Annotated in this window: 111 protein-coding genes, 4 tRNA genes and 1 pseudogene (2 of these 116 running past the window's edge); 64 read left to right on the plus strand and 52 right to left on the minus strand. The window is 55.7% G+C overall.

Features of this window, described 5'->3' with window-relative positions; all coding sequences use genetic code 11:
* Together nac and cbl are read left to right on the plus strand one after the other, a co-directional pair.
* On the plus strand, positions 1-593 hold the 3' portion of the coding sequence (nac, locus tag C3451_RS10050; protein WP_022648585.1) for a nitrogen assimilation transcriptional regulator NAC. Its footprint begins 325 nt before the window's first position; only the last 593 of its 918 coding nucleotides appear in the window; its start codon lies off the left edge, out of view; it ends in the stop codon at positions 591-593.
* Positions 594-689: 96 nt separating this feature from the next.
* On the plus strand, positions 690-1640 hold the full coding sequence (gene cbl / locus C3451_RS10055) for an HTH-type transcriptional regulator Cbl (protein WP_003859532.1): 951 nt from the start codon (positions 690-692) through the stop codon (positions 1638-1640).
* Positions 1641-1739: 99 nt separating this feature from the next.
* On the opposite strand, the gene C3451_RS10060 is transcribed toward cbl, so the two are convergent.
* From C3451_RS10060 to C3451_RS10085, 6 genes are all read right to left on the minus strand, one after another.
* Positions 1740-1815 (minus strand) — tRNA-Asn (locus tag C3451_RS10060).
* 167 nt (positions 1816-1982) lie between these two features.
* Positions 1983-4172, minus strand: coding sequence for a TonB-dependent siderophore receptor (locus tag C3451_RS10065; protein ID WP_038416341.1), 2190 nt, complete (start codon positions 4170-4172; stop codon positions 1983-1985).
* A gap of 26 nt (positions 4173-4198) precedes the next feature.
* Positions 4199-5524: a SidA/IucD/PvdA family monooxygenase gene (locus C3451_RS10070; RefSeq protein ID WP_023306541.1), complete on the minus strand. Its 1326-nt coding sequence runs from the start codon at positions 5522-5524 to the stop codon at positions 4199-4201.
* Positions 5521-7263: an IucA/IucC family siderophore biosynthesis protein gene (gene iucC, locus C3451_RS10075; RefSeq protein WP_045623409.1), complete on the minus strand. Its 1743-nt coding sequence runs from the start codon at positions 7261-7263 to the stop codon at positions 5521-5523. Before iucC ends, C3451_RS10070 begins: the two co-directional genes overlap by 4 nt.
* On the minus strand, positions 7260-8207 hold the full coding sequence (locus tag C3451_RS10080; RefSeq protein WP_045623407.1) for a GNAT family N-acetyltransferase: 948 nt from the start codon (positions 8205-8207) through the stop codon (positions 7260-7262). The genes iucC and C3451_RS10080 overlap by 4 nt, the downstream gene beginning before the upstream one ends.
* The gene (locus C3451_RS10085) at positions 8207-9949 is read right to left on the minus strand and encodes an IucA/IucC family protein (protein WP_045623405.1); all 1743 of its coding nucleotides are present in this window, start codon (positions 9947-9949) and stop codon (positions 8207-8209) included. Before C3451_RS10085 ends, C3451_RS10080 begins: the two co-directional genes overlap by 1 nt.
* Before the next feature lie 138 nt (positions 9950-10087).
* Here C3451_RS10085 and C3451_RS10090 point away from each other — a divergent pair, with 138 nt between their 5' ends.
* A complete protein-coding gene (locus C3451_RS10090) occupies positions 10088-11296 on the plus strand; it encodes an MFS transporter (RefSeq protein WP_124304303.1) in 1209 nt (402 codons plus the stop codon).
* Here C3451_RS10090 and mtfA read toward each other — a convergent pair.
* Positions 11293-12090 (minus strand): DgsA anti-repressor MtfA, encoded by a 798-nt coding sequence (gene mtfA / locus C3451_RS10095; protein ID WP_045623402.1) that lies wholly within the window; start codon positions 12088-12090, stop codon positions 11293-11295. The two genes, C3451_RS10090 and mtfA, sit on opposite strands and share 4 nt — an antisense overlap.
* 266 nt (positions 12091-12356) lie before the next feature.
* On the opposite strand from mtfA, the gene C3451_RS10100 reads away from it, so the two are divergent.
* A complete protein-coding gene (locus tag C3451_RS10100; RefSeq protein ID WP_023300505.1) occupies positions 12357-13259 on the plus strand; it encodes a LysR family transcriptional regulator in 903 nt (300 codons plus the stop codon).
* Here the strand turns inward: C3451_RS10100 and C3451_RS10105 are convergent.
* The 3 genes from C3451_RS10105 to C3451_RS10115 all read right to left on the minus strand — a co-directional run bounded on the left by C3451_RS10105 (position 13231) and on the right by C3451_RS10115 (position 16883).
* Positions 13231-14019, minus strand: coding sequence for a substrate-binding domain-containing protein (locus C3451_RS10105; RefSeq protein WP_045623401.1), 789 nt, complete (start codon positions 14017-14019; stop codon positions 13231-13233). The genes C3451_RS10100 and C3451_RS10105 overlap by 29 nt on opposite strands.
* A gap of 6 nt (positions 14020-14025) precedes the next feature.
* Entirely contained in the window at positions 14026-15327 is a 1302-nt protein-coding gene (locus C3451_RS10110) for an MFS transporter (RefSeq protein WP_022648575.1), read from the minus strand.
* Between the two features lie 260 nt (positions 15328-15587).
* Positions 15588-16883, minus strand: coding sequence for a serine hydrolase (locus C3451_RS10115; protein WP_045623399.1), 1296 nt, complete (start codon positions 16881-16883; stop codon positions 15588-15590).
* Between the two features lie 95 nt (positions 16884-16978).
* Here C3451_RS10115 and C3451_RS10120 point away from each other — a divergent pair, with 95 nt between their 5' ends.
* On the plus strand, positions 16979-17884 hold the full coding sequence (locus C3451_RS10120; RefSeq protein ID WP_045623397.1) for a LysR family transcriptional regulator: 906 nt from the start codon (positions 16979-16981) through the stop codon (positions 17882-17884).
* Here C3451_RS10120 and fumA read toward each other — a convergent pair.
* Both fumA and C3451_RS10130 read right to left on the minus strand, forming a co-directional pair.
* Entirely contained in the window at positions 17873-19522 is a 1650-nt protein-coding gene (gene fumA / locus C3451_RS10125; protein WP_045623396.1) for a class I fumarate hydratase FumA, read from the minus strand. The two genes, C3451_RS10120 and fumA, sit on opposite strands and share 12 nt — an antisense overlap.
* Before the next feature lie 52 nt (positions 19523-19574).
* The gene (locus tag C3451_RS10130; RefSeq protein WP_072201094.1) at positions 19575-21083 is read right to left on the minus strand and encodes an anion permease; all 1509 of its coding nucleotides are present in this window, start codon (positions 21081-21083) and stop codon (positions 19575-19577) included.
* Positions 21084-21691: 608 nt separating this feature from the next.
* Between C3451_RS10130 and C3451_RS10135 the strand changes: the two genes are divergently transcribed.
* A complete protein-coding gene (locus C3451_RS10135; RefSeq protein ID WP_045308600.1) occupies positions 21692-24472 on the plus strand; it encodes a flavocytochrome c in 2781 nt (926 codons plus the stop codon).
* Positions 24473-24530: 58 nt separating this feature from the next.
* Positions 24531-25493 (plus strand): FAD:protein FMN transferase, encoded by a 963-nt coding sequence (locus C3451_RS10140; RefSeq protein ID WP_032624009.1) that lies wholly within the window; start codon positions 24531-24533, stop codon positions 25491-25493.
* On the opposite strand, the gene dcuR is transcribed toward C3451_RS10140, so the two are convergent.
* Entirely contained in the window at positions 25474-26193 is a 720-nt protein-coding gene (gene dcuR, locus C3451_RS10145) for a two-component system response regulator DcuR (RefSeq protein WP_023300497.1), read from the minus strand. The genes C3451_RS10140 and dcuR overlap by 20 nt on opposite strands.
* A complete protein-coding gene (locus C3451_RS10150) occupies positions 26190-27806 on the minus strand; it encodes a sensor histidine kinase (protein ID WP_045308599.1) in 1617 nt (538 codons plus the stop codon). The genes dcuR and C3451_RS10150 overlap by 4 nt, the downstream gene beginning before the upstream one ends.
* Before the next feature lie 153 nt (positions 27807-27959).
* Between C3451_RS10150 and C3451_RS10155 the strand changes: the two genes are divergently transcribed.
* Positions 27960-28823, plus strand: coding sequence for an N-acetylmuramic acid 6-phosphate etherase (locus tag C3451_RS10155; RefSeq protein WP_023300495.1), 864 nt, complete (start codon positions 27960-27962; stop codon positions 28821-28823).
* A gap of 55 nt (positions 28824-28878) precedes the next feature.
* Here the strand turns inward: C3451_RS10155 and ompC are convergent, their stop codons facing one another.
* Complete coding sequence (ompC, locus tag C3451_RS10160; RefSeq protein WP_022648565.1) at positions 28879-30045, minus strand: porin OmpC; 1167 nt, start codon at positions 30043-30045, stop codon at positions 28879-28881.
* A 284-nt stretch (positions 30046-30329) separates the two neighbouring features.
* On the opposite strand from ompC, the gene C3451_RS10165 reads away from it, so the two are divergent.
* From C3451_RS10165 to C3451_RS10175, 3 genes are read left to right on the plus strand one after another with little or no spacing between them, the layout of a single operon-like run.
* Positions 30330-31031 (plus strand): phosphohydrolase, encoded by a 702-nt coding sequence (locus tag C3451_RS10165; RefSeq protein WP_022648564.1) that lies wholly within the window; start codon positions 30330-30332, stop codon positions 31029-31031.
* A gap of 43 nt (positions 31032-31074) precedes the next feature.
* Positions 31075-32508 (plus strand): DNA cytosine methyltransferase, encoded by a 1434-nt coding sequence (locus tag C3451_RS10170; protein ID WP_114138773.1) that lies wholly within the window; start codon positions 31075-31077, stop codon positions 32506-32508.
* Positions 32489-32980, plus strand: coding sequence for a very short patch repair endonuclease (locus tag C3451_RS10175; RefSeq protein WP_022648562.1), 492 nt, complete (start codon positions 32489-32491; stop codon positions 32978-32980). Before C3451_RS10170 ends, C3451_RS10175 begins: the two co-directional genes overlap by 20 nt.
* On the opposite strand, the gene yedA is transcribed toward C3451_RS10175, so the two are convergent.
* A complete protein-coding gene (yedA, locus tag C3451_RS10180; RefSeq protein WP_023300492.1) occupies positions 32952-33866 on the minus strand; it encodes a drug/metabolite exporter YedA in 915 nt (304 codons plus the stop codon). The two genes, C3451_RS10175 and yedA, sit on opposite strands and share 29 nt — an antisense overlap.
* 175 nt (positions 33867-34041) lie before the next feature.
* On the opposite strand from yedA, the gene C3451_RS10185 reads away from it, so the two are divergent.
* The 3 genes from C3451_RS10185 (at position 34042) to dgcQ (ending at position 37001) form a co-directional block, all read left to right on the plus strand.
* The gene (locus tag C3451_RS10185) at positions 34042-34956 is read left to right on the plus strand and encodes a DUF808 family protein (RefSeq protein ID WP_169441341.1); all 915 of its coding nucleotides are present in this window, start codon (positions 34042-34044) and stop codon (positions 34954-34956) included.
* Between the two features lie 77 nt (positions 34957-35033).
* Positions 35034-35216, plus strand: a complete 183-nt coding sequence (locus C3451_RS10190; RefSeq protein WP_022648559.1) for a DUF2158 domain-containing protein — start codon at positions 35034-35036, stop codon at positions 35214-35216.
* Between the two features lie 84 nt (positions 35217-35300).
* Positions 35301-37001: a cellulose biosynthesis regulator diguanylate cyclase DgcQ gene (gene dgcQ, locus C3451_RS10195; RefSeq protein ID WP_124304304.1), complete on the plus strand. Its 1701-nt coding sequence runs from the start codon at positions 35301-35303 to the stop codon at positions 36999-37001.
* Here dgcQ and C3451_RS10200 read toward each other — a convergent pair.
* Positions 36986-37786 carry a mannosyl-3-phosphoglycerate phosphatase-related protein gene (locus C3451_RS10200; RefSeq protein WP_023300489.1) on the minus strand — a complete coding sequence of 267 codons (801 nt, stop codon included), beginning with the start codon at positions 37784-37786 and terminating at the stop codon, positions 36986-36988. The two genes, dgcQ and C3451_RS10200, sit on opposite strands and share 16 nt — an antisense overlap.
* A 296-nt stretch (positions 37787-38082) precedes the next feature.
* Entirely contained in the window at positions 38083-38310 is a 228-nt protein-coding gene (gene yodD, locus C3451_RS10205; RefSeq protein WP_017383339.1) for a YodD family peroxide/acid resistance protein, read from the minus strand.
* 128 nt (positions 38311-38438) lie between these two features.
* Here yodD and dsrB point away from each other — a divergent pair, with 128 nt between their 5' ends.
* Positions 38439-38627 carry a protein DsrB gene (gene dsrB / locus C3451_RS10210; protein ID WP_003859583.1) on the plus strand — a complete coding sequence of 63 codons (189 nt, stop codon included), beginning with the start codon at positions 38439-38441 and terminating at the stop codon, positions 38625-38627.
* Between the two features lie 98 nt (positions 38628-38725).
* On the opposite strand, the gene rcsA is transcribed toward dsrB, so the two are convergent.
* The 14 genes from rcsA to fliF form a co-directional block, all read right to left on the minus strand.
* Positions 38726-39349, minus strand: a complete 624-nt coding sequence (rcsA, locus tag C3451_RS10215; RefSeq protein ID WP_023306523.1) for a transcriptional regulator RcsA — start codon at positions 39347-39349, stop codon at positions 38726-38728.
* A gap of 297 nt (positions 39350-39646) precedes the next feature.
* Positions 39647-40432 (minus strand): flagellar biosynthetic protein FliR, encoded by a 786-nt coding sequence (gene fliR, locus C3451_RS10220; RefSeq protein WP_124304305.1) that lies wholly within the window; start codon positions 40430-40432, stop codon positions 39647-39649.
* 6 nt (positions 40433-40438) lie between these two features.
* Positions 40439-40708, minus strand: coding sequence for a flagellar biosynthesis protein FliQ (fliQ, locus tag C3451_RS10225; RefSeq protein WP_003859587.1), 270 nt, complete (start codon positions 40706-40708; stop codon positions 40439-40441).
* Between the two features lie 10 nt (positions 40709-40718).
* Positions 40719-41456, minus strand: coding sequence for a flagellar type III secretion system pore protein FliP (gene fliP, locus C3451_RS10230; protein WP_022648554.1), 738 nt, complete (start codon positions 41454-41456; stop codon positions 40719-40721).
* A complete protein-coding gene (gene fliO, locus C3451_RS10235) occupies positions 41456-41830 on the minus strand; it encodes a flagellar biosynthetic protein FliO (protein ID WP_022648553.1) in 375 nt (124 codons plus the stop codon). Before fliO ends, fliP begins: the two co-directional genes overlap by 1 nt.
* A gap of 2 nt (positions 41831-41832) precedes the next feature.
* Entirely contained in the window at positions 41833-42246 is a 414-nt protein-coding gene (gene fliN / locus C3451_RS10240) for a flagellar motor switch protein FliN (RefSeq protein WP_003859592.1), read from the minus strand.
* Positions 42243-43247 (minus strand): flagellar motor switch protein FliM, encoded by a 1005-nt coding sequence (fliM, locus tag C3451_RS10245; protein WP_006811158.1) that lies wholly within the window; start codon positions 43245-43247, stop codon positions 42243-42245. Before fliM ends, fliN begins: the two co-directional genes overlap by 4 nt.
* 4 nt (positions 43248-43251) lie before the next feature.
* Positions 43252-43722, minus strand: coding sequence for a flagellar basal body-associated protein FliL (gene fliL / locus C3451_RS10250; protein WP_003859598.1), 471 nt, complete (start codon positions 43720-43722; stop codon positions 43252-43254).
* 106 nt (positions 43723-43828) lie between these two features.
* Positions 43829-45043: a flagellar hook length control protein FliK gene (gene fliK, locus C3451_RS10255; protein ID WP_045623539.1), complete on the minus strand. Its 1215-nt coding sequence runs from the start codon at positions 45041-45043 to the stop codon at positions 43829-43831.
* Complete coding sequence (fliJ, locus tag C3451_RS10260; RefSeq protein WP_006811155.1) at positions 45040-45483, minus strand: flagellar export protein FliJ; 444 nt, start codon at positions 45481-45483, stop codon at positions 45040-45042. Before fliJ ends, fliK begins: the two co-directional genes overlap by 4 nt.
* A gap of 21 nt (positions 45484-45504) precedes the next feature.
* Complete coding sequence (fliI, locus tag C3451_RS10265) at positions 45505-46875, minus strand: flagellar protein export ATPase FliI (RefSeq protein ID WP_032624018.1); 1371 nt, start codon at positions 46873-46875, stop codon at positions 45505-45507.
* Entirely contained in the window at positions 46875-47582 is a 708-nt protein-coding gene (fliH, locus tag C3451_RS10270) for a flagellar assembly protein FliH (RefSeq protein ID WP_022648550.1), read from the minus strand. The genes fliI and fliH overlap by 1 nt, the downstream gene beginning before the upstream one ends.
* Positions 47575-48573: a flagellar motor switch protein FliG gene (gene fliG, locus C3451_RS10275; RefSeq protein ID WP_003859608.1), complete on the minus strand. Its 999-nt coding sequence runs from the start codon at positions 48571-48573 to the stop codon at positions 47575-47577. The genes fliH and fliG overlap by 8 nt, the downstream gene beginning before the upstream one ends.
* On the minus strand, positions 48566-50248 hold the full coding sequence (fliF, locus tag C3451_RS10280) for a flagellar basal-body MS-ring/collar protein FliF (protein ID WP_124304306.1): 1683 nt from the start codon (positions 50246-50248) through the stop codon (positions 48566-48568). The genes fliG and fliF overlap by 8 nt, the downstream gene beginning before the upstream one ends.
* A gap of 228 nt (positions 50249-50476) precedes the next feature.
* Between fliF and fliE the strand changes: the two genes are divergently transcribed.
* Both fliE and yedD read left to right on the plus strand, forming a co-directional pair.
* Complete coding sequence (gene fliE / locus C3451_RS10285; RefSeq protein WP_022648548.1) at positions 50477-50791, plus strand: flagellar hook-basal body complex protein FliE; 315 nt, start codon at positions 50477-50479, stop codon at positions 50789-50791.
* Between the two features lie 75 nt (positions 50792-50866).
* Complete coding sequence (gene yedD / locus C3451_RS10290) at positions 50867-51280, plus strand: lipoprotein YedD (protein WP_022648547.1); 414 nt, start codon at positions 50867-50869, stop codon at positions 51278-51280.
* A 506-nt stretch (positions 51281-51786) separates the two neighbouring features.
* Here the strand turns inward: yedD and amyA are convergent.
* The 4 genes from amyA to fliD form a co-directional block, all read right to left on the minus strand.
* Positions 51787-53274: an alpha-amylase gene (gene amyA / locus C3451_RS10295; protein ID WP_045622418.1), complete on the minus strand. Its 1488-nt coding sequence runs from the start codon at positions 53272-53274 to the stop codon at positions 51787-51789.
* Positions 53275-53372: 98 nt separating this feature from the next.
* A complete protein-coding gene (fliT, locus tag C3451_RS10300) occupies positions 53373-53744 on the minus strand; it encodes a flagella biosynthesis regulatory protein FliT (RefSeq protein ID WP_006811148.1) in 372 nt (123 codons plus the stop codon).
* Positions 53744-54154, minus strand: coding sequence for a flagellar export chaperone FliS (fliS, locus tag C3451_RS10305; protein ID WP_003859616.1), 411 nt, complete (start codon positions 54152-54154; stop codon positions 53744-53746). Before fliS ends, fliT begins: the two co-directional genes overlap by 1 nt.
* Positions 54155-54184: 30 nt before the next feature.
* Complete coding sequence (gene fliD / locus C3451_RS10310) at positions 54185-55597, minus strand: flagellar filament capping protein FliD (protein ID WP_045622420.1); 1413 nt, start codon at positions 55595-55597, stop codon at positions 54185-54187.
* A 269-nt stretch (positions 55598-55866) separates the two neighbouring features.
* On the opposite strand from fliD, the gene C3451_RS10315 reads away from it, so the two are divergent.
* The 8 genes from C3451_RS10315 to sdiA all read left to right on the plus strand — a co-directional run bounded on the left by C3451_RS10315 (position 55867) and on the right by sdiA (position 62926).
* Positions 55867-57075, plus strand: a complete 1209-nt coding sequence (locus tag C3451_RS10315; protein ID WP_045622421.1) for a FliC/FljB family flagellin — start codon at positions 55867-55869, stop codon at positions 57073-57075.
* A 163-nt stretch (positions 57076-57238) separates the two neighbouring features.
* On the plus strand, positions 57239-57958 hold the full coding sequence (locus C3451_RS10320; RefSeq protein WP_003859623.1) for an RNA polymerase sigma factor FliA: 720 nt from the start codon (positions 57239-57241) through the stop codon (positions 57956-57958).
* Positions 57959-58012: 54 nt separating this feature from the next.
* Positions 58013-58564 (plus strand): flagella biosynthesis regulatory protein FliZ, encoded by a 552-nt coding sequence (gene fliZ / locus C3451_RS10325; RefSeq protein ID WP_015570235.1) that lies wholly within the window; start codon positions 58013-58015, stop codon positions 58562-58564.
* 86 nt (positions 58565-58650) lie between these two features.
* Entirely contained in the window at positions 58651-59451 is an 801-nt protein-coding gene (gene tcyJ, locus C3451_RS10330; protein ID WP_045622422.1) for a cystine ABC transporter substrate-binding protein, read from the plus strand.
* Between the two features lie 103 nt (positions 59452-59554).
* A complete protein-coding gene (gene dcyD, locus C3451_RS10335; protein WP_045622423.1) occupies positions 59555-60541 on the plus strand; it encodes a D-cysteine desulfhydrase in 987 nt (328 codons plus the stop codon).
* A 21-nt stretch (positions 60542-60562) separates the two neighbouring features.
* Entirely contained in the window at positions 60563-61231 is a 669-nt protein-coding gene (tcyL, locus tag C3451_RS10340) for a cystine ABC transporter permease (protein WP_022648540.1), read from the plus strand.
* Positions 61228-61980 carry an L-cystine ABC transporter ATP-binding protein TcyN gene (tcyN, locus tag C3451_RS10345; RefSeq protein ID WP_023306513.1) on the plus strand — a complete coding sequence of 251 codons (753 nt, stop codon included), beginning with the start codon at positions 61228-61230 and terminating at the stop codon, positions 61978-61980. Before tcyL ends, tcyN begins: the two co-directional genes overlap by 4 nt.
* Positions 61981-62203: 223 nt before the next feature.
* Positions 62204-62926: a transcriptional regulator SdiA gene (sdiA, locus tag C3451_RS10350; RefSeq protein ID WP_032622448.1), complete on the plus strand. Its 723-nt coding sequence runs from the start codon at positions 62204-62206 to the stop codon at positions 62924-62926.
* 64 nt (positions 62927-62990) lie between these two features.
* Here sdiA and C3451_RS10355 read toward each other — a convergent pair whose 3' ends face one another.
* Both C3451_RS10355 and C3451_RS24750 read right to left on the minus strand, forming a co-directional pair.
* Positions 62991-63215 carry a DUF2594 family protein gene (locus tag C3451_RS10355; protein ID WP_003859644.1) on the minus strand — a complete coding sequence of 75 codons (225 nt, stop codon included), beginning with the start codon at positions 63213-63215 and terminating at the stop codon, positions 62991-62993.
* Positions 63212-63313: pseudogene (locus C3451_RS24750) on the minus strand (hypothetical protein); the annotation flags it as partial. The gene C3451_RS10355 and the pseudogene C3451_RS24750, both read right to left, overlap by 4 nt.
* A gap of 367 nt (positions 63314-63680) precedes the next feature.
* Here C3451_RS24750 and uvrY point away from each other — a divergent pair.
* The 7 genes from uvrY (at position 63681) to C3451_RS10390 (ending at position 68410) form a co-directional block, all read left to right on the plus strand.
* A complete protein-coding gene (gene uvrY / locus C3451_RS10360; protein ID WP_017384478.1) occupies positions 63681-64337 on the plus strand; it encodes a UvrY/SirA/GacA family response regulator transcription factor in 657 nt (218 codons plus the stop codon).
* Entirely contained in the window at positions 64334-66166 is a 1833-nt protein-coding gene (gene uvrC, locus C3451_RS10365; RefSeq protein ID WP_022648536.1) for an excinuclease ABC subunit UvrC, read from the plus strand. The genes uvrY and uvrC overlap by 4 nt, the downstream gene beginning before the upstream one ends.
* Positions 66167-66222: 56 nt before the next feature.
* Positions 66223-66771, plus strand: a complete 549-nt coding sequence (pgsA, locus tag C3451_RS10370) for a CDP-diacylglycerol--glycerol-3-phosphate 3-phosphatidyltransferase (protein ID WP_003859652.1) — start codon at positions 66223-66225, stop codon at positions 66769-66771.
* A gap of 163 nt (positions 66772-66934) precedes the next feature.
* Positions 66935-67010 (plus strand) — tRNA-Gly (locus tag C3451_RS10375).
* A gap of 51 nt (positions 67011-67061) precedes the next feature.
* A tRNA-Cys gene (locus C3451_RS10380) sits at positions 67062-67135 on the plus strand.
* A gap of 11 nt (positions 67136-67146) precedes the next feature.
* Positions 67147-67233: transfer RNA gene (locus C3451_RS10385), tRNA-Leu, on the plus strand.
* A gap of 250 nt (positions 67234-67483) precedes the next feature.
* Entirely contained in the window at positions 67484-68410 is a 927-nt protein-coding gene (locus tag C3451_RS10390) for a LysR substrate-binding domain-containing protein (RefSeq protein ID WP_032624025.1), read from the plus strand.
* A gap of 5 nt (positions 68411-68415) precedes the next feature.
* Here C3451_RS10390 and C3451_RS10395 read toward each other — a convergent pair whose 3' ends face one another.
* The 6 genes from C3451_RS10395 to C3451_RS10420 form a co-directional block, all read right to left on the minus strand.
* Entirely contained in the window at positions 68416-68886 is a 471-nt protein-coding gene (locus C3451_RS10395) for a hypothetical protein (RefSeq protein ID WP_045622426.1), read from the minus strand.
* Between the two features lie 163 nt (positions 68887-69049).
* A complete protein-coding gene (locus C3451_RS10400; protein ID WP_045622427.1) occupies positions 69050-69766 on the minus strand; it encodes an ABC transporter ATP-binding protein in 717 nt (238 codons plus the stop codon).
* The gene (locus C3451_RS10405) at positions 69763-70638 is read right to left on the minus strand and encodes an ATP-binding cassette domain-containing protein (RefSeq protein ID WP_023306508.1); all 876 of its coding nucleotides are present in this window, start codon (positions 70636-70638) and stop codon (positions 69763-69765) included. The genes C3451_RS10400 and C3451_RS10405 overlap by 4 nt, the downstream gene beginning before the upstream one ends.
* Complete coding sequence (gene livM / locus C3451_RS10410; protein ID WP_063139414.1) at positions 70635-71909, minus strand: high-affinity branched-chain amino acid ABC transporter permease LivM; 1275 nt, start codon at positions 71907-71909, stop codon at positions 70635-70637. The genes C3451_RS10405 and livM overlap by 4 nt, the downstream gene beginning before the upstream one ends.
* A gap of 11 nt (positions 71910-71920) precedes the next feature.
* Entirely contained in the window at positions 71921-72835 is a 915-nt protein-coding gene (locus tag C3451_RS10415; RefSeq protein ID WP_003859667.1) for a branched-chain amino acid ABC transporter permease, read from the minus strand.
* A 68-nt stretch (positions 72836-72903) separates the two neighbouring features.
* A complete protein-coding gene (locus tag C3451_RS10420; RefSeq protein ID WP_023300472.1) occupies positions 72904-74025 on the minus strand; it encodes a branched-chain amino acid ABC transporter substrate-binding protein in 1122 nt (373 codons plus the stop codon).
* A 411-nt stretch (positions 74026-74436) separates the two neighbouring features.
* Here C3451_RS10420 and C3451_RS10425 point away from each other — a divergent pair, with 411 nt between their 5' ends.
* Entirely contained in the window at positions 74437-75105 is a 669-nt protein-coding gene (locus tag C3451_RS10425) for a YecA family protein (protein ID WP_038416285.1), read from the plus strand.
* A 28-nt stretch (positions 75106-75133) separates the two neighbouring features.
* Here C3451_RS10425 and tyrP read toward each other — a convergent pair whose 3' ends face one another.
* Positions 75134-76285 carry a tyrosine transporter TyrP gene (gene tyrP / locus C3451_RS10430; protein ID WP_233161231.1) on the minus strand — a complete coding sequence of 384 codons (1152 nt, stop codon included), beginning with the start codon at positions 76283-76285 and terminating at the stop codon, positions 75134-75136.
* 248 nt (positions 76286-76533) lie between these two features.
* Here tyrP and C3451_RS10435 point away from each other — a divergent pair, with 248 nt between their 5' ends.
* On the plus strand, positions 76534-76773 hold the full coding sequence (locus C3451_RS10435; RefSeq protein ID WP_032622412.1) for a YecH family metal-binding protein: 240 nt from the start codon (positions 76534-76536) through the stop codon (positions 76771-76773).
* A gap of 36 nt (positions 76774-76809) precedes the next feature.
* Here the strand turns inward: C3451_RS10435 and ftnA are convergent, their stop codons facing one another.
* A complete protein-coding gene (gene ftnA, locus C3451_RS10440; protein WP_022648525.1) occupies positions 76810-77307 on the minus strand; it encodes a non-heme ferritin in 498 nt (165 codons plus the stop codon).
* A gap of 200 nt (positions 77308-77507) precedes the next feature.
* Positions 77508-77846: a YecR family lipoprotein gene (gene yecR, locus C3451_RS10445; RefSeq protein WP_045622428.1), complete on the minus strand. Its 339-nt coding sequence runs from the start codon at positions 77844-77846 to the stop codon at positions 77508-77510.
* Between the two features lie 245 nt (positions 77847-78091).
* Between yecR and C3451_RS10450 the strand changes: the two genes are divergently transcribed.
* Complete coding sequence (locus tag C3451_RS10450) at positions 78092-78730, plus strand: RpiB/LacA/LacB family sugar-phosphate isomerase (RefSeq protein ID WP_045622430.1); 639 nt, start codon at positions 78092-78094, stop codon at positions 78728-78730.
* 42 nt (positions 78731-78772) lie between these two features.
* On the opposite strand, the gene C3451_RS10455 is transcribed toward C3451_RS10450, so the two are convergent.
* Positions 78773-80191: an MFS transporter gene (locus C3451_RS10455; RefSeq protein ID WP_045622432.1), complete on the minus strand. Its 1419-nt coding sequence runs from the start codon at positions 80189-80191 to the stop codon at positions 78773-78775.
* A gap of 214 nt (positions 80192-80405) precedes the next feature.
* Between C3451_RS10455 and azuC the strand changes: the two genes are divergently transcribed.
* Together azuC and C3451_RS10465 are read left to right on the plus strand one after the other, a co-directional pair.
* Complete coding sequence (gene azuC, locus C3451_RS10460; RefSeq protein WP_003859682.1) at positions 80406-80489, plus strand: stress response protein AzuC; 84 nt, start codon at positions 80406-80408, stop codon at positions 80487-80489.
* Between the two features lie 106 nt (positions 80490-80595).
* Complete coding sequence (locus C3451_RS10465) at positions 80596-80847, plus strand: DUF2766 family protein (protein WP_003859683.1); 252 nt, start codon at positions 80596-80598, stop codon at positions 80845-80847.
* Between the two features lie 80 nt (positions 80848-80927).
* On the opposite strand, the gene C3451_RS10470 is transcribed toward C3451_RS10465, so the two are convergent.
* Positions 80928-82271 (minus strand): anaerobic C4-dicarboxylate transporter, encoded by a 1344-nt coding sequence (locus C3451_RS10470; RefSeq protein ID WP_022648521.1) that lies wholly within the window; start codon positions 82269-82271, stop codon positions 80928-80930.
* A gap of 577 nt (positions 82272-82848) precedes the next feature.
* On the minus strand, positions 82849-83352 hold the full coding sequence (locus C3451_RS10475; protein WP_022648520.1) for a non-heme ferritin-like protein: 504 nt from the start codon (positions 83350-83352) through the stop codon (positions 82849-82851).
* A 504-nt stretch (positions 83353-83856) separates the two neighbouring features.
* On the opposite strand from C3451_RS10475, the gene C3451_RS10480 reads away from it, so the two are divergent.
* The 6 genes from C3451_RS10480 to otsA all read left to right on the plus strand — a co-directional run bounded on the left by C3451_RS10480 (position 83857) and on the right by otsA (position 90657).
* Positions 83857-84414 carry a DJ-1/PfpI family protein gene (locus C3451_RS10480; RefSeq protein ID WP_045308667.1) on the plus strand — a complete coding sequence of 186 codons (558 nt, stop codon included), beginning with the start codon at positions 83857-83859 and terminating at the stop codon, positions 84412-84414.
* A gap of 316 nt (positions 84415-84730) precedes the next feature.
* Positions 84731-85720, plus strand: a complete 990-nt coding sequence (gene araF, locus C3451_RS10485; protein ID WP_023300466.1) for an arabinose ABC transporter substrate-binding protein AraF — start codon at positions 84731-84733, stop codon at positions 85718-85720.
* A gap of 71 nt (positions 85721-85791) precedes the next feature.
* Positions 85792-87306: an L-arabinose ABC transporter ATP-binding protein AraG gene (araG, locus tag C3451_RS10490; protein ID WP_045623499.1), complete on the plus strand. Its 1515-nt coding sequence runs from the start codon at positions 85792-85794 to the stop codon at positions 87304-87306.
* Positions 87307-87320: 14 nt separating this feature from the next.
* Positions 87321-88301: an L-arabinose ABC transporter permease AraH gene (gene araH / locus C3451_RS10495; protein WP_045623500.1), complete on the plus strand. Its 981-nt coding sequence runs from the start codon at positions 87321-87323 to the stop codon at positions 88299-88301.
* Positions 88302-88454: 153 nt separating this feature from the next.
* Positions 88455-89258, plus strand: a complete 804-nt coding sequence (otsB, locus tag C3451_RS10500) for a trehalose-phosphatase (protein WP_022648515.1) — start codon at positions 88455-88457, stop codon at positions 89256-89258.
* Complete coding sequence (gene otsA, locus C3451_RS10505; RefSeq protein WP_022648514.1) at positions 89233-90657, plus strand: alpha,alpha-trehalose-phosphate synthase; 1425 nt, start codon at positions 89233-89235, stop codon at positions 90655-90657. The genes otsB and otsA overlap by 26 nt, the downstream gene beginning before the upstream one ends.
* 15 nt (positions 90658-90672) lie before the next feature.
* Here otsA and uspC read toward each other — a convergent pair whose 3' ends face one another.
* Positions 90673-91101 carry a universal stress protein UspC gene (gene uspC / locus C3451_RS10510; protein WP_022648513.1) on the minus strand — a complete coding sequence of 143 codons (429 nt, stop codon included), beginning with the start codon at positions 91099-91101 and terminating at the stop codon, positions 90673-90675.
* A 796-nt stretch (positions 91102-91897) separates the two neighbouring features.
* Between uspC and flhD the strand changes: the two genes are divergently transcribed.
* The 6 genes from flhD (at position 91898) to cheW (ending at position 97302) form a co-directional block, all read left to right on the plus strand.
* Entirely contained in the window at positions 91898-92248 is a 351-nt protein-coding gene (gene flhD, locus C3451_RS10515; protein WP_003859693.1) for a flagellar transcriptional regulator FlhD, read from the plus strand.
* A gap of 49 nt (positions 92249-92297) precedes the next feature.
* The gene (gene flhC / locus C3451_RS10520) at positions 92298-92828 is read left to right on the plus strand and encodes a flagellar transcriptional regulator FlhC (protein ID WP_124304307.1); all 531 of its coding nucleotides are present in this window, start codon (positions 92298-92300) and stop codon (positions 92826-92828) included.
* Positions 92829-92951: 123 nt separating this feature from the next.
* Positions 92952-93839 (plus strand): flagellar motor stator protein MotA, encoded by an 888-nt coding sequence (gene motA, locus C3451_RS10525; protein ID WP_003859696.1) that lies wholly within the window; start codon positions 92952-92954, stop codon positions 93837-93839.
* Positions 93836-94765: a flagellar motor protein MotB gene (gene motB / locus C3451_RS10530; protein ID WP_022648511.1), complete on the plus strand. Its 930-nt coding sequence runs from the start codon at positions 93836-93838 to the stop codon at positions 94763-94765. Before motA ends, motB begins: the two co-directional genes overlap by 4 nt.
* A gap of 4 nt (positions 94766-94769) precedes the next feature.
* On the plus strand, positions 94770-96779 hold the full coding sequence (cheA, locus tag C3451_RS10535) for a chemotaxis protein CheA (protein ID WP_022648510.1): 2010 nt from the start codon (positions 94770-94772) through the stop codon (positions 96777-96779).
* Positions 96780-96798: 19 nt separating this feature from the next.
* Positions 96799-97302 carry a chemotaxis protein CheW gene (gene cheW / locus C3451_RS10540; RefSeq protein WP_003859699.1) on the plus strand — a complete coding sequence of 168 codons (504 nt, stop codon included), beginning with the start codon at positions 96799-96801 and terminating at the stop codon, positions 97300-97302.
* A 96-nt stretch (positions 97303-97398) separates the two neighbouring features.
* On the opposite strand, the gene C3451_RS10545 is transcribed toward cheW, so the two are convergent.
* The gene (locus tag C3451_RS10545; RefSeq protein ID WP_023300461.1) at positions 97399-98658 is read right to left on the minus strand and encodes a dicarboxylate/amino acid:cation symporter; all 1260 of its coding nucleotides are present in this window, start codon (positions 98656-98658) and stop codon (positions 97399-97401) included.
* Positions 98659-99085: 427 nt separating this feature from the next.
* On the opposite strand from C3451_RS10545, the gene C3451_RS10550 reads away from it, so the two are divergent.
* From C3451_RS10550 to C3451_RS10620, 15 genes are all read left to right on the plus strand, one after another.
* The gene (locus C3451_RS10550; protein ID WP_022648508.1) at positions 99086-99658 is read left to right on the plus strand and encodes a spore coat protein U domain-containing protein; all 573 of its coding nucleotides are present in this window, start codon (positions 99086-99088) and stop codon (positions 99656-99658) included.
* Between the two features lie 7 nt (positions 99659-99665).
* Positions 99666-100211 carry a spore coat U domain-containing protein gene (locus C3451_RS10555; RefSeq protein WP_045623502.1) on the plus strand — a complete coding sequence of 182 codons (546 nt, stop codon included), beginning with the start codon at positions 99666-99668 and terminating at the stop codon, positions 100209-100211.
* A 16-nt stretch (positions 100212-100227) separates the two neighbouring features.
* Positions 100228-100989 carry a molecular chaperone gene (locus C3451_RS10560; RefSeq protein ID WP_023306493.1) on the plus strand — a complete coding sequence of 254 codons (762 nt, stop codon included), beginning with the start codon at positions 100228-100230 and terminating at the stop codon, positions 100987-100989.
* Complete coding sequence (locus C3451_RS10565; protein ID WP_240034213.1) at positions 100949-103300, plus strand: fimbria/pilus outer membrane usher protein; 2352 nt, start codon at positions 100949-100951, stop codon at positions 103298-103300. The genes C3451_RS10560 and C3451_RS10565 overlap by 41 nt, the downstream gene beginning before the upstream one ends.
* Complete coding sequence (locus C3451_RS10570) at positions 103297-104259, plus strand: spore coat U domain-containing protein (RefSeq protein WP_023300457.1); 963 nt, start codon at positions 103297-103299, stop codon at positions 104257-104259. The genes C3451_RS10565 and C3451_RS10570 overlap by 4 nt, the downstream gene beginning before the upstream one ends.
* An 86-nt stretch (positions 104260-104345) precedes the next feature.
* Positions 104346-106013: a methyl-accepting chemotaxis protein II gene (tar, locus tag C3451_RS10575; RefSeq protein ID WP_045623505.1), complete on the plus strand. Its 1668-nt coding sequence runs from the start codon at positions 104346-104348 to the stop codon at positions 106011-106013.
* Positions 106014-106057: 44 nt separating this feature from the next.
* The gene (gene tap / locus C3451_RS10580) at positions 106058-107659 is read left to right on the plus strand and encodes a methyl-accepting chemotaxis protein IV (protein WP_063139324.1); all 1602 of its coding nucleotides are present in this window, start codon (positions 106058-106060) and stop codon (positions 107657-107659) included.
* A gap of 19 nt (positions 107660-107678) precedes the next feature.
* Positions 107679-108545, plus strand: a complete 867-nt coding sequence (cheR, locus tag C3451_RS10585; RefSeq protein ID WP_017384409.1) for a protein-glutamate O-methyltransferase CheR — start codon at positions 107679-107681, stop codon at positions 108543-108545.
* Positions 108542-109591 (plus strand): chemotaxis response regulator protein-glutamate methylesterase, encoded by a 1050-nt coding sequence (locus C3451_RS10590; RefSeq protein ID WP_014884341.1) that lies wholly within the window; start codon positions 108542-108544, stop codon positions 109589-109591. Before cheR ends, C3451_RS10590 begins: the two co-directional genes overlap by 4 nt.
* A 17-nt stretch (positions 109592-109608) precedes the next feature.
* On the plus strand, positions 109609-109998 hold the full coding sequence (gene cheY, locus C3451_RS10595) for a chemotaxis response regulator CheY (RefSeq protein ID WP_000763862.1): 390 nt from the start codon (positions 109609-109611) through the stop codon (positions 109996-109998).
* A gap of 10 nt (positions 109999-110008) precedes the next feature.
* On the plus strand, positions 110009-110653 hold the full coding sequence (cheZ, locus tag C3451_RS10600) for a protein phosphatase CheZ (protein WP_022648501.1): 645 nt from the start codon (positions 110009-110011) through the stop codon (positions 110651-110653).
* Between the two features lie 149 nt (positions 110654-110802).
* Positions 110803-111951, plus strand: coding sequence for a flagellar biosynthesis protein FlhB (gene flhB / locus C3451_RS10605; protein ID WP_022648500.1), 1149 nt, complete (start codon positions 110803-110805; stop codon positions 111949-111951).
* Positions 111944-114022: a flagellar biosynthesis protein FlhA gene (gene flhA / locus C3451_RS10610; RefSeq protein WP_003859723.1), complete on the plus strand. Its 2079-nt coding sequence runs from the start codon at positions 111944-111946 to the stop codon at positions 114020-114022. The genes flhB and flhA overlap by 8 nt, the downstream gene beginning before the upstream one ends.
* A complete protein-coding gene (locus tag C3451_RS10615) occupies positions 114022-114414 on the plus strand; it encodes a flagellar protein FlhE (RefSeq protein ID WP_045308578.1) in 393 nt (130 codons plus the stop codon). The genes flhA and C3451_RS10615 overlap by 1 nt, the downstream gene beginning before the upstream one ends.
* A gap of 261 nt (positions 114415-114675) precedes the next feature.
* Positions 114676-115107, plus strand: the beginning of a protein-coding gene (locus C3451_RS10620; protein ID WP_045621062.1) for an MFS transporter. It continues 1152 nt past the right edge of the window; 432 of the gene's 1584 nt are visible here — the first part of the coding sequence; it begins with the start codon at positions 114676-114678; the stop codon falls past the right edge of the window.

Consider the following 115107-nt stretch of genomic DNA (forward strand, 5'->3'; position numbering starts at 1 on the left):
CGCTGCTTCAGGCGGTGCGCGCGGAGCTACCAGAAGTGCTGGTTTATCTGCATGAGAACAGTGGTTCCGTGCTCAATGACAAACTGCTCAACGGTCAGCTGGATATGGCGGTGCTGTACGATCGCTCACCGGTTGCCGGGATCACCAGCCAGCCGCTGCTGAAGGAAGATCTTTATCTGGTCGGGACCCGTGATTGCCCCGGCCAGAGCATTGATTTAACCGCCGTGGCAGAGATGAACCTGTTCCTGCCGCGCGACTACAGCGCCGTGCGCGTTCGCGTTGACGAAGCGTTCTCGCTGCGCCGTCTGACGGCGAAGATTATCGGGGAGATTGATTCCATCTCCACGCTGACTGCCGCCATTGCCAGCGGCATGGGGGTAACGGTACTGCCCGAGTCTGCCGCACGTTCACTGTGCAGCGCGGCGAATGGCTGGATGGCCCGCATCACCACGCCATCCATGAGCTTACCGCTGTCGTTGAATATGTCCGCGCGCGGCTCCCTGTCACCGCAGGCGCAGGCGGTGAAAGAGATCCTGATGTCTCTGGTCAGTAAGCCGTCGCTGGAAAATCGCGAGCTGCAACTGGTCAGCTGATATTCCAAATAAGCATAAGATGCTGGTTTTTATTATTTGTTCTCCAGCCCGGCTGACTCTAACAATAGCCTTATGTCAGATGCGCCGGAGTGAATCGTGAATTTCCAGCAACTTAAAATTATTCGTGAGGCGGCCAGGCGGGATTACAACCTGACCGAGGTCGCTAACATGCTTTACACCTCTCAGTCGGGTGTCAGCCGACATATCCGCGAGCTTGAGGAGGAGTTAGGCATTGAGATTTTTATCCGTCGCGGCAAGCGCCTGCTGGGCATGACGGAGCCAGGCAAGGCATTGCTGACCATCGCTGAGCGCATTCTCAACGAGGCCAGCAACGTTCGTCGGCTGGCAGATCTCTTTACCAACGACGCGTCAGGTGTGCTGACAATCGCCACCACCCATACGCAGGCGCGCTACAGTCTTCCGACCGTTATCAAAGCATTTCGTGAGATCTTCCCGGACGTACGTCTGGAACTGATCCAGGGCACGCCGCAGGAAATCGAAGTGCTGCTGCATAACGGTGGGGCAGATATTGGTATCGCCAGTGAACGGCTGAGCAACGACCCGCTGCTGGTGGCGTTCCCGTGGTTCCGCTGGCATCACAGCCTGCTGTTACCCGCCGATCACCCCCTGAATCAGGTTTCGCCCTTGACGCTGGAAGAGATCGTCAAATGGCCGCTGATTACCTACCGGCAGGGCATTACCGGACGCTCGCGCATTGATGAAGCGTTCAAGCGTAAAGGGCTCACACCGGACGTGGTGCTGAGCGCACAGGATTCCGACGTGATCAAAACCTACGTCGAGTTAGGGCTGGGGATTGGCCTGGTGGCCGAGCAGTCTGGCGGAGAATATGAAGCCGGAAATCTGGTGCGCCTGGATACGCGTCATCTTTTCGACGCGAATACCGTCTGGCTTGGGCTAAAGCGCGGGCAGCTTCAGCGTAACTACGTGTGGCGATTTATCGAGCTGTGCAATGCAGGGCTGTCCGTGGATGAGATCAAACGCCAGGTGATGGAGCCGGAAGAGGTGGCGATTGATTATCAGATTTAGTCGCTAATCAGTAGGCCGGGTAAGGCGCAGCCGCCACCCGGCAAATTTACCGAACCCACAAAAGCAAAAAGCCTGCTTTAAAAGCAGGCTTTTTAAATTTGGCTCCTCTGACTGGACTCGAACCAGTGACATACGGATTAACAGTCCGCCGTTCTACCGACTGAACTACAGAGGAATCGTGTGAACGAGGCGCATATTATCGACCTGCGTGCGCCTTGTCAAAGGGGAAAACACCGTTTTTGTTCGTTTGCCGACAATTTCAGCAAACCGATGATTTAATAGCAAATTTGCTTTCAAATTGCACAGCAAATCGCGCCGCCCGCAGACAGGCGGCGCGCAGGATCAGAACAGAACGGAGTAGTTCAGACCAAACGTACGTCCACGGCCTTTATAAGTATAAAGACCCGGTGCACCGTAGGTTGGACTATACAGCCCCGGTGCGCGCTGGCCCCAGGCGGTGGTGTAGTCTTTGTCCAGCAGGTTCTCCACGCTGAAGCTGACTTTGCCCACCGGCAGGGCGTAGCTACCCAGGAAATCAACGGTGTTATAGCCATCAATCTTCTTACCGTCGGCGTCAGACACGTCGAAGGTTTGTGTGCTCTGCACGCGCAGGGCCCAGTCGCCCGGCGCCCAGTTCACCCATGCGCTGGCTTTCGACGGGCTGGCGCTGTCGACCGTCAGCTTCTCCCATTTCCCGTTTTCACGCGTTTCGGACTTGATGGCGTTAAAGTTCGCCCCGGTGCTCCAGTCGCTGTCGGTGAAGAAATAATCCACCTGGCCTTCAATCCCATAGATACGACGTTTGTCGTCTTCCAGGTTGATGGTCATGTCGCTCTTGTTGATGGTGATGGTTTTATCCGAGAGCGAGTAGTAGGCCGCCACCTGGGTACGCAGGTTATCGCCGGTGAAGCGCCAGCCCAGCTCGTAAGCATTGACCTTAATACCGTCCAGCGTTGAGTCGTTCACGTTCACGCTGTTTTGCAGGCGATAGTGACCATCGACCAGCTGATAGGTGCCGGAGCCGTAGTACTTCGCCAGGTCCGGAATTTCGAAGCCCTGGGAGAAGTTAAACCACAGCTGTTGCTGTTCGGTCAGACGTCCAAGGATCCCGGCGTTAAACAGGAAGTTGTTGTAGTCGGTTTTCCCGCCCGGCACCGCGTCAGCGGAGGTGGCTTTGCCCGTGGCGATTGCCTGCTGCTGGGCGTAACCGACAAAATCGTCCACCTTGTTTTCGGTGTACTGGTAGCGCACGCCGCCGCTCAGGGTGATAGCGTCAATGTCATAGCTGGCTTGCAGGAACGGCGCGAGGTTGGTAATGCTGTATCCCGGGTAACGGCCCACGTTGTAGGCGTTGTCCAGCTCCATGCCGCCGCTCGCCGCCGCTTTGCTTAAGTCGAAGAACTGCTGGTTGGCGTCGAACGTTTCGTGATCGGCATCCACACCCCAGGTGAGGGTCAGGTCATCCATCGGCTTGCTGTTCAGCGTCAGCTTGCCGCCGTAAAAATCGGTTTTCTGCTGGGACGCGCCAATGCTGGTCACCGCGCCTTTGCTCAGCGTCGGGAACGGGTAGTAGGTCAGGCTCTCATCACGGTAGTAAATCTGCGCAACCAGATCCTGCCCCCAGAAGTCGGTGTTCGAGTACTGCAGGTTGATCAGGTGACGCTCTGTGCCCGGGATACGGTCAGAGTTCAGGTTGTCTTTGTTATAGGCTTTGGCATCGCCCGTGACCGCAGCGAAATTCTCTCCGAGGAACAGGCCGTGCTTGCCGTCGGATTCGCTCTTGTAGTACTGGGTGGTTAACTGGAGCTGCTGATGATCGTCGATGTTAATGGTGCCCGTTCCCATCACGTCGATACGGTCGGAATACTGTAAGCCGGTCTGGGTGTTATCGATAATCACCTCGTCGCCGTTGCCGTCATACCAGCCGCCGTAGCGCTGATAGGAGACCGACAGACGTCCAGAGGCGTTGTCGTTGCCGCCGCTCACGGCTGCTGAGACGTTCTCATCATGGTCGTTATGGCTGTTAAACCCGCTTTTTGCCCCGGTCTGGAACTCCACTTCGGTCTCCGGCTGGCCTTTTTTGGTGACGATGTTCACCAGACCGCCGGTACTGCCGCCGCCGTACAGCGAGGTGGCGCCGGAAATGACTTCGATACGGTCAATGTTGAACGGATCGATAGAGTCGAGCTGGCGGCTGTCGCTGCGGGACGAGTTCAGGCGCACGCCGTCCACCATCACCATCATGGAGCGACCGCGCAGGTTCATGCCGTAGTTGGTACGTCCCTGGCTGCTGACGTCCATGCCGGGGATCAGCTGGGCCAGCACCTCTTTAATCTCTTTCCCGCCCTGAACCTGCTGCTCAATTTCCGCCCGCTCTATAACCCAGGTGGTTTGCGCCATCTCTGCCACGCTGCGATGTGCCCGGCTGGCAGAAACCACAATATCTTCTTCCTTTTGTTCTTCCGCCCACGCAGAGGTAGAAAGCATGGCAAGCAAGCACGGATTTAAAACCCAAAGATGAGAACGTTTCATTGTTATGTTGATCCTGAATGTGTGTGTCAGTACTCGGTGGTCTTCATTAATGATTTAAAAACCTGGCTGCTCTCCGGGCTGGTGGTGCTCCGCCAGTGGATCACGCCGGGGGTGGTTGCCAGTTCAAACGGCTCGTCATCGTGAGCGCGATTCAGAATTCGCGCCGCGCGCCAGGCCATCAGGCTGAGCTGGGGTTCGGCAATACCGAGACGGTGCATCCCGGCATTGACGGCAAACAGGCGGTTGCTCTGCGGGCCGTCCCATTCAAGGGTAAAATCGTTGTTGATGCAGAAGGCTTCATCCTCATCCAGACGCAGTCGGGATGAGAGCGGGGCGAGAAACGCGGGCTGCACGGCGCGGTAGCCGGTGGCGAAAATCACCACGTCGCTCTCCAGCTGTTCGCGCCCGCCATCCAGGTGATGCTGGATGCTCAGGCGCTGCCCGTTCTCCTGGCGCGTCAGCGCCGTCACCGAGCGGGACGGCATAAGGTGCGCCCAGGGTTTTTCCCGCAGCACTTCGAAGCGGTGATACATGGCACGATAGATGGCCAGCAGCGACTCCGTGGTGATCCCGTCGGAGGTCATCTTCTGCTCCTGCAACATCTGGCGACGGGCGTCGTCACCGAGGGTGGAGAAGCTGTCCACATACTCCGGCGTGAAATACTCGTTAGCAAACGCGGCTTCATCCAGCGCGTTGTAGTTGTTGCGACGCGAGATCCAGTTGAGGCTCAGCGGCTGGCCCCATTCCCCACGGAAGATATTCAAAAACAGATCCGCACCGCTCTGGCCGCCGCCGACGACGGTGACGCGCTTGCCTGCTAAATCCGGCGTGCGCAGCATCATTTCGCTGGCATGGAAGCAGGTGTCGTCCTGCGCGGTAACGCAGTCAGGCAGATTGATCTGCTTCCCAATCCCCACGCAGACATGGCGCGCCAGGAAGCGATCCCGCTGGGTCACGACCTCAAACAGACCGTTTTGCTCATCAAAGCTGACCTGCTGCACCTGCTGGCTGAAGGCCAGATTAGTCAGGTTATCCGCCGCCCAGCACAGGTAGTCGGCAAACTCCTCGCGCGAGACGGTGCGCTGCTCGGTAGTGAGGAAACGGTAGAACTTTTTGCGCTGTACCAGGTAGTTCAGGAAGCTGTGGCGGTTGGTTGGCTCCACGGCGCTGACCAGATCCTTCAGGAAGCTGGTCTGCATATGGCAGTCCGGTACCATCATTCCCGGGTGCCAGGAGAAGTGCGGCTTGCGTTCAAGAAACAGCGAGCTAAAACCGTCCAGCCCCTCTGCCAGCGCGGCAATACTGAGGTTGAACGGACCGATACCAATGCCGATGAAATCATAGGTTTTCATTGCGCTGACTCCTGGGAGACCAGAAAAAGAGGGTTATCAAGATCGCAGACGTAGTTCGGCAGCATGCGGTTGCCGCCATCGTGTTCAGAGAAGGTCAGTTTGACCGGGTTGAGGATCACGCGAATAATCTGCGGCTTAAACAGGTCGAACTTCGCGAAGCGCGCCGCAAGATCCGGATGGGCGGCCATATAGCGACGTAACACCTGCGCCAGGATCTGATAGAAGCGGGTTTCGCTCACGCCGCATTGCAGGGTGAGACGGGAAATAAAGCGCAGCACCGTGACAAAGTTGCCGGTTTGCAGGTCGTGGATGATGTAATCCGCACTGAGGCGTGCGGTGACGGCTTTTACCTGCTCCGGCAGGCTCTGCGCCTGCGGGAAATCCTCGTCCACCAGGCGCATGTCGCCCTGGAAATCCTTCAGCAGAATGCGCTGTGGGACGTAATCTTTCATCACCAGCGTGACGTTCTGGCCGTGGGCGATGAGCGCCACCCCGTAGCGGCAGAGCAGGTGATAGAAGGGGATCACCGTCGCCTCAAACAGCTTTTCCAGCCATGCGTCTGCGGTTAACCCCGAGCGTTTGATCCATGCGTCAATCAGCGGGCGCCCGTCGTTATCGGTTTCCATCAGCGCGGCCATCAGCACCGCCTGTTCGCCATCCTGTAAATAGCAGGATGGGTTCTCGCGCCAGATCACCCCCAGCATCTCCTGATAGCGGTACGGCGCCTCAGGCAATGCGGCATAACCCGGATGCGACAGATATCCGGCTGCGGGTTCGCCAAGCACCTGCGCCCCGGAGTGAATCAGCGTGGCATCGCTGGCGAACTGCTGCTGTAGCCAGCGCGAGGCCAGCGGACCGGCGGCAATATACTTGCCCGGAATACCGCGGTAGCAGGAAGTGTTGTAGATGGTCAGCGGCAGCTTGATGTCATACGGCGCGCGACGGCTGGCGTTGGTCAGCGTGCGCAGGGACTGCTGCGCCAGATACTCATCGCCGAACTCTCCCAGCTCCACCATCTCACCGCGCGCGAGCTGTGCCAGGAAATGAATGGCAATTTTTTGCTGCCACTGCCACGGATGCAGCGGCACCGGCAGCCAGCTGTCGTCCAGATCCAGTTCCTGCCAGCGGGCGTCGAATCGGTTGCGCTCGGCATCGTCCATGGCGCTGGCGAGCAGGGTGTTGATATCGCAATCGGCGTCACTGCTCCAGACCAGACGATCGCGTTGCACGGCGACCCAGTGCAGACGAAAACGCCCGCGATATTCCGGCGCGTAAAGGCGCAGGGCATCCAGCCCCCAGCCGCGGCGTCCCTTGTTGAAAATAAACTTCGGGTGACCGCGCATCAGGCACTGTAGTTCGTCCGGGTCGAGGTGGATCAGCGCATCGGCATCCAGCGTGTCACGCGCCTGCAACAGCTGCATGTCGCCCCGCAGCGTGGCGTAGAGATCTTCCATGTGCTCCGCCGTTTGCGCGTCGCTCATCTCCAGCACGGTGGCCAGTTGCAGCAGCGCGTTTTCCGCTTCGACCGCCGCGCCGCTGGCGGTGGTCAGGGTATCAGGGTCAATATGCAGCCAGCCCCAGATCCCACGCGTGGCGCTAAACTGCCAGGTCGCGTTGCCCATACTGATGCGCCAGTAGTCCGCCGAAACCGGCTCGGCGCGCAGGGTGCGTTCATATTCCAGTTCAGCGAGGATCTTCGCCACCATCTCGCGGTTCACTTTCTGCCAGAGCGCGTTCACAGTTCCACCTCATGGAAGAAGCGGTGCCGCTCGCTCATGATGAGACGGGAGCGTTTGTGCGGGAAGTCGAACTCTTTCAACGTGTCAAAACCGGCGGATGCCAGATGGCGGAACAGACGCTGGTTGTCGAAGCGCGGTTCCGCCACAATGCGCGCCGTACGCGGTTCATCGAGATACAGATAGTGGCTGAGGCCGCGTAGCCAGCTGCGGATATACTGCGCCCCGCGCCAGTTCTCTTCACCCACCAGCATGTGCAGTCCGCGATCATAGGGCTGCCAGCGATAGTGGCGGCCAATGCGGTCTTCCGCCGCCCAGTAAAGTTCAAAATAGCCGAACGGCTGGTCGTCAAAGCAGCCGATCACCGGGTAGCAATAGGTCGAGTCGAGCTGACGGCGCAGGTAGTTCTCCTGCTCGGCCTGCGGGCCCGCCATCTCCCAGAAGGCGTTCACGCGTGGGGTGTTCATCCAGCGGGTAAAACGCTCGCCGTCCAGCGCCACGTCCGCCACGCGGAAGCTCAGGGTGCGCTTAATCTGCGGATCGTAACGGCGATACACTTCGCCCTGCGGACGATGAGGGCGCAGCGGGAAGTACAGCTGACGGCTTTCATCAAACTGCATTCCGCCGCTCGCCTGCGGACGTTCGCCTTTCAGCCACAGCGGCAGCTGCCAGAATATTTCGCGCGCCAGATAATCCCCGTTTGCGAGGCTAAACAGCGCCTGCGCCTGAGGTTCATCCTGCCAGGCGGCCCACGGCAGGGTAATGCCGGTCAGGGCGGGTGCGGCAACAAACAGCTGGTCGAGGGCGTCCACCAGCCAGCCGTCCGGGAGCCCGGCCAGACGCGCAAGGACCGCGCTGCCGTCAAGACCCAGCGTCAGCGGCAGGTTTTGTTCCGTGGCCGTACAGCGAAAGCCGTAGCCGGAATGGACGATGTTCGCGTTTGCCATCACGCCTTCTCCTTATAAAACGGGTTGCTAAAGTCGAAATAGATCACCGCCGGATCGACGATGGTGTTTTCGTTGCGATCGTGCAGGTAGCAGAAGAAGTTGCCTTTGCAGTTCCAGGTCGGGCTGTCGAGCACATAATCAAGGCAGCGGGTCTGCTTCGCCGTCATGCGCAGTTTGGCCAGCGCGTCACGCACGCGGGGCATCAGGTTCTCTTCGCTGTCGAAGCCGGCAGCGGCGAGCGCGGCGGTGACGGCAAGGGTAGAGTTCAGCAGCAGGTAATAAGGGAAGTAGCGCAGCAGCTGGCTCTCACCGAAGCGGTTTTCCACCTCGGTTTCACCTGCCTCTTTCAGCCACGCGTCGGCCCCTTCGGTCCAGGCGCTGCCCTGACAATCGCGGTAGATCAGCCCAACGGGGAAATCCTGCTGCATCTCAACGAGGATGTTTTGCTGGTGCGCCAGCAGGACCAGACCGTAGTCCGCCTCGGCGCTGAACAGCGGAAGCAATACGTGGTCGCAGTAGGCGTCCAGCCAGCAGCGTGCGGCCTGGGCGAGCGGGAGATCCAGACGCTGGCTCAGACGGCGCACCGCTGCCGCCAGCAGGCTGTCGCCGCCGTCCGGTGCCGCCTGGGTCAGGCTCACCAGCACGTTGGTTTGGGTATCTGGCGTATCAAACAGCAGGTTGACGCGCAGGGCCATCAGGCTCTCTTCCTGAATGACGCCGCTTTCATCGCGCAGCCCGGCCCAGCCGTCTTCCTGCATCACGCGCATGGTCGGGTAGCGCGCCTGGAGCTCCTGCCAGCGTGCCGTTTTCGCCAGCCGCGCCAGGCGCATGCCGCGCTTAACTTCTTTGACCGACAGCGTGCGCACGGAGTTGGTCAGCCGCACGCTGAGGGAAAACTTAATCATGTCGCTATTGGTTTCGCTGTACAGCGAGCGGGAAGAGCTGGTAGGCAGCCACTGTGCGCCCGCCTCGCCAAGATCCCGCAGGGCGCCTTTTTCAACCAGACGCTGGCACCACGGCTGCTCCAGCAAATAGGCAGCCTGCCACGGATGCATCGGCAGCAGCCAGCGGGTGTCGGTGAAGTGGCCGAGAAGATCCGGCGCACTCTGGGCCGCGAAGCGCAGCAGACGTTCACGCAGGGAGACGTTCAGGCTGTCCCCGGCAATCAGTCCATGCTCAACCGCAAACCAGCGCAGCGGGAAGCGCGAGGCGAAATCCGGCAGATAGCGGCGCGCCTCGGCCTCGTTAAACGGCTCGTGCGACTTTGGGGCAGGATGAAAAGCATGGCCGACCAGCAGCGCCTGTTCCGCTTCGGCAAAGGTCAGCGGCTTATCGCGCAGGTTTGCCCAGTTGTGGCGTAAATCAATGGCCTGCCAGGTGTGCGTATGGCTCTCCAGGACGCGCTGCTTAAAGCGGGCCAGCGTATCGCCATCCAGAGCGCCTTTTACTGTCTCTTTTTCAATAATGAAATCAATCAGTTGATGGAATGTGACCGTGTCACCGCCGTCGCTGTCGGCCTGAATCAGCGTGGCCGGGAAACAATACTGGTGATGCTGCGTGGGGGAGAAATAGCGTACCGGAACCCGGATGGCCTGGGTTGGGGAGAGCGGGATATGTATCTGCGATAACTCATCCGCACGGGTTGCGGGAAGATAGTGCCAGTCCTTCGTTTCGCGCAGCAGCGCGTTCAAAAAACACTGGGCCGCAACATCTGTACCGGCGGAGCGGGGCAGAGCACGCATAGATGTACCTCATTCCATGACTGATAATAATTCTCGTTATGATATTCATTCTGTTTACAGCCGCAACTATTTTTGCAATATTTGTTTTCATAAACTTCATAATTTCCACACATTTATTGACATTATCTTCACAATTCTATGCGCACCTGTACTGAGAACATCACTGACAATATGGCCCCGAAGGCAAACTGGCCCCTTGCACTGGGCGCCGGTTTATTGGGTATCGGACAAAACGGTTTGCTGGTCATGCTGCCGCAGCTGGTCTCCCTGACCGGACTGTCGCTCTCCGTCTGGGCCGGGCTGCTGATGTTCGGCTCGATGCTCTTTTTACCCGCATCGCCCTGGTGGGGACGCCAGAGCGAGCGGCACGGCTGTAAGGTCGTGATGCTGGCCTCGTTAGGCGGCTATCTGGCGAGCTTCGTCGTGATGGCGCTGGTGGTCTGGGCGATGGCCAACGGCGCGCTGAATGCCCTCTGGGGAATGGCGGGCCTGGTTCTGTCGCGCATGCTGTACGGCCTGACGGTATCGGGGCTGGTGCCTGCGGCCCAGACGTGGGCCATTCAACGCGCGGGGCTGGATAAAAGAATGGCGGCGCTGGCAACGATAAGCTCTGGCCTTAGCTGCGGGCGTCTGCTGGGACCGCCTCTGGCCGCGCTGATGCTCAGCGTCAGCCCGGTCGCACCGCTCTGGCTGATGGTGCTGGCGCCGTTTATCGCGCTGCTTCTGGTGCTGCGCGAAGCCGCCGATCCCCCGCTGCCGCCGGTGGCGCACCAGTCGACGCGGTTACAGGCCTCTATGCTGCCTTTCCTGCTGCTGGCGCTGCTGCTGGCGGCGTTGGTCAGCCTGATGCAGCTTGGTTTATCGCCGCATCTTCATCCGTTATTTAATGGCGATGCCGTGCAAATCAGCCATCATGTCGCCCTGCTGCTGAGCCTGGCCGCGCTGGCGACCCTGGCGGCGCAGTTTCTGGTGGTACGCCCGCAGCATTTTAGCCCGAGGGTTTTACTCTTAATTGCCGCGGTCTTGATGGTGGCGGGGCTTGGGCTGATGTGTCTCGCCAGTTTAGCCCTGTTCTACGTGGGCATTGTCATCACCTCGCTGGGTGCTGCCATGGCCACGCCGGGATACCAGCTTTTGCTCAACGATCGGCTGACGACGGGCAAAGGGGCAGGGGTGATCGCCACCAGCCATACGCTGGGGTACGGGGCCAGTGCGCTGCTGGTACCCGTGGTGACGCGCTTTTACGGTGAGCAGTTTTTGATTACTGCCGCATGGGGAATGGCGCTGCTGTTTCTTGCGGTGAGCGTATGGGTACGATCGACCGATCGTACCCCTGCTGAACATTAGTGGAACGGATGAGAGGAGGTGCTGGCTGCGTCCTCACTTTGCCGCAGACGCTGGAGCGGATCCTGCTGGTAAAACTGGCAGAAACGCTGCCACAGCGCCGGGAAGCGTGGGGCAAAAAGCTCAGGTGCGCTAAAGAAATACTCGGACAGCACCGCAAAGCACTCGGCGGGATCGGTCGCGGCATAGGCATCAATGCTGGCCGCGCTTTCACCCACCAGGTCTATCTCATCCTGAATGTTTTCCATCGCCGCGTGCAGGTCGTGCTCCCATCCCGCGACTTCACGCAGCGGGATCAGCGGCACGCCGCTGGCGCGATCGCCGTTGCGGGTATCCAGCTTATGCGCTACTTCGTGAATGATCAGGTTGAAGCCCGAGGCATCGAACGAGTCCTGAATATCCAGCCAGTTGAGGATGATCGGCCCTTGCTGCCAGCTCTGCCCGGACTGCACCATACGCTGGTTGTGCACCAGCCCGATGTCATCCTCCCACTCATCATCGACGATAAACGGCGCCGGGTAGATCAGCACTTCATGGAAGCCATCCAGCCATTCGATACCCAGCTCCAGTACCGGTAAGCAGAAGAGCAGGGCGATGCGCGAATTTTTAAGCGGATCCAGTTCGAAGCCCTGTAGCGGCACAAGCCGTTTGTGCTGTAAAAAACGCTCGGCCAGCTGAATCAGCTTTGATTGCTCTTCAGGCAAGAGATTCGCCAGCACGGGGATCGCCAGAGCCTCATCCCAGGGCAGCGCCATATTTCGACCAGCTTCGTTCGTTTTCCAGGGCCACTTAATCATCGCTTTGCTCGTTACTCGCACGTGAACAAAATGGAAAGGTCAGGGGCTGTTAGCATGCCAACATACTCTGTTAAGCAGTATGACACTCCTCTTCGGCGGCATGCAGACTGGCAGCCTGTTTAAGAGGAATCCAGCCCGCATAAACTATCACTATGTGCCGTAAGGTTGATAGCGCTTTAGGGGTATCCCCTTCATTTTGTGAAGTATGTCGTACGCGGCTATGATAAATCTCTTCTTACCCTACCGTGCTTAAGGATCCCGTCAGTATGCCCGTCAATTTTGACCTCAACGATCTCTATGCCTTCCGCGCTTTACTGGAATACGGCAATTTCCGTCTTGCGGCGGAGTCTATCTGCCTTTCCCAGTCGGCGTTGAGTCGCAGAATTGAAAAGCTGGAGGCGGCACTGGGGACAAAACTGTTCGACAGAACTACCCGGCGCGTCACGCTGACTCTGTATGGACAGACCTTTGCCGACCGGTGCGGGCAACTGCTTGTCGACGTGGAGTCCATGCTTTCGGATATCGATAAGGCCAGCGAGGAGCGCACGGGATTAATCACCGTGGCGACGGTGCCGTCTGCCGCCTGTTACTTTATGCCGGATGTGATCCGCCGCTTTCAGTCCCGTTACCCCCGCGTGCGCATTAAACTTATCGACAGCAGCGCCGGAAATGTTATCGAGGCCGTCACCCGCGGACAGGCGGATTTTGGTATCTGCTTTGCCCGAAGTTTACAGCCCGACATCGAGTTTGTCCCGCTGGTGGAGGACGTCTACGTGGCCGCCTGCCGACGAGACAGCCCGCTTGCAAAAAGAAAAAGCCTGACGTGGCAGGCTTTTTATCAGCAGGATTATATCGGTCTGGATAAGACCTCCGGCAACCGCAATCTTCTCGACCAGCGGGTCGGACATATTCGGCCTGAGCGCCCCAGCATCTGCGAAACGCGGCACGTGACGACTATGCTCGGGATGGTTGAAGCCGGGATCGGCATTGCGGCCGTTCCCGCCATGTCAATGCCCCGCGCAGAGCATTCGCTGCTGACGTCGGTGCCTTTAACCGAGCCAGAGGTCAGGCGAACCGTGGGGTTGATTCGCCGCCGCGGGCGGATCCAGTCCTACATTGCTGCCGAACTCGAAACGCTGATCACCGAGCAGTATCGCGAGGTGCACTGACGGGCGTTAAGCCCGTTGCCGTAATGACGCTGGCCGCCTGTGGCGAGGAGAGAAAGGCCAGCAGCGCTTTTCCCTGCTCAGGATGGTCGGCCTTCTGCGTTACGGCTCCGGCGAAACGGGTAATGTACTGTATGTCGTCAGGCAACTTACCCACAAACGTCACGCCCGGGACCGGCAGAAGCTCGCTCACTTGCTGAAAGCCGAGATCGTATTTCCCTTTTGCCACTTCAGACGCCACCGGGATGCGCTCAACCCGGTGCGCTTTATTTTGGACCTGGCCGTCGATGCCCAGCTTACGGAACAACTGGCTCTCAACATACCGGCCGCTGGCGCTGTCGGAATAAGCCATGGAATGCGCCTTCAGCAGCGTTTGCCGCAGGGCGGGTACCGTACTGATATCCGGCACCGGCGCGCCCGCTTTGACGACCATCCCGACGGGCGAATCCGCCAGCTCCACGCGGGAGCCCGCCGCCGTCCTGCGATCCTGTTCCAGTTTCGCCAGCGCATCGCCCACCATAATCACCACGTCCGCTTTTTCGCCCCGGGCGAGCCGGGCCGGAATGGCCTGCGTTGTTTTGCCCATCGACGGGCCGGAGACCACAATGAGCCTGTCGCCGCTTTGCGCTTCGTACTGCGGCGCCAGCTTCTCCAGCGCCGCTTTGAAGCCGCCAGAAATCATCACCGTTACATCCTGCGCAAGCGCGCCCGCGCTGAGGGTGGCGAAGGTCAGGGCGGCAATCACCGTTCTGAATGTAAGCATGAGGGATCACTCCTTAACGGTGGTTTGCAGAATTAACGTGCGACGACGATAGAGATAAAGCGTTGCCAGCAGGGCGCAAACGGCGGCAAAGCTCATCCAGTACCCCGGTGAGGCTTTATCGCCGGTGTACTCAATTAAGGCGGTAGAAATCACCGGCGTGAAACCGCCAAAGACCGCCGTTGCCAGGCTATAAGCCAGCGAGAAGCCCGCCACGCGCACCTCTGCTGGCATGATCTCCGTCAGGGCCGGGATCATCGCGCCGTTATACAGGCCGTAGAGGAAAGAGAGCCACAGCAGCACGGTCAGCATCATTGAGAAACTCGGGGCTGCCGCCAGCATCGTCAGTGCCGGATAGCTGGTCGCCAGCGCCAGCAGCGTCATGGCGATCAGCACCGGTTTGCGTCCGAAGCGGTCCGACAACGCACCGCCTATCGGTAGCCAGATGAAGTTAGAAATGGCTACCAGCAGCGTGACCAAAAGACTGTCCGAGGCGCTGAGCATCAGGACTTTTTTACCGAAGGTCGGTGCGTAAACGGTGATCAGGTAAAACGCGGTGGTGGTCATCGCCACCATCAGCATGCCCGCGATGACTACTGGCCAGTTGGCGAGCAGCGTTGTGAAGACCTGACGCATCGCCAGATGGTGGCGACGGGCGCTGAATTCCTCGGTCTCCTCCAGCTTGCGGCGCAGGAAAAAGATGAACGGCACAATCAGACAGCCAAACAGGAACGGAATACGCCACCCCCATTCGCGAATGGCACTCTCTTCCAGCACCATATTCAGCGCAAAGCCCATCGCCGCCGCGATCATAATGGCGACCTGCTGGCTACCCGACTGCCAGCTGGTGTAGAAACCCTTGCGGCCCGGCGTGGCGATCTCCGCCAGATAAACCGAAACCCCGCCCAGCTCAGCGCCTGCCGAAAAGCCCTGCAACAGGCGGCCGGTCAGCACCAGTAGCGGCGCCCACAGGCCAATGCTCTGATAAGAAGGGATCAGCACAATCAGAAAGGTTCCGGCGGCCATAATCGACAGGGTGACGATCAGCCCTTTACGGCGACCCACTTTATCAATGTAAGCCCCCAGCACAATGGCCCCGATCGGACGCATCAGAAAGCCCGCGCCAAAGACGGCGAAGGTCATCATCAGCGACGCAAATTCACTGCTTGCCGGGAAGAACGTGTGGGCGATGTAGGTGGCATAAAAGCCGAACAGAAAGAAGTCGAATTGCTCAAGAAAGTTGCCCGATGTGACGCGGAAAATCGCGCCCGCTTTCGAACGAACCGTTGCAGGTGAGGTTGAGGAAACCATGATTATCTCCAGTTTTATAGTGACGTTATGCTCGTCTGTTTCTGAAAACTGGATCAGGAAGTGGAAATTGATAAGCGCAAATCGCGCATGGACTGATGCGTGTGGTGCATTAATGACAAAGCGTTGACCAGTATTTACATATTCAACAATAACTTAACATTTCAGTAATCTGTTATTTACCACATATCGCTAAGTTGCTGATATATCAGTTTTGTGACACCGCGCAGGTGAGAAGCCAGGCGGGGCCTGGCTTGGGATTATCAGCGCAGCGCGTTCGCAATCGCGCTAAACATCAGCGACGCTTCCAGCGGCTGGGCGCTGAATGACGGTTCTGCCTGCGGCCAGGTGGACCACTGGACGATAACCAGTTTTTCTTTCTGATTAACCATGATCATCTGACCAAAAATACCCAGCGCCCACAGGGAATCCTTCAGCGAATTTTCGACTTTCGGCTCCACGTTTGTGGCGGTGGCCGGCACTTCGTTGTTCCACCACTGGTAGCCGTACAAGCCTTTCGGATGCGCGGCGGACACCGATCCTTTGGCCTGTGTCCAGGCTGAGGACTGCTTCACCCAGCCCTCGGGGAGGATCTGCTTTCCGTCCGGCAATGTACCGTTATGCAGGATAAACTCCCCGAAACGCCCCCAGTCTTCCAGCGTGGCGTTAAATCCATGCGCACCCACGTCGTGCTGGCCTTTGCTGTAGGCATGCCACACGCCGTCGCTCGCCATGCCGTACGGCTGCCAGATGCTTTTCTCCAGATACGCCGCGAGCGTCATGCCGGTGGCGCGCTCAAGCACATCGCCTAACAGCCAGGCGCCACCCGAGGAATAGGACCAGTTTTCACCCGCCGGGTGTTCACGGTGTAATCCTTTCACCAGGGTGCGCACGCAGTCGTAGGTGCCCGGTTTCGCTTCGCATTCGGTAAGCCGGGCGAAGTCTGACTGCGGGTTAGTGTAATCTTCGTTCCACGCCACGCCCGAGGTGTGGGTGATGAGCTGTTTTAGCGTTACGCCCTCCCAGGCGGTGCCTTTTAAATCCGGTTCGTACTGGGTGATGAGGTCGTCCAGGGAGTGGATTTTACCCTCTTTTATCGCAACGCCCACCAGCGCGGAAACCACCGATTTGCCCACGGAACGCGACGTCCAGAGCGTTGTGTTGGTATTGCCTTCTCCCAGGTATTTATAGGCCACTTTGCCATTTTTCAGCACCAGCATGCCGCTGACGTTCTGGCGTTTCAGGTAATCCTGAAGATTGTAAATCTTACCCTTCACCTGATAGCGGGCATCAGTGAGCGGTTTTTCTGCGGGCAGCAGCGGCGTTGCGTTGCCGTGGCGGAACACATCGCCCGCGTAGTTGCGGTAGTCATTGCGAAAGCCCACCACGCGATCGGCCTGGCTCCAGGTGAGCATGGTATGTGCGTCCGGGAGTCTGGCATCGAAAGGCGCCGGACAGGTCGTGAGGTCGGTACCGTTGCAGGCCGCCATGACGGCGGGCGAGAGCAGGCTGCTGACAACCAGCGCCGCGAGCAGCGTGCGGTTTGTTTTGATTTTCATATTTATCTCGTTTGGCTCAGGAAGGACTTCAGTTTAAGAACCTGCGGCCTATAATAAAAAACGCGTTATGGGGGAAAATCCCCCGGAAAAATCGCGTGGAGAATGACGTGGCATCACTGATCTATTCCTTTGCCCAACTTGAGGCGTTCACCGCCGTCGCTGAGCACGGCAGCCTGATGAAGGCGGCCAGTAAACTCGGCAAAGATCGTACAACCTTGCGGGATCTGATCGATTTTCTTGAGGATGGGCTGGGCTACGCTCTGTTCCTGCGGGAGGGGCGCAGCCTGCGCCTGACGCCGGAGGGGGAGCAGCTTCAGCGGCAGGCGCACCTGCTGATGCGGCAGGTCAAAGCATTTGAGGCGTTTGCCCGATCGGTGCCGGACAGCGCCACGCAGGACATTGCCCTCGTTTACGATCCGTTCACCCCCAGAGCTTTTTTACAGGCGCTGATTGCCACACTGGCGGCGAAAAAGATCCGCCTGAGCCTGACCAGCGCATCGCGCGATGAGGCGGAAGCTATGCTGGCGAACGGTCAGGCCGATCTGGGGATCTGCCAGGCGCGCAACCGCAGCGTGGGCAATGAGATGGAGTGGCGGGCGTTAGGGGCGATCGAAATGGATTTTTACGCCGCAACGACGCTTTTTGCGGAGGTTGCGTCGCCGGTGGCGCTGCTCGATCTCTCTCTGGTTCCGCAGGTGATTATGCATGCCGCGTCAGATGAGCCGGTTGCCCGTCGCCTGCAAATTTCAGGGCACACGCTTTTCACTAACGAACTGGAGATGCTGCGCGGCCTGCTGGAGAAAGGGTGCGGCTGGGGATTTTTGCCGACGCATCTTCAAGCGGCGCGATGGCAAAACGTAAAAAGGCTGCACACCGAAGTGGGCAGCCAGGGGATCGGTCAAACGATGGTGACGATCTGGAAACCGGGCAGCGACAAGCGCGGGTTAATTAATGAAACGCTGTCGCTGCTGCCGTCATTGTGGAAAGACTCAGCGCTGTGAACAGCCTTTGCACAGCTTGTTCTGGATCTGCTGGAAGAAATCGTTACCTTTGTCATCCACCAGGATAAACGCCGGGAAGTTCTCCACTTCAATTTTCCAGATCGCTTCCATTCCCAGTTCCGGATACGCCACGCACTCCAGACTCTTGATGCTGTTTTGCGCCAGCACCGCCGCCGGGCCGCCAATGCTGCCGAGGTAGAAGCCGCCGTGCTTTTGGCAGGCGTCCGTCACCTGCTGGCTGCGGTTACCTTTCGCCAGCATGATCATGCTCGCACCGTGGGATTGCAATAAGTCCACGTAGGAGTCCATACGTCCCGCAGTGGTCGGGCCGAGTGAGCCAGACGCGTAACCTTCTGGCGTTTTGGCCGGGCCTGCATAGTAAATCGGGTGATCTTTGACGTACTGCGGCAGTTCTTCCCCGTTGTCGAGCAGCTCTTTCAGCTTCGCATGGGCGATGTCGCGCGCCACAATAATGGTGCCATTCAGCGACAGGCGGGTGGAGACCGGGTGCGCGGAAAGCTGCGCCAGAATATCGGGCATCGGCTTGTTCAGATCAATGCTTACTACGTCGCCTTCCCCCTGCTGGCGCAGGGATTCAGGAATATACTGGCCCGGATTGTGCTCCAGCTTCTCAATCCAGATCCCCTCGCGGTTAATCTTCGCCTTGATGTTGCGGTCGGCGGAGCACGAAACACCCATGCCGATTGGACAGGAGGCACCGTGGCGCGGCAGACGGATCACGCGAATATCGTGCGCGAAGTATTTCCCGCCAAACTGCGCGCCAAGGCCGAGGTTTTGCGCTTCCTGAAGCAGTTCCTGCTCGAGCTGGACGTCGCGGAACGCCTGGCCGTGCGCATTGCCTTCGGTTGGCAGGCCATCATAGTAGCGCGCAGAGGCGAGCTTGACGGTTTTCAGCGTGGCTTCCGCTGAGGTGCCGCCGATAACGAAGGCGATATGGTAAGGCGGGCAGGCCGCGGTGCCGAGGGTCCGCATCTTCTCAACCAGATAATTTTTTAGCTTCGCCGGGGTGATCAGCGCTTTGGTTTCCTGATACAGATAAGTTTTGTTGGCGGAACCGCCGCCTTTCGCCATGCAGAGGAATTTGTACTCGTCACCATCCACGCTGTAGAGGTCGATCTGCGCGGGCAGGTTGGTGCCAGTATTCACCTCTTTATACATATCCAGCGCCGCATTCTGCGAGTAGCGCAGGTTGTCTTCAATATAGGTGTTATACACGCCCTGGCTCAGCGCTGCTTCGTCACCGCCGCCGGTCCAGACGCGCTGGCCTTTCTTACCCATAATAATCGCGGTGCCGGTATCCTGGCAGGTCGGCAGCACGCCTTTCGCCGCAATCTCGGAATTGCGCAGGAATTGCAGGGCGACGTACTTATCGTTCTCGCTGGCTTCCGGGTCGCTCAGTATAGCCGCAACCTGCTTCTGATGAGAGGTGCGCAGCATAAACGCCGCGTCGTGGAAGGCCTGCTGGGCCAGCAGGGTCAACGCCTCTGGCTCGACTTTCAGCACTTCCTGACCGTCGAACTCGGCAACGGAAACGTGCTCTTTGGTCAGCAGATAATATTCGGTGTCGTCATGCGCGAGTGGGAAGGGGTTCTGGTAGATAAAGGGTTTGTTTGACATAGCTTGCTCCACAAAAATTTAACCGCCGGAGGAAATGTCCGGCGGTCAGAAATCAGAACATCATGGACATCCACGGGTAACCAATCAGCAGCAGAGCTGCCAGGAAGATGGCACCGAAGATGGTGCCGAGGCGCCAGTAGTCTTTGGTTGGCAGGTAGCCGCTACCGTAGTAAATCGGGCTTGGGCCAGTACCGTACGGGGTGATGATCCCCATCACGCCCAGCGAGGTCACCATCAGCAGAACGAACACTTCCATATTCATGCCCGGAATGGTGGAGGCGATGGTCAGCATCGCAGGCAGCAGCGCCGTGGTGTGCGCGGTGGTGCTGGCGAACAGGTAGTGCAGCAGGTAGAACGCCAGCAGCAGGACGATGGTGGCGACACCCGGCGAGATACCGCTCATCAGCATGCCGCCTTCTTTACCCAGCCAGCTGATAAAGCCAGTGGAGGAGAGACCATCCGCCAGTGCCACCAGGGTGGCGAACCAGACGAAGGTATTCCACGCGGCTTTGTTGCCGGTGATGTCGTTCCACTCCAGCACGCCGGTCCACAGCATCAGGCCAACGATCAGCAGGGCAGCCATGGCCGGTTCAATCCACGCCGCGGCGAAGATCCACATCAGCAGCGCGCAACACACGAATACCAGCAGCAGGATCTCATTGCGCGACAGTTTGCCCAGTTTTTCCAGTTCGCGGGTCGCCCACAGTGGTACTTCATTGTTTACCTTCACTTCTGGCGGGTAGAACCAGTAGGCCAGTAGCGGCATGGTCAGGATCAGCAGGATACCCAGCGGCAGGAAGGCGAGGAACCAGGTCCCCCAGGAGATATCAATTCCAACGGTGCTTTTCACCAGCGCCAGTGCCAGCAGGTTAGGTGCCAGAGCGGAAAGGAACATCGAGCTGGTGATACAAGCCGCGGTGATTGCCACCCACATCAGATAGGAACCGATTTTGCGCGCGCTTGGGTCGTTGGGTTTTGAACCGTACAACGGCGGCAGGTTAGCGATAATCGGGTAGATGGTCCCACCGCTGCGCGCGGTATTGGACGGGGTGAACGGGGCCAGCAGCAGGTCCGCGAAGGTAATGGCGTAACCGAGCGTCAGGCTGCGACGGCCCAGGTACTTCACCAGAATCAGCGCCAGGCGGCGGCCGAAGCGGGTTTTGTCGTAGCCTGCGGCAAACATAAAGGCACCGAAGATCAGCCAGACGGTGGAGTTACCAAACCCGCTCACCGCCCATTTAAAGGAGGCGCCCGCCAGCTTGAATTTCGGGTCAGCCAGCTGTTCGGGGCTAAAGAGCACCCACTGGCTGCACAGCGCAATCGCCACCACGCCGGTGAGGCCGATTACGGCGCCCGGCAGAGGTTCGAAAATCAACCCGACGATGACGCCAACAAAGATGGCGAAGTAGTGCCACGCATAAGGCGGCAGACCTTCCGGAACGGGGACAAACAACAGCAGGACGGCGACAATGACGGGCAGGGCCATCATCAGCAGGCGTTTTGCTGTTCCATTTGATGCCAGATTCGCCGCAGGAGGCGTTACAGCAGTTTTTGTTTTCATAGTTTCACGTCTTAAGTTGTCAAAAATTCGTCGTACAGCGAAAACACAAATTCGATTGCTTTATTCGTTTTGCTTTCTTTAGTTATTTAAGGTGCGTTTTTGTGTTTTCAGTAATAGCGATTTAACGCATTATTGTTTGCGCTAAATAAAAAATGATGATGTTTTTATATTGCGCCTTTGGATGCCATTACTATTGATCGCGATCAAAAAAACAGAATTGAGGACGTAATTTTATACTTTTTATAATAACCACTCTGAGTAGTGTGGTTATTCGCTATTTTTAAGCATTTTATTTATCAATTCTATAACATTATTAATTTGGACTGTGTTTTAAGTTTTGATTTTAAAGAGTTTTTGATGTGATTGGTGTATTGGCTTTACCATTGTTGATTTAACTTTTTTTAAATTAATGTGAACGTATAAAACACTCGAGCTAACACCAATGTGTTATTAATGTTATCTCAGGGATTAAATAGTTTATTAACTAACGTAATGACTTTAGAAACTAAAAAAAGCTTTATATTAATGTCATGACATCGGCAAAAACACGAAATAAAAAATCCATACCGATAACGAATTCTTAATTTTTAAAGTTTGGAGTTTCTATTATGAGCACTAACGAACGTATTTTAAGCCCCTTCACATTACCGAATGGTACTGAACTGAAAAACCGTTTGTTAATGGCCCCGATGACAACCTGTACGGGGTATTACGATGGCACCGTGACCAGCGAGCTGGTGGAGTACTACCGTGCCCGCGCTGGTAGCATCGGCACCATTATCGTTGAATGCTGTTTTGTTGACGATCTCGGCCTTGCGTTCCCGGGCGCAATTGGTATTGATAACGACGAAAAAATCGCCGGACTGGCAAAAATCGCTGACGCCATTAAGTCCAAAGGTTCCAAAGCCCTTCTGCAAATTTACCACGGCGGCCGTATGGTCGACCCAAAACTGATCGGCGGCCGCACGCCGGTTGGCCCAAGCGCGGTTGCCGCGCCGCGTGACGGTGCCGCGACGCCGGTTGCTCTGACTTCAGAAGAAGTGGAAGGCATGATCGGCAAGTTCGGCGAAGCCGTACGCCGCGCAATTCAGGCCGGCTTCGATGGCGTCGAAATCCACGGGGCGAATACCTATCTGATCCAGCAGTTCTACTCCCCGAACTCTAATCAGCGCGACGACGAGTGGGGTGGCAGCCGCGATAACCGTGCGAAATTCCCGCTGGCGGTGCTGGACATTACCCATAAGATGGTGCGCCAGTACGCGGACGACGCGTTTATCATTGGCTACCGTTTCTCACCGGAAGAGCTGGAAGTCCCCGGCATTCGCTTCGAAGACACCCTGTATCTGCTGGAAAAACTGGCCGCTCGTGGGGTGGATTATCTGCACTTCTCCCTTGGCGCCGCCCTGCGTCCTTCTATCGTCGATACTCAGGACCCGACGCCACTTATCGAAAAATACTGCGCCATGCGCTCTGACACGCTGGCGCAGGTACCGGTGATGGGCGTTGGCGGCGTGGTGAATGCCACGGATGTGAATGAAGCGCTGGATCACGGTTACGACCTGATAGCCGTTGGCCGCGCCACCATCGCCTATCCGGACTGGACCGATCGCATCGCGGCGGGCGAAAGCCTGGAGCTGTTTATGGACAGTACCCGACGCGAAGAACTGAGCATCCCGGAACCGCTGTGGCGCTTCTCGCTGGTGGAAGCGATGATCCGCGACATGAGCATGGGCGAATCTAAATTCAAACCGGGCACCTTTATTGAAAAAGTGCAGGACGATGCTAACGAACTGGTGATTAACGTCAGCCTCGAAACCGATCGTATTGCCGATATCGAACTGGCCTCCGGCCCGAGTGAAGACGTGGCGTTTGTCACCAGCTTCGAAGAGATCCGCACCCGAATTCTGGATGCCAATACCCCGCACGTGGATGCTATCACCGGCGCGACCAGCCAGAGCGAGGCGGTGAAAAAAGCGGTCTCGAAGGCGATGCTGAAATCCAGCAAAGCGCTGGCGGCAGAAGAGGGCGCTGACCCGAATGAGACTAAAAGCGTGGACGTGGTGGTGGTCGGCAGCGGCGGCGCCGGTCTGGCGGCGGCGATTCAGGCGCACGACGAAGGCGCGAGCGTGCTGATCGTTGAGAAAATGCCGACTATTGGCGGGAACACCATTAAAGCCTCTGCCGGGATGAACGCGGCGGAGACCCGCTTCCAGCGCGTGAAGGGCATTCAGGACAGCAAAGAGCTGTTCTACCAGGAAAGCCTGAAAGGCGGTGGCAATAAGAACAACCCTGAACTGCTGCGTCGCTTTGTCGAGAACGCGCCGCAGGCCATCGAATGGCTGGCAACGCGCGGCATTATGCTCAACGACATCACCACCACCGGCGGGATGAGCATCGACCGTACGCACCGTCCGAAAGATGGTTCCGCGGTGGGCGGATATCTGATTAGCGGCCTGGTGCGCAATGTCAACAAACGCAACATCGAGGTGATGCTGGATACCTCCGTGAGCGACATCATCTTCGAAAACGGCGAAGTGACCGGCGTGCGTCTGACCACCGAAGAGAACGAAACCCTCACCGTGGCAACTAAAAGCGTAATTGTCGCGACGGGCGGCTTCAGCGCCAACAGCCAGATGGTGGTGAAATACCGTCCGGACCTGGAAGGGTTCGTGACGACTAACCACAAAGGCGCAACCGGCGGCGGTATCGCACTGCTGGAGCGTATTGGCGCAGGCACCGTCGATATGGGCGAAATCCAGATCCACCCAACCGTTGAGCAGAAAACGTCGTACCTGATTTCCGAATCCATCCGCGGCGGCGGGGCGATTCTGGTAAACCAGCAGGGCAACCGCTTCTATAACGAAATGTCGACCCGCGACAAAGTCTCGGCGCAAATCATCGCGCTGCCGGAGAAATACGCTTACATCGTCTTTGACGAGCATGTTCGCGCCAAAAACAAAGCCGCGGATGAGTACATCGCGAAAGGGTTTGTCACCAGCGCCAGCTCACCAAAAGCCCTGGCGGAAGCGCTGGGGATGGATCACCACCAGTTCCTGGCAACGCTGGAACGCTACAACGGCTTTGTGGAAAAACAGCATGACGATGATTTTGGCCGCACCACCGCGCTGCGTGCGCCTATCAACGAAGGGCCGTTCTATGCCATTCAGATTGCGCCGGGCGTGCACCACACCATGGGCGGTGTGACCATCAATACAGAAACCTGCGTGCTGGACAGCAACCACAACGTATTGCCGGGAGCCTTTGCTGCGGGTGAGGTTGTCGGGGGTATCCACGGCGGTAACCGCATCGGTGGTAATGCGGTGGCAGATATCATTATTTTTGGTACGCTTGCCGGACATCAGGCGGCTATGCGTTCGAAAACACGGTAAGGCTCCTGTTTCCCCGGCGGCGCGGTGCTTGCCGGGGCTACATCTGAGGACTTATGCAATGCCTGATAGCCATCGCGTTTACAGCTACAACGCCGTTCTGATGGGCTCGCCCATCCTCCTGAAACTCTTCTCCCATGACGAAGCCCTCGCGTCCCGCGTGTTTCGCCTGATCAAACAGTACGAAGATCTCCTCACCGTCAACCGTGCGGATTCGCAGGTGATGGATGTCAACCATGCTGCCGGTCAGCATCCGGTTGTCGTCAGTCGCCCGGTGTTTGACCTGATCCGCTGCGCGAAAGCGGCCAGCCTGCCTACAGACAGTGCGTTCAACCTGGCGATAGGTCCGCTGGTCAAACGCTGGAAAATTGGCTTTAAGGGGGACGCTGTACCGCCCGCGGACGAGATCGCCGCCTTGCTGAGTATCACGGATCCTGCGAACGTGGTACTGGATGACGCCAACAGCAGCGTGTTTCTTACACGCCAGGGAATGGAGATCGATCTGGGGGCTATCGCCAAAGGTTATATCGCCGACAGGGTGCGGGATTACTTGCATAAAGAGGGCGCCGAACTCGGGTTGATCAACCTTGGCGGCAACGTCCAGACGTTAGGCTCGCCGGAGGACGGCTGGCACGTCGGCCTGAAAAAACCGTTCGCCGGTGATGCGCTGATTGGCGCCATAACGGTAGAAAACCGGTCGGTTGTGACGTCAGGCACCTATGAGCGCTACTTCGAGCAGAACGGCAAACGTTATCATCACATACTTGACCCGCGTACCGGCTACCCGCTGGATAACGAACTGGACAGCGTGACGATTATTTCGCAAGACTCCCTCGACGGCGATATCTGGACCACGCTGATCTACGGCATGGGCGTGGAGCAGGGCTGCGCCGCGCTGCGTTCGCGCCCCGATATTGAAGCCATTTTTGTCACCAAAACAAAAGAAGTGGTGATCTCCTCGATGCACCACTTCCGTTTTACCCTTCTGGACGACAGCTACCGAATTACTGGCAGTACTGTTTGAGCAGGCCGACCTGTTCCGGCTGCAAACGATAGCGATATACCGGTCGACCGGTGGCACCGTAGTGAATGCTGGTGAACAGGATATTGATTTGCGCCAGCCAGATCAGGTATTTGCGGCAGGAGACGCGGGAAATGTTGACCGCATTCGCCAGATCGTCGGTGGAAAATTCTATCTCCGGATGGCTGTCGATCCACTGGCAAATGGTGCGCAGCGTCTGCGGCGTTAAGCCTTTCGGTAATTTTTTGCTGTCGGCCAGCTCCGGCGCGCCGCCGTGGATCAGCCTGTCGACGTCGGCCTGTTCATAATACTGATGCGAGCCCATCAGACTGCGCTTTGCCTTCCAGCCGTTCAGCGCCTCTTCAAAACGCGGGAACTGGAACGGTTTAATCAGGTAATCCACCACGCCATAGTGCATCGACGTCTGGATCGTTGCGGCGTCGGAGGCTGACGAAATCATGATAACGTCAATCGGGCGGCCCGATGCCCGGATGATGGGCAATAGATCCAGCCCGTTATCCTGCTGCATATAGACATCCAGCAGCACCAGATCGATCGGCTGGCCTGGGTTTGCGATCAATGCTTCGGCCTGGTTGAGCGTGGAAGCGACGCCGCAGCAGTTAAAACCCTCAACGCGGTTAACATACAGACGGTTGAGGTCGGCTACCATGGCGTCATCATCGACAATTAATACATTTATCACGCGATATTCCTCTCGCTATCCCAGGGGATCTGAACAAAAAATTGGGTAAATACGCCAGGCTCCGACTCGACGGTAATATCTCCGCCCAGGTTCTGGATCTGCTGACGTGCAAGGAACAGCCCAACGCCACGGTTTTCACCTTTTGTTGAGTAGCCCTTTGTAAAAATAGCCTCCAGCCGCTCGGGATCAATGCCGGGACCGTCATCGCTGACCTCACCGCTCAGCCAGCCGTTCTGATAATGCAGCAGCAGGCCGATCTCGCCTTCCGGCTGACCTTCCATCGCATCCAGGGCATTTTCGATTAAATTGCCCAGCACGGTGATCAGAACCGCAACCTGCTCTTCATTGCTGGTGTCAGGAAGCTGACTCTCCTCGGCCAGCGTCAGGGTCACTCCCGCCTCTTTGGCGCGGTTGATTTTACCCAGCAGGAAACCCGCAATGACCGGCGATTTAACCTTGCGCTGTATCGCGCCGATATCCGTCTGATAATTCTGTGCGGTCTGGATGATGTACTCTTCCAGCTTATCGTAGCGCTTCATGTGCAGCAGGCCGAGGATCACGTGCAGCTTGTTCATAAACTCATGCGTATGTGAGCGCAGGGCATCAACATAGTTGACCATACCATCGATACGCTGCATTAACTGGCTGATTTCGGTCTTATCGCGGAAGGTGCTGATTGCCCCGATGACCTGATTCTGGCTTTTCACGGGGACCATGTTGCACAGCAGTAGCCGTCCGTTACAGCCGATCTCTTGATCCTGACGAGCAATGCCGGTTTTCGCCACTTCCCGCAGGCTGGCCAGCAGTGGTTCGCCGCTGCTCTCGGAGTGCTCACCCGAGCTCAGAAGCAAAATTTCTCTGGCGGTGTGGTTAATCATCGTCACGCGCCCGTGCATATCAACAGCCATCACGCCTTCGCGCAGGGACTGCAACATGGCCTGGCGCTGCTCAAAGAGGGCGGAGATCTCGTAAGGCTCAAGCCCGAAGAGAATACGTTTCAGAACCCGGACCAGACCCCATATCGCCACTGAGCTCATCAGAACGCTGAATAAGATGGTCCACACGGCATTGAGCCGACCGCGGGCAATCTGATCTTCAACTTTATTCAGCGAAATACCCACCACGACCACGCCGATCTGGTCGTGCCGATCGTCATAAACGGGCGTAAAGACGCGCAGTGCTTCCGCGAGCGCGCCGCGGTTCACGGAGACATTCTCTTTCCCTTCGAGGGCGGGCGTCAGATCGTCGCCAATAAAATGCAAACCTAACAGCGCTTCGTTTGGATGGGAATAGCGGATCCCACGCAGGTCGGTAACCACGGTAAACAGCAGGTCGTTGCGCTTCGTCACCGCCTGGGCAATCGGCTGGATGATGCCAGCCTGCGGCGATTCCATCAGGCCACGCTTGATCTCCGGGCTGTCGGCCAGCGTTCGGGCGATACCCAGCGCAGTATCTTTCACGTCATCGCGCGTGGCACGGGTGATCTGCACAGAGTACAGCGCGAAGACCACCAGCAGCACAGAGCCGATAATGGCGCACACCATCAGCGTAACCAGCGTATTCAGCTTCATAGGGCGCTTGCGCGTCGGGGGGAAGGGCTGCAAATCGCTCATTAACACTCCGCGATGAAAAAGAAAGGGCTAATTATCGCTGATGACGGGCATTTCATAAAGCCATGTAAAGAGAGGCGTTTCGTGAGCCTTCTCTCATGTGACCTGTATAAAACACTTTATAGTGTGGGGGTACTCATAATAAGGAGGCAGTTTATGAGCATTATGCTTACCGGTACGGCCAGGGAAAGACGGCACGCCAGCACGATGAACATCGACAGATTATCTACGCTGGATATGCTTAATGTCATACACCAGGATGACGCACAAATCTCTTCTGCACTTACCCCTCACTTAAGTATGCTGGCTCGCGTGGTGGATAACGCGGCGGCGACGCTTAGTCACGGCGGACGTCTGGTGCTGATCGGCGCAGGCGCGTCCGGAGGCGTGGCGAAGCAGGCGGCAGAAGCGTTCGCGCCGGGAAAACATCCGGTCATTGCGATGACAGCAGGCGATAACGCCGGAAGCTACGCGCGCGGCGTTGCCGACCTTCAGACGATAAAATTCGGCGAGCATGACATGATGCTGGCGCTGTCCGTCAGCGGCAAAACGCCATGGGTTTGGGGCGCGATGCGTCATGCGTGGTCTCTGGGCTCAACGGTCGCGCTCATTACGGAGGATGCGCAAAGTGAAGCGGCGCAGCTGGCGAGCATGGTTATTGCCCCCGATCTGGGCGCGGATGTGGTTGCCGGGTATACCAACGCCAAAGCGGGCATTGCGCAAAGCATGATAATGCATATGGTCACCACCGGTCTGGCGATACGGACAGGACGGGTGTACAGCAACCTGCGTGTTGATCTGGAGGCAAGCAATACCAGATGGGCCGAGCGACAAATTGCCATTGTAATGGAAGCGGGGGGATGCTCCCGGGCGCAGGCGAAGGCGGCGCTGGAAAGCTGTAACCATCAGTGTAAAACGGCGGTGCTTATGGTGCTGACGGGTATGGATGCCTGGAAAGCGCATGAATTACTGGCACAGAATAACGGGTTTGTTCGCCTGGCCTTGCAGGAAGCGCCGTAATATTTCAGCGTCAAATAAAAAAAGCCCGCGTTGCGGGCTTTGCTATTTATGGGGATCAGAACTGGTAGATCATACCGATGCCAACGATGTCATCGGTTGCAATACCGTTGTCATTGTAGAAGGCATCATCTTCGTCCAGCAGGTTGATTTTATAATCAACGTAGGTGGAGAAGTTCTTGTTGAAGCTGTAGGTCATGCCCACGTCGATGTAGTTAACCAGATCCTGGTCTACATAGTCATAACCATTGCCTGGATGATAATCGTTACCACCCAAATCGATGCCTTTTGAATAGACCCACGCCAGGGATGGACGCAGACCGAAGTCAAACTGGTACTGTGCTACGGCTTCAAAGTTCTGAGTTTTGTTGGCGATGCCATCGTTGCCGTACGGAGTCATGTTGCGGGTTTCCGCATACATCATTGCCAGGTAGACATCATTCGCATCGTATTTTGCACCGATTGTCCACGCTTCCGCACGTTCACCGCCGGCATATTTGCTGAAGCGATTATAGGTACCTGCGCCGTAAGCAACCTGGTCGTTGGTACGGTCAGACGATGAATAAGCGGCACCCAGCGACAGACCGAAATCGAAGTCATAGGTAGTTGACATACCGAAGCCGTCGCCGTTCTGGAAACGAACATCATCATGGCCGTTTTTGGTGCCTTCCTGATTTTCGTTTGCGTTAGCACCTTCATTAGCACCCTGATATTGCAGTGCAAAGTTCAGGCCGTTAACCAGACCGAAGAAGTCATTATTACGGTAGGTCGCCACACCGTTAGTACGGCCAACCATATAGTTGTCGGTCCAGGTATAGGAGTCGCCACCAAATACTGGCAGCATATCGGTCCAGGCTTCAACGTCATACACGACGCCGTAATTACGGCCATAATCGAATGAGCCATATTCGCCGTATTTCAGGCCAGCAAAGGCCAGACGGTTAAAAGAGGTGTCGCCTGCGCCTTCGGTATCGTTAGCGTAGGTTTTATATTCCCACTGGCCGTAACCAATAAGATCGTTATTAATTTGTGTTTCGCCTTTGAAACCAATCTGGACATAGGTTTCATCGCCGTCGTCGCCTGGGTTGTCGGAGAAGGTATGACGTGCATCAACTTTACCGTACAGGTCAACTTTGTTGCCGTCTTTGTTATACATTTCCGCCGCATTTGCTGCGCCAGCCATTAATAACGCGGGTACGAGAATTGCCAGAACTTTTCTTTTCATTATATATTCCCTTTAAATATAAATTGTCTGAATATATGTAATTACCCTCCGTAACTACATGGCTGATACTATTCTATGGATTATTATTTAGGTTCAAAAATAAATGTAATTAAACTGGTAAAAATATTACAAAATATTTCTTTTTGTCTCTTTATTTTTCGCGTGAATTAATTCATTGAAAATATAGCGGGTAATTATTATTAAGTATTTCTAAATTCTATTTATTTAGGATTTTGATTCGGGTGTATTATAATTCATTCTCTTTTGAGCAACAGGATGGGATGATGGAACTTGCGCAGTGGCAGCACCGTTTTGAGCGCTGGCTCGACGAAAATCATTTTACTGATGATGCGGCGCACGATATCGCCCATTTTCGCCGCGTCTGGATGACGGCGCAGGCCATTATGGCTGACGGGGATTGCGATCCGCTGGTTGTGCTGACCGCATGCTACTTCCATGACATTGTCAGCCTGCCGAAAAATCACCCGCAGCGTAGTCACTCCTCGCGGCTGGCAGCGCGAGAAACGCGCCAGATCCTGAGCCGCGATTTTCCTGATTTTCCGCCCGATCGGTATGCGGCCGTTGAGCATGCCATTGAAGCGCACAGCTTCAGTGCCGGTATCGCGCCGCAAAGCCCGGAGGCCAAAACGGTCCAGGATGCCGACCGGCTGGAGGCGTTAGGCGCCATCGGCCTTGCGCGCGTCTTTGCCGTGTCCGGTGCGCTGGGCACCGCGTTGTTTGATGCCGACGACCCGTTTGCCGGGGCGCGTGCGCTGGATGATAAAGCTTTCGCGCTCGATCACTTTCAGACCAAACTCCTGCGCCTGCCGGACACCATGCAAACCGCACGGGGACGCGAACTTGCGCGTCACAATGCCGATTTTCTGATCCAGTTTATGGCGAAGCTGAGTGCCGAATTACAGGGCGATTACCTCGGAACCGACAGCCAGATATTGACCCATTTCCGTCGCAGTGTGCGATCCTGAACTGTGGTACTCTGTTTTCTGTCTTTATTGTCCGGTTAAGAGAATGCAGGAAAATCGATCAGTGACTGTGCCCGCGCCTGAGCGGGTTGAGAAATCAACGGCAGCCGTGCAGGCACTCCTGCGTCAGCTGCTGGAAATGTATGATGCTAAAACGCTGGCAAACCAGCTGGTGGCACATGGCGAGAGCCACTGGAGCCCGGCAATACTCAAGCGGCTGCTGATAAGCGACAGGGCAGGGCACCGCCTGAGCGACGGCGAGTTCTGTTATCTGCGTAACCTGCTGCCGCACCCGCCTGCTGCGCATCCGAATTATGCCTTTCGCTTTATCGATCTCTTTGCCGGTATTGGCGGCATTCGCCATGGATTTGAAGCTATTGGCGGGCAGTGCGTGTTCACCAGTGAATGGAACAAACATGCCGTCCGCACCTATAAGGCGAACTGGTACTGCGACCCCGACGAGCACCAGTTTAATGCCGACATCCGCGACGTCACCCTGAGCCACAAAACCGGCGTCAGCGACGAAGAAGCCGCTGAGCACATTCGCAACACCATTCCGGCGCACGATGTGCTGCTGGCAGGCTTCCCGTGTCAGCCGTTCTCACTGGCTGGCGTGTCGAAAAAGAACGCGCTGGGACGTGCGCACGGCTTTGCCTGTGATACGCAGGGCACACTGTTCTTTGATGTTGCCCGGATTATTGATGCCCGCCGCCCGGCAATTTTTGTGCTGGAGAACGTCAAGAATTTAAAGAGTCATGACGGCGGCAAAACCTTCCGCATTATCATGCAAACGCTGGATGAACTGGGTTACGACGTGGCGGATGCAGAGGACATGGGGCCGGACGATCCGAAAATTATCGACGGCAAACACTTCCTGCCACAGCACCGCGAACGCATCGTGCTGGTGGGATTCCGCCGCGATCTCAATCTGAAAGGCGATTTTACGCTGCGCGATTTGCCCTCGCTGTATCCGGCGCGCCGTCCGACAGTGGCCGATCTGCTGGAGCCCGCCGTCGATGCGAAATTCATTCTGACGCCAGTGCTGTGGAAATACCTCTATCGCTATGCCAAAAAGCATCAGGCCAAAGGCAATGGCTTTGGGTTTGGCATGGTCAATCCGCTTAATCCTGACAGCGTGACGCGTACGCTGTCGGCGCGCTATTACAAAGATGGCGCGGAAATTCTTATCGATCGGGGCTGGGATAAGGCGCTGGGCGAAAAAGATTTCGACGACCCTCAGAATCAACAGCACCGACCGCGGCGCTTAACGCCGCGCGAGTGCGCCCGCTTAATGGGCTTTGAGGCGCCGCAGGGCTACAGTTTTCGCATTCCGGTGTCGGATACACAAGCCTATCGTCAGTTTGGCAACTCGGTGGTGGTGCCAGCCTTTGCCGCCGTCGCAAAACTGCTGGCCTCACGCATCAGCAAGGCCGTTCAGCTGCGTCAGAGTGAGGCCGTCAATGGCGGACGTTCACAATAAGGCCACGCGGAGTAAAAACATGCGTGCCATCGGCACGCGTGATACCGCGATCGAAAAACGGATCGCTGGCCTCCTTACCTCCATCGGGTTTGAATTCAGGGTTCAGGATGCCACGCTTGCCGGGCGTCCTGATTTCGTGATCGATGCGTATCAATGCATCATCTTTACCCACGGCTGTTTCTGGCATCATCACGACTGCTATCTGTTTAAAGTCCCGGCGACACGCACCGACTTCTGGCTGGAGAAGATTGGCAGGAACGTCGAGCGTGATAAACGCGATGTTTCGCAGCTTTACGCCCAAGGCTGGCGGGTGCTGATTGTCTGGGAGTGCGCACTGCGCGGAAGAATGAAGCTGAATGACGTGGAACTGACGGAGCGGCTGGAAGAGTGGATCTGCGGCGGCGGTCAGGCCGCGCAGATCGATACCCAGGGCATTCACCCGATCACGGTTTCTCCACCTCACACGCCGTGACAATCGGTTTCGCGGGCAGTAAATATTTACCCAGCGTGACCAGCACCACGGCAAAGACAATCACGCCCAGCGCCAGCCATTCAATCGTCGACAGCACTTCGCCCGCAAAACCGGTACCCAGCAGCACGGCAACCACCGGGTTAACGTAGGCGTAGCTGGTGGCAACCGCCGGTGAGACGTTGCGGATCAGGTACATATAGGCGTTGATGGCAATAATCGAGCCAAACAGGGCCAGATACCCGACGGCCAGGAAACCTGAGAGATCTGGCATTGCCGTCAGTTTTTCACCCGTCAACGCCGAGGCAATCAGCAGCACGATGCCTGCCGCGAGCATTTCAATGGCACCCGCCATCATCCCGGAGGGCAGCTCAATGCGGGAGCCGTAGACCGAGCCGAACGCCCAGCTCATCGAGCCGATCATGATCATAACGGCAGCCCAGGGGTTTCCGCTCAGGTTACCGCCGCTGTTCAGCATGATAATACCCACAAGCCCAATCGCGATGCCCAGCCATTCGAGCTTACGGGTGCGGATCCCGAACAGACGACTAAAGCAGAGCGTAAACAGCGGCACGGTCGCGACGACCACGGCGGCGATGCCCGACGGCACGTTCTGGTGTTCGGCGACGGTTACCGCGCCATTGCCCACCGCCAGCAGCAGCAGGCCAATCAGGGCGGCGTTAAGCAAGGGACGCAGCGGCGGTAGCCTGTGGCCGCGCAGCAATAAAAACGCCATCAGCAGCACGCCAGCCGTAAGGAAACGAATACCGGCCATCATCAGCGGGGGCCAGCTTTCCACGCCAATACGAATGACAAAGTAGGTGGATCCCCAGATGATATACAGGGAAAAAAGTGCTCCAATGAGCGGTAATAAATGCCGAAAACGCATAGTCCCTCACGACGAAATAAAAAGTTCGCTCATAGTTAACGCCAAAACTATCGGGCTGGCGAGTGCTTTAATTGTGTTGTTAATGTGAAATTTTTGTTGACGTGAGGTGCCTGTTTCCGGGCGCTGAGTTTTGTTCCATACTATTCACTTAATTAGCAAAAAAAGAAGGATAGAGATTTTGGCAGGAAGTAGCTTATTAACATTACTGGACGATATCGCCACCTTGCTGGATGACATTTCAGTCATGGGGAAACTGGCAGCGAAAAAAACCGCCGGGGTACTGGGGGATGACTTGTCACTTAACGCGCAGCAGGTCAGCGGCGTGCGGGCGAACCGTGAGCTGCCGGTGGTGTGGGGCGTAGCGAAAGGGTCCTTTATTAACAAGGTGATCCTTGTTCCGCTGGCGCTTCTCATTAGCGCCTTTATACCCTGGGCCATTACGCCATTGCTGATGATTGGCGGGGCGTTCCTGTGCTTCGAGGGTGCCGAAAAAGTGTTGCATATGTTTGCCGCACGCAAAGAGAAAGACACCCCGGAAATGCGTCAGCAGCGTCTGGAAGCGCTGGCCGCGCAGGATCCAAAAACGTTCGAGCGCGATAAGGTCAAAGGTGCGATCCGTACTGACTTTATCCTTTCGGCCGAGATTGTGGCGATTACGCTTGGGATCGTATCCGAAGCACCGCTGATGAATCAGGTCATGGTGCTTTCGTTGATTGCCATTCTTGTAACGGTTGGGGTGTATGGGCTGGTCGGTCTGATCGTCAAGCTGGATGATATCGGCTTCTGGCTGGAAAAAAAATCCAGCGCCATTGCCCGCGTTATCGGCAAAAGCCTGCTGGTGCTGGCACCGTGGCTGATGAAAAGTTTGTCGATAGTGGGAACTCTGGCGATGTTCCTGGTCGGCGGCGGTATTATCGTGCACGGCGTTGCTTCGCTGCATCATGCAATTGAACATCTGGCGTCGGGACATGGTTCGGTGATCGCCGCCATTCTGCCGACGCTGCTTAACCTTGTGTTGGGCTTTATCGTAGGTGTCATTGTGGTGGCAGTGGTCAAGCTGGTAGAAAAAGTACGCGGAAAATCGCATTAATTTTTGCTGACCCCGGATGCAAAAAGACCATTCCTCGTCTAAATTGAAAACGTTTCACCCTGATACAGGAGGCAGGTATGGTCTTTTTGGTCAGTGATGAAGTTAAGCCAAAGAATGGTGGTCCATGCATGATTGTCACCGGTTATTCCAGTGGAATGGTGGAGTGTCGGTGGCATGACGGATACGGCATTAAGCGGGAGGCTTTTCGTGAAGATGAGCTTCAGCCTGGTGATAAAAGGCAAAAACGCGATAAGGCTTAATCACACAACGCCCGGCCTTGCCGGGCGTTTTTACTGGCAGAAGACTTATCATATCGGATGGTGAGCGACACTCAGGGAGTGCGTGTGCAGCACAATACCTTTGTTGTAAAACAATCTTTTTTGCAGTGGCTGCATAAGCGTAGCAATCCCCGTTTGGTTGTTAACCTCTGTTTTATCGTTGTCCTGATCTTTTCCACCCTCCTGACCTGGCGCGAAGTTGTGGTACTGGAAGATGCCTATATCTCCAGTCAGCGTAACCATCTGGAAACGGTTGCCAGTGCGCTGGACAGACAACTCCAGTTCAGCGTCGATAAAATGCTGTTTTTTCGCCACAGCATGCGTGATGCGCTGGAAACGCCGCTGGCGTTTGGCGTGCTACATGATGCGGTAAAGCGTTTTGCCCGTTTGCGCGCATCCCCCACCTGGCAAATTGAGGTTGATAAACAGCGCACATTGCCGATCAACGGTGTGTCTGATGCCTTCGTTGAAAAGACCACCCTTCTGAATCGCGATGATGAGTTTCTTGATAATGAACTGTCCGCCGCGCTTAAAGTGGGGTATTTATTGCGTCTGGCATCCAGTTCTTCCGGCAACGAAGAGCGCGTGATTTATGTCTCTCGCGCCGGATTCTTTCTGGAAACGGATACGCCGGAAAATGCCAGCGATATCGTGCAGCGTTACTACCATCTGGTCACTCAGCCCTGGTTTACCCAACAGTCCGAGCGTGAGAACCGTGCGCGTGCCGTGCGCTGGTTTATCTCGCCTCCTTCCTCCTTTGTGGGCAAGAAGCCGCTGATCACCGCCAGTGTGCCTGTTTATTACAATCACGTCTGGTATGGCGTGGTGGCGATGGATTTCACCTTTGCCACCCTGCGTCGTCTGCTGGTGGAGGCCGTAGGCGATAACCCGGAAGGGGAATACCAGCTGTATGACAGTCGTCTCACCCTGCTCGCGACGTCTGGATCATCTGCTGCGGACGTTAATCATTTTGACGCGCCCGAACTAGCGCAGATAGCGCACGCAATAGAATCGGATTCCGAAGGCGGCATTCGCCTGGGGAGTCGTTTTGTCAGCTGGGAGCGTCTCGACCACTTTGATGGCATCGTCCTGCGCGTGCACACCCTGGAAGAAGGGGTGCGCGGCGATTTCGGCAGCATCAGTATTGTGCTGGCATTGCTTTGGGCGCTGTTCACCGCGATGCTGCTCATCTCGTGGCTGGTGATCCGGCGCATGGTCAGTAATATGTATTCGTTGCAGAATTCGCTGCAATGGCAGGCCTGGCACGACCCTCTGACCCGGTTGAATAATCGTGGGGCGCTGTTTGAGCGGGCGAAAATACTGGCGAAGCAGTGTGAACAGCAGGCGCTGCCTTTCTCTGTCATCCAGATCGATCTTGACTGCTTTAAGAGCATTAATGACCGGTTCGGGCACCAGGCGGGTGATAAGGTGTTGTCCCATGCTGCGGGGCTGATTGCCAGTACCCTGCGCACTAAAGATATTGCCGGGCGCGTCGGCGGCGAAGAGTTCTGTGTGGTACTGCCCGGCATGACGCTTGAAGAGGCGGCGGAAGTTGCAGAGCAGATCCGTGAGCGTATCGACAGCAAAGAGATCCTGATTAAGAAAAGTACTACCCTGCGCGTGAGCGCGTCGTTTGGCGTCTCTGGCGCGCAGGAGAAGGGCAATTATCACTTCGAAAATCTGCAATCCACCGCCGATGCGCGTCTGTATGAGGCGAAACAGCGCGGGCGTAACCGGGTCATCTGGCAGGATCACGTTAAAAAGTAATCAAGCCCCTCGCGCCAGCCGGCCGGTCCGGTGTGCTGAGTGCGATAAACCCGTGTGGGATCGTTGTTCTTAAGGCTGACCCCCTCCCGGTTGAAGCCTTTCACCACCACGGCGAAGGCTACGCTGTCCAGCAGAGGGGCATCATTGGGGCCGTCGCCCAGGCCCAGCGTTGTCGGGTCAAATCCGTCGTGCAGGCGATACTGTTCCACAAGCCAGTGCACCGCCACGTCTTTGCCACAGCTCGTGTCCAGAATATGCCAGAAGCGAGCACCCGGGACGATCTTCAGTCCCTGCCGGGCCAGTTCGGCTGCGAAGCGTTTCATTTGTTCATCACTGTCACGCCAGATCAGCGTCACGGAAGCCTCGTGTTTACGTGCAAGCGCCGCTCGGGGACGGCTTAGCCCGGTCCATTCGGCGACCACGCGCTCATCCACATCGTCGAAGGTGGTGAATTTCAGATGCATCTCCTGGCGTACCCGGGCAATAAACTGCCGGATATCGTCATGCTTCTTTTCTGAGATGAACCGTGCGGCGTTTTCCCACCGTACGTCAGGCTGGATCACCGCGCCGTTTTCCGCAATGTAGGGCAGCCCGCCAAGGCCAAGTTCCTGCTGGATGTCACGCATTTCGGACGCGGTTTTGCTGCTGCACAGAATGACTGGTACCTGTTCATCCTGTAATCTCTTCAGCCACGAAGCGGCAGGCTGCCAGTCGAGAGTGTGAAAATCCAGCAGCGTACCGTCGAGATCGGTAAAGACGAGCAGAGTCTCCTTTAGCGAAGGCATAACGTCTCCTGAATAATGATGTTCATCTAAGAAAAGTCTTAAAAAAACTCAGCATTGATGTCCCGTTGAAGTGGAAACGATCCCGATAAACCCACACGCAGCGCATGTTTATACTCATAACCAAAATTCACATGTATAAAATATAATATTCGCTAAGAGAATATATGCTTGTAAGACAAATCTGTTGGGGATAATGTCTTACCTGCATCAGATTTCCTGGTGTAACGAATTTACAAGTGCTTCTTGCATAAGCAAGTTTGATCCCGGTCATCCCCATGACCGGGATTTTTTTCGCCTTAGCGGTTCGTTTCCGAGACACTAAAGTCATGGATATCCAGCTCGAATGCTTCAGCCAGTTCACGGTAGGTATGGTAATCACGACCATTGACCACGACACGGTCTGAATTATCCTCCGCGCGATGAACTTCGGACTCACTGATTTCATTAATGGCGGCAAGCAGGGCATCGACATCCACTTCCACCTCACGCTTAATGGTGTCGCTGTACTCTTTGTCAGTCTTCATGGCGGGCTCCTCATTTAACCGTCTCAACAGCTAAGTATAGACCGCACACAAAAACGCCATTCGCGTCAGGCGGCGATGCCAGCCAGGATAATTTGTTCTACACTGGCTCAAAACCACAGGAGGAATGTATGAAGGTCAACGATCGGGTAACCGTCAAAACGGACGGTGGGCCGCGCCGCCCGGGCGTGGTGCTGGCAATAGAAGAGTTTAATGAAGGCACAATGTATCTGGTGTCGCTGGAAGATTACCCGCTCGGCATCTGGTTCTTCAACGAACTGGGGCACCCGGATGGGATCTTTGTGGAAACGGCGGAATAGGGCGGCGTCGGGGGCGTCTTCTCCCCGGCCCGGCTGCTGAAAAGCAAAATCTCTGGCCAGGCCAGAGATCAAGGTAGGGTACAACATGGCCGTGCAAATTAGCGCATATTAACGAAAATCCCATTCGTCACATTATCTGTCAGGCGTACGACATGGTATATCACTTGCTTATTATGCGTTTTAATTTTCCTTTTAATATTTCCTTTGTGTGACGATACTGTTTTTGCCTTGATATTCATCTGGTCTGAGATCTGAATTGTCCCTTGTCCAGCCATCCACATTCTTAGCATACTTGATTCAGTTCTGCTTAATGATAGGGTGGGTAAGTTAACCGCCCCTACATTCTTAACTTCTTTATTCAAATAATCGCCCAGAATGTCATCAAGCGACTCTGGTTTAATCGATTTCGAACTGATTAATAAGTTTTTACGCACCAACAAATACTCATCGAAATGAATATTGGCGATCGCCATAAAAACAATAAACAGGGTTCTGGGATGCTGATTAATGATCTGCTTAATGTGCTGACTGTTAGCGGGGTCGTGAATGAAACAGTCCTCATTAATAAACACCACGCCGGGCTTGTGAGACTCACAAGCGGCTGCGAGTTCTTCAACGGTGTGTGCATCGTTGATGTCTCTCTTTCTTACCCCTCTGCTTGCTAAGTACCCGGTTAACCCTAGCCGGGTGTAGCTGCATAAATCCATAATGATCGTTGACATGGCATACCCTCACTCAATGCGTAACGATAATTCACCACCTGCCTGAGAGCTCATAAACAGCCATACGGGATGGAAAAAATCTAATAAAACCTGTGAGCATGACAAAGACTTTCAGGCGAACTCACTATCCCGTAAAGTTACGTATAATTTGCCAGGAATCATCTTAAAGTAAAGTAAATATTAAGTATTGTGAGGTGGTTAGAAACATTTAAACCGCGTCAGATATATCCTGGTAGATGTTTTTCAAGATTATTTTTAGGAATATCCTCAGAAAGACATTGCAAACACTACGGGTTATTATTTGCGTGGAAGTTCGCTGACAATATCCGCTAAGAGATTGAATATCTCGCTGAATAAATGCTCGCAGAAGGGGGCGATAAGTGGCATCAATAATGACATTAATAAAAGACCAACCGTCAACGTCACCGGAAAGCCGATGACGAATACCGACAGCTGCGGGGCCATTCGGTTGAGTAAACCCAATGCGAGGTTAACGGTGAGCAACAGGGTTATGACAGGCAGCGCCAGCATCAGCCCGTTGAGGAAGATCAGCCCGGCAGCCCGCACCAGCGCCAGAAAAGCGTTACTGTTCACCGGGTTGTCGCCAATCGGCAGCGTGTGGAAGGTGTCCACCAGCATAGAGATGAGCCACAGGTGGCCGTTGAACGAGAGAAACAACAGCATCGCCAGCAGGTCGATAATACGCGCCAGCACGGGCATATTCAGATGGCTGCCCGGGTCAACGAACGTCGCGAAAGACAGACCCATCTGCAAACCGATCAGTTCGCCCGCCGTTCGTACCGCGGCGAAGGCGAGCTGCATCGTAAACCCGACCGCCACGCCAATCATCACCTGTTGCAGGGCAATCCAGATCGCATTCGGGGAAAAAATCGGAATATCCACCGCCGGCAGGGAAGGGGCAACGATAATGGTGATAACTATGCCCAACCCAATTTTGATGCGTTTAGGCACCGACTTTTCACTGAGTATGGGGGCGGTGGAGATCAGCGCCATGATGCGCAGCATCGGCCAGAAATAGATCCCGAGCCACTGAACAAACTGATCGCTGGTGAATTGCAGCATCGTCCGTCAGCCGATGATGTAAGGCAGATTGGTGAACAGGTTGCGCATGTAGTCCAGCAGCAAATTGAGCATCCAGGGCCCGGCAACGATAATCGCCACGAAGACGGCGATGATCTTCGGGATGAACGACAGGGTCATTTCGTTAATCTGCGTGGCGGCCTGAAGAATACTGATAATCAGACCGGTTACCAGCGCAACCAGAAGCAGGGGCGCGGCGACGGCAATCGCGACTTTCATCGCTTCCGTGCCCATCATCATGACCGACTCAGGCGTCATTGCGCGCTCCTCAACTGTAGAAACTCTGCGCCAGCGAGCTGACCAGCAGCTGCCAGCCGTCGACCAGCACGAACAGCATGATCTTAAAGGGCAGGGCAATGGTTGCGGGCGGGACCATCATCATCCCGAGCGCCATCAGGACGCTGGCGATCACCAGGTCAATAATCAGGAACGGAATGAAAATGGTGAAGCCAATCTGGAACGCCGTTTTCAGCTCACTGGTCACATACGCTGGCAGCAGAATGCGCATCGGCACCGCTTCCGGTCCCTGTAACTCGCCCGTGTTAGCGAGACGGGCAAACAGGGCCAAATCCGCTTCGCGCGTCTGGCGAAGCATAAATTCACGTAATGGCTGAGCCCCCTTTTCCAGGGCAACTTGCATGGAAATTTTATCTTCGCTGAACGGCTGGTACGCCTCGGTGTAAATCTTGTCGATCACCGGCGACATAATGAAAAAGGTCAGGAACAGGGCTAAACCCAGCAGCACCTGATTGGGCGGCGCGGACGGCGTGCCGAGCGCATTTCGCAGCAGACCAAACACAATGATGATGCGGGTGAAACTGGTCATCATCAGCAGGATCGCCGGGATAAAGGTCAGCGAGGTGATGAACACCAGCGTCTGCACGGAGAGGGACCAGCTTTGTCCCCCGTTCGCCAGCGGCGTGGAAACCAGCCCCGGCAGCTGCGCATACACAGAAGGCGCGAACAGGCCCAGACCTGCCAGCGTAAGCAATAACAAACGGCGCATCAGGATCTCCCGGAACGCTTGAGCAAACTCTTCATAACGGACTGAAAATCCGCAGGGGCCTGGGCGTTAGCCTCCACCGTGACAGGCGCAGGGGGCAGCGTGTGAAGAACGTTAATGCTGGAGGCAGTCACGCCCAGCACCAGTCGCGCATCTTCCACTTCCACAATGACCACGCGCTCGCGTGGCCCGAGTGTGGTGCTGGCGCTGACCTTCAGTCCGCGCGTGCCGGCCGTTTTCCCCGCCAGCCCGAAACGCTTTGCCAGCCAGGCGGCGATAAGGATAAAGGCAATAATACCGAACAGCGCGCCGCTCACCTGAAGCAGCGGGGAGCCGGGTACGGCGGAGGGCGCGGACAGTGTTGCCTGGGTTTTCATACTTAACGGCTCAGGCGACGCATACGTTCGGAAGGGGTAATGATGTCGGTGATACGTACGCCGTATTTATCGGCCACCACCACTACTTCGCCCTGTGCAATCAGGTAGCCGTTGATCAGAATATCCAGTGGCTCACCCGCTAAACCGTCCAGGGCTACAACGGAACCCTGCGTCAGGCGCAGCAGCTCTTTAATAGTCATGCGGGTGCGGCCCAGCTCAACGGTCAGCTTGACCGGAATGTCCATAATCAGGTCGATGTCCTGTAACGTCCCGCTGACGTCGCCGCCGCCTAACTGCTGGAAGACCGCGTCTGCCGCGCTTTTCGTCGGCGTCGTTTTTTGCTCGTTTAACGCGTCAGCCCACAGATCGTCCAGTGCTCCGCTGTTTTCATCGGACGGATTGTTCATGTCACTCATTTGGGCTGTTCCTCATTCAGCGAATTCAAAATCGGGTTGATCAAGTGCTCAACGCGTAACGCATACTGGCCGTTAATTGTGCCGTACTGGCTTGTCAGCACGGGTACGCCATCCACATGGGCAATAATGCGGTCGGGTTTATCTATCGGCAAAACGTCGCCGGGTTGTAATTTCAGGATCTGCGATAACCGCATGGAGATGTCGGCAAAGTTAGCCACCAGCTCCAGCTGCGAGTGCTGAACCTGGCGCACCAGGTTCTCACGCCAGTTCTGATCTTCATGGCGTGAGTTCTCCAGCGGCGGGTTCACCAGCAGTTCGCGCAGCGGTTCAATCATGCTGAACGGCAGGCAGATGTTGAACTCGCCCGTCAGGTTGCCGATTTCGACGTGGAACGGGGTGTTCACCACGATGTCATTCGGTGAAGTGGTGATGTTGGTAAACTTCACCTGCATCTCGGAACGGACGTACTCCACTTCCAGCGGGTTAATCGCTTTCCACGCGTCGCTGTAGGATTCCAGCGCCAGCTTCAGCATGCGGTTGATAACGCGCTGTTCGGTATGGGTAAACTCGCGGCCTTCCACTTTGGTCGGGAAACGGCCATCGCCACCGAACAGGTTATCCACCGCGATGAACACCAGGCTTGGCGAGAACACCACCAGGCCGGTACCACGCAGCGGTTTCAGATGGATCAGGTTAAGGTTGGTTGGCACCGGCAGGTTGCGGGCAAACTCATGATACGGCTGAATGCGGATCGCACCGACGGTGATATCCGGGCTACGACGCAGCAGGTTAAACAGCCCCATTCGGAACTGACGTGCGAAACGTTCGTTGATGATCTCCAGCGCCTGTAAACGCTCGCGCACCACGCGACGCTGGGTATTGGGATCGTAGGGACGAATATTATCGTCGCCGGTCAGACCCGGCTTCGGATCGTCACTCTTATCGCTGTCGCCATTGAGCAGCGCATCGATTTCTGCCTGAGAAAGAATACTGTCGCCCATGTCGTTACCGCAGAATGAAGGCTGTATACAGAACGTCAGTGACTTCCTGCTTAGGTTGGCCGTTGACCAGCGGGGTCGCCAGCGTCTGTTTGATCGCATCGACCAGCTTTTGCTTGCCCACATCGGTGGCGAGCGCGGAGGCATCCTGACGAGAAAACAGCAGCAGCAGACGGCTACGCACTTCTGGCAGGTAGTCGTTCAGACGTGCACGGGTCGCTTCATCTTTCAGACGCAGCGTAATGCCCACGTAAAGCACGCGATCCGCATCGCCGAGGTTCACGGTGAACGTATCCAACGGGTAGAAGACCGGCGCCGGTGGAGGCGGCGCTTCAGCTTTGGCGGCTGCGCTTGAGGGTTCCTGCTGCATACGCCAGTAACTGTAGCCTGCGGTGGCGCAGGCCGCGAGGGTAATCAACACCAGCAGCGGGATCCAGATGGAACGCTTGCTTTTTTTGGTGATAGCGGAGTCTGTCATCTGATACGAGCTTCCTGTTTCGGTACAGCTTAATACGGTGATTATCCCGTGTCCGGCTTAGGTCAAAGCGTGGAAAAGACGGGGATAATCACGTTACCTCTGGCGTTTAGGCAAAGATGTCTACGGCACGGCTGCCGCGCGCGGCGGATTGCAGGGCGGCAGGGGTTGGCAATAACTCTTCGTTCTCCTCGTTAAACCCGTCATGCTGGCCTGAACGCGAAGCATGCTGTTGTTGCCCGGATGAAGATTGCTGCTGCCCGGCAAAGCCTTCGCTGCTGACGCTGCTTTGGGAAAGCTGAATGCCGTTTTCCGCAAGCTGCGTGCGCAGGATCGGCAGGGCCGCTTCCAGCGCCGCACGAACGTGGCTGTGGGGCGAAACCATCTGCAACTGCGCCTGGTTGTCATCCAGCTTAAGCGAAATTTGCACCTGACCCAGATCTTCCGGGTGCAGGCGTAGCTCTGCGGTCTGTTGGCCCTGTCTGGTGAACAGGGTGATGTGCTGGCTTAGATTCTGCTGCCATTCGTGCGTGCCCAGCGGCTGGCTTAACACCGGCGCGGTCGCAACGGTAGCGGCAGGCTGGGGGGGTGCCAGGTGACTAACGATCGGGGCCAGCGTCGCGGTTGGGCTGGCGGCAGACGACGCCGTGCTCACTACGTCCTGCTTCTCCGCGAGGGCGGCAACAGCTGGCGTAACGGCTGCCGTGGCGGGCAGCGACGTGTCGCTGTCCTGAACCGACGTTTTTTCCTGACCCGTTAACGCATGGCTAAGCGGCTGATGCTGGCCGTTGTCCGTCTGGGCTAGCGCAGAGGGGAGAGCGGCACGGGGGGCGACCTCCCCGGTGCTTGCTGGCTGCGTCGCCATTGGGGTGGTAGTCTGCTGGTGCGGTAACATCGCCATCAGCGCGCTTAACCCGGCCAGCTCCTCTTCTTCAGTCGTGGTCTCGCTGTTTGCTTTCGCGTCCGTCCGGGTCAGCGCCTTCAGCGCATCCGTATTCGCTGCGGGTTTCAGGCCGGAGACGAGGCTTTGCAGGGAGACGGCGGTATCTTCATCAGTCAGGGTCTCCTGGCGGGAGAGCAGCTCGGCGATTTTGGCCTGGAGCGTGGTATCACCGTTTTTTTCCTGTGCCGCTGTCGACAGCTTGCTGCCCGCCGCTTTCAGATCGGCCAGCGTCAGCGGAGCATCTTTGCCTTTGCCGGTGGTCTCGGTCAGCGCGCCCGCCAGCAGAGAGAGAAAATCTTGCGCGCCCTCAGCGCCTTTTCCGGTCAGCGTGCCGCCGGACGGGTCGCTGTCGGTCATCAGCAGTTGTTGCAGTGTGATCATTCTGGTTTCCTCATTGATGCGCGCTGGGCAAACTCATCCATTTTTTTCTGATCCAGACGGTTTTCCGCCAGGGTCGAGGCTGCAATCTGCCGGTCCTGTAAGGTTTGCCAGGCCTGCAACCGCTGTTTTTTCTCGCGCCAGAAATTCAGCGCGGTATCGACTTTTTGCGTCCACTGGTTAAGCTGCTGGCGATGCTGCTCAATCGCCTTTTCCAGCGTCTGGATAAACTGCTGATAGTTAATCCAGCGCTGGCTACCAATGCCCTGCGTCATGTCGGTGTTAAGGTTGGTGCGATATTCATGCTGATAGTCGATTAACATCTTCAACTGTTCTTCAGCCTGCTGGCACCCGCGTCGCATTGCGCCAAGTTGCAATGCGGCATCATCAACTTCTTTTTCAGCCAGATCTTTCAGCGTTGATAACGCGCTGTTCTGCGCCATGACCTTCGCCCTCCACCTGTGTTACACCTGCGGGAAAATCAGCTCCAGTGCCTGGAGGGAATCTTCCCAGTCGGCGCGTTCAAAAATACCCTGTTGCAGAAATGCCTCCAGCTGCGGCCACAGGGCAATCGCTTTATCGAGCATCGGATCGCTGCCTTTGGCGTACGCCCCGACGCTTACCAGATCGCGGTTGCGCTGGAAGCTGGAGAGCAGTTGTTTGAAGTTACGCACGCGGGCGTAGTGTTGCTCAGTGATCAGGGCCGTCATCGCACGGCTGATCGAGGCTTCAATATCAATCGCCGGGTAGTGCCCGGCTTCGGCCAGACGGCGCGACAGCACGATATGGCCGTCGAGGATCGCGCGCGCAGAATCGGCAATCGGGTCCTGCTGGTCATCGCCTTCGGTCAGTACCGTATAGAACGCGGTGATGGAGCCTCCGCCGCTGATGCCGTTCCCCGCACGCTCAACCAACGCCGGGAGCTTGGCGAAGACCGACGGCGGGTAACCTTTGGTCGCGGGCGGCTCGCCGATGGCCAGCGCAATCTCACGCTGCGCCATCGCGTAGCGGGTCAGGGAGTCCATAATCAGCAGCACGTGCTGGCCCCGGTCGCGGAAATCTTCCGCGATACGCGTGGCGTAGGCGGCACCCTGCATACGCAGCAGCGGTGACACGTCCGCCGGGGCGGCGATCACCACCGAGCGGGCGCGACCCTCCGCACCAAGAATGTTTTCGATGAAATCTTTGACTTCGCGACCACGCTCACCAATCAGGCCGACGACGATAACGTCCGCCTGGGTATAACGCGCCATCATGCCGAGCAGGACCGATTTACCCACGCCGGAGCCGGCAAACAGCCCCATACGCTGGCCGCGTCCCACGGTGAGCAGGGCGTTAATTGGCCGCACGCCGGTATCCAGTACGTGCTCGATTGGCGTGCGTTGCAGCGGGTTAAAGGGTTGGGTGATCAGCGCGCCGGTTTCGGTGGTATCAGGGGAGGGCAGGCCATCGAGCGGTTTGCCGCTCCCGTCCAGCACGCGGCCCAGCAGCGCCGGACCGAGCGGGAGCTGTTTGCCGCTTTGCAGGCCGTCACCGCTGATGTTTTTTGCGTAGACGCGGGCGCCGGGCAAAATCCCTTCCACTTCCTCAAGGGGCATCAGAAACAGTCGCTGGCCGTTAAACCCGACCACTTCACTTTCCACTTCACGCGTCTCACTCCCGTCCTGACGCTCAATCACGCAGGTGGCGCCGAGCGGAAGTTGCAGACCCGTGGCTTCCAGGACCAGACCGGTGGCACGCGTCAGGCGTCCATAACGACGAACGGATGGCAGCTGCGCCATCTTCGTTTCAAAATTATCGAGCGTGTTAAGCCAGCGCGTAAGGCGAGCGGTCATCAGACGACTCCCGGTGCCGCCAGGCGGCACAGTTCCTGCCAGCGGGTCGCGACGCTGGCATCCAGATCGCCCTCATCCGCCGAGACCTTACAGCCTCCGTGATGGAGCGACGGATCGCCGCGCAGCCGCCAGCCGTGCAGGCTCAGCGTCGCGCCGAGGCTCTCTTCCACGCGCTGCAAATCATCAGGATGCACGCGCAGCTGCGGTTTGCCGCTGAACAGCGGCTCCTGCTGGAGCAGCCCCTGGATTTGCTTAATCAGCGCGGCGTTATCCACGACCGGCGTCTGGCCGATCACCTGACGGGCCGCCTCCAGCGCCATCTGCATCAGGCGCGAAGCAATCACGCTGTCCAGCGCATCCAGCGTGTGCTGAAACTCGCTCACCAGCTGCTGCATGCGGGCATGCAGCGGCGCCTGCTGCTGGCGCGCCTGCTCAATGCCCTGCTCTAAACCTTTCGCCAGCCCTTCCTGATAACCCTGTGCGTGCCCGGTCTGACGGCCTTCGTTCATCCCGGCGTTGAAGCCCTGCTCGTGCGCCTGCATTTGCATCTGGGCCAGCATCTGGGCGCGCTGTTCCTCTTCACTCAGCTCGGGCACGCCCGCCCCGGCGTCGCCCTCATCGGACGACACTATGGCAGGGGTGAACTCTGCGGTGGGAGGGGAGAGGTCGTCAGGCGTCCAGCGCTTCCACGACAGTTCATCAGACATAGGTGTCGTCTCCGCTGCCAATCACCATCTCGCCGGTTTCTGCCAGACGACGAACAATAAGCAGGATCGCTTTCTGTTCGTTCTCCACCTGAGACAAACGCACCGGGCCACGGTTGGCCAGGTCGTCGCGCAGGATATCGGCCGCACGCTGAGACATGTTGCGCAGGAACTTCTCGCGCAGCGGCTGCTCGGCGCCTTTGAGGGCGATAAGCAGGGACTCCGAATCCACTTCCTGAAGCAGGCGCTGGATGCTGCGATCGTCCACTTCGACCAGGTTTTCGAACAGGAACATCTCGTCGATAATTTTCTGTGCCAGTTCGCCGTCGAACTCGCGCACCGCCGTAATAACCGCCTCTTCCTGCTGCGTTTTCATCAGGTTGATGATTTCCGCTGCCGTTCTCACGCCGCCCATTTTGCTGCGCTTGAGGTTCTGGCCGTCGAGCAGGTTGTTCAGCACTTCGGTCAGCTCCGCCAGCGCGGCTGGCTGGACGCCGCCGAAGGTGGCGATACGCAGCATCACGTCGTGGCGCAGGCGCTCGTCGAACAGCGCCAGAATATCGGCCGCCTGCCCCCGTTTGAGGTGGACCAGAATGGTGGCGATAATCTGCGGGTGCTCGTCGCGAATAAGATCGGCGGCGCTTTGCGGCTCCATAAAGTTGAGCGTTTCGATCCCGCTGGCGGTGTCGCGCGTTTCGAGAATATCTTCCAGCAGGCTGGCGGCGCGCTCTTCGCCCAGCGCCTTAACCAGCACGGAGCGCAGGTATTCGTTGGCGTTGACGTTGAGCGCAGCAAACTGCTCGGCTTCCTGCTCAAACTCCGCCAGCACTTCGGTCAGTTGCTTGTTGGAGATCTGGCGCACGTTGGCCATCGCCGCGCTGAGGATCTGCACTTCTCGCTGAGAGAGGTGTTTAAACACCTCCGCCGCGCGATCTTCGCCAATGGTCATCAGCAGGATGACGCTCTTATCGGTGCCTGTAAGCGTATTACTCATGTTCGTTACCCATCCAACCGCGGATGACCAGCGCGACGACGCGCGGATCGTTATCTGACATTTCGCGAATGCGCTGGCTCATCACCTCTGCGCCCATACGCTGGTTAGCACGGCGCTGCTGCATCTGTTCATCTTTGCTGAGACGAACTTCAACCGCTTCTTCCTCGTCCGGACGCGCGTTCTTCTGTTCCAGCGCAGCTTTTTCGGCTTCAGCGCGACGCTGAAGCTGAGGACGGACACCCTTACGCCACAGCAGCCACGCGACAATCAGCACCAGCAGCCAGCGGCCTGCGGACATCAGCTGATCGAAGAACGCCTGCTGTTGCCAGAACGGCAGTTCGCCACCGGTCTCATCCACCGGGTTGAACGGTGAGTTCACAACGTGGAGGGTATCGCCACGTTTTTCAGAGAAGCCCATCGCTTCGCGGGTCAAATCTTCGATCTGCTTCATCTGCTCTGCCGTGAGCGGCAGCGGTTTACCGTCCGGCAGCGTTTTGTAGTTCACCACCACGGCAACAGAGAGACGCTGAATATCTCCCGTGTTCAGTTTGGTATGGCGGATAGTCCGGTCGACTTCATAGTTGGTCGTTTCGTTACGGCTGCTGTTACGCGGGCCGGCACTGTTCGCGGTCGAGGTCGTCTGCTGATTCGTTTGCTGACCGTTCTGCGGGTTGGCCGGCGGCGTGGAGATTGGCGCGGCGTTGGCAGGCGCAGGCTGGTTAGAGAGCGCACCCGGCACACCGCCAGGATACTGGCCACCGACCTGTTCCGTCTCATTGATCTGACGCGAGCGTAACACGGCGCGAGAAGCATCCCCGTTCGGGGCGTACTGCTCTTCGGTCTGTTCTTTATTCGAGAAATCAATCTGCGCGGTGACCTGCGCATGCACGTTGCTGTTACCCACCACCGGGCCCAGAATCGCTTCGATGCGACGCTGGAGACGGCCTTCCACGTCGGCAGCGTATTTCAGCTGGGCGTCGTTGAGATCGCGCCCGGCGGTGTTGGACTGCGTCAGCAGGTGACCGCTCTGATCCACCAGCGTAACGTTACCCGGCGGCAGACCGGCTACCGCACTGGAGACCAGGTGCGTGACGGCGCTGATCTGCCCTTCATCCAGCGCACGACCGGGTTCGAGGTTAACCGTCACAGAGGCAGAAGGGGACTTTTGTTCGCGGACAAACAGGGACGGCTTAGGCATCGCCAGGTGCACGCGGGCACTTTTCACCGGGCCTAAGGTTTCAATCGTACGGGCCAGCTCACCTTCCAGCGCGCGCTGGTAGTTAACCTGCTCGCTGAACTGGCTGATGCCGAATTTTTCCTGATCCAGCAGTTCAAACCCAACCGCGCCGCCTTTCGGCAGCCCCTGCTGGGCGAGACGCAGGCGAAGCTCGTGCACTTTATCTGCCGGCACTTCAAGCGCACCGCCGTTATCGGCAAAGCGATACGGGATGTTCATCTGGGTCAACTGGGTGACGATGGCACCGCCATCCTGGTCGGAAAGGTTGCTGTAGAGCGTGCGGTAATCCGGGCTTTTTGCCCATAAGACCATCGCGACAACGATCGCAATGGCGGCAGCGCCTGCCACAATCAACGGGATCTTAGGGTTGGCGCGAAGGCGGTTCATCCACTCGAGTGATTTATTCTGCGGCGCTGTCGATGCTGCTGTCGCACTCATTGCGCACCTCTTAAATCCTGGTGGTTTACGTTATTCGTGTAGAGAAACAAAACTGACTCCCGGGTCGGCAAACACGACAAAAGTTCCATACTGATGGCCCTGCCATTATTTGATGATTCGTGATTTTCTATGCGTCAAATAACCTGGTTTTTTAACGCTATTTACCGCCATTATCTTATTGACAAGCTGTTAGTCTTGACCTCGTAAAAAACCATCCAGGGGAGAGTCATGGCTATACAGGGCATTGAAGGGGTACTCAGTCAGTTACAGGCAACGGCGATGACCGCCCGTAATCAGAGCGTAACTGACCAGCCGCAGGGCATTAGCTTCGCCGGTCAACTGCATGCGGCGCTGGACCGGATCAGCGATAAGCAAAACGCGGCCCGTACCCAGGCTGAGAGATTTACCCTCGGTGAACCCGGCGTGGCGCTCAACGATGTGATGGCCGATCTGCAAAAAGCGTCGGTGTCATTGCAGATGGGGTTGCAGGTGCGTAACAAGCTGGTGTCGGCGTATCAGGACGTGATGTCGATGCAGGTGTGAAACCTTCCAATCTTACGCTGGCAGCCTGATGGCTTTAATGCCACAATATTTTTTTCTTCGCATGCAGGAAAGATGATGAAAAAAGTAGCAATTGTGGCTGCAATGCTGACGTTAGCGGGATGCGTTCAGGTCGAAAACTATCAGGAAGTGGTTAAGCATCCGGCACCTTCGCATCTGGCAGGTTACTGGCAGTCGAAAGGGCCGCAGAGCGCGATGGTGAGCCCGGAGGCGATTGCCACGCTGGTGGTGACGCCAGAGGGTGATACCCTGGACTGCCGTCAGTGGCAGCGCGTTATCGCGGTGCCGGGTAAGATCATGCTGCGTTCAGATGATTATTATAACGTGACCGAAAAACGAGACGTCTATCCGCTCGATCGTGATGGGGCGGCGCTGGAGTATGACGGCATGGAACTGTACAAGGTTGACCGCCCAACGGTGGAATGCGCAGATTACCTGAGCAAGAATCCGCTGGAGAGTAAGCTTCCGTAACCGTTTTGGAGTTTGCGCCCTCTACCCGTGGTCTGAGGGATCTCCACAAAATAATGCCTTCACCGTCGGCCCCCTCTCCCTGGAGGGAGAGGGCTGGGGTGAGGGGGAACATACGGCTCTGGTGGTCATTCCGTTCACTTTGTGTTCCTTGCTACTCTGTAGCGACATGAGCGGTGAACGTGCCAGAGTGGCTCAGTCGCCACCACCCTGGCGACCCGGGCTCCCGGCGGAAAATCGCCGCTTCGCGGTACCCTCAGCTTTTTCCTTCAGGCTATCGGGACGGGCATGAGCCTGCATCCATGCATGCCACGCCCTCCCGGCGCTTCCCTGCGCCTCGCCCCGGCCTTACGGAAACGCTTCGGCGATTTACAGCCGGACCAGGGCATTGCTGAAAGTCCTCAGTTATTATGAAGGCAACGTTATTGCTTCTGCTTTCAAATTACTGGGGATATCTCTCCCTGTGGGAGAGGGTCGGGGTGAGGGCATCAGGCCACACCTATCCCGTACTACAGCGCGTCCTCAATCACCCAGACGCTGACGCTTCCCCCGTTACAGAAGAACGTCCCTTCGCCATCCGCCGCCGTGGTCACGGTTTCCTCGCGGTTGCCTAAAAAATCCCGCCAGGTCTTATTGCCGTAATTCTCGCCGAGGCAGATCGTCTTCTCACCGTTATCACCATTCGACAGCACCACCACACAGCCCGGGTGCTCCTCTGTCCCGCTGCGGCTAAACGCAATGCAGTTTGGATGATCGAAAAAGAGGGTTTGCACGCCGTGGGCAAAACGCTGCCGGGCGAGGATCAGCTCGTGGAGCTGTTCAATCACCGGCATATCAATGTGATACGTCTCACCATCCCCGCCAGTGTCGTCATAGCTGGCGCCAAAAAGATCCGGGTAGAACACGCTCGGCACGCCGTTTTCACGCAGCAGGATGAGCGCGTAGGCCAGCGGTTTGAACCAGGCTTCAACCGGGGCTTCCAGCGCCTGCAAGGGCTGGGTGTCATGGTTGGCCACCAGCGTTACGGCATGGAACGGATCGGCTTCCACCAGCGTACCGGTGAAAATCTGGCTCATATCGTAGTCGCGTCCCTGGCGTGACGCTTCGTGAAATTTCATTTGCAGCGGCGCGTCAAACAACATGGTTTTGCCGTCCACCTGATTGATGTATTGCTGCAATTTATCCACTTCGTGAGACCAGTATTCCGCCACAATAAATAGCGGCTGCGGGGCCACCTCCTGGACATGTTCAATCCACTCTTTATAGAACCAGGCTGGAATGTGTTTTACCGCGTCCAGGCGGAAGCCGTCGCAGTGGGTTTGCTCCATCACCCAGCGCGCCCAGTATTTGATCTCCTCCGTCACCGCGTGGTTGCGAAAATCAATATTTTCACCCATCAGGTAATCGAAATTGCCCATCTCGTCGTCGACCTGATCGTTCCAGCCTTCGCCGGTGTAGTCGTTAACGATTTTGAAGATACCGTCCTCACTGGGATTTTCAATGTGGTCGATACCGCTAAAGCATTTGTAATCCCAGATGAACTGCGAATACTGGCCGGCCCGAACGGGAAAGGTGTAGCGCGTCCAGGCTTCACATTCGATGATCTCATCGCTGATTTGGGTGCGATCCTGAGCATCCACGCGCTGCACGCGGACGGGTTCCTTTTCATCGGCCCCCATTTTATGGTTGACCACCACGTCCAGAAGCACCGCAATCTGGTTGCTTTTTAAGGCGTTGATGGCCTCCAGCAGTTGGGCTTTATCGCCGTATTTGGTGGCGACACTGCCTTTCTGGTCAAACTCACCGAGGTCGAAAAGGTCATAAGAGTCATACCCGACGGAATAGCCGCCGGATGCGCCTTTGTAGGCCGGGGGTAACCAGACCATATTAATGCCGATTTCGTTCAGGTTGGGGGCTAATGCCGTGACTTCTCGCCACAATTCACCGCCGGTGGGGTAGTACCAGTGAAAACATTGTAAAAGTGTTGGGTTGCGCATGCACCATCTCCATGAGGTCGCGAAACTCAAGTATGGAGCAGGTTTGGCAGAAATGCCTGGCGAACGAAACGGTTAACGCTTGCCCGCCAGTTAAATGGCTAATTAATATCGCTATTACTTTGCGGAACAAGGACATGACCGCCCTGGTTACCGTAGGTGGAGAGAACGGTTTTCTGGATGGAGGATTGCCCAACCAGCTTCGCCAGCTCATCCATTCTGGCTTGCAGCAATGTTTTTACCTGGCCTTCGTTGTCCAGGATCACCCGCAGCGTCGGGCGAAGCTGCTCCTGAATCTGCATCGAAGGTTCACTTTCCTGAGTGAGACGAGCCAGTGAGTGCACCGCATTAACATAGTCGGTTTCACAGATGATCAGATCATCCCATAGTCCCTGCCGCGCCAGTCGCAACATCAACTGGCTCTGCTCAAGGAGTTGCTGATAAAGGGCATAAAGTTGCGGTGCGTTACTCATTAGACGGCGTCCTGCATCAGTTGTGGCGTACCGGCAACCTCCTTCCACCCGTCAGCGATATTGCGCAGCAGGTTTTCCACCTCTTCGATGGCGCTGGCGTCGTTATTCACGTTGGCGTGCAGGAGGCGACGTACCATATAGGCATAAAGGGCAATCAGGTTTTGCGTAAGCTCATCACCGTTATTTTCCACCAGGCCAACCTTCAGCCCGTTTTCGATAATGTTGATGGCTTTTGAGAGCGCCAGCCCTTTTGCCGGGATATTACCGTCTGCCAGGAACAGACGCGCGCGTACCAGCGCGCTGAGGGCTCCATCAAATAGCATGATTACCAGCTGCTGCTGGCTGGCGCTCATCACCGCGCTTTCAACTTCTATCTTTGCGTAGGCCTGCGTGCCTTTTGCGCCGTACATGTTATCCCCCTCGGGTCTGATTAGCGTTTACTACTTGTTGCTGGACGTATTTTCGAACTGCTGCGTCAGGTAGCTGCTGGTGTTGTTCAGCGAGGTCATCAGTACGTCCAGCTGGGTAAACTGGGCTTTGTACTGCGCCACTCTTGCATCAATACGTTCGCTCACGGCGTTATATTGATCCGTTAACTTGTTCAGCGTTTTGCTGACGCCATCTTTGGCCGCCTGGATAATGCCTTTACTGGAAAGCCAGTCAGTCAGATGGGTGGCCATGGTGGTAGTGATCCCGGTGGTTTTACCGTCACCCACAACCAAATCTTTCACGGCAGACGGGTTATCCGTCAGCGCTTTTTTCAGCTTGTCGCTGTCCAGCTCCAGCTTACCCGTACTTGGATCTGAAGTAATGCCGACCTGAGACAGCGTTTTATAGGCGGTTCCGCCGACGGTATTGCCCAGCATGGTTTTCAGCTGCGTCTGGATAGTACGCAGCGTAGTGTCTCCGAGCAGGGCGCCGTTGCTGGTATCTTGCTCATCTTTACCCGGATCTACCGCCGTGTATTTTGTCAGTGAGGCGAAGCTATCTTGCAGGGTGTTGTAGGCATCCACCCAGGCTTTCATCGCCGTTTCCGCTTTCGACGTATCTTTAGCGATCGTCAGCGTCTGGTTACCGGTGGTGACATCGTTCAGGTTCAGGGTGATATCTTCCAGCGCATCGCTGATGGTGTTGCTGCTGTTTTCGATATCAACGTTATTCACCTTCAGCTTCGCGTTCTGCGCGGTGACGCTTTCCGTCATGCCGTTGCTGGCGTCGGTGCTGGTGCCGTTGTAACCCATAAAGGATTGCAGGGCGCTGTCGCCGCTCACGCTGATGCTGACCGCGTTGTCCGCCCCGGTTTCGGTGGAGGTGATGGACAGACGATACTGACCATTACCGACGTTAATAATACTGGCGGTCACGCCGGCGTCAGCTTTGTTAATCGCATCGCGAATGCCGGTCAGCGAGGAGTTTGCCGCGCTGATATCGACGGTCACCGGATCTTTACCGTTACCGGCGGTAAAGGTGATCTTGCTGTCAGCCGTGGCAATGGCCGTTTTGCTGTCCGGCTGCGCATTTTTGGTCGTCAGGGTTTGCGCCTGCGCCAGCTGCGACACGCTGATGGTGTATTTACCGGCAATCGCGCTGCCGGTGGTGGTGGCGCTGAATGCCGTGGTGCTGCTCGACGTGCTGGTCGCCGTAAACAGATCGGCTTTATTCAGCGCGGTGTTGGCAGTCTGAAAGGCTTCCAGTGAACTCTTCAACGTGCCGTAAGCGCTCAGCTTGGCGGTATAAGATGACTGTTGTTTGGAAATCGGCGTCAGCTGCGCTTTTTCGGCCGTAGTCAGACTATCCAGAATGTCTGCTAACTTAAGACCCGATCCAATCCCCAATGATGAAATACTTGCCATATTTATTCCTTAATCTATCGACACGTAGAACGAATAGTGGGGTTATCGGCCTTTATGGGGGAAAGTTTACGGTTAATTTCTTTTTTTTAATGGCGGGAATAACGCTAATAGAGAAGAGCTTTTCCGTGGCTAAAAAAATTAACGCGATCCTGAAAAAAAATCTAAAGGTTGTTTTGGACCAGACGATAACACCTTTGACGGCGATGAAGCCGAAGGGTGGAAACCCAAATCTAACCAAACAGATTTGATGAACAACAGGAATCGAAATCATGGCACAGTACATTAATACCAACAGCCTCTCGCTGATCACTCAGAACAACATCAACAAGAACCAGTCCGCTCTGTCTTCTTCTATCGAGCGTCTGTCTTCTGGTCTGCGTATCAACAGCGCGAAAGATGACGCTGCGGGCCAGGCGATTGCTAACCGCTTCACCTCTAACATCAAAGGCCTGACTCAGGCTGCACGTAACGCTAACGACGGTATCTCTGTTGCTCAGACCACTGAAGGCGCACTGTCTGAAATCAACAACAACTTGCAGCGTATCCGTGAACTGACCGTTCAGTCTCAAACTGGCACCAACTCTGATTCTGACCTGTCTTCAATCCAGGACGAAATCAAATCCCGTCTGTCTGAAATTGACCGTGTATCTGGCCAGACTCAGTTCAACGGCGTGAACGTCCTGGCAAAAGACGGCAAAATGAATATTCAGGTTGGTGCTAACGATGGCGAAACCATCACCATTGATCTGAAGAAAATTGACTCCAAAACTCTGGGTCTGGACAGCTTCAACGTTAACGGTCCTAAAGATGAAAAAGGAACTTTAGGTACAGTAGCTAACGCCGATTTCACAGCGTATTATGGCGCTACCACTAGCGTTGACAAAGCAACCGTAGTTGAAAAAACTCCAAAAGATTTAGCGACTCGTCTTGGTGTTGCAGATACAAGTGTCGTTTTAAAAGGTGATGCAGTTTACAAAGATGATAATGGTAATCTGTTTGCGAAAGTAACCATTACTCCAACTGATGCAGCTGAAGTCAACAACCTGAAAGCAAATGGTTTTGAAAGCGAAGCAGGAAAAGGTAAAGATTATTTCATTGCTCTTGATCCACAAGCTGCTGTAACCACCGCTGGTGGTGATACTGCAGCCTTCACTATCGATACTTCAAGCCTGAGCCTGAAAAACCTGACTACAGGTTCTTCATCTAACCCACTGGCTAAACTGGACGAAGCGATCGCTTCTGTTGACCAGTTCCGTTCTTCACTGGGTGCGGTTCAGAACCGTCTGAGCTCTGCCGTAACCAACCTGAACAACACCACCACCAACCTGTCTGAAGCGCAGTCCCGTATTCAGGACGCCGACTATGCGACCGAAGTGTCCAACATGTCTAAAGCGCAGATCGTTCAGCAGGCCGGTAACTCCGTGCTGTCCAAAGCTAACCAGGTTCCTCAGCAGGTTCTGTCTCTGCTGCAAGGCTAATCGCCTGATTACGCTTAAACCCCGCTTCGGCGGGGTTTTTTCTATCCATGCACAAGCGTAACCCCCCAAATAACCCCTCATTTCACCCACTATTCACCCGATTAAAACCCCTCCAGAATCGGATAATCATGCCGATAACTCAACTAACGCAGGGCTGTTTATCGTGAATTCACTCTATACCGCTGAAGGTGTAATGGATAAACACTCGCTGTGGCAGCGTTATGTTCCGCTGGTGCGTCACGAAGCATTGCGCCTCCAGGTGCGTTTGCCGGCGAGCGTGGAACTGGACGATCTGCTACAGGCGGGCGGTATCGGGTTATTGAATGCAGTTGACCGGTACGACGCTCTGCAAGGAACGGCATTTACGACTTACGCAGTGCAGCGTATTCGTGGTGCGATGCTGGACGAGCTGCGCAGCCGCGACTGGGTGCCGCGCAGCGTTCGCCGCAACGCGCGCGAAGTGGCGCATGCGATGGGGCAGCTGGAACAGGAACTGGGGCGCAACGCGACGGAAACCGAAGTGGCGGAGCGTCTGGGTATTCCTGTTGAAGAGTATCGTCAGATGTTGCTCGATACCAATAACAGCCAACTCTTCTCTTATGATGAGTGGCGCGAAGAGCATGGCGATAGCATCGAGCTGGTGACGGATGAGCATCAGCAAGAAAACCCGTTACACCACTTACTGGAAGGGAATTTACGCCAGCGCGTGATGGAAGCGATTGAAGCTTTACCTGAACGTGAGCAACTGGTGTTAACCCTCTATTACCAGGAAGAGCTCAATCTCAAAGAGATTGGCGCCGTGCTGGAGGTGGGCGAGTCACGGGTGAGCCAGCTGCACAGCCAGGCCATTAAACGCCTGCGCACAAAACTGGGTAAGTTATAGGTGAGTCATTCGCCTTGGAAATGCCGCACAACGTATTGACAACCAGGAGTTATCATGACGGTGCAGCAATCTAAAAGACGGCCTTTAAGCCGCTACCTGAAAGACTTTAAACACAGCCAGACGCATTGCGCCCACTGTAAAAAATTACTCGACCGCATCACGCTGGTTCGTCGCGGTGAAATCGTGAATAAGATTGCGATTTCCCGCCTCGACACGCTGATGGATGAAGCCGCCTGGCTTGAAGAGCAAAAAGAGTGGGTAGCGCTTTGCCGTTTCTGTGGCGATCTCCACTGCAAAGAGCAAAGCGACTTCTTCGATATTATCGGCTTCAAGCAATTCCTGTTTGAACAAACGGAGATGAGTCACGGCACCGTGCGTGAATACGTGGTTCGCCTGCGCCGCCTGGGTCAGCATTTGACCATGCAAAATATCTCCCGCGATCTGCTGACGACCGGATACCTGGATGAAAATCTGGAGCCCTGGCTGCCCGCCACCAGTACCAACAATTACCGTATCGCGCTGCGAAAGTACGCGCAATATAAAGTCCAGATGCCGGGCGTCATAAAGCAGAAAGTCCGCGCCGGAACAACTTCTGATATATATTAAAAAAGAATAAGATGTAGCGCAGCCGCCTTTGACGTTGCAGGCGATTTCTCTACACTACTCAAAAATTCCACTGTATCGGGGTACTTATGAAATTAGCACTTCTGGGTCGTCAGGCGCTGATGGGGATGATGGCCGTTGCGCTGGTCGCGGGGATGAGCGTGAAAACGTTCGCGGCAGATAATCTGCTCAACAAAGTCAAAGAGCGCGGCACGCTGCTGGTTGGGCTGGAAGGAACCTATCCTCCGTTCAGCTTCCAGGGCGACGACGGTAAGCTGACCGGTTTTGAAGTGGAGTTTGCGCAGGAGCTGGCCAAGCATCTCGGCGTCAAAGCCTCCCTGAAACCGACCAAATGGGATGGTATGCTGGCGTCACTGGATTCCAAACGTATCGACGTGGTGATTAACCAGGTGACCATTTCTGACGAGCGTAAGAAGAAGTATGACTTCTCTACGCCGTACACCGTGTCCGGTATCCAGGCGCTGGTGAAGAAAGGTAACGAAGGCAGCATCAAATCCGCCGCGGATCTGAAAGGTAAGAAAGTCGGCGTCGGTCTGGGCACCAACTACGAAGAGTGGCTGCGCCAGAACGTGCAGGGCGTGGACATCCGCACCTATGATGATGACCCGACGAAATACCAGGATCTGCGCGTAGGCCGTATCGACGCCATTCTGGTTGACCGCCTGGCAGCGCTGGATCTGGTGAAGAAAACCAACAATACCCTGGCCGTCGCGGGCGATGCGTTCTCCCGTCAGGAGTCCGGCGTGGCGGTGCGTAAAGGTAACGAAGATCTGCTGAAAGCCATTGATGCTGCCATTGCTGAAATGCAGAAAGACGGCAGCCTGAAGGCGCTTTCTGAGAAGTGGTTCGGCGCAGACGTGACGAAATAAGTCTCTGACCGACAAAAAAAGGCGCTTTTAAAAGCGCCTTTTTTATTTCTCGCGCGTCTGCGTGCATAATGAAATAACAATTGTTTGCGTGACCGGAGGAACCATGTCACTACAGAATTTAACGCGCTTTCCCCGTCTGGAATTTATCGGCGCACCCACGCCGCTGGAGTATCTGCCGCGATTTTCTGACTATCTGGGGCGCGATATTTTCATTAAGCGTGACGATGTGACGCCCATGGCGATGGGCGGGAATAAGCTGCGCAAGCTGGAATTTCTCGCCGCCGATGCCCTGCGCGAGGGCGCGGATACGCTGATCACCGCCGGGGCAATTCAGTCTAACCACGTTCGCCAGACGGCGGCAGTGGCGGCGAAGCTGGGCCTTCACAGCGTAGCCCTGCTGGAGAACCCGATTGGCACGCAGGCAGAGAATTACCTGACTAACGGTAACCGCCTGCTGCTGGATCTGTTCAACGTGCAGGTTGAAATGGTTGACGCGTTGACCGACCCGGCTGCACAGCTTGATGAACTGGCGACGCGCCTGGAAGCGCAGGGCTTTCGTCCGTACGTCATCCCGGTTGGCGGCTCGAATGCGCTGGGTGCCCTCGGCTATGTTGAGAGCGCGCTGGAAATCGCCCAGCAGTGCGAAGGCGCGGTGAGTTTGTCCTCGGTGGTAGTGGCGTCCGGCAGCGCGGGTACCCATGCCGGTTTAGCGGTCGGGCTTGAGCAACTGATGCCGGACGTAGAGTTGATTGGCGTGACGGTTTCCAGAAGCGTTGCGGATCAAAAGCCGAAAGTCGTCACCCTGCAACAGGCGGTGGCAGAACAGCTTGCGCTTCAGGCGAAGGCGGAAATATTGCTGTGGGATGACTACTTCGCGCCGGGTTATGGCACCCCCAATGATGAAGGGATGGAGGCCGTTCAGCTGCTGGCCCGCCTCGAAGGTATTCTGCTTGACCCTGTCTATACCGGTAAGGCGATGGCGGGCCTTATCGACGGTATCGCCCGCAAGCGCTTTAAGGATGAAGGACCTATTTTGTTTGTTCATACTGGCGGGGCGCCTGCGCTGTTTGCCTATCATCCCCATGTCTAAAAATCAGGTAGAAAAATAATAATGCAAGAAAGTATTCAACTGGTTATTGATTCGCTGCCGTTCTTGCTTAAGGGCGCGGTGTTTACTTTACAGCTCAGTATCGGCGGGATGTTCTTCGGGCTGGTGCTCGGGTTTGTGCTGGCACTGATGCGCATGTCGAACGTCTGGCCGGTGCGGTGGCTGGCGCGGTTTTACATCTCCGTGTTTCGCGGAACGCCGCTTATCGCCCAGCTGTTTATGATTTACTACGGGCTGCCCCAGTTCGGTATCGAGCTGGATCCGATCCCGGCGGCGATGATTGGCCTGTCGCTGAATACGGCGGCGTACACCTCTGAAACGCTGCGTGCGGCGATCTCGTCCATCGATAAAGGACAGTGGGAAGCGGCGGCCAGTATCGGGATGACCCCGTGGCAGACGCTGCGCCGGGCGATCCTGCCCCAGGCGGCGCGCGTGGCGCTACCTCCGCTGAGCAACAGCTTTATCAGCCTGGTGAAAGACACCTCGCTTGCGGCGACCATTCAGGTGCCGGAGCTGTTCCGTCAGGCGCAGCTGATCACCTCGCGCACGCTGGAAGTGTTTACCATGTATCTGGCGGCCTCGCTGATTTACTGGGTGATGGCGACGGTGCTGTCCGCCCTGCAAAACTATTTTGAAAACCAGCTTAACCGCCAGGAGCGAGATCCAAAATGAGTGCAATTGACGTCAAAAACCTGGTGAAAAAATTCCACGGGCAAACGGTGCTGCACGGCATCGACCTTGAGGTTGAGCAGGGCGAAGTGGTGGCAATTATCGGCCCGAGTGGGTCAGGGAAAACCACGCTGTTGCGCAGCATTAATTTGCTTGAGCAGCCTGAAGGCGGGACGATCCGCGTGGGCGATATCACCATTGATACCGGGAAACCCATCAGCCAGCAAAAAGGGCTGATTCGCCGCCTGCGTCAGCATGTTGGCTTCGTATTCCAGAGCTTTAATCTCTTTCCGCACCGTACGGTGCTGGAAAATATTATCGAAGGTCCGGTCATCGTAAAGGGTGAACCAAAGGAAGACGCGACGGCCCGCGCCCGCGAGCTGCTGGCGAAGGTTGGCCTGGCCGGGAAGGAGACGAGCTATCCGCGTCGGTTATCTGGCGGACAGCAGCAGCGTGTCGCCATTGCGCGCGCGCTGGCGATGCGCCCGGATGTGATCCTGTTCGACGAACCCACATCCGCACTCGATCCTGAGCTGGTCGGGGAAGTGCTTAACACTATCCGACAGCTGGCGCAGGAAAAACGCACGATGGTGATTGTGACGCATGAAATGAGCTTCGCTCGCGACGTTGCCGATCGGGCAATTTTCATGGATCAGGGGCGAATAGTAGAGCAGGGGCCAGCTAAGGCGCTGTTTGCCAATCCTCAGCAGCCTCGAACCCGCCAGTTCCTTGAAAAATTCTTAATGCAGTAGCATTTTCATGCTCAATTTGCTCCAGATGTCGCTTCTGGAGCAAATTATCCTCCCATAACTTCAGTTTTGTTGATTTTTTATTCCGCCCGATGTGGATAAGCCATCGCCAAATTAAAGATAATCCGTCTGTGGTCGATATTTTATATAAATGATCCTGCTTTATGTGTTAGGTTATATTCACCATAATAATGATTATCTTTATCAGAGGCTTCATTCGGCAAGTATGAGGGATATAGACTTTTTCACCTGGCGACGGGAATGCGTCCTCCGGTTTCAGGAAATGACCTGTGCTGACGAGGTATATCAGGAACTTCAGCGACAAACGCAGGCGCTTGAATTCGATTATTATGCGCTTTGTGTTCGACACCCTGTGCCATTTACCCGCCCGCGAACATCCGTCCATTCCAGTTATCCGCAACAATGGATGGCGCAATATCAATCCGAGAATTATTTCGCCATTGACCCGGTACTGAAGCCGGAGAATTTCATTCAGGGTCATTTGCCCTGGACGGATGAATTATTCACGGATGCCCAGCAATTATGGGACGGCGCTCGGGACCACGGTTTACGTAAGGGAATAACCCAGTGTCTGATGCTGCCAAATCATGCGCTCGGCTTCCTCTCCGTGTCATGTACTAGCTTACAGGCACACTCGATATCCAGTGAAGAGATTGAGCTGCGTTTACAAATGCTGGTTCAGATGGCGCTCACTACACTGTTGCGCTTTGAACATGAGACGGTGATGCCGCCGGAAATGAAATTCAGCAAGCGTGAACGGGAAATTCTGAAGTGGACCGCAGAAGGGAAGACGTCGGCAGAAATCGCCATCATTCTTTCCATCTCGGAAAATACCGTCAACTTCCATCAGAAGAATATGCAGAAGAAATTCAACGCGCCGAATAAGATCCAGATAGCGTGTTATGCCGCGGCGACTGGGCTTATTTGACTGATATCACGTTCTGCGTGTCAGACGAGGAAAAGGCTGAATGCACTGCATCCAGCCTTTTTTGTTACTGGCGGTAGGCTTGTTTAATTTGCTTAACTGTATTGGCAAAAACAGCGGATTCCGCCTGATCTTCCATCTGCGCGATCTGTTTTTCCATTTTAATGATCACACGTCCAGCATCAGCCTGGCCCATCGCCTGTAGCATAAGCGTCAGCAGCGACTTCAGGCAGTTTACTTCCTGTGCCAGTTCCTGGTTATTCTCGGCAGTGGCAAATTCAGGTGTGCTCATTTATTTTCCTCATTATAAAACAGCGCATGAGCGCGACGATGAAAGTTAAGGCGGCGGAGTATACCACAAGCTGCGGCAAAAAATGCAGTGGTTGTTTTTTATACTTTTACGCGTATTGATTATTGGCCCGTGCGGATTATGAAGGTAATCTGCCCAATATGTTAGCGACAATTAAATGTTTATCGCCGGTACGCCATCCGTTAATTGTTGTTACAAAAAAATGAGAGCATTTTTTAGTTTACGTTAACAAATGTTTTGGTGGCTTTTTGAATGCTGGTGCTAAAAAAATAGCGGTAAAGCCCAGTACACATGGGTTTTCTTTCCACTTACTGTACAGCCTAATTTCCAAAAACGAGACCCGAATCGGATAGCCGATTTTTTAGCGTTTTAATCTTGCATGGAAAACCGTTAATATAAACCCAATTAGCAGTCAGTAGCGTTATCCCTATTCTGGAGACATTTCCTTTGATCAACGTCCTTCTTGTTGATGACCACGAACTGGTGCGCGCAGGGATACGACGCATTCTTGAAGATATAAAGGGTATTAAAGTTGCCGGCGAGGCGTGCTGTGGCGAAGATGCCGTCAAATGGTGTCGCGCGAACTCCGCAGACGTGGTGCTGATGGATATGAACATGCCCGGTATTGGCGGGCTTGAAGCCACGCGCAAAATCGCGCGCATGTTCGTTGATACCAAAGTCATCATGCTGACCGTCCATACCGAAAATCCGCTGCCCGCCAGGGTCATGCAGGCGGGGGCTGCGGGGTATCTCAGTAAAGGTGCTGCACCGCAGGAAGTCGTCAATGCGATCCGCACCGTTCACGCAGGGCAGCGCTATATCGCTTCTGATATTGCTCAACAGATGGCGTTGAGTCAGATTGAACCGGAAAAAACGGAATCTCCGTTTGCCAGTTTGTCTGAGCGCGAATTGCAGATTATGCTGATGATCACTAAAGGTCAGAAGGTGAATGAGATTTCTGAGCAGTTGAATCTCAGCCCGAAAACGGTCAACAGCTATCGCTATCGGATGTTCAGTAAACTGAACATTCACGGTGATGTCGAACTGACTCACCTGGCCATTCGCCATGGTTTGTGCAATGCGGAGTCGTTAATAAGTCAGTGAGTGAAGCGTTCGATTCAAAAGCATTTCTGAAAACCGTCACCAGCCAGCCAGGCGTCTACCGGATGTACGATGCTGGCGGTACGGTTATCTATGTCGGTAAGGCGAAAGATCTGAAGAAACGCCTTTCAAGTTATTTCCGCAGCAACCTTGCCTCCCGTAAAACCGAAGCGCTGGTCGCACTTATACACAACATTGATGTCACCGTAACGCACACGGAAACGGAAGCGCTGCTCCTTGAGCACAACTACATTAAGTTGTATCAGCCGCGCTACAACGTTCTGCTGCGTGATGACAAGTCCTATCCGTTTATCTTCCTGAGCGGCGACACGCACCCGCGGCTGGCGATGCATCGTGGCGCTAAGCATGCGAAAGGTGAATATTTCGGCCCCTTCCCGAATGGTTATGCCGTGCGGGAAACGCTGGCGCTTTTGCAAAAAATCTTCCCTGTTCGCCAGTGCGAAAACAGCGTTTATCGCAACCGCTCCCGGCCATGCCTGCAATATCAGATTGGCCGCTGCCTGGGACCATGCGTTGAAGGGCTGGTGAGCGAAGAAGAGTACGCGCAGCAGGTGGAATATGTCCGCCTGTTTTTAGCCGGGAAAGACGATCAGGTGCTGACGCAACTGATTACCCGCATGGAAAAAGCCAGCGCGGCGCTGGAATTTGAGGAGGCCGCACGCATCCGCGACCAGATCCAGGCGGTGCGCAGGGTGACCGAGAAGCAGTTTGTTTCCAATACGGGCGACGACCTCGATGTCATCGGCGTTGCCTTTGACGCCGGCCTGGCCTGCGTTCACGTGCTGTTTATTCGTCAGGGCAAAGTGCTCGGCAGCCGCAGTTACTTCCCGAAAGTGCCGGGCGGGACTGAGATGGGTGAAGTGGTGGAGACCTTTGTCGGCCAGTTTTATTTGCAGGGCAGCCAGATGCGTACGCTGCCCTCGGAGATCCTGCTTGACTTCACGCTGGACGATAAAACCCTGCTGGCGGACTCACTTTCAGAGCTGGCAGGTCGCCGGGTGAATGTCCAGACGAAACCGCGCGGCGATCGTGCGCGTTATCTGAAGCTGGCGCGAACCAATGCCGCCACGGCGCTGACCACCAAACTTTCCCAGCAATCGACCGTCAGCCAACGTTTAACCGCGCTTGCTGCGCTGCTCAAGCTGCCGGAAGTGAAACGCATGGAATGCTTCGACATCAGCCATACGATGGGTGAGCAGACCGTGGCGTCGTGTGTGGTCTTTGATGCCAATGGACCACTGCGGGCAGAGTATCGTCGCTATAACATCACCGGCATTACGCCCGGTGACGATTATGCCGCCATGAACCAGGTGCTGCGCCGTCGCTATGGTAAAGCGATTGAAGAGAGCAAAATCCCGGACGTTATCCTTATCGACGGCGGGAAAGGGCAGTTGGGGCAGGCGAAGGCGGTATTCGAATCGCTCGACGTGGAGTGGGATAAGAACCATCCGCTGCTGCTAGGGGTAGCGAAAGGGGCAGATCGTAAGGCTGGCCTGGAAACGCTGTTCTTTGAGCCGGAAGGCGAGGGCTTTAGCCTGCCGCCAGATTCCCCTGCACTGCACGTGATCCAGCACATCCGAGATGAGTCGCACGATCATGCCATTAGCGGACACCGCAAAAAACGGGCGAAAGTGAAAAATACCAGTACCCTTGAGACGATTGAAGGCGTCGGGCCAAAACGTCGCCAGATGCTGTTGAAGTATATGGGCGGATTGCAAGGATTACTCAACGCCAGTATGGAAGAAATTGCAAAAGTGCCGGGTATTTCGCAAGGGCTGGCAGAAAAGATCTACTACTCGTTGAAACATTGAGGGCTCTGTAGCAACATAGAGCTAAATTTTACTGACAACAGACAGTTACCGTCATCATGCGATTTAATATCCCTACGTTGCTTACTCTCTTTCGCGTTGTGCTCATTCCGTTCTTCGTCCTGGCATTTTACCTGCCGGTCGTCTGGGCGCCTTTTGCCTGTGCGCTTATTTTCCTGATTGCCGCCGTGACGGACTGGTTTGACGGTTATCTGGCGCGTCGCTGGAACCAGAGTACCCGCTTTGGCGCGTTCCTCGATCCGGTTGCGGATAAGGTGATGGTGGCAATCGCGATGGTGCTGGTGGCGGAACATTATCATACCTGGTGGGTGACGCTGCCTGCCGCGACCATGATTGGCCGTGAGATTATTATCTCTGCCCTGCGCGAGTGGATGGCGGAGCTGGGTAAACGCAGCAGCGTGGCGGTGTCCTGGATCGGTAAAGTTAAAACCACTGCGCAGATGGCGGCGCTGGTGTGGATGCTGTGGCGTCCGAATGCCTGGGTAGAGTGGGCCGGCATTGGTCTGCTATGGGTTGCGGCGGTGCTGACATTGTGGTCAATGCTGCAATATTTGAACGCTGCGCGCGGTGATTTGCTTGAACAGTGATCGTTTCGGCTTAATTTTCAGCAAACGATCCTGAGATGCAAAAAATAACGTTGACTCATAACGTCATATCAGTAGAATGCAACGCATCGAACGGCGGCACAGTAAGCCGGACGATAATGAAATCAAGTGCTTAGCAAGTCGTTAAATAGTTACTTGATAACATGCGGGAATAGCTCAGTTGGTAGAGCACGACCTTGCCAAGGTCGGGGTCGCGAGTTCGAGTCTCGTTTCCCGCTCCAGATTAATGCATCGGCAGTTTGCGGGTGCAGGTCGAAAGACAAAAGATTTAAGGCGCGTTAGCAAAGCGGTTATGTAGCGGATTGCAAATCCGTCTAGTCCGGTTCGACTCCGGAACGCGCCTCCACTTTCTTCCCTGGCCGGATGGTGGAATCGGTAGACACAAGGGATTTAAAATCCCTCGGCGTTCGCGCTGTGTGGGTTCAAGTCCCACTCCGGCTACCATGGGAAAAAGCAGAATAATCAAAGCAATAAGCAGTGTCGTGAAACCACCGAAAGGTGGTTTTTTTGTGCCTGCCATTCTGCTAATCAACAACCTTCATTTCTGACCCTCACGTAATAAAACAACGATCCTTTTCAACGAAATTAAACAGATACCCATTATGCTATCGTGTAGCGGGCGCGATTTGCAGTGTGAAGATTTGCAGGTTTGCGATCCTGATTCCCCATGCCATCACCTCATTTAAGGGACGCTATGTCTTTACCGCCATTGTATGCACTGCGTGCGTTTGAAGTTGCTGCGCGGTTGAACTCATTCAGTAAAGCCGCTGAAACGCTCAATATTACGCCGGGCGCGGTCAGCAGACATGTTCGTACCCTTGAACTGTGGTTCGACTGCGAGCTTTTCAAAAGGCAAGGTCCTCGCGTTGAGGTCACTGAAGCCGGGCGAGTGCTTGCCGGGCAACTGAACGAAAGCTTCACGAGCATTGAATGGGCCTGCCGGGCATTTCGCAGTGAAAACCATCTGCTGCGGTTAAAAACACCCAGCACCCTGACCATGAGATGGCTTCTCGACGTGCTGCGATCTTTTCGCAACAACCATCCAAAACCGCAGGTGGAGATTGCCAGCGTCTGGATGGACATTGACACCGTTGATTTCAATCTTGAGCCATACGACTGCGCCATCCTTCTCGGTAATGGCCGTTTTGGTGAGACAACGGAAAGCCAGCTGCTTTTTCATGAATGGCTTATCCCGGTTTGCACCCCATCGCTTATCGAACCGGCCCGGCAGCAGCTTTCGCAATGCGATTTGATTCATCCTTCACCGGACAGACGTGACTGGCGGCGCTGGCTGCGAAGAACAGGATTGTTTCCGGGGCTCGATATGAGCAGCGGCATGGTGTTTGATACCCTTGAACAGGGAAGTATCGCCGCGATGAACGGGCACGGCATCGCTATCGCCGACCTGCATCTCACGCTTGATGCCCTGAAAAGCGGCCTGCTGGGCCTGCCGTTCAGGGAAGCTATCGCGACGGGAGATGGTTACTACCTCGTCTGGCCAAAAAATTCGCTCAAAAGAGAGAGCATCCAGCACCTTCTGGGCTGGCTGCAAAACCATACCCCGGTCGTTCCGGCTCTGGATATCGATTACCTGGAATACGATGAAAGCCGGGTTTATTAATACCGTTATGAGTAAGAGATGTTTGCCATCTTTTTATAGCGTTCTGGCAAAGCGCTGTTCAGGCTGAGTACCTTATCCAGAATATAAAATGCTGGCGTGTTTTTCTGCTGCTCAGCGTCAATAATTGCACCGCGTAATATCGTGGCGGCAGACGAAATCCTGTGAAAATATTCTTCAGTCTCAGGCGTCTGTAATTCACCCGACGTGGCGTAGCGCACGTGCGGCCAGCCGGAGAAGTCGAGCAGCGGAAGGGGCTTTCCTGCTTCAGGATGACAGGCTGAAATCAGCGCAGCCGCTTGCTTAGGGTCGCGATGGGCAACGGACAGCATGTATACGCGCTGCGAAAACGGTGACAGAGCCTCTGAGTGATGTTTCGTCGCCATAAGCATGGCCATAAAATCCTGTAAATCATCGGCTGAATTGGTGTCAGGTGGTAATACAGTTTTCATTAACTGATATAACGCATCAAGTGTCATATTTGCCCCGGATCCTCTTATCATTATTATTCAGTTTGCGGCTGAACGTTTTATCGACCCGCGCAAAGGCGGGTCGTAAAGATGATATTTGAATGCGGTCGCATCAGAAAAACGATTAATAATGGCAATCACTGTGAGTTTTTCTCACTATAGCCTCCAGGCTTCACACGCCGCCCAGGTACGCCTTCCTCACCTCCGGATCCTTCAGCAACGCCTCGCCGCTGCCGCTTAACCGAATCTGCCCGTTAACCATCACATAGCCGCGGTCGGACAACTTCAGCGCGTGGTGGGCATTCTGCTCGACCAGAAAAATCGTCATTCCGTTACGGGCCAGTTCGCGCAGCGTCTGGAAGATCTGTTTAACCATGATTGGTGCGAGGCCGAGGCTGGGTTCATCCAGCAGCAGAAGTTTAGGACGGCTCATCAGCGCCCGGGCAATAGCCAGCATCTGCTGTTCACCGCCGGAGAGCGTCATCGCCCGCTGGTTACGCCGCTCCTTGAGGCGAGGGAAGAGGTCGAACATGCTTTGCATATCTTCAGCTGCATGCTGATTGCCGACGGGGATTGTCCCCATCAGCAGGTTCTCTTCTACAGACATATCCGGGAAAATGCGTCGTCCCTCAGGTGCCTGCGCGATGCCGCCGGTGGCAACATAGTGGGTGGATTTGTGGCTGATATCCTCGCCGCAGAAGAGGATCTGGCCGTTGCGGATCCGGGGCTGACCAAAGACAGACATCAGTAATGTTGACTTCCCCGCGCCGTTAGCGCCAATCAGGGCCACGGTTTCCCCTTTGTTTACCTCAAGTGAAACCTGCTTCAACGCCTGGATCACCCCGTAAAAAACGTCCACATTATGAAATTGAAGCATCGGTGCGCTCACAGATTTACCTCGCTTTCGTCGGTGCCCAGATACGCGGCAATCACTTTTTCATTGTGCTGGATCTCAGCCGGTTTACCTCTGGCAATCACATCGCCGTGATCGAGCACAATGATGTCATCTGAAATGCCCATCACCATCCCCATATCATGCTCGATCAGCAAAACCGTGATGTCGTGGTGGTCGCGCAGGAACCGGATGATCTCGCTCAGCTTGTGCGTCTCCACCGGGTTCAGGCCGGCAGCAGGTTCATCGAGACAAATCATCTCCGGGCCGGTGCACATGGCGCGGGCGATTTCGAGGCGTCGTTGCTGGCCATAGGACATTTCCCCGGCCAGACGGTTCGCGCAATCTACCAGATCCACCACCTCCAGCCAGTAAAACGCCCGGTCCAGCGCCTCGTTCTCTGCCCGACGATACGCAGGGGTGTTCAGCACCCCCGCCAGCAGATTGCGGTTGACGCGCATGTGCTGTGCCACCAGCAGGTTTTCCACAACGGACATCTCGCGGAACAGGCGGATGTTCTGAAACGTGCGCGCAAGACCCGCGCGGTTCACCAAATGCGTGCCGCCAAACATCTTATAGAACAGGCGTTGACCAAGCTGCGCCGGGCTGAGCCAGTCGCCCGGCTGGAGTTTCTGGCCGAGCACCTGAATGACATTGGTAGTTTTATTTCGTGCATTGAACAGAATGTTGCCGCCGGAGGCCCGGTAGAAACCGGTCAGGCAGTTAAAGACGGTTGTTTTTCCCGCGCCGTTAGGCCCAATGAGTGCAGTAATAGAGCCGCGCTGCACCTCAAGATTGACGTCGTTTAAGGCCTTGATCCCGCCGAAGTGCATCATCAGATGTTCTACACGCAAAATCGTTGCGTTCATGGCGCCACTCCTTTACGCACGGCAAATCCGCTGCGGTTGATGCGGATCAGACCGCGAGGACGCCAGATCATCATCACCACCATCATCATGCCAAACAGCAGCACTCGGTATTCCGCAAAGCTGCGCAGCAGTTCCGGCGTGACGGTCAGCACAAAGGCGGCCAGTACGACGCCGACGGTGGAGCCCATCCCGCCCAGGACCACAATCGCGAGGATGAGGGCCGATTCAAAAAAGGTGAAAGAGGTGGGGTTAACAAACCCCTGCCAGGTGGCAAAAAACACCCCGGCGATACCTGCCGTCGATGCGCCCAGGGTGAAGGCCGAGAGTTTGACCAGAACGTGATTCAGCCCCATGGAACGGCAGGCAATCTCATCCTCACGGAGCGCTTCCCACGCCCGTCCAATGGGCATTCGGGTCAGCCGGTGTTTAATGTACAGCACCAGCATGACTACCAGGAAAAGTACCGCATAGATGAAAATAAACTTCATGTTGGGGTTATAGGTCAGGCCGAAGAACTCGTGGAAAGGGACGCCGCCTTCTTTGGCGCGTCGGCCAAACTCCAGGCCAAAAAAGGTCGGGGCAGGGGCTGAAACGCCGTTAGGCCCGCCGGTGAAGGTAAGCCAGTTGTTCAGCACCAGACGGATGATCTCGCCAAACCCGAGCGTGACGATGGCGAGATAATCCCCGTGCATGCGCAACACCGGAAAGCCGAGCAGGGCGCCCGCGCCCGCAGCCATTAGCGCCGCCAGCGGTAGCATGCTCCAGAACCCAAGCCCCAGATACTGATACCCGAGCGCCAGCCCGTAAGCGCCGATGGCATAGAAGGCGACATAACCCAGATCCAGCAGCCCTGCCAGGCCAACGACAATGTTCAGCCCAAGACCGAGCAGGACGTAGATCAGTCCGAGTATAGCGACCGTCAGAACGTATTTTGTGGCCACAAACGGGAAGCAGATCGCCAGCGTGACAATCAGCGGAATGATCCAGCGCATGCGGCTTTTATACGCCGGTGGCCGGACATACACCCCCGCATTGTCGGATTCAAACCGCGCCTGTAAACGTCTTCCGGCCGCCGTAGCTGAAAAGGCGCTCAGCAAAAAGCGTCCCACCATCACCGTGCCTACAATCCACGCCAGCCGCTGGCCGTCAAAGGTAAAGCTGTAACCATCCAGTATCACGCCCGCAATCGGGCCGAAAATAATCAGGGCGATCATTCCGGAAAAAATCGCGTCCAGAATGCAGCGCTTCAGGGAAAAGCCGTCAGAGGTCATCGCGTTGTTCCTTACACTTTAGCCACGACAGGGCGGCCCAGCAGCCCCTGAGGACGGAAGATCAGGATTAATACCAGCAATCCAAACGAGAACACGTCTTTATAATCCGAGTTCACCATCCCGGAGAATTGCGCTTCTGCGACGCCCAGAATCAGCCCGCCAAGCATCGCACCGGGCAGAGAGCCGATGCCGCCCAGCACCGCCGCCGTAAAGGCCTTGATGCCGATAACGAACCCGACGTAAAAATCAAAGGTGCCGTAATTCATGGTGATCAGCACGCCCGCCAGCCCAGCCATGGCTGCGCCGATAACAAACACCAGCGAAATAATTCTGTCGGTGTTGATACCCAAAATGGAGGCCATCTTACGATCCTGCTGCACCGCACGGCACATGCGCCCTAAGCGGGTACGGTTGATAATCCAGGTCAGCACCAGCATGCCCGCGAACGAGGCGATGAGAATAAAGACTTTGGTATAGGTTATCTGGACAAACCCTTCGCCGAGGTGAAAACGCAGCACGCCATCCAGCATGGTCGGTACGCCCTGCTGCCGTGGGCCCTGGCTGAGCTGGACGTAGTTTTGCAGTATCAACGACATCCCGATGGCCGAAATCAGCGGCGCCAGACGCGTCGAATTGCGTAGCGGCTTATAGGCGATGCGCTCAATCGTCCAGCCATAAACGCCGGTGACCACGATGGTGAAAACCAGGGTTCCCAGGATCAGCAGCGGAAAGGAGTGGAGTCCAAAAAACGCCAGCAGGGCCAGGCCAATGGCCGAGAGATAGGCGGAGATCATATACACTTCGCCGTGGGCGAAATTGATCATACCGATGATGCCGTACACCATGGTGTAGCCGATGGCGATAAGACCATAGACCGAACCCAGCGTTAAGCCATTAATTAATTGTTGCAGGAAGAATGTACTCATGGTCGCGCACCTGAATAAAGGGTTACGCCGACAGTCAGACCTGCCGGCGTTGAGCAGATTCCGTCCCGTTATGGCACTTCTTTATATTTGCCTTTGTCGTCCCACTGGTAGACCACGTAGTCAGACACTTTGAGGTCACCTTTGCTGTCCCAGGCTTTTTTACCCATCACCGTGTCGACAGGGTTGGCCTTCAGCCACTCGCTGGCTTTTGCGGAATCCGTCCCTTTCGTGGCCTTGAATGCCGCTGCGATAGCCTGCACAGACGCATAGGCGTAGAGGGTGTATCCTTCTGGTTCAAATTTACCGGCGCGGAATTTCTCGATGACGGCTTTTCCGTCCGGGATCAGGCGCGGGTCTTTACCGAAGGTCATGTAAATACCGTTGGTGTACTGCGCCCCACCGGCGGCGGTGACCATCTCTTCATTGACGATACAGTCTCCCGAGAAGAACTTCGCCTGCACGCCCTGTTCACGCATCTGGCGAACCAGCGGGCCCGCTTCCGGGTGACAGCCCCCGAAGAACACCACGTCTGGTTTTTGTGCGCCAATTTTGGTCACCAGCGCGTTAAAGTCTTTCTCCCCGCGGGACAACCCTTCGTACATCACTTCCTTAACGCCGCGTTTCGCCAGCGCCGCTTTAGTGGCGTCCGCCAGCCCCTGACCGTAGGTGTCTTTATCGTGGATGATGACGACCCGTTTGGCTTTAAGCTTATCAAGAATAAAATCGCTGGCGACCTGGCCCTGCTGGTCGTCACGTCCGCACATGCGGAACATATCGCTCATGCCCCGCTCGGTAATAAGCGGGTTCGTTGAGCCGGGGGTGATGGAGAGGATCCCGGCATCGCTATAGACCTCGGAGGCGGGCATGGTCGACGAGGAGCAGAAGTGGCCGACGACCGCTTTCACTTTATCCTGATCGACTAAGCGGTTGGCGACGGCAACGGCCTGTTTGGGTTCGCAGGCGTCATCGCCCTGAACCAGTTTGATTTTCTCACCGTTGATCCCGCCAGCGGCGTTAATGTCTTCCGCCGCCTGCGTAGCGCCATGCCAGTATTGATCGCCATAGGTTGCGTTCGGGCCTGTGAACGGCCCGGCCACGCCGATCACGATATCGGCCTGTGCAGAAAAGGCCGTCACCAGACAACCGGCCAGCAACAGGGAGAGGGGAGTTTTGGTAAATTTCAGCGACATTATTATGTTCCTTAGCAAAGAGGTTTTTGCACCAGGTATAAACCCGAACGCCTGATGGCATCGTAAATCCAAAAACAAGAGCGAGAACAAAATGCACTTTAGAAGCAATCTCGTGCTTAATACGGCGAGGATCCCACGCACCGCGAAGCGCGCAGAACATTAAGCAAAAAGGTTGCCAGAATGGTTAATCCCTTGACCGGGTCACAACACGTTGAGTATAGAGCGCCGTTTTATGCGCCTTTGCGGGATGAGATGAATTTACAGCGGAGATCACATCTCCTTAACAACAAAGCCCATAAGTTGTGCAACGGTCACGATTTGCACGTTTTTGCAGCAATAAAGACCTAAACTTCAGATAGGCATGCGCGGCGATATATGTCAGGATCGTTTTTTTTATCAGGAGTATCAGCAATGGCTGAAGGCCCATTAAATGAAAGCGAGATGGCGTGGCTGGAAGAGACATTAATCTCTTACGGACACGACGATGCATCCGTGATTGACGTGTCCGAACTGGACGGCATGCTTACCGCAGTACTTTCCGGTCCCGTTGTGGTGGAGCCCGACACCTGGCTGGTAGCGGTATGGGGTGGTGAGAAGTATATTCCGCGCTGGAAAAACGATCGTGAGATGAACCGTTTTATCGATCTCTGCTTTAAGCACATGAACGATATTGCCGAGCGCCTGAGCGAATACCCGGATCAGTTTGAACCGCTGTTTGGCTATAACGACGTTGACGGTCAGAGCTATACCGTAGTGGAAGAGTGGTGCTATGGCTACATGCGCGGCGTGGCGCTGACGGACTGGTCATCCCTGCCGGAAGCGCTGGAAGCGGATCTGGCGGTGATTGCCCTGCACGGAACGGAAGAGCACAGCGAGAAGCTGGAAGCGCTGACCGAAGAGGAGTATATGGCCAGCATCGAGAGCATTCAGCCTGCGGCGCTGCGTTTGTACAACTACTGGGTGGCTAATCCGCAGCAGCCGGAAGCGAAAAAGCCGATCGTGAACGGGTCGAAGGTGGGACGTAACGATCCGTGTCCGTGCGGGAGCGGGAAGAAGTTTAAGAGTTGCTGTCTGCACTGAAAAAAGGGGCTATTCATAGCCCCTTTTTTTATCCCACTTCCGGCAGCATTCCCGCTGCAATCAGCACCTGCACCAGAATAATCACCACCCCACAACCAAACACCACGCACAGCAGCGGCTTACCACCCGCCACGCGGTATCCTTGCTGCGGATGTTGCTGGCGGCTCTTCCACGCCAGCATGGAAGGCAGCAGCAGGGCCAGTACCGATAACGCCACGCCAGCATACCCTAGCGCCATCACAAACCCGCGCGGATAAAAGAGCGCGAAGGCCAGCGGCGGCAGGAAGGTCATCGCCCCCGTCTGTAAGCGTCCGGCAACGGTATTGCGACGCTGGAACAGATCCGCCATATAGTCAAACAGGCCAAGCGCCACGCCGAGGAAGGAGGTTGCCAGCGCCAGGTCTGCAAACAGATGTACCGCCAGCTCCACGTGTGAAGAGGCCACCACGTTACGCAGGGCAACCAGGAATCCATTCAGACCAGAATGCTCTGCCATCAGGCCGATAAAGGTGGTGGAATCAATACTGCCCAGCGTCACCAGCTGCCAGAACAGGTAAGCAATCAACGGAATGGCGCTGCCGATCACAAAGACGCGGCGCAGCTTGCGAATATCACCGTTCATATAACTCACGATGCTCGGCACGCTGCCGTGAAAACCGAAAGAGGTGAAAATCACCGGGATGGCCGAAAGCGCCAGACCTTTCTCCAGCGGGAGGGAGAGCAGGTTAACCTTGTGCACATGCGGTGCCAGCAGCACCAGCATCACAACAAGGAAGAGAATTTTGGCGCTGAACAAAAAACGGTTAAACAGATCGACCAGCGACGTGCCCGCACAAACCACACCGCCACCGATCAGCGTAAAGACAATGGCGCCTGTTTCCGGTGAAAGCGACGCACCGAAGCCGTCATTGATACTTGACGCAATCAGCTCCCCGGCGCCGCTGATGTAGGCGGCGGTCAGCGCGTACATCAGGAACATCATGCTGAAACCGGTGACCCACTGCCCGTAGCGTCCAAGATAGCGTGCAGCCAGGGAGCCTAAGCCGGTATCGGCAGGGACATGCTGATAAACCTCCAGCAATAATAGCGCGGTGTAACACATCAGGGCCCAAAGACCGCCCAGCAGCACTACGGTAACCCCAAACCCGACGCCGGCGGCAGCCAACGGCATGGCCAACATTCCTGCGCCAATTGTCGTTCCGGCGACGATAAAAATACTTCCCAGAGTTCTGTTCTTCACGCTTTCCTCTACAACGCTTCCATACCGCGACTCATTCTGCGGCGCAGAGTAAGGTAAAAGCACCATCTCGTCAAATCACCGTTACATAGGGTGTAATGATTAATTTACAAAAAGAAAGGGGGAACCTGCGCCAGCGCAAAGCGTGCCGTGGAGGGAGCGTTTAGTCTGCTTTTTATTTGCGAGAGGTAATGATGTCAATTCACGGACACGACGTGCTGAATATGATGATTGAGTCAGGTGAGCGTTATACGAAGGAGAGTCTGGTTGAGGCGATACATGCCCGCTTTGGCGAAGCGGCGCGTTTCCATACCTGTTCAGCTTCGGAAATGACAGCCGCGGAGCTGGTGGCGTTTCTGGCGGCGCGCGGAAAATTCATTCCGGCAGCAGACGGATTTTCCACGCACGAAAGTAAAATTTGCCGTCATTGAATAAAGCGGTGCTGAAAACTCAGCACCGCTTTTCTATTAATTCTGCGTGTCGAGCGTCGACAGCTCTTTATCAATGAAGTACAGACCTTCCCCGGATTTACCTGCCAGAGATAATTTATCCAGCACGGATTTAAACAGCTTCTCTTCTTCGTGCTGTTCAGCCACATACCACTGAAGGAAATTAAAGGTTGGATAATCCTGACTGGTCATGGCGGCATGAGCCAGTTCATTAATTTTCTGGGTGATCAGCTGTTCGTGCTCATAGGTGGCACGGAACAGTTCATCAAGAGAGCCGTACTCGGCGAAAGGCGATACCACGTTATCAATGCGCGGCAGGCTGCCGGTGTCCGTCAGGTAATCAAACAGACGCTGCATGTGCGTCATCTCTTCCTGGGCATGACGACGCAGGAAGGCGGCAGCCCCTTCAAAGCTGTGATAGCTGCACCAGGCGCTCATCTGCTGATAAAGCAGGGAAGAAAATAGCTCAAGATTCATTTGCGCATTGAGCTTGTCGATCATTTCAGTTTTTAACATGGTGCAGCTCCGGTTTATTAATTCTGGTTCACGATGAGCGACACTATAATTTGTTATTTAATTATTTGCAAAAAGTAAAATAAATATTTATTTATTAAAAATACGAATGGGAATAAAACGCATTGCCGCCATTTATATTTATTAATGAGAATTATTTTTGTTCTTATTAAATAAACTGCCAGCGTGACTGGCAGTCGCGGTTAATACCACGGATTCTGGCTGGAAGAGGTAACGGCATATCCCTGACATTTATACTGAATGGTCACACTTTCGTTCAGACAGAATGAACCGCTGATCAGGGTGCAGGTTTTAATCGGCTGCCCGTAGGCTGACGCGGAGGCGTAGCCCATGTGTTGGCAGGCCTTTGTTGCCGTACCGTTATTAACATAGTCATCAGACCAGGCGTTTTGCAGCATGGCCTGGCCATAGTCGAGGCGCACAATTCCGTTTGGGGCATCCGTACTACTGACTTCTGCCTGACGGTTGATGCTGCACCCGGCGAGCAACAGGATCGTTCCGGCTATGATTACACGTTTCATGTTTCACTCTGCGTGACGGGAAATACGCCATTGTAACCAACGCGACGGGACGCAATGGCCGGAATAGCCGGAGGATCTGCCCTTTCACTGTACAAAGAGCCGGGCCACCGAGCGAAATTGTGAGCGCATCTTTGTTTTTTAAAACAAGTTTTCACTTAATTTGAAAGTGCGTTTGTTTGATAGTAAGGTTAAGTTGAAAAGGTATCCACAGCGGGATCGCCCGCCATGCATTCAGGAGAGACAAGATGAAAATTGCACTGATGATGGAAAACAGCCAGGCCGCTAAGAATCCCATCATCCTTAATGAGCTGAAAGCCGTTGCTGATGAGAAAGGTTTCCCGGTCTATAACGTCGGTATGAGTGATGAGAACGATCATCATCTCACTTATATTCACCTGGGCATCATGGCGAGCATTCTGCTTAACGCAAAAGCCGTTGATTTTGTTGTCACCGGCTGCGGTACCGGGCAGGGCGCGTTAATGTCCCTGAACATCCATCCGGGTGTGATTTGCGGTTACTGCATCGATCCTGCGGATGCTTTCCTGTTCGCGCAAATCAACAACGGTAACGCGCTTTCTCTGCCGTTTGCGAAGGGCTTCGGCTGGGGGGCAGAACTGAACGTACGCTTTATCTTTGAGAAAGCGTTTACCGGACGCAGTGGCGAAGGCTATCCACCAGAGCGTAAGGAGCCGCAGGTGCGTAACGCCGGTATTCTGAACCAGGTGAAAGCGGCGGTGGTAAAAGAAAACTATCTGGATACCCTGCGTGCAATCGATCCTGAGCTGGTTAAAACCGCCGTCTCAGGCCAGCGCTTCCAGCAGTGCTTCTTCGAGAACTGCCAGGACAAAGAGATCGAAGCCTTCGTGCGCGGTATTGTTGGCTGATTTCCTTTGCCGGGCGGTGCGTTGCCCGCCCGGCACAGAGCCTTACTTTTTCGATGATACCGCGCTGCCTGCATTTTTGGTCAGACGCAGCGTGTCAACCATTCCCACCAGGCAGATCAGCGCGATCGCCACAAATGCCAGCCGGAAGCTCATTCCCGGCATGCCGGCAATCCCCATCGTCTCACTGACTTTTTCCCCGATACGAATACCAATTGCCCCGAGCGTGATCCCAAGTCCCACGGCAAGCTGCGTTGCGGTTGAAAACAGCGTATTGTCATAGCTCATCTGCGCAGAGGGTACATCCGCAAAGGCCAGCGTACTGATGGCTGTAAACTGGATCGAACGAAAAACGCCACCCAGATAGAGGATCAGCATGACGAGCCACACAGGAGTCTGCGGCGTAAGAAAGGCGCAGGCCAGCAGCGCCAGGACATTCAGTGAACCGTTAATCAGCAACAGCCGCTTAAACCCCAGGCTGCGGATCAGGGGCGTCGTTGCCGGTTTAATGGTGAGATTGCCTACGAAAACGGCCAGCACCAGCAGGCCAGAATGGAACGCGTCCATGCCAAAGCCGACCTGGAACATCAGCGGTAACAGGAACGGAACCGCGCTGATGGAGGCGCGAAACAGCGATCCGCCGTACAGGGTGACGCGAAACGTCGGCACTTGCATCGCATCGAGCCTGATCATCGGCCAGGTTGCCCGCTTAAAGTGGCGCAGCGCCAGGCTCAACGCGGCGACACCGACGATAAACAGCGTGGCGGTTAATCCTGTCCGCAGAGGCTCTGCGCCCATCAACTCCATCGCATAAACCAGGCTCACCATGGCAAGGGTGGTGACCACAAAACCCGGTAAATCAAACGGTCGGCGTGTATCTTCATGCAGGTCCGGAATGATTCGCAGTGCCAGCAAAATGGCGATTATCCCCAGCGGCACGTTAATAAAGAAGATCCAGCGCCAGTCGGCATAGCTTGTAATGAACCCGCCCAGCGGCGGGCCGATGATCGGCGCGACCAGCGCAGGCCACGTCAGGGTGGCGATTGCCGTGATGAGCTGATGCTTTGGCGTTGTACGTAACACGGCCAGGCGACCCACAGGCACCATCAGCGCGCCACCCATGCCCTGGAAGACGCGCATTGCGACAAACTCCTCGAGCGTGGTGGACAGGCCGCAAAATACCGAGGCCAGCGTGAAGATCGCCAGCGCGAGGGCAAATACTTTTCGCGCGCCGAAGCGGTCGGCGATCCAGCCGCTGGCGGGGATCAGCACGGCAAGGGTGATCAGGTAGGCGCTGATGCCGATATTCAGATCCACGGCCTGTACGCCGAAGCTTTTTGACATATCCGGCAATGCGGTGGCGATCACCGTCCCGTCCAGAAACTCCATAAAGAAAGCACCGGCCACCAGCAGTGCCGCAGGCGATAATCCACGGCTCTCTTTGCCGGATACGTTTTCACTCATTCTCTTCCTGCCCGCTCAAAAAATTTTATAAAAATTTACTGGAATTTATAAGTCTGTAACGTGCGGATTTATCGTGCCTTTTTTTAACAAACCGGCAGCACTGAGGGTTTATTAACCGTGATGCAGGTCACAAAATGGTTGATTTTTGTGATGGTGGTCATATTATAAGCGTATTGATAATAACACCTGCATAACACGTTACTGGAGCAACATAATGAAACTGCGCAAAATCCTGAAAAGCATGTGGGCTAACTACTGCACAACGTTTAAAGACGTCCCACCGGGTGCGATGTTCTGATAAAAAAACCTGCTTCGGCAGGTTTTTTTATGTCTGCGGACGACGAGAGGGAGATGGAAGGGCGTCTGTTTTGCTACTATGGCGGCCTTTGAATAAGGAGAACCCCATGTCACAAAACCTGAGCGCCGATCAGGAACTGGTATCTGACGTCGTCGCCTGCCAGCTGGTTATCAAACAAATCCTTGATGTGATTGACGTTATCGCGCCGGTTGAGGTACGCGAAAAGATGTCGACCCAGCTAAAAAACATCGATTTCACCAATCATCCTGCTGCGGCGGACCCGGTTACGCTCCGCGCGATCCAGAAAGCAATCGCGCTGATTGAACTGCGCTTCACGCCGCAGGGTGAGTCACACTAAAATAAACCGATGTTTTAAAATTAGAAACCGTTTTCTGATTTTACGTCGAAGGGCGACAGAGTCTGTCGCCCGCAGAAGGTTCAAAAGAACGTCTGCACCAGTAGATAGCTCACCACGCAGGCACAGCTGACGCCAATCAGGCCCGGCAGAATAAAGCTGTGGTTGATGATGAATTTACCGATGCGGGTGGTGCCGGAGCGATCGAATCCAATACAGGCCAGATCGCTCGGATAGGTGGGCAGCACAAAGTAGCCGTAGGAGGCCGGGAAGAAGGCCACCAGCATTTTCGGATCGATGCCTAACATCAACCCCATCGGGGCGACTGCGGTTAAGGCCGCGGCCTGGCTGTTGACCAGTTTCGACACCAGAAACAACACGATGGCATACGTCCAGGGATGACTCTTCACTACCCCCTCCAGTGCCATTTTCAGTTCGTCGAGATGCGCCTGGAAAAAGGTATCGCTCATCCATGCCACGCCAAACACCGAGAAGATGGCGACCATCCCCGCCTTAAATACCGCTCCGTTTGAAATGGCCGACGCATTAACCTTACAGGTCATCAGCATGATGGCCCCGGCAATAAGCATCATCATTTGAATGACAAGGTTCATCGACAGGGCCGTCATTTTGCCTTTGATCTCAAACGCCGGACGCAACTCGGGCAACGCACCCAGCAGGACCACAACGGCAATCCCGGCGAAGAAGATCCACGTTGACCAGTAGGCCTGTTTAGGGAAACGCTGATCCATCAACGTCTCCGTTCCCCCATAGATAAACTCCCGCTGTTTCGGATCTTTCAGCTTTTCCTGAAATTCAGGATCGTCTGCGAGGTTTTTCCCCCGGCGCAGGCTCCACAGTGCCGCAATGGCGACGCCTGACAGTGAGGCCGGTACGGAAACGGCGAGTATTTCGAGGATCCCCCACGCGTGGCCGATACCGTGCTGCGCACCCAGAATTGAGACCAGCGAAACGACGGCCACGGAAACGGGGGAGGCGGTGATCGCCATCTGTGAGGCCACCGAGGCCACCGCCATCGGCCGTTCCGGGCGAATGCCTTTTTTCAGGGCGATATCCGCGATAATGGGAAACATAGTGTAGACGACGTGGCCGGTCCCGCAGAGAAAGGTCAACATCCAGGTGGTAAACGGCGCGAGAAGGGTGATGTGCTGGGGATGTTTACGCAGCAGGCGCTCTGCGAATTGCATCATCACGTTCAGGCCACCGGCGGTTTGTAGTGTGGCCGCGCAGCCGATGACGGCGAGGATCGTGAGCATCACGTCAACCGGCGGTTTACCGGGTTGCAGACCAAAGACAAAACTCAAAATAAACAGGCCGATGCCGCTTATCAGCCCCAGGCCCATCCCGCCGAAGCGGGTACCTACCAGCAGGCAGAGGATAATGACAATAAACTCAATGGTGATCATGATGCTCCCTCGTTAATGAATGTAATTAAACAAATCATTACACGATGTGTGGTTATTCATTGGGAGCAAGATCTGATTTGTTAAATGTCAGCAAAAGCAGGGAGTTGGCACCCACTCCCTGACGGGCTGAGGGATCCCCAGTAATTTGAAAGCAAAAGCGATAACGTTGCCTTCAGAATAACTGAAGGCTTTCAGCGATGCCTCGGTCCGGCTGTAAATCGCTGAGGCGTTTCCTGTAGGCCGGGGCGAGGCGCAGGGATGCGCCGAGAGGGCGGGCTTTACAGGGATGTTACCTCCGCCCGTCCCCGATAAGCCGGAAGGAATAAGCCGAAGGTACCGCGAAGCGGCGATTTTCCGCCGGAAGCCCGGGTCGCCAGGGTGGTGGCGACTGAGCCACCCTGGCACGTTCACCGGTTATGCCGTGACAGAGTAGCAAGGAACATAAAGTGAACGGAATGACCACCAGAGCCGTATGTTCCCCCTCACCCCAGCCCTCTCCCTCAAGGGAGAGGGGGCCGTCTGTGCAGGCATTATTTTGTGGGGAACTCTCAGCCCTGACGGGAGCGGGTGAAGGAACTTAGTGGTGTTGCACGGTAGCTATGTCGAGAAGATGGCGGTCCGTCTGCTCCAGACAGATCCCCGCGCGTTTCGCGTTGCGGATTTCGTCTGCGAGCGTTTTCAGCAGCATGCCATCCTGCTGCTGCTCTCTGTCCATATCACGTAAAAACTTGAGGGTAATGATGTCCTGTTGCGCTTTGGCTTCATCGGCCAGCTTGTTCAGCTTCGTACAGCGTTGCTCATACTCTTCAAGCGTTTTCTGGAACAGTTCCTCCAGAGAGGAGTAATTATCTTCAATCGTTTCAAGCTCTTTGACTGTGGGATTGGCGCCGATGGCTTTCAAAAAGTTAAAGACACGCATCATGTGCGTGACGTTACTTTGCGCCTGAGTACGAAAGAAGGTGGCAGTGCCGTTGAGGCTTTTTCTGGAACACCAGGCGCTCAAATGCAGATGCAGATTTGAAGCATAAAACTCCAGGTTCATCTGGGCATTCAGTTTTTGCATCATCGTTTGGGTAGTCATACTCATATCCTTATTGACTGTGGGACTTGATGTCCGCTACGAAACCTGACCCGGCAGGTACTGACGATTGAATAACAGAAAAAGATTTCTGCAAGGTAAACAAACTCGAAAATTCACGTCCTGTGTTCGATTTAAATAAGCATACGCTTCTCTTTGAATTAAGAAAACTCTTAGTTGGGCTGTGTTTACCATACATTACAAATTTAAATATAGCGCAGAACAGAAAACAGGTGACGAGATCTAATATTTTTTATCTATATGATTTTAATGATATTAAAATCAGTTCTTCCCATTTTTATCGTTTCAGGAAACCTTCTGTGGCGGGAAATTCTGTGAAAGTGTTAAATCAGAAATAATAACTGCAAATATATCCTGCTGTAGCAAATTTGAGCTAAATCAATTTTCCCGCAATATACGGTTCTGTGATCGCGTCGTAAGATTGTTATCTAACAAATCTGGAAAATGAAACGATGTTTTATATCTTTTCACTTGTAGGGGTTTATGATGACAAAAGTTGCGGTGCTGCTGGCACCTGGTTTTGAAGAAGCAGAAGCGATTATCACAGTTGATATCCTGCGTCGCTTGCAGATTGAGGTGGAAACGCTGGCCTGCGCGGAGTCCCGTGCGGTAGTGAGTTACCACAATATCCCCATGGTGGCTGACAGTACCTTAACGGAACGTATTAATACGCTGTATGACGCGGTCGTGTTACCCGGTGGGCCGCAGGGGAGTATCAATCTTGCGGCTAACCAGGAGGTGATACGCTTTGTTTCCGCGCATGACGAGCACGGCAAACTCATCTGCCCGATCTGCTCTGCGGCTGCGCGGGTGCTGGGCGCAAACGGGCTACTGAAGGGGCGGCGCTACGTCTGTTCCGGCGATCTTTGGCAGACCGTTGATGATGGAGTATATGTAGATGCGCCGGTGGTGGAGGATAACAACCTCATCAGCGGCAAGGGGCTGGGGCACGCTTTTGACTTTGCGCTGACGCTCTCTGCGCGTCTGTTGGGCGACGATGCCCCCGTGCGCGATCATGCTGAACACATCTATTACCGCTGGTAAATTTTCTGCCGGACGCTAAGGCGTCCGGGTTACAGGGATTTCTTAGCTGACCTTATGGATAATCCTGCTTAACTCCTTTCCATTTGTAGGACAATTACGTCCTTTTTTATGTCATTTTTCGCTGAATTTATGTACGCAATTACTGTAATTCTGCGGTGTGATGTCGCTCTCTTATGGATGATTAATTTCCCGCTAAAACTATCACCAGCAATAACGCTTATGACGAGGTAAGCGCTAATGCCTTGTTTTAAGTCCGATTAAATAAGTTGTTCGCCATTATTCCCTACAGATAAGAATGCTAAAGCTGGAGTTTACCATGCACAAATTTACTAAAGCGCTGGCGGCCATCGGCCTGGCTGCCGTTATGTCACAATCCGCTATCGCTGAAAATTTAAAGCTCGGTTTTCTGGTTAAACAGCCGGAAGAACCGTGGTTCCAGACCGAATGGAAATTTGCTGATAAAGCCGGAAAAGATTTGGGATTTGAGGTAATTAAAATCGCCGTACCTGACGGCGAGAAAACGCTTAACGCCATTGATAGCCTGGCGGCGAGCGGCGCGAAAGGTTTCGTTATCTGTACGCCGGATCCAAAGCTGGGTTCAGCGATTGCCGCGAAAGCGCGCGGTTATGACATGAAAGTGATTGCGGTGGACGATCAGTTCGTGAATGCCAAAGGCAAACCGATGGATACCGTTCCGCTGGTGATGATGGCGGCCACCAAAATCGGCGAGCGTCAGGGCCAGGAGCTCTATAAAGAGATGCAAAAACGCGGCTGGGATGTAAAAGAGACCGCCGTGATGGCGATTACCGCTGACGAGCTGGATACCGCCCGTCGTCGTACCACGGGCTCAATGGACGCCCTAAAAGCGGCTGGCTTCCCGGAAAAACAAATCTACAAAGTCCCGACCAAATCCAACGATATCCCGGGCGCCTTTGATGCGGCGAACTCCATGCTCGTCCAGCATCCGGAGGTGAAACACTGGCTGGTGGTGGGGATGAACGATAACACCGTGCTGGGCGGCGTGCGTGCAACGGAAGGCCAGGGCTTTAAAGCACCGGACATTATCGGGATCGGCATCAACGGCGTGGACGCCGTGAGCGAACTGTCTAAAGCGCAGGCGACCGGTTTCTACGGCTCTCTGCTGCCAAGCCCGGATGTCCACGGCTATAAATCCAGCGAAATGCTCTACAACTGGGTGACCAAAGGGGTTGAGCCGCCGAAATTCACCGAAGTGACCGATGTGGTGCTGATCACCCGCGATAACTTCAAAGAGGAGCTGGCGAAAAAAGGACTGGGCGGTAAGTAATACGCTGTGATTGCGCCCCTCACTCACCGTGAGGGGCCAGACGTACACACTACAGGAATCACGGAGTCGTTATGCAACAGTCTGATCCGTATCTCTCTTTCCGCGGCATCGGTAAAACGTTCCCCGGTGTAAACGCGCTGACCGATATCAGCTTCGACTGCTATGCCGGCCAGGTTCACGCCCTGATGGGGGAGAATGGCGCGGGAAAATCCACGCTGCTAAAAATTCTCAGCGGCAACTACACGCCCACCACCGGCACGCTGGCTATTCGCGGCGACGAGGTGGCCTTTGCCGATACCACGGCAGCGTTAAATGCGGGCGTCGCCATCATCTATCAGGAGCTGCATCTCATTCCTGAAATGACCGTGGCGGAGAACATCTATCTGGGCCAGCTTCCGCATAAAAGCGGCGTGGTCAACCGCTCGCTGCTCAACTATGAAGCGGGCTTGCAGCTCAGGCACCTTGGGCTGGATGTCGATCCGCAAACGCCCCTTAAGTATCTCTCCATCGGCCAGTGGCAGATGGTGGAAATTGCCAAAGCGCTGGCACGTAACGCCAAAATTATCGCTTTTGACGAGCCAACCAGCTCGCTCTCGGCGCGTGAAATTGAAAACCTCTTTCGCGTGATCCGCGAGCTGCGCAAAGAGGGCCGCATCATTCTGTACGTCTCCCACCGTATGGAAGAGATTTTTGCCTTAAGCGATGCCATCACCGTGTTTAAGGATGGCCGCTACGTGCGCACCTTCACCGATATGCAGCAGGTCAATCATGACCAGCTGGTGCAGGCGATGGTCGGGCGCGATCTGGGGGATATTTACCACTGGAAGCCGCGCGAGTACGGCCCTGAGCGTCTGCGTCTGGATAGCGTTAAAGCCCCAGGCGTGCGCACACCTATTTCACTCTCGGTGCGCAGCGGCGAAATCGTCGGGCTGTTTGGCCTTGTGGGGGCAGGGCGCAGCGAGCTGATGAAAGGGCTGTTTGGCGGTACGCGCATTACCCAGGGCCAGGTCTTCGTCGACGGGAAAAAGGTCGATATACAGAAGCCTGCGCAGGCGATTAACGCGGGCATCATGCTCTGTCCGGAGGATCGAAAGGCCGAAGGCATTATTCCAGTGCACTCGGTGCGCGACAACATCAACATCTCTGCCCGGCGCAAGTTCATCCGCGCGGGATGTCTGATTAACGACGGCTGGGAGGCGAGCAACGCTGATCACCATATCCGTTCGCTGAACATCAAAACTCCCGGGGCTGAACAGCTGATCATGAATTTGTCCGGCGGCAACCAGCAAAAAGCCATTCTGGGGCGCTGGCTGTCGGAAGACATGAAGGTCATTTTGCTGGATGAACCAACGCGCGGTATCGACGTGGGGGCGAAACACGAAATCTATAACGTCATCTATGAGCTGGCAAAACGCGGCGTGGCGGTGCTGTTCGCCTCCAGCGATCTGCCCGAGGTGCTGGGCGTCGCCGACCGCATTGTAGTGATGCGTGAAGGCGAAATTGCCGGTGAATTGCTGCATGAACAGGCGAATGAACAACAGGCGTTGAGTCTCGCCATGCCTAAAGTTAGCCAGGCTGTCGCCTGAGTAAGGAGTCAATAATGTCCTCTGTTACTACATCCGGAGCGCCGAAGTCGGCTTTCAGTTTTAGCCGCATCTGGGACCAGTACGGCATGTTGGTGGTTTTTGCCGCCCTGTTCGTTGCGTGCGCGATTTTTGTGCCAAACTTTGCGACCTTCATCAACATGAAGGGGCTGGGGCTGGCTATCTCCATGTCCGGCATGGTGGCCTGCGGAATGCTATTCTGCCTGGCCTCCGGCGATTTTGACCTGTCGGTCGCCTCGGTGATTGCCTGTGCCGGGGTCACCACTGCCGTGGTGATCAATATGACCGAAAGCCTGTGGATCGGCGTGCTGGCGGGGCTGATGCTCGGCGTGCTGAGCGGTCTGGTGAACGGCTTTGTGATTGCGCGCCTGAAGATTAACGCCCTGATCACGACGCTTGCGACCATGCAAATCGTGCGCGGTCTGGCCTATATCATCTCCGACGGTAAGGCGGTGGGGATTGAAGACGAGCGCTTCTTTACGCTGGGCTATGCCAACTGGCTGGGCTTGCCTGCGCCTATCTGGCTGACAGTAGCCTGTCTGATCCTGTTTGGTTTCCTGCTTAACCGCACCACCTTTGGTCGTAATACCCTGGCGATTGGCGGGAACGAGGAAGCGGCGCGTCTGGCGGGTGTCCCGGTCGTACGGACCAAGATCATTATCTTCGTGCTGTCCGGGCTTGTGTCGGCAGCGGCGGGGATTATTCTGGCGTCGCGTATGACCAGTGGCCAGCCAATGACCTCTATCGGTTATGAGCTGATTGTCATTTCAGCCTGCGTATTGGGGGGCGTATCCCTCAAGGGCGGCATCGGAAAAATCTCATATGTGGTGGCGGGGATCCTGATTCTGGGGACCGTGGAGAACGCCATGAACCTGCTTAATATTTCTCCGTTCTCTCAGTACGTCGTACGCGGCCTGATCCTGCTGGCAGCAGTGATCTTCGACCGTTACAAGCAAAAAGCGAAGCGTACCATCTGATTTATTTTTAGCCACTTATCTGCTCAACTATTAACCATAGTTGACTCCCTGACCGGCCCGCCAGTTATGCTGACGGGCCCGTTGCTAAATGGCGAGCGCCGTCACACTGTCTATACTTACATGGCTGTTTTGTTCACTGTAAGGAGGATTAGGGTGGCTGACTTGTTAACCGCACCGCCTGTACTGCCCGGAAAATTTGCTTTCTTTTTTGACCTCGACGGGACGCTCGCCGGAATTGAACCGCATCCTGACGACGTCGTTGTACCGGATCTGGTGTTAGAGAATTTGCAGCAGCTCTCCCGACAGAACGAGGGGGCACTGGCATTGATTTCAGGGCGCTCAATGGCCGAGCTGGATGTGCTCGCCAGTCCTTATCACTTTCCGCTGGCCGGTGTGCACGGAGCGGAGCGCCGCGATATCCATGATCAACTGCATATAGTTTCACTCCCCGATACGCTGGTTCAGGCGCTGCATGCGCAACTCTCTTCTGCTCTGGAACTGCTTCCCGGTACGGAACTGGAAGCCAAAGGCATGGCCTTTGCGCTGCACTACCGTCAGGCGCCTCACCATGAGGCGGCGATCTTTTCGGTAGCAAGAAGCGTGGCGGAAGCCCATCCGGAGCTGGCGTTACAGCCCGGTAAATGTGTGGTCGAGATTAAACCAGCAGGAATTAATAAAGGCGCTGCCATTGCAGCGTTTATGGCGGAAGCGCCGTTTAAAGGGCGTACGCCAGTATTTTTTGGGGATGACCTGACCGACGAGGCCGGGTTCAGCGTGGTAAACCAGGCCAGTGGCATGTCTGTCAAGGTAGGGCCGGGTGAAACCGTTGCCGGATGGCGGCTGGAAAACGTCGCAAGCGTCTGGCAGTGGATATCTGATGTCGCTAACCAGCAACAACAACAAATAGCGCAAAACAACGGGAGAAATCATTATGGGTCGCTTAGTCGTCGTCTCTAATCGCATCGCACCGCCGGATGATAAAAAAGCCAGTGCCGGTGGCCTGGCGGTCGGGGTATTAGGTGCCCTCAAAGCCGCGGGTGGACTCTGGTTTGGCTGGAGCGGGGAAATCAGTAATGATGAGAAACCGCTTAAAAAGGTGTCACGGGGCAATATCACGTGGGCTTCCTTCGCACTCAGTGAGAAGGACTATGATGAATATTATTCCGAGTTCTCAAACGCCGTGCTGTGGCCAGCGTTTCACTATCGTCTGGACCTGGTGAAATTCCAGCGTGAATCCTATGAAGGCTATATGCGCGTTAATGCGCTGCTGGCAGATAAACTGCTGCCGCTGATCGAAGAAGACGATATTTTATGGATCCACGACTACCATCTGCTGCCTTTCGCCAGAGAGCTGCGAAAACGTGGTGTGAATAACCGAATCGGTTTTTTCCTGCACATTCCTTTCCCGACGCCGGAGATTTTCACGGCACTGCCGCAGCATGAAGAGATCCTTGAGGCGCTGTCCGATTACGACCTGCTCGGTTTCCAGACGGAAAACGACAGGCTGGCCTTCCTCGACAGCGTGTCCGGTAAAACCCGACTGGTCACTCACGGCGGCAAATCTCACACCGCGTGGGGACGTAATTTCCATACCGAGGTCTACCCGATTGGTATTGAGCCAGACGAAATTGCCGAGCAGGCCTCCGGTCCATTGCCTCCGAAGCTTGCCCAGCTTAAGGATGAACTCAAGCACGTTAAGAATATCTTTTCGGTTGAACGACTTGATTATTCCAAAGGTTTGCCGGAGCGATTCCTCGCGTACGAAACCCTGCTGGAAAAATTCCCGCAGCATCACGGCAAGATTCGTTATACCCAGATAGCGCCGACCTCGCGCGGTGAGGTTCAGGCCTATCAGGATATCCGTCACCAGCTTGAGACCGAAGCAGGGCGCATCAACGGGCGCTACGGGCAGCTTGGCTGGACACCACTTTTCTATTTGAATCAGCACTTTGAGCGCAAAATTCTGATGAAAGTGTTCCGCTATGCGGACGTCGGGCTGGTCACGCCCCTGCGCGACGGGATGAATCTGGTGGCAAAAGAGTATGTTGCAGCACAAGATCCTGCTGACCCGGGTGTGCTGGTGCTGTCTCAATTTGCCGGTGCGGCAAACGAGTTAACCTCAGCGCTAATTGTAAACCCTTACGATCGCGATGACGTGGCAAATGCCCTGAACCGTGCGTTAACTATGCCGCTTGCGGAACGTATTTCACGCCATTCGGAAATGATGGAGACCATCATGAAGAATGATATTAACCGCTGGCAGGCGCGTTTTATTGACGATTTGCGCGCGATCCAGCCGCAAAGTCAGGAAGGTGATCTGCAAAAAAAGATCGCGACCTTCCCTAAACTCGCCTGATTTTCTCCGGGGGCATTAATTGCCCCCAAGAGGCACCAGCAGGACATCAACCTGGCTTGACGAAACGATAGATTTTGCCGAGCATGCCGCACGAGAAAAAAAACTCTGGTTATGATTTCCGCAAATAACCAGGTCAATATTCTCTTTCTGACAGATGTCGAGTATATGCGCGCTTAATTCACCGGTCGCGATAACGGTCTGATGAATCGGATAGTCTGCCCTCTCCACCAACTCTTGCAGGAATTGGTGCGTTTCCTCCTGCAATACCTCACGTATATCTTCCAGCATCGGCGCAGCCAGCTGATTATACATTTCGGGTTCCGCGGCCAGCGTGATCAGGCTGATGCGGGCATTGGCGGGGCGGGCGATGGATACGGCTCGGGCGACAAGCTGGTGGCTTTCGGGAGAAACAGCAACTGAAACAAGCAGATGGGAGTAACTCATCACGCACTCCTTTGATGTCAGAATGACAAGTTTTCCCAGCTTTACCGCGAAACTGTCATTACTGCAAGAGGTGAATGCGTCATTAGTGTGAAGCTTATCATAATTATTCATTAATTATTCTTATAAGAAGAATAACTGAAAAGATGGCCTAAATGAAAAAAATTAACAGCTTAACGTAAATTACACATTTTCCCTTCCAGGTGGTTAACTCGCCTTAACTCATCATCAACCCGGCGTAGATCGTTACGCAACGAAACTGATTTTTGTGTTGCCAGCGTTAACCTCCTGTTTTTACTTTATTAATTAATGGTAGTTTCAACGTGAAGTTTTCCCCATAGCAGATCAATGCGGATTTGCCCTGTCTTTACATTTCCCAGACCCAATTCCCCCGTCCGGATGCATGAGTATTCGTTCCTGAAGAATATAAACAAGCTTGGGTTGGATAAAAAACACCCAAATTACAAGTCACGCTGATGGATTTATGGGTTACATTCGCGTAAATTATGTGACGCAGATCACATTTTTTTTAAATTCCAGGGGGGGCTGCATTGTATGTGTCAAAACTGACGAGTAGAGTTTGCGTCGAATTAGGAAAAATCTTAGTTATTTGTAAGAAAAGATAAAATGTGTAACCGACATTTTGGCCATGTTAACCGGTCACGCGCTTTACGACGTACAAACCTAAATTCAACTATGCATTTGGCCTTTTCTTTTTATACCGGGTGATTTCCCGGCGACATCACGGGGTGCGGTCTTTCCGCATAAAAATAATAGTTGGTTATTCGGGATGGGAAAAATGCATACATCCGAGTTGCTAAAACATATTTACGACATCAATTTGTCGTATTTATTGCTCGCGCAGCGTTTGATTAGTCAGGACAAACCGTCAGCGATGTTTCGTCTGGGTGTTAACGAAGAGATGGCAACCATGCTGGGGGGATTAACACTTCCGCAGATGGTCAAGCTGGCTGAAACCAATCAGCTTGTCTGCCAGTTCCGTTTCGATAACCCGCAGACCATTACGCGTCTGACTCAGGAATCCCGCGTGGACGATCTGCAACAGATCCACACCGGTATTCTTCTCTCCACCCGCCTGCTCAACGAAATCAGCCAGCCTGACGACGTAGCCCGGAAGAAAAGGGCTTAACAATGAGCGAAAAAAGCATTGTCAGGAAGCCCGTGATATCCAGCTGGCAATGGAACTCATCACGCTGGGTGCGCGTTTACAAATGCTGGAAAGCGAGACGCAACTGAGCCGTGGTCGTTTGATCAAGCTGTACAAAGAATTGCGTGGTAGCCCACCGCCAAAAGGCATGCTGCCGTTTTCGACTGACTGGTTCATGACATGGGAGCAGAACATCCATGCTTCCATGTTCTGTAACGCCTGGCAGTACCTGCTTAAAACGGGCTTATGCAGCGGCGTGGATGCCGTGATTAAAGCCTACAAACTTTACCTTGAGCAATGCCCGCAGCAGGAACAGGGACCCCTGCTGGCGCTGACCCGCGCCTGGACGCTGGTGCGTTTTGTTGAAAGCGGAATGCTTGAATTGTCGCGCTGCAACTGCTGTGACGGCAATTTTATTACCCACGCGCACCAGCCTGCGGGCAGCTTCGCCTGTAGTTTATGCCAGCCTCCATCCCGAGCCGTAAAAAGACGTAAACTTTCCCGGGATGCTGCCGATATTATTCCACAACTGCTGGATGAACAGATCGAACACGCTGTTTAACCCGAACCTGTGGGCAAGATTCCAGCAGCGGTAAGCGATTACCGCTGCTTTTTTTTACCCTGCGTTCAGGTCACGCGCTCGAAATGAACGTCCTGCCATAGTCACTAGCGGAAGGATGATGTCGTGCTTATCTTATTAGGTTACCTGGTAGTTCTCGGTACAGTTTTCGGCGGTTACATGATGACCGGCGGGCACCTTGGAGCACTCTATCAACCGGCTGAACTTGTCATCATCGGCGGTGCAGGGGTAGGGGCTTTTATCGTTGGTAACAACGGTAAATCGATCAAGGGCACGCTGAAGGCGATTCCGCTGCTGTTTCGTCGCTCGAAATACACCAAAAGCATGTATATGGATCTTCTGGCGCTGCTCTATCGCCTGATGGCGAAGTCACGTCAGCAAGGAATGTTCTCGCTGGAGCGGGACATTGAAAACCCGAAAGAGAGCGAAATTTTCGCCAGCTACCCGCGTATTCTGGCTGACGCGATGATGCTCGATTTTATCGTCGATTACCTGCGACTGATCATCAGCGGCAACATGAACACCTTCGAAATTGAAGCCCTGATGGACGAAGAGATCGAAACCCACGAGAGCGAATCCGAAGTTCCGGCCAACAGCCTGGCGCTGGTGGGCGACTCGCTTCCGGCGTTCGGTATCGTGGCGGCGGTCATGGGCGTCGTTCATGCCCTGGCCTCGGCGGATCGCCCGGCGGCTGAACTGGGCGCCCTGATTGCCCACGCAATGGTGGGGACGTTCCTCGGTATTTTACTGGCATACGGCTTTATCTCCCCGCTGGCGAGCGTGCTGCGCCAGAAGAGCGCTGAAACCACCAAAATGATGCAGTGCGTGAAAATTACGCTGCTCTCAAACCTCAACGGTTATGCGCCACCGATCGCCGTCGAATTTGGCCGTAAGACGCTCTACTCCAGCGAACGTCCGTCGTTTATCGAGCTTGAAGAACACGTGCGTGCGGTGAAAAACCCAAACCAACAGACGACAACTGAGGACGCATGAAAAACCAGTCCCATCCGATCGTCATCGTAAAAAAACGCAAGCATAAGGGGCACGGGCACGGTTCTCACGGCTCATGGAAGATCGCGTACGCCGATTTTATGACCGCCATGATGGCCTTCTTTCTGGTGATGTGGCTGATCTCCATCTCCAGCCCGAAAGAGCTTATTCAGATTGCGGAATATTTCAGAACGCCGCTGGCGACGGCGGTCACCGGCGGGCCGCGCATTTCGAACAGCGACAGCCCGATCCCCGGCGGCGGTGACGATTACACCCAGCAGCAGGGCGAAGTGAAAAAACAGCCTAACATCGACGAGCTGAAAAAACGGATGGAGCAGGCGCGCCTGAAAAAACTGCGCGGTGACCTGGATCAGCTGATTGAGGCGGACCCTAAATTGCGCGCGCTGCGTCCGCATCTGAAAATTGACCTGGTGCAGGAAGGGCTGCGTATTCAGATCATCGACAGCCAGAACCGACCGATGTTCAAAACCGGCAGTGCCGACGTGGAGCCCTACATGCGCGATATTCTGCGTGCGATTGCACCGGTGCTGAACGGCATTCCGAACCGCGTTAGCCTCTCCGGTCACACGGATGATTTCCCGTACGCCACGGGAGAGAAGGGATACAGCAACTGGGAGCTTTCTGCCGATCGCGCCAACGCCTCGCGTCGCGAGCTGGTGGCGGGTGGGCTTGATGATGGCAAGGTCCTGCGCGTCGTCGGCATGGCTGCAACCATGCGCCTGACCGACCGCGGACCGGATGACGCCATCAACCGTCGTATCAGTCTTTTAGTGCTGAACCAGCAGGCGGAGCAGGCCATCCTGCATGAAAACGCCGAAAGTCAGAATGAGTCACTGGACGATTTAAAACAGCCTGGGGCCGTCCCTTCGGCTGCCGTTCCAACATCGCCACCAGCCAATCCGAGGTGATAGCGTGAGCATGGATATTACCGATTTTTACCAGACATTTTTTGATGAAGCCGACGAATTGTTGGCCGATATGGAGCAACATTTGCTGGATCTGGTGCCCGAGGCACCGGACTCAGAACAGCTCAACGCCATCTTCCGTGCGGCGCATTCCATTAAAGGCGGAGCCGGAACGTTTGGATTTACCATTTTGCAGGAAACGACCCATTTAATGGAAAACCTGCTGGATGAAGCACGACGCGGTGAGATGCAGCTCAATACCGACATTATCAACCTGTTTTTGGAAACGAAAGATATTATGCAGGAACAGCTCGACGCCTATAAAAGTTCGGCAGAGCCTGATGCCGCCAGCTTTGAATACATCTGCAACGCGCTGCGTCAGTTAGCGCTGGAAGCCAAAGGTGAGGCGTCTGCGCCCGTTGTCCCTGCGGCAAAACTGAGCGTTGTTGACGCCGCGGCCAAACCAGACAGTGCGCCTGATGCGCCCGCAGGAAAATTGCGCGTAGTGCTGTCACGGCTGAAAGAGAACGAGGTCAACCTGCTGGAAGAGGAGCTGGGTAACCTGGCGACGCTCAGCAACGTGGTGAAGGGTAAAGACAGCCTGGCCGCGACGCTCGACGGCGGGATCGGCCAAGATGACATTGTGGCGGTGCTGTGCTTCGTGATTGAAGCGGATCAAATTGCGTTTGAAACCGAGGCGGCGGCCGTTGAAGTGCCCGCGCCGGCAGAAATTGCCCCTGCGGTAGTTGCTGCTGCTCCGGCCCTGAAAGCCGTGCCAAAAGAGACGGCTGCCCCGGCCCGCGGTGAAAAACCGGCGGCGCGTTCCAGCGAGTCCACAAGCATTCGCGTGGCGGTGGAGAAAGTGGATCAGCTGATCAACCTGGTGGGTGAACTGGTGATCACCCAGTCGATGCTGGCCCAGCGCTCCAACGAGCTGGACCCGGTGACCCACGGCGATCTCATCACCAGCATGGGCCAGTTACAACGTAACGCCCGCGATTTGCAGGAATCGGTGATGTCCATCCGCATGATGCCGATGGAATATGTCTTCAGCCGCTTCCCGCGCCTGGTGCGCGACCTGGCCAGCAAGCTCAACAAACAGATCGAACTCACGCTGATGGGCAGCTCCACCGAGCTGGATAAGAGCCTGATTGAACGCATTATCGACCCGTTAACGCACCTGGTGCGTAACAGCCTCGACCACGGCATTGAGCTGCCGGAAAACCGCGTGGCAGCCGGAAAATCGCCAGTGGGCAACCTGATCCTGTCAGCAGAACATCAGGGCGGCAACATCTGCATCGAAGTGACCGATGACGGCGCGGGCCTGAACCGCGAGCGCATTCTGGCGAAGGCGATTTCGCAGGGCATGGCGGTCAACGAAAACATGACTGACGAAGAAGTGGGCATGCTGATTTTTGCCCCGGGCTTCTCAACCGCAGAGCAGGTCACCGACGTTTCCGGCCGCGGCGTGGGCATGGACGTGGTGAAACGTAACATTCAGGAGATGGGCGGTCACGTTGAGATCCAGTCTAAGCAGGGCGCGGGCACCACGATCCGTATCCTGCTGCCGCTGACGCTGGCCATTCTTGACGGCATGTCCGTTAAAGTGGCGGACGAAGTCTTTATTCTGCCGCTGAACGCGGTGATGGAATCCCTCCAGCCGCGCGAAGAAGATCTGCATCCGCTGGCGGGCGGCGAGCGCGTGCTCGAAGTGCGCGGCGAGTACCTGCCGCTGGTGGAACTGTGGAAAGTGTTCGAAGTGGACGGGGCAAAAACCGAGGCCACGCAGGGTATCGTTGTGATCCTGCAAAGCGCCGGACGCCGCTACGCGCTGCTGGTCGATCAGCTGATTGGTCAGCATCAGGTGGTGGTTAAGAACCTGGAAAGTAACTACCGCAAAGTGCCGGGGATCTCTGCTGCCACCATCCTGGGTGATGGTAGCGTCGCGCTGATCGTCGATGTATCGGCACTTCAGGGATTAAATCGTGAACAACGTGTGGCGAACACAGCCGCCTGATTAAGTAAAAGGTAATAACATGACCGGTATGAGTAACGTAACGAAACTGGCGGGCGAGCCCTCTGGGCAGGAATTCCTGGTTTTCACTTTAGGTGATGAAGAGTACGGTATCGACATCCTGAAAGTGCAGGAAATTCGCGGGTACGATCAGGTAACGCGCATCGCGAACACGCCAGCGTTTATCAAGGGTGTGACCAACCTGCGCGGTGTGATTGTGCCTATCGTGGATCTGCGCGTGAAGTTCAGCCAGGGCGATGTGGAGTACAACGATAACACGGTGGTGATTGTTCTGAATCTGGGGCAGCGTGTGGTGGGGATTGTGGTGGACGGCGTGTCAGATGTGCTGTCGCTGACCGCCGATCAAATCCGTCCTGCGCCGGAGTTTGCGGTCACGCTGTCGACGGAATACCTGACGGGGCTGGGTGCGCTCGGCGAGCGTATGCTGATTCTGGTGAATATTGAGAAGCTGCTGAACAGCGAAGAGATGGCGCTGCTCGATATTGCGGCGAATCACGTGGCATAAAATAATGCCGGGTGGCGGCTTCGCCTTACCCGGCCTACAAATGGCTCCAACACGTAGGCCGGGTACGCGTCAGCGCCACCCGGCTCTTATGTATCTTTACGCCTCCTGCTCCACCAGCTCAGCCTCAACTTCCCGCGCCCCTTCATTCTGCGACAGCATCGCCGTCGCAATCCCGTTCCCCAGCACGTTAATGGCCGATCTCCCCATATCCAGGAAATGATCAATCCCCATCAGCAGCAGGATCCCGGCCACCGGAATATTAAAGCTCGGAATGGTTGCCGCCAGCACCACCAGCGACGAGCGCGGTACGCCCGCAATGCCCTTCGAGGCCAGCATCAGCGTTAACATCAGCACCGTCACCTCGGTAAAACTCAGGTGAATGTTGTACGCCTGGGCAATAAACATTGAGGCGAACGAGCAGTACACCATGGAGCCGACCAGGTTAAACGAGTAGCCGATCGGCAGGACGAAAGAGGCGATATTCCGTGAACAACCAAAGCGCGCTAACTGCTCCAGCGTTTTAGGGTATGCCGCTTCAGAGCTGCTGGTGGTAAACGCCACCAGCACCGGATCTTTCAGCATCGCCACCAGACGGAAAATCTCTTTCTTCAGTACCATGTAACCCACGGCCAGCAATACCAGACAGGTCAGGAGGATCGCCACATAATAACCGCCAATAAACGAGGCATAGTTCAGCAAAATGCCCAGCCCCTGGGTGGCAATGACGGACGAAATCGCCGCGAAAATGGCCAGCGGCGCAACGTACATCACGTAGCCCGTCACCTTCAGCATAATGTGGGATACCACATCCAGCGCCGCGACCAGCGGGGCGTTGAATTTTTGGCCCAGTGACGCGCCGCCAATGCCGAAGAACATCGAGAAGACCACAATTTGCAGGATCTCATTGTTGGCCATCGCGCCGGCAATGCTGGTTGGAATGGTGTGTGACAGAAAGGCTTTCAGCGACATCCCGCTCACGGCCAGGCCGGTATCAACCGTCTCTGTCGGAATGCTCAGGTTCAGACCGCTGCCGGGTTGTTCAAGGGTAACAATAAACAGCCCCACCAGAATGGAAAGTACGGATGAGCTGATAAACCACACCATCGCTTTACCCCCGACGCGCCCAATCGTAGACGTTTCACCCAGCCTCATAATGCCCACCGTCAGGGTGCTGAACACCAGCGGGGCTATCACCATCTTGATCAGCCGCAGGAAAATATCGGTCAGCAGGGTGATGTTCTCCGACCAGGCCTGTATCGCGTCGGACGAAGCATACTCATGGATCGCCGCACCGGAAAGAATGCCCGCCAGCATGAAAATCACGATGAAGAGCGTGAGTTTGTTTGCACTTGCCACAAAAAGATCCTCTATGCGCTAAAAGAGTTTCCTGCGTCAATGCATACAAAATTTTTATTTAAGCGCAGGAAAATATTCGGGGCATAAATTGAAGTAAAGCTGCGTGAGTTACAACTTGTTTTTAATTTTTATGAAATTCGTTGTTTTTATCATGACGATATATTGTGACTCAGATCACACTGCAGGCGATATATCCTCAAGTTAAGCAAGAACAATGCCCATTTTTTTTTGCTAACCCTTTGTAATGTTTGTTAATAACCTGTTAATTCGAGCGGGGTTGCCCTCTTTTTGATGAAAGTGGTTGAAGTGCTAACCATAAACTAAATTCTCAGTAACCGCGCCGGGGAATGTTTAAGCGGGGCTAACATACTGAACAGTATGAATAAAATATGGCAAGCGAACCTATATTTCTTCTGGAGGGTGGTAAATGAAAAGAAAACTTCTTTTTATCTGCGCGGGCACGCTGCTGACGGCGGCAACGGTCGGTCAGGCTCTCGCGGTCACCAGTAGCGGCACTATCGGCGCGACGTTGACGCTGACCAACGGCTGCTTGATCAACGGCTCGCCAACGCAAAACGGCATTAACTTCGGGACGCTCGATTTCGGCACTCATCCTGCAACATTCTCCACCCTGACAACCCAGTTAACCGGTGCCAGCGGAGGAAACACCTTTACCATTCAATGTACCACTGCCAGTTACACGGTGGCGATCACCGGCAACACCAACGCTACCGCACCCGGAACCGTTGTCGGCACCCCAGGTACGCCGGGCCGCTATCTGGTCAACACCGCCAATGCGGCGCAGGGCGTTGCCTACAGCCTGTTCAGCGATAGCGGTTACAACAACGTGGTTGCGAACAATGCCGCGTTGCCGGTCGCCTCTACTGCGGGTGGGGTGGATAGCTACACCCTCTACGCACGCATTACGGGCGGCGGCAATAGCGTAACGGTCGTACCGGGAACCTATACCGACACGATTAACGTCAGCGTCACCTACTGATTCAGCCATGAAGGCATTGTTATGTCTGCGCGACAGCGCAGAGGGCGTCGTGCACCCTTTTTTAACCCTGTTGGTCGGGCTGATGTTGATCCCAGACACCGGGGCGGTGACGTCTCAGTCATTCAGGGTGAGCGCGACGGTTGTGCCTGGATGCTCGGTGAGCACCGGCACCGGCGGGCGTTTCGGTACGCTGAATTTCGGGACCCGCAGCGGCGTGGAGAGCGCACCGGTCAGCACCAGCTTTGTTGCCGACGGCGCGTTGTCCATCGCCTGCACACCGGGTGTGGCGCTAAGTATGAGCATTAATGGCGGTCAGAATTATAGCTCTGTGCGGCGGATGACGCGTTCAGGCGGGACAGAGGTGGTCGGTTACCGGCTCTACAGCAGCAGCTCTTTGGCCGCAAACAGTGAAATTGGGGTTAACCAGGCAATACCGATTACCTATACCAACAGCAATAACATCGCGCTGCCTCTTTTTGGCGTCGCGCTTTTGACCGGGTTTAGCCCGTCAGGAACGTATTCAGATCAACTCACCGTGACCTTGTCATGGTAGGAAAGGGAGAGCATTGATGAAGCCATTTTTCAGGCGGTCAGGCCTGTTGAGTCTGTTGGGGATAACGGCCCTTACAGCGGTTAAGGCGCAAGCAGCCGCAACCATTCTTCTTTGGCCTATCGATCCGTGGCTTTCGGCAGACGCCAGAGCAACTGAATTGTGGATCCAGAATCAGGGCAACAGCGCCACGACAATGCAGATACGCATTGTGCGCTGGAAACAGGAGGGCGGATATGAGCGTTACACCGCCCAGCAGGATGTGGTCGCCAGCCCGCCGATCGTGACTATCGCTAAGGGCAGTAAACAGCTTATTCGCCTGATTAAGCAGGGGACGATCCCGTCCGGCGTCGAGCAAGCCTACCGCATCATTGTGGATGAGATTCCCCAGCCGGATGCCAAAGCGGAACCGTCTATGGGCCTCAAACTGCAAATGCGCTATTCCATTCCCTTATTTGTTTATGGACAGGGGATCCCCACCCTCAACGAGGGAGAGCATCACGCGCTGGCGAACACTCATCAGCTCAACTGGCGGGTCATTCAGGAGGAGGGGAAACCCGCGCTTGAGGTCCGCAATCAGGGGAACGTTCACGTCAGGCTCAGCCAGGTTGCGGTTGAGCAGGGCGGGCAAAAACGCACGGTTGCCGAGGGGCTGCTGGGTTATGTGCTGCCAGGCAGCACCCGAAGCTGGCCGCTTCCGGCAGGGATTTATCAGCCGAATCGGATGAGCGCGCAAATTAATGCCAGGGATACGCAATGGCAATCGACGCCCGTCAACTGAAACCGGCGACGACAGTTTACCGCCGCCGCCGGACGCGCGGACGATGAACGGCGAAGCTGTATTCCAGCTCGCCCTGGTGCTGAACCACTATGACACGGGTCTGGTGGTGCCGGTGACGCAGCGCGAGGGCGCCTGGTTTATTTCAGGAGCGGATTTGCTTCGCGCCGGACTGCCGCAGGAGCATGTGCCTGCCGGAGAGGTGAACCTTTCAACGCTCTCATCGGTACGCGTAGAGTATGACAGCAGCGCCCAGCGGCTCATGCTGACGGTCCCCCGGGACTGGGTTGCGGCGCGGATCACGTCGTTTAGCGGTCAGAGCGCGCAAAGCAAGCCGCATTATGGCCGGGGCGCGCTGCTCAACTACGACGTTTATACCAACCATACCGAGCACACGGGCGGCCAGGCGTCGGTGTGGCATGAGTTCCGCTATTTCAACGAAGACTATTCGTTTTCTTCGACTGGGTACGCCCGACAGAATTTCGCCGGAAGCAGCGGGCAGCAGGAAGGATACGTGCGCTATGACTCAACCCTGCTGATCACCAACGAGGAGGATGCCACCACCTGGACCGTCGGGGACGTCATCAGCGATGCGCTGAGCTGGAGCACCAGCGTGCGGATGGGCGGGATCAGCTACGGGCGCGACTTCTCCCTGCGTCCGGATCTGGTGACCTGGCCGCTGCCGGCGTTTTCCGGTGAGGCGGCCGTCCCGACCTCGGTCGATCTCTTTATTAATGGCTACCGTTCCGGCTCCACCCGCCTTCAGCCGGGGCCGTTTACCCTCACTAACCTGCCGTACATCAACGGCGCAGGGGATGCGGTACTGGTCACCACCGACGCGCTGGGACGTCAGGTGAGCACCACGCTGCCGTTTTATGTCAGCAGCGATCTGCTGAAGCAGGGGTTAAGCGACGGCGCCGTGACGCTGGGCAGCCTGCGGCGCAACTACGGTATAGAGAATTTTGACTATGGCCCGGCGGCGGGCAGCGGATCGTATCGCTACGGGGTGACCGACTGGCTGACGCTGGAGGGGCATGCGGAAGGGGCGGAGTCGCTGGCGCTCGGCGGCGCGGGCACGGTGCTGAAGCTCGGGCGTTTTGGCGTGGTGAATACGTCTTATACCCAAAGCCGGATGCGCGGCGACGAAGGGGGCCAGATGAACTGGGGCTATCAGTACAGCACCAGCGAGTTTAGCGTAGCGACCCAGCATACCCGACGCGACCGCGGCTTCGGCAACCTCGCCCTGTACGATCAGCCCACCGTTTATGATGAATATGATAACCCCGTTGCCAGCCTGAGCCGCAATACCGACCAGTACTCCTTAACCTTTAACCTCGGTGATTACGGCAATATCGGTGCGGCGTGGATCGGCGTGGAGAGTTTTGACAGCCGGAAAACCGAGCTGCTCAACCTCTCCTGGAGCCGAAATCTGTGGCGCTCAAGCAGTATTTACCTGGCGGCCAGCCGTGACCAGCAGCGGGACGACTGGACGGTTGCGCTGTCGTTGCAGGTCCCTCTGGGCGAACGTGACAGCGCCGCCGTTACCTTTGAAAACACGCCTGACGCAGGCAGCACTCAACGCATTAACTACAACCACTCGATGCCGTCTGACGGCGGCTTTAGCTGGAACATGGCCTGGGCCAACCAGTCGCGGTCGAGTAACTATCAACAGGCCACGCTCGGCTGGCGGAATAACAATGTTGAGCTTCAGGGCGGCGGCTACGGTGAGAAGGGGATGATGACCTGGTGGGGCGAGGCGATGGGCTCTGTCGTCCTGATGGACGGTGAGCTGTTTGCGGCGAACAAAATCAACGATGCGTTTGTGGTGATAAGCACCGACGGACATCCGGACGTACCCGTCAGCTACGAGAACCAGCCGGTTGGTAAAACCAATAATAAAGGTTATCTGCTGGTCAGCGGCGTTTCCGCCTATTACCCGGCAAGCTACCGCATTGATACCCTGAACTTACCTGCGGATACCCGGCTGAAAGAGACCGAGCGTCGGGTGGCGATTCGTCGGCATAACGGTTATCTGGTGGATTTCCCGATGGAGCAGGAGCGGGTTGCCAGCGTGATCCTGCATGACACGCAGGGCAATGCGATCCCGGTGGGAAGCCAGGTCAAACGCGCGTCCCGCAGTAGCGCGGTTGTTGGCTACGACGGCCTCGCCTGGCTGGAAAACCTCAACGATGTGAATCCTCTGGAGGTCATCACCCCGGACGGTACACGCTGTATCGCAACGTTGAACGTGGGCGCAAATCCCGAGCATAAGCTGCAAACCTACGGTCCGCTGACCTGCCGGGAGGCACCGTGAAACGCCTGTTGATAGCCATACTGTTGCTGTTCTCGGGCAGCGGCTGGGCGGCCTGCACCGTCAGTACGGTGAACGCCTCGTTTGGCAGCGTCACCTCATTCGCCCTGAGCAGTACGGGGGAGGTGCAAACCACCGGCACGCTGGTGGTGTCCTGCGATACGGTCCTCAACCTGCTAACCAACGACTCGGTGACGCTGACCTACACCTCGGCGTCGATAGCCGCCAACAGCCGCGCCACCATGAAACGTACCGATAATGCGGCCATCGCGGACGTTATCCCCACGCGCCTGTGCGGTGCCACTGGCTGCGGCGGAAACAGTGAAGTACAAATCAGCAAAACCTATACCTGGAATGGCAACACCCTGCTCGGGCTGCTGGGGTCAAGGCGCTACAACATTCCGCTTTATTTCCGTACTGTGCCGGGGCAGAACGTCACGGCCGGGCCGTACCAGGTGTTGTTAACGTTCAGCATCAACTACAACGTGTGCGCCGTTGGCGCGGGCGGGCTATGCCTGACCCCGCAAACCGGCACGGCAACTACCTCCATTCTCCTCAACATGACCGTCACCAACGATTGCAGCACGATGACCACGCCGGACGTGAATTTTAACAGCGCGCCGCTGGTGCAAAATTTTCCCACCGTTTCGCAGTCGATCGCCGTCACCTGCACCAAGGGCAGCACCTACACCATAGGCATTAATAATGGAGCAAACGCCCTGAACAACGTTCGTCGTATGGTTAGCGGCAGCAATTTTATGAGTTACGACATCTATAAAGAGGCGACCAGCAACCGCTGGGGCGGCAGTGGCAGCGAGCGCTGGGCCAGCGCCAGCTCATCCCAGGTCAGTACCGACGGGCTTTTACGCACCTATAACTACAGCGCTAAGGTCCTGACCAGCCAGGCCACGCCGCCTGCCGGAACCTACACCGACACGCTGATCGTTGACGTCGCGTTCTGACACCCCGCGCTTTTCCCTTTCGCAAATGTAAAGTTCCCGTGGCCCCTGCCGATAACACCGTTAATCAATCGATGAGAAGGTGTTGTATGTTGAACCGTATCCGCGTTGTCACAATGCTTATGATGGTGCTGGTCATTTTCGCACTTCTTCAGCTTATTTCTGGCGGCCTCTTTTTCTCCTCGTTAAAACAGAACCAGGACAGCTTCGCGGCCTCGAACGATTTGCGGATGCAGCAAAGCGAACTGACCACAACCTGGGATCTGATGTTGCAGACGCGTATCAATCTGAGCCGCTCGTCTGCCCGCATGATGATGGATCCGAACAACCAGCAGAGCAGCGCAAAAACGGAACTGCTGAAGAATGCGCGCGCCACGCTGGCAGACGCGGCGAAACATTACGAGGCCTTCAAAAAAATCGCCCCTCAGCCCGCAATGGCGCAGGCGAGCGCGAACATAGATGAAAAATATCTGGCCTACTTCGCCGGCCTCACGGAGCTGGTGCAGTTCCTGGAGAAGGGCAATATGGACGCCTATTTCGCGCAGCCGACCCAGGGCATGCAGAACGCCCTCGGCGCGGCGCTCGGCGAGTACGCCAAAGCCAGCGGCGAGCTTTATCACTCCGCCTTTACGCAAAGCCAGAACGACTACCGTTTCGCGAAATGGCAGATGGCGGTGCTCGCCCTCGCGCTTGTCATCGTGCTGGTGGCCGTGTGGTACGGCATTCGTCATGTCCTTCTTAATCCGCTTGGCCGCGTCATTGCCCATATCCGCGATATTGGCCGGGGCGATCTCACGAAAACGCTGACCGTTTCTGGTCGCAACGAGATCACCGAGCTGGCGACCAGCGTCGACCATATGCAGCGTTCGCTGATTGATACCGTCGCCAACGTGCGCGAGGGGGCGGATGCCATCTATACCGGCACGAGTGAAATCGCGATGGGCAACAACGATCTCTCGTCCCGTACCGAACAGCAGGCGTCCGCTCTGGAAGAGACGGCGGCCAGCATGGAGCAGCTCACCGCGACCGTGAAGCAGAATGCCGACAACGCCCGTCAGGCGTCGCAGCTTGCAGAAAGCGCGTCCGACACCGCCCAGCGCGGCGGTCGGGTGGTCGACGGCGTGGTGAAAACCATGCATGACATTGCCGACAGCTCGAAGAAAATCGCCGATATCATCAGCGTTATCGACGGCATTGCCTTCCAGACCAACATTCTCGCGCTGAACGCGGCCGTTGAAGCGGCGCGTGCGGGCGAGCAGGGACGTGGGTTTGCCGTGGTCGCTGGCGAAGTACGTAACCTCGCCAGCCGCAGCGCCAATGCGGCGAAAGAGATCAAAGCCCTGATTGAAGACTCTGTTTCACGCGTGGATACCGGCTCGGTGCTGGTGGAAAGTGCGGGTGAAACCATGAATGACATCGTGAATGCCGTGACGCGCGTGACGGACATCATGGGTGAAATCGCCTCTGCATCGGATGAGCAGAGTCGTGGTATTGACCAGGTCGCTCTGGCGGTATCGGAAATGGATCGTGTGACGCAGCAAAACGCCGCCCTGGTGCAGGAGTCCGCTGCCGCGGCCGCTGCGCTTGAGGATCAGGCGAGCCGCCTGAAAATGGCCGTCTCGGCGTTCCGTCTTACTTCAAAAACAACAAATACGGTCAGCTCGCGGTCAGCGTACAGCGAAGCAACCCCGGCGCCCGTGACAACACCTACGCGCGCAGCGGTGACCGGACAAGATGAAAACTGGGAAACATTTTGACTGACAATTAAACCGCGGCTGCTTGCCGCTTGATGGGAGCGTGGATGTTAAATCGTATTCGTATCTCGACCACACTGTTTTTGATTCTGATCCTGTGTGGGGTTTTGCAGGTTGGCAGTAACGGGTTGTCTTTCTGGGCGTTTCGCGATGGCTATCAGAATTTGCAGGAAGTTGAGACGAGTAATCAGCAGCGCTCCGCACTGGCACAAACGCGTGCCGTGCTGTTGCAGGCAAGCACTGCGCTGAACAAAGCAGGGACGTTAACCGCGCTGAGCTATCCGCCGGAGGATATTAAGGCGCTGATGGTCGTGGCCCGCAGCAGCCTGAAGCAGGCCGACGCGCAGTTTAAGACGTTTACGGCGCAGGAGGCGGTGAGTGAGAAAGAGAAAACGCTGAAAGTCGCCATGAAAAAGACCTTTGATGTGTGGTACGGCGATCTCGACCATCAGGCGACGTGGCTGGAAAACAACCAGCTTTCTGACTTCCTGACAGCGCCGGTGCAGGCGTCTCAGGCGGCATTTGACGACAGCTTTAACGCATGGCAGCAGGATATTAACCAGTTTGTGGCGCGTGCCGGTGCGGACAGCCGTACCAGCTACCGCATGTCAGGGGTGATTTTCCTGACCATGGTGATCCTGGCCGCCCTGCTGACCGGCGGCTCGCTGTGGTGGTCGCGCAAAATGATCGTCCAGCCGCTGGCGATCGTCAGCAGCCACTTCGACAGTATGGCGAAGGGCGACCTGGCGCGTCCGGTGGCCGTGTATGGCAGGAATGAAATATCAGCGATTTTCGCCAGCCTGAAGGCGATGCAGAGTTCGCTGCGGGAAACGGTAAGCAACGTTCGTCAGGGCAGTTACGCCATGCATACCGGGATCTCCGAGATTGCGGCAGGCAATAACGACCTCTCATCCCGCACCGAACAGCAGGCGGCATCGCTGGCGCAGACGGCGGCCAGCATGGAGCAACTGACCGCGACGGTAAGCCAGAACGCCGATAACGCGCGTCAGGCGTCCGACTTGTCAAAACAGGCGGCGATGACGGCGAAACGTGGGGGCGACCAGGCTTCTCACGTCGCCAGCACGATGCAGCAGATTGCCGCCAGCTCGCAGAAAATTGGCGACATTATCAGCGTCATCGACGGTATCGCGTTCCAGACCAATATTCTGGCGCTGAACGCGGCCGTTGAAGCGGCGCGTGCCGGAGAGCAGGGGCGCGGGTTCGCGGTGGTTGCCGGTGAAGTCCGAAACCTCGCCAGTCGCAGCGCCAACGCGGCGAAAGAGATCAAAGGGCTGATAGAAGAGTCGGTCTCCCGCGTTCAGCGGGGCTCCGCGCTGGTGGATACCGCCGCGCAGACCATGCACGAGATTGTCACCTCCGTGACGCGGGTTAACGACATTATGGGCGAGATTGCCTCGGCGTCTGATGAACAACGCCGTGGTATTGAGCAGGTGGCGCAGGCCGTTACACAGATGGATCAGGTTACGCAGCAGAACGCCTCACTGGTGGAAGAGGCGGCGGCGGCTACCGATCAGCTGGCAAACCAGGCGGATCACCTTACCGGGTTGGTCGCCGTATTTAATGTGAAAGAGCACGTTGAAGCAGTAACAGAAGTCGGACGGTCACAGGCCGTGCCCGTTGTATCCTGAATGTGATTGAGAAGGCGCTATGACATCACCCATGCCCTCAGGGCAAACGTCATTATTGTTGCAGATGACACAGCGCCTCGCGCTGTCCGACGCGCATTTTCGTCGGATATGTCAGTTAATCTACCAGCGTGCGGGGATCGTGCTTGCGGACCATAAGCGAGACATGGTCTACAACCGGCTGGTGCGGCGCTTGCGCACGCTGGGGCTGGATGATTTTGGCCGCTATCTGAGCATGCTCGAAGCGAACCAGAACAGCGCCGAATGGCAGGCATTTATCAACTCATTAACCACCAACCTGACCGCGTTTTTCCGCGAGGCGCATCACTTCCCGGTGCTGGCGGAACACGCCCGTCGCCGTAGCGGAGAGTATCGCGTCTGGAGCGCGGCAGCCTCTACCGGGGAAGAGCCGTACTCGCTGGCCATCACCCTTGCAGACACCCTGGGAATGGCGCCGGGCCGCTGGAAAGTGTACGCCAGCGACATCGACACCGAAGTGCTGGAAAAAGCCCGTAACGGCGTTTATCGCCAGGATGAACTAAAAACGCTGTCTCCTCAGCAGCTACAGCGTTACTTCATGCGCGGTACCGGCCCGCATGAAGGACTGGTGCGCGTACGCCAGGAGCTGGCGAACTGCGTGGAATTTGCTCCCGTAAATTTACTGGATAAGCAGTACAACGTGCCGGGGCCATTCGACGCCATTTTTTGCCGTAACGTGATGATCTATTTTGATAAAACGACGCAACAGGACATTCTGCGTCGCTTTGTTCCGTTGCTCAAGCCTGACGGTTTACTGTTTGCCGGGCACTCGGAAAACTTCAGCAACCTCGTGCGTGAGTTTAGCCTGCGTGGGCAAACGGTTTATGCGCTGAGTAAGGAAAAAGCATGAGTAAAATCAGGGTATTGTCTGTCGATGATTCGGCGCTGATGCGTCAGATCATGACCGAAATCATCAATAGCCACAGCGATATGGAGATGGTGGCAACAGCGCCCGATCCGCTGGTCGCGCGGGATTTAATCAAAAAATATAACCCCGACGTGCTGACGCTGGATGTCGAAATGCCACGCATGGATGGCATCGATTTCCTGGAAAAATTAATGCGCCTGCGCCCGATGCCGGTGGTGATGGTGTCATCTCTGACCGGTAAAGGTTCAGAAATCACCCTGCGCGCGCTGGAGCTGGGGGCGGTGGATTTTGTCACCAAGCCGCAGCTCGGCATTCGCGAGGGGATGCTGGCGTACAGCGAGATGATCGCCGAGAAAATCCGTACCGCGTCGCGTGCAAAACTGGCGGCCCACAAGCCGATGGCCGCGCCGGCAACCCTGAAGGCCGGACCGTTACTCAGCTCGGAAAAACTGCTGGTCATTGGGGCCTCAACCGGAGGAACAGAGGCAATTCGCCATGTACTCCAGCCATTGCCGCTCTCAAGCCCGGGTATCCTGATTACGCAACATATGCCGCCGGGCTTTACCCGCTCATTCGCGGAGCGCCTGAATAAGCTGTGCCAGATCAGCGTGAAAGAGGCGGAAGACGGCGAGCGCGTGCTGCCAGGTCACGCGTATATCGCCCCGGGTGACAAACATATGGAGCTGGCGCGCAGCGGGGCGAACTATCAAATCAAAATTCATGACGGGCCGCCGGTTAACCGGCACCGTCCGTCGGTGGATGTGCTGTTTCATTCGGTGGCGAAACATGCGGGGCGCAACGCCGTGGGGGTGATCCTGACGGGGATGGGCAACGACGGCGCCGCCGGAATGCTCGCGATGCACCAGGCTGGCGCCTGGACGATTGCGCAGAATGAAGCAAGTTGTGTGGTGTTCGGCATGCCGCGCGAGGCCATCAATATGGGTGGCGTAAGCGAAGTGGTCGATCTTAGCCAGGTAAGCCAGCAGATGCTGGCGAAAATCAGTGCCGGACAGGCAATACGTATTTGACTCAGGAGTATTATTTTATGGCGGATAAAGAGCTTAAGTTTTTGGTTGTGGATGACTTTTCCACCATGCGTCGCATTGTGCGCAACCTGCTAAAAGAGCTAGGCTTCAACAACGTTGAAGAAGCAGAAGACGGGGTGGATGCGCTGAACAAACTCCAGGCTGGCGGGTTTGGTTTTGTGATTTCCGACTGGAACATGCCGAACATGGACGGTCTCGAACTGCTGAAAACCATCCGCGCGGATGCAGGCATGGCCTCTCTGCCGGTGCTGATGGTGACCGCAGAAGCGAAGAAAGAGAACATTATTGCCGCTGCACAGGCGGGCGCAAGCGGCTACGTGGTGAAGCCATTCACCGCGGCGACTCTGGAAGAGAAGCTCGGGAAGATCTTCGAGAAACTCGGCATGTGAGGTGATGGAAATGTTGCAACCTGCTATGAAACCCGTTGAAGAACATTCGCCGAGCGACATTATTGCCCGTATTGGTAGCCTGACCCGCATGCTGCGCGACAGCCTCCGTGAGCTGGGGCTGGACCAGGCTATCGCCGAAGCGGCGGAAGCCATCCCCGACGCGCGCGACCGTCTGGACTACGTGGTGCAGATGACCGCGCAGGCGGCCGAGCGAGCGCTGAACAGCGTTGAGGCGTCACAGCCGCACCAGGATGCGATGGAGAAGGGGGCGAAAGCGCTGACCCAACGCTGGGATGAGTGGTTTGAGAACCCCATTGAGCTGGCGGATGCCCGCGAACTGGTAACGGACACCCGTCAGTTCCTGGGCGATGTGCCAGGACACACCAGCTTCACCAATGCGCAACTGCTGGACATCATGATGGCGCAGGATTTCCAGGACCTCACCGGCCAGGTGATCAAGCGCATGATGGATGTGATTCAGGAGATTGAACGTCAGCTGTTGATGGTGCTGCTGGAAAATATTCCGGAACCGGCTGCCCGTCCGAAACGCGAGAACGAAAGCCTGCTCAATGGTCCACAGCTTGACACCAGTAAAGCGGGCGTGGTGGCAAGCCAGGATCAGGTGGACGATCTGCTGGACAGTCTTGGTTTCTGATTGCCCTTCTGCCTCAGGCTGTGAACGCGGCCTGTGGTTGTTCAGAACAAAAACAGCGAAAAGAGCCCGAATAAACGGGCTTTTCCCGCCATTGGATTTTCTCTGCGCTGGCATGATACCCGTGAATTAATGGGCTGCGAGCAGGCACAGTGGCAGAAGAGAACGACGACAAAACAGAAGCCCCCACACCCCACCGACTTGAAAAAGCCCGTGAGGATGGGCAGATCCCCCGATCCCGAGAGCTGACCTCCCTGCTGATCCTGGTGGTGGGCGTCTGCATAATCTGGTGGGGCGGGGAGATGCTTGCCCGCAGACTGGCGGGAATGCTCTCTGCTGGCTTACGTTTTGATCACAGCATGGTCAATGACCCCAATCTGATCCTCATTCAGATCATCAACCTGGTTAAAAGCGCCATGATCGCTCTGCTGCCGTTGATTGCCGGGGTGGTCATCGTGGCTCTTGTTTCGCCGGTCATGCTCGGTGGCCTGGTGTTCAGCGGTAAATCGCTGCAACCGAAATTCTCCAAGCTCAACCCGCTACCCGGTATTGCGAAAATGTTTTCAGCTCAAACCGGGGCTGAGCTTCTTAAAGCGATCCTGAAATCGCTTCTTATGGGCAGTGCTGCCGGGTTTTTTCTGTGGCACCACTGGCCGGAGATGATGCGTCTGATCAGTGAATCCCCCATGACGGCGATGAAGAATGCCCTGAACCTGGTCGGATTAGGCTCGCTGCTGGTGGTTCTCAGCATTATTCCGATGGTGGCGTTCGACGTTATCTTCCAGATCTTTTCCCATATCAAGAAGCTGCGAATGTCGCGTCAGGATATTCGCGATGAATATAAACAGATGGAAGGCGACCCGCACGTCAAGGGCCGTATCCGCCAGATGCAACGTGCTGCCGCGCGTCGTCGCATGATGGAAGATGTGCCGAAAGCCGATGTGATTGTCACTAACCCGACCCACTACTCCGTAGCGCTTCAGTACGACGAAAACAAAATGAGCGCACCCAAAGTAGTGGCGAAAGGGGCCGGGCTGATTGCGCTGCGCATTCGTGAGATCGCGACGGAAAACCGCGTACCGATCCTTGAAGCACCGCCATTAGCCCGTGCGCTGTATCGCCACGCGGAAATTGGACAACAGATCCCGGGCCAGCTCTACGCCGCTGTCGCAGAGGTGCTGGCCTGGGTGTGGCAACTGAAACGCTGGCGTTTAGCGGGCGGTCAACGACCTGTAAAACCTGAGAACCTTCCGGTGCCTGAAGCACTGGATTTTTTGAACGAGAAGGACACTGATGGCTAATCTGGTGGCAATGTTGCGCCTGCCCGGCAACCTGAAATCGACGCAATGGCAGATCCTTGCCGGACCGATTCTGATCCTGCTAATTCTGTCGATGATGGTGCTGCCGTTACCGGCATTTATCCTCGACCTGCTTTTCACCTTCAACATTGCGTTGTCCATCATGGTGCTGCTGGTGGCGATGTTCACCCAGCGCACGCTGGAGTTCGCCGCGTTTCCAACGATCCTGCTGTTCACCACGCTGCTGCGCCTCGCGCTGAACGTTGCCTCCACGCGTATCATCCTGATGGAAGGGCACACCGGCGCGGCGGCGGCGGGAAAGGTGGTCGAAGCCTTCGGTCACTTCCTGGTGGGCGGCAACTTCGCCATCGGTATCGTGGTGTTCGTCATTCTGGTGATTATCAACTTCATGGTTATCACTAAAGGGGCGGGGCGTATCGCAGAAGTGGGCGCGCGCTTCGTGCTCGACGGGATGCCGGGCAAGCAGATGGCAATCGACGCCGACCTGAATGCCGGGCTGATTGCGGAAGATGAAGCAAAAAAACGCCGTGCCGAAGTGACCCAGGAGGCAGATTTCTACGGCTCCATGGACGGTGCGAGTAAGTTTGTGCGCGGTGACGCCATCGCGGGCATTCTGATCATGGTGATTAACGTCGTCGGCGGCCTGCTCGTCGGCGTGCTGCAACACGGCATGGACATGGGCCACGCAGCGGAAAGCTATACGCTGCTGACCATTGGTGATGGTCTGGTGGCGCAGATCCCGGCACTGGTGATCTCCACCGCGGCGGGCGTAATTGTGACCCGCGTCAGCACCGATCAGGATGTAGGCGAGCAGATGGTGGGGCAGTTGTTCAGCAACCCGCGCGTTATGCTGCTCTCCGCGGCGGTACTGGGCCTGCTCGGCATGGTGCCGGGCATGCCAAACCTGGTATTCCTGCTGTTCACTGCCGCGCTGCTGGGCCTTGCCTGGTGGATGCGTGGCCGCGAAACTCAGCCTAAAGCAGAGCCAGCGCCGGTCAAAATGCCTGAGAACACCCAGGCGGTGGAAGCCACCTGGAACGACGTTCAGCTCGAAGATTCGCTGGGGATGGAAGTGGGGTACCGCCTGATCCCGATGGTGGATTTCCAGCAGGATGGCGAACTGCTTGGCCGTATCCGCAGCATTCGTAAAAAATTCGCCCAGGACATGGGCTTCCTGCCGCCGGTGGTGCATATCCGGGACAATATGGATCTCCCGCCCGCACGCTACCGCATCCTGATGAAAGGGGTGGAAATCGGCAGCGGTGATGCGTACCCTGGCCGCTGGCTGGCGATTAACCCGGGCACGGCCGCAGGCACGTTGCCGGGTGAGCAGACGACCGACCCGGCCTTTGGTCTGGCGGCCATCTGGATTGAGAGCGCCCTGAAAGAGCAGGCGCAGATCCAGGGTTACACGGTTGTTGAGGCCAGTACCGTGGTCGCGACGCACCTCAACCATCTGATTGGCCAGTTCTCCGCGGAACTGTTTGGACGTCAGGAGGCGCAGCAGCTGCTTGACCGCGTAACGCAGGAGATGCCGAAGCTGACCGAAGATTTGGTGCCGGGCGTGCTTACCTTAACCACCCTGCACAAAGTGCTGCAAAATCTGCTTGATGAGAAGGTGCCGATCCGCGATATGCGCACCATTCTGGAAACACTGGCCGAGCATGCGCCGCTCCAGAGCGATCCACATGAGCTGACGGCTGTGGTGCGCGTGGCGCTCGGGCGCGCCATAACCCAGCAATGGTTCCCGGGAACCGGCGAAGTGCAGGTGATTGGCCTGGACACGCCGCTGGAACGTCTGCTGCTTCAGGCCCTACAGGGCGGTGGCGGGCTGGAGCCGGGTCTGGCGGACAGATTGCTGGCGCAAACCCAGGAGGCGCTGGCGCGTCAGGAGATGCTGGGCGCGCCGCCGGTGCTGCTGGTGAATCATGCGCTGCGTCCGCTGCTGTCGCGCTTCCTGCGCCGGAGCCTGAACCAGCTGGTGGTGCTGTCGAATATGGAGCTGTCCGATAACCGCAATATTCGCATGACGGCGACCATAGGAGGGAAATAATGCGTAAGTGGCTGTGGATCTTATTTTTCCCGCTGGCGGTGCAGGCCGCAGGCGAGGGGGCATGGCAGGCCAGCAGTATCGGCTTAACGCTCAACCATCGGGGGGAGTCGATCTCCTCCCGTCCGCTGTCAGCCTCTGAGACCGTCTCCGGGCAGATGACGCTGGTGGCCTGGAATTACACCCTGACGGGACCCACACCGGCCGGGTTGCGGGTGCGGCTGTGCTCGCTGACCCGCTGCGCGGAAATCGAGGGCCAAAGTGGCATCACCCAGGCCTTCAACGGGGTGTCTGCTCAGGAACCTTTACGCTTTATCTGGGAAGTGCCAGGCGGCGGACGCCTGATCCCGGCGCTGAAGGTTCAGCGCAACGAGGTGCTCGTCAACTACCGCTAACTGCCCGCCTTTTCGCCAGTCTTCAGGCATTTCTGAAGGCTGGCTCGCAAAATTGACCTTCCCTTTTGATACAAAAGAAACGCTGTTTTATAAATCAGTGACACGCGTATTGACACTCTTTGCATTTTTGCCATTCACCACCCTGTGATGGCAGAAACAGAAAGGTTTCACCAGGTCGATACTTTTACTGTAGCCGTGTAAAAACTCCCGGACGAGGTTTGCTTACAGGGAGTCTCCCAAAACTGATTAGGGTTGACGGCAATGAAAACACGTAAAATTGGACTCGCAAATTATCTTGCTTACGGTTCAGGGGACTTCCTCGGAGCGGGGACTACCGCCCTGACGGCCGCCTGGCTTTTGTATTTTTATACGACCTTCTGTGGACTCACACCGATTGAAGCAACCTTTATCTTCGCCGCCGCAAGGGTGCTGGATGCGGTTGTCAGTCCGTTAATGGGCTTTTTAACCGATAATTTTGGTACCACCTGGCTGGGTAAACGTTTTGGCCGGCGTAAGTTCTTCATCCTGCTCGGTATTCCCTGCGTTTTCAGCTACTCGCTGATGTGGGTAGGGGACATGAGTTTCTGGTATTACCTGCTGACGTATCTGATCTTTGATATTGTTTACACCATGATTCTGGTGCCGTATGAAACGCTGGTGCCGGAAATGACTGACGATTTCAAACAAAAAACC

The organism is Enterobacter sp. 301B, from assembly GCF_003850715.1.
GTDB classification, from domain to species: Bacteria; Pseudomonadota; Gammaproteobacteria; order Enterobacterales; family Enterobacteriaceae; genus Enterobacter; species Enterobacter intestinihominis.

What these genes read in the sequence shown, in the direction of transcription:
- C3451_RS10065 (WP_038416341.1), bottom strand. Translation starts at nt 4,172, where the DNA reads ATGAAACGTTCTCATCTTTGGGTTTTAAATCCGTGCTTGCTTGCCATG.
- C3451_RS10070 (WP_023306541.1), bottom strand. Translation starts at nt 5,524, where the DNA reads ATGAAAACCTATGATTTCATCGGCATTGGTATCGGTCCGTTCAACCTC.
- C3451_RS10080 (WP_045623407.1), bottom strand. Translation starts at nt 8,207, where the DNA reads ATGGCAAACGCGAACATCGTCCATTCCGGCTACGGCTTTCGCTGTACG.
- C3451_RS10085 (WP_045623405.1), bottom strand. Translation starts at nt 9,949, where the DNA reads ATGCGTGCTCTGCCCCGCTCCGCCGGTACAGATGTTGCGGCCCAGTGT.
- C3451_RS10090 (WP_124304303.1), top strand. Translation starts at nt 10,088, where the DNA reads ATGCGCACCTGTACTGAGAACATCACTGACAATATGGCCCCGAAGGCA.
- mtfA (WP_045623402.1), bottom strand. Translation starts at nt 12,090, where the DNA reads ATGATTAAGTGGCCCTGGAAAACGAACGAAGCTGGTCGAAATATGGCG.
- C3451_RS10100 (WP_023300505.1), top strand. Translation starts at nt 12,357, where the DNA reads ATGCCCGTCAATTTTGACCTCAACGATCTCTATGCCTTCCGCGCTTTA.
- C3451_RS10105 (WP_045623401.1), bottom strand. Translation starts at nt 14,019, where the DNA reads ATGCTTACATTCAGAACGGTGATTGCCGCCCTGACCTTCGCCACCCTC.
- C3451_RS10110 (WP_022648575.1), bottom strand. Translation starts at nt 15,327, where the DNA reads ATGGTTTCCTCAACCTCACCTGCAACGGTTCGTTCGAAAGCGGGCGCG.
- C3451_RS10115 (WP_045623399.1), bottom strand. Translation starts at nt 16,883, where the DNA reads ATGAAAATCAAAACAAACCGCACGCTGCTCGCGGCGCTGGTTGTCAGC.
- fumA (WP_045623396.1), bottom strand. Translation starts at nt 19,522, where the DNA reads ATGTCAAACAAACCCTTTATCTACCAGAACCCCTTCCCACTCGCGCAT.
- C3451_RS10130 (WP_072201094.1), bottom strand. Translation starts at nt 21,083, where the DNA reads ATGAAAACAAAAACTGCTGTAACGCCTCCTGCGGCGAATCTGGCATCA.
- C3451_RS10135 (WP_045308600.1), top strand. Translation starts at nt 21,692, where the DNA reads ATGAGCACTAACGAACGTATTTTAAGCCCCTTCACATTACCGAATGGT.
- C3451_RS10140 (WP_032624009.1), top strand. Translation starts at nt 24,531, where the DNA reads ATGCCTGATAGCCATCGCGTTTACAGCTACAACGCCGTTCTGATGGGC.
- C3451_RS10150 (WP_045308599.1), bottom strand. Translation starts at nt 27,806, where the DNA reads ATGAGCGATTTGCAGCCCTTCCCCCCGACGCGCAAGCGCCCTATGAAG.
- C3451_RS10155 (WP_023300495.1), top strand. Translation starts at nt 27,960, where the DNA reads ATGAGCATTATGCTTACCGGTACGGCCAGGGAAAGACGGCACGCCAGC.
- ompC (WP_022648565.1), bottom strand. Translation starts at nt 30,045, where the DNA reads ATGAAAAGAAAAGTTCTGGCAATTCTCGTACCCGCGTTATTAATGGCT.
- C3451_RS10165 (WP_022648564.1), top strand. Translation starts at nt 30,330, where the DNA reads ATGGAACTTGCGCAGTGGCAGCACCGTTTTGAGCGCTGGCTCGACGAA.
- C3451_RS10170 (WP_114138773.1), top strand. Translation starts at nt 31,075, where the DNA reads ATGCAGGAAAATCGATCAGTGACTGTGCCCGCGCCTGAGCGGGTTGAG.
- C3451_RS10175 (WP_022648562.1), top strand. Translation starts at nt 32,489, where the DNA reads ATGGCGGACGTTCACAATAAGGCCACGCGGAGTAAAAACATGCGTGCC.
- yedA (WP_023300492.1), bottom strand. Translation starts at nt 33,866, where the DNA reads ATGCGTTTTCGGCATTTATTACCGCTCATTGGAGCACTTTTTTCCCTG.
- C3451_RS10190 (WP_022648559.1), top strand. Translation starts at nt 35,034, where the DNA reads ATGGTCTTTTTGGTCAGTGATGAAGTTAAGCCAAAGAATGGTGGTCCA.
- C3451_RS10200 (WP_023300489.1), bottom strand. Translation starts at nt 37,786, where the DNA reads ATGCCTTCGCTAAAGGAGACTCTGCTCGTCTTTACCGATCTCGACGGT.
- yodD (WP_017383339.1), bottom strand. Translation starts at nt 38,310, where the DNA reads ATGAAGACTGACAAAGAGTACAGCGACACCATTAAGCGTGAGGTGGAA.
- dsrB (WP_003859583.1), top strand. Translation starts at nt 38,439, where the DNA reads ATGAAGGTCAACGATCGGGTAACCGTCAAAACGGACGGTGGGCCGCGC.
- rcsA (WP_023306523.1), bottom strand. Translation starts at nt 39,349, where the DNA reads ATGTCAACGATCATTATGGATTTATGCAGCTACACCCGGCTAGGGTTA.
- fliR (WP_124304305.1), bottom strand. Translation starts at nt 40,432, where the DNA reads ATGCTGCAATTCACCAGCGATCAGTTTGTTCAGTGGCTCGGGATCTAT.
- fliQ (WP_003859587.1), bottom strand. Translation starts at nt 40,708, where the DNA reads ATGACGCCTGAGTCGGTCATGATGATGGGCACGGAAGCGATGAAAGTC.
- fliP (WP_022648554.1), bottom strand. Translation starts at nt 41,456, where the DNA reads ATGCGCCGTTTGTTATTGCTTACGCTGGCAGGTCTGGGCCTGTTCGCG.
- fliO (WP_022648553.1), bottom strand. Translation starts at nt 41,830, where the DNA reads ATGAAAACCCAGGCAACACTGTCCGCGCCCTCCGCCGTACCCGGCTCC.
- fliN (WP_003859592.1), bottom strand. Translation starts at nt 42,246, where the DNA reads ATGAGTGACATGAACAATCCGTCCGATGAAAACAGCGGAGCACTGGAC.
- fliM (WP_006811158.1), bottom strand. Translation starts at nt 43,247, where the DNA reads ATGGGCGACAGTATTCTTTCTCAGGCAGAAATCGATGCGCTGCTCAAT.
- fliL (WP_003859598.1), bottom strand. Translation starts at nt 43,722, where the DNA reads ATGACAGACTCCGCTATCACCAAAAAAAGCAAGCGTTCCATCTGGATC.
- fliK (WP_045623539.1), bottom strand. Translation starts at nt 45,043, where the DNA reads ATGATCACACTGCAACAACTGCTGATGACCGACAGCGACCCGTCCGGC.
- fliJ (WP_006811155.1), bottom strand. Translation starts at nt 45,483, where the DNA reads ATGGCGCAGAACAGCGCGTTATCAACGCTGAAAGATCTGGCTGAAAAA.
- fliI (WP_032624018.1), bottom strand. Translation starts at nt 46,875, where the DNA reads ATGACCGCTCGCCTTACGCGCTGGCTTAACACGCTCGATAATTTTGAA.
- fliH (WP_022648550.1), bottom strand. Translation starts at nt 47,582, where the DNA reads ATGTCTGATGAACTGTCGTGGAAGCGCTGGACGCCTGACGACCTCTCC.
- fliG (WP_003859608.1), bottom strand. Translation starts at nt 48,573, where the DNA reads ATGAGTAATACGCTTACAGGCACCGATAAGAGCGTCATCCTGCTGATG.
- fliF (WP_124304306.1), bottom strand. Translation starts at nt 50,248, where the DNA reads ATGAGTGCGACAGCAGCATCGACAGCGCCGCAGAATAAATCACTCGAG.
- fliE (WP_022648548.1), top strand. Translation starts at nt 50,477, where the DNA reads ATGGCTATACAGGGCATTGAAGGGGTACTCAGTCAGTTACAGGCAACG.
- yedD (WP_022648547.1), top strand. Translation starts at nt 50,867, where the DNA reads ATGAAAAAAGTAGCAATTGTGGCTGCAATGCTGACGTTAGCGGGATGC.
- amyA (WP_045622418.1), bottom strand. Translation starts at nt 53,274, where the DNA reads ATGCGCAACCCAACACTTTTACAATGTTTTCACTGGTACTACCCCACC.
- fliT (WP_006811148.1), bottom strand. Translation starts at nt 53,744, where the DNA reads ATGAGTAACGCACCGCAACTTTATGCCCTTTATCAGCAACTCCTTGAG.
- fliS (WP_003859616.1), bottom strand. Translation starts at nt 54,154, where the DNA reads ATGTACGGCGCAAAAGGCACGCAGGCCTACGCAAAGATAGAAGTTGAA.
- fliD (WP_045622420.1), bottom strand. Translation starts at nt 55,597, where the DNA reads ATGGCAAGTATTTCATCATTGGGGATTGGATCGGGTCTTAAGTTAGCA.
- C3451_RS10315 (WP_045622421.1), top strand. Translation starts at nt 55,867, where the DNA reads ATGGCACAGTACATTAATACCAACAGCCTCTCGCTGATCACTCAGAAC.
- fliZ (WP_015570235.1), top strand. Translation starts at nt 58,013, where the DNA reads ATGACGGTGCAGCAATCTAAAAGACGGCCTTTAAGCCGCTACCTGAAA.
- tcyJ (WP_045622422.1), top strand. Translation starts at nt 58,651, where the DNA reads ATGAAATTAGCACTTCTGGGTCGTCAGGCGCTGATGGGGATGATGGCC.
- dcyD (WP_045622423.1), top strand. Translation starts at nt 59,555, where the DNA reads ATGTCACTACAGAATTTAACGCGCTTTCCCCGTCTGGAATTTATCGGC.
- tcyL (WP_022648540.1), top strand. Translation starts at nt 60,563, where the DNA reads ATGCAAGAAAGTATTCAACTGGTTATTGATTCGCTGCCGTTCTTGCTT.
- tcyN (WP_023306513.1), top strand. Translation starts at nt 61,228, where the DNA reads ATGAGTGCAATTGACGTCAAAAACCTGGTGAAAAAATTCCACGGGCAA.
- sdiA (WP_032622448.1), top strand. Translation starts at nt 62,204, where the DNA reads ATGAGGGATATAGACTTTTTCACCTGGCGACGGGAATGCGTCCTCCGG.
- C3451_RS10355 (WP_003859644.1), bottom strand. Translation starts at nt 63,215, where the DNA reads ATGAGCACACCTGAATTTGCCACTGCCGAGAATAACCAGGAACTGGCA.
- pgsA (WP_003859652.1), top strand. Translation starts at nt 66,223, where the DNA reads ATGCGATTTAATATCCCTACGTTGCTTACTCTCTTTCGCGTTGTGCTC.
- C3451_RS10390 (WP_032624025.1), top strand. Translation starts at nt 67,484, where the DNA reads ATGTCTTTACCGCCATTGTATGCACTGCGTGCGTTTGAAGTTGCTGCG.
- C3451_RS10395 (WP_045622426.1), bottom strand. Translation starts at nt 68,886, where the DNA reads ATGACACTTGATGCGTTATATCAGTTAATGAAAACTGTATTACCACCT.
- C3451_RS10405 (WP_023306508.1), bottom strand. Translation starts at nt 70,638, where the DNA reads ATGAACGCAACGATTTTGCGTGTAGAACATCTGATGATGCACTTCGGC.
- livM (WP_063139414.1), bottom strand. Translation starts at nt 71,909, where the DNA reads ATGACCTCTGACGGCTTTTCCCTGAAGCGCTGCATTCTGGACGCGATT.
- C3451_RS10415 (WP_003859667.1), bottom strand. Translation starts at nt 72,835, where the DNA reads ATGAGTACATTCTTCCTGCAACAATTAATTAATGGCTTAACGCTGGGT.
- C3451_RS10420 (WP_023300472.1), bottom strand. Translation starts at nt 74,025, where the DNA reads ATGTCGCTGAAATTTACCAAAACTCCCCTCTCCCTGTTGCTGGCCGGT.
- C3451_RS10425 (WP_038416285.1), top strand. Translation starts at nt 74,437, where the DNA reads ATGGCTGAAGGCCCATTAAATGAAAGCGAGATGGCGTGGCTGGAAGAG.
- tyrP (WP_233161231.1), bottom strand. Translation starts at nt 76,285, where the DNA reads ATGTTGGCCATGCCGTTGGCTGCCGCCGGCGTCGGGTTTGGGGTTACC.
- C3451_RS10435 (WP_032622412.1), top strand. Translation starts at nt 76,534, where the DNA reads ATGATGTCAATTCACGGACACGACGTGCTGAATATGATGATTGAGTCA.
- ftnA (WP_022648525.1), bottom strand. Translation starts at nt 77,307, where the DNA reads ATGTTAAAAACTGAAATGATCGACAAGCTCAATGCGCAAATGAATCTT.
- yecR (WP_045622428.1), bottom strand. Translation starts at nt 77,846, where the DNA reads ATGAAACGTGTAATCATAGCCGGAACGATCCTGTTGCTCGCCGGGTGC.
- C3451_RS10450 (WP_045622430.1), top strand. Translation starts at nt 78,092, where the DNA reads ATGAAAATTGCACTGATGATGGAAAACAGCCAGGCCGCTAAGAATCCC.
- C3451_RS10455 (WP_045622432.1), bottom strand. Translation starts at nt 80,191, where the DNA reads ATGAGTGAAAACGTATCCGGCAAAGAGAGCCGTGGATTATCGCCTGCG.
- azuC (WP_003859682.1), top strand. Translation starts at nt 80,406, where the DNA reads ATGAAACTGCGCAAAATCCTGAAAAGCATGTGGGCTAACTACTGCACA.
- C3451_RS10465 (WP_003859683.1), top strand. Translation starts at nt 80,596, where the DNA reads ATGTCACAAAACCTGAGCGCCGATCAGGAACTGGTATCTGACGTCGTC.
- C3451_RS10470 (WP_022648521.1), bottom strand. Translation starts at nt 82,271, where the DNA reads ATGATCACCATTGAGTTTATTGTCATTATCCTCTGCCTGCTGGTAGGT.
- C3451_RS10475 (WP_022648520.1), bottom strand. Translation starts at nt 83,352, where the DNA reads ATGACTACCCAAACGATGATGCAAAAACTGAATGCCCAGATGAACCTG.
- C3451_RS10480 (WP_045308667.1), top strand. Translation starts at nt 83,857, where the DNA reads ATGACAAAAGTTGCGGTGCTGCTGGCACCTGGTTTTGAAGAAGCAGAA.
- araF (WP_023300466.1), top strand. Translation starts at nt 84,731, where the DNA reads ATGCACAAATTTACTAAAGCGCTGGCGGCCATCGGCCTGGCTGCCGTT.
- araG (WP_045623499.1), top strand. Translation starts at nt 85,792, where the DNA reads ATGCAACAGTCTGATCCGTATCTCTCTTTCCGCGGCATCGGTAAAACG.
- araH (WP_045623500.1), top strand. Translation starts at nt 87,321, where the DNA reads ATGTCCTCTGTTACTACATCCGGAGCGCCGAAGTCGGCTTTCAGTTTT.
- otsA (WP_022648514.1), top strand. Translation starts at nt 89,233, where the DNA reads ATGGGTCGCTTAGTCGTCGTCTCTAATCGCATCGCACCGCCGGATGAT.
- uspC (WP_022648513.1), bottom strand. Translation starts at nt 91,101, where the DNA reads ATGAGTTACTCCCATCTGCTTGTTTCAGTTGCTGTTTCTCCCGAAAGC.
- flhD (WP_003859693.1), top strand. Translation starts at nt 91,898, where the DNA reads ATGCATACATCCGAGTTGCTAAAACATATTTACGACATCAATTTGTCG.
- flhC (WP_124304307.1), top strand. Translation starts at nt 92,298, where the DNA reads ATGGAACTCATCACGCTGGGTGCGCGTTTACAAATGCTGGAAAGCGAG.
- motB (WP_022648511.1), top strand. Translation starts at nt 93,836, where the DNA reads ATGAAAAACCAGTCCCATCCGATCGTCATCGTAAAAAAACGCAAGCAT.
- cheW (WP_003859699.1), top strand. Translation starts at nt 96,799, where the DNA reads ATGACCGGTATGAGTAACGTAACGAAACTGGCGGGCGAGCCCTCTGGG.
- C3451_RS10550 (WP_022648508.1), top strand. Translation starts at nt 99,086, where the DNA reads ATGAAAAGAAAACTTCTTTTTATCTGCGCGGGCACGCTGCTGACGGCG.
- C3451_RS10555 (WP_045623502.1), top strand. Translation starts at nt 99,666, where the DNA reads ATGAAGGCATTGTTATGTCTGCGCGACAGCGCAGAGGGCGTCGTGCAC.
- C3451_RS10560 (WP_023306493.1), top strand. Translation starts at nt 100,228, where the DNA reads ATGAAGCCATTTTTCAGGCGGTCAGGCCTGTTGAGTCTGTTGGGGATA.
- C3451_RS10565 (WP_240034213.1), top strand. Translation starts at nt 100,949, where the DNA reads ATGCCAGGGATACGCAATGGCAATCGACGCCCGTCAACTGAAACCGGC.
- tar (WP_045623505.1), top strand. Translation starts at nt 104,346, where the DNA reads ATGTTGAACCGTATCCGCGTTGTCACAATGCTTATGATGGTGCTGGTC.
- tap (WP_063139324.1), top strand. Translation starts at nt 106,058, where the DNA reads ATGTTAAATCGTATTCGTATCTCGACCACACTGTTTTTGATTCTGATC.
- cheR (WP_017384409.1), top strand. Translation starts at nt 107,679, where the DNA reads ATGACATCACCCATGCCCTCAGGGCAAACGTCATTATTGTTGCAGATG.
- C3451_RS10590 (WP_014884341.1), top strand. Translation starts at nt 108,542, where the DNA reads ATGAGTAAAATCAGGGTATTGTCTGTCGATGATTCGGCGCTGATGCGT.
- cheY (WP_000763862.1), top strand. Translation starts at nt 109,609, where the DNA reads ATGGCGGATAAAGAGCTTAAGTTTTTGGTTGTGGATGACTTTTCCACC.
- cheZ (WP_022648501.1), top strand. Translation starts at nt 110,009, where the DNA reads ATGTTGCAACCTGCTATGAAACCCGTTGAAGAACATTCGCCGAGCGAC.
- flhA (WP_003859723.1), top strand. Translation starts at nt 111,944, where the DNA reads ATGGCTAATCTGGTGGCAATGTTGCGCCTGCCCGGCAACCTGAAATCG.
- C3451_RS10615 (WP_045308578.1), top strand. Translation starts at nt 114,022, where the DNA reads ATGCGTAAGTGGCTGTGGATCTTATTTTTCCCGCTGGCGGTGCAGGCC.